This window comes from Rhodococcus sp. MurmanLake-1 (assembly GCF_056945715.1).
Genome location: NZ_JBWZNF010000003.1, coordinates 285,706 through 399,602 on the forward strand (window position 1 = coordinate 285,706; position 113,897 = coordinate 399,602).

Here is a 113,897-nt window from a genome sequence, read left to right on the forward strand (position 1 = left end):
AATGGTATTCGGATCCGCTGCCGGGGCCTGCGCAGCGGGAGCCTGTCCGGCGGGAGCCTGGGCCGGCGGTGCGGCAGGCTTGAGCGGATCGCTCAACGGGTTGCCTGTCTGTCCGGCGAGCCCGGCCTGCTTACCCAACACACCTTCCGGGCCGGAGAGTGTTCCGGCCAACGGAGTTCCGGTGAGGAAGTTCGCGTCGAGTCGGGGCAGCGAGATGTCGATGGTCATCGCCAGGTTGGCGTAGTCACCGCGGATGACGTTGTCGATTCCGTTCTGTGGGAACGGGAACGTCAAGAGGACTCCGAGAACTTGAGTGAGAGCGTTACCCGAATCCGCCAAGGCCTTCAGAGTCGGCGAAAGAGCCCGAACATTGGTCGCGAAATCGTCGCCGCTCTCCTGGATGACACGGCTCGCCACCTCGCTGAGACCACCGAGGGAGGTCAACGCGTTGGTGATGTCCTGACGCTGAGCGACAAGAACCTCGAGTGCCGGCGGAATACCTTCGAGCGCTTTGTTCAAGGTGTCGTGCTGTGCCTGGACGGTCGAGGACAGTCGATCGAGTCCTTCCATCGCCGAAACGATGTCGCCTCGTTGCTTGTCCAGACTTCCGACCAGCTGATCGAGCTGAGGCAGGAGGTCTCGAACGGAATCTTCACGCCCACCGAGAGCGGCGTTGAGTTCCTTCGTGATGTCCTGAACCTGAGCGAGACCGCCGCCGTTGAGAACAACCGACAGAGACGACAGCGTCTGTTCCGTCGTCGGGTAAGCGCCCGCCCGCTCGATGGGAATCAAGTCACCGGCTTCGAGTCGGCCCTCGGGCTCTTCTCCAACCGGCGGCGCCAACTCGATGTGCTGAGAGCCGAGCAAGCTGGTCTGGCCGATTTTTGCCGTCGCGTTGGCAGGCAACTGAACCTCGGGATTCAGCGACACCGTCACCAGAGCGTGCCAGCCCTGAACCTCGATGTTCGAAACGCTTCCCACTGCAACGTCATCCACCCGGACGGGCGAATTCTGCGACAGCGTAGTCACGTTCGGCATCTCGATCTGGACCTCGTATGCGCCTTCGCCCCGGCCCTGAGTTCCTGGCATCGGCACAGAGTTGAGACCGTTCCATTCACAACCGCTGGCGCCGAGTGCCACTGCCGTGGCCAACACGGCAACCGTGGTCTTGCGAGCTACCCGCATCAGTTCCCTCCGCCCATGTTGAAGAGTTCGGCGAGATCCTTGGGAACACTCGTCATGGGAGCACCTGACATCGGTCCTGCGACGGTTTCCGGCTGATTCTGACTTGCCGCTTCCAATCCCGGTTCGGTGTAGACGATCTGATCCGGGAAAGCCTGCACGCCCGCGACCGGGTTGAACAGGAATCCGGGGTAGTTGCCGATCATCGTGCTGAGCACCGGCCCGAGGTATTGCTTACACAGGTCGGCACTGTTCTGGGAGTTACCACTGTCGATGCCTTCGATGGAACCACAGATCCACTGGATCGGATTCTTGAAGTTACTCAGTGCGATTGCGCCGGTCATGCTGCCCTGAGCCGGTTTGTAGATCTGATAGAAGTTGGCAAGCGACGTCGGTCCGGAGTGCAGAACCTGCTCGATCTCCGGGCGCTTGTCCGTCAGTACCTGGGTGGCATCGGCCAGACGCGCGACCGATTCGCTCAGTCCCTCGCTGTTGTCCTTGACGAACCGCTGAACGTCGCCCACCGCCAGGTCGAGATCGCTGAGGGCGGTACCCAACTCGTCGGAGCTGCTTGCGAGAACGCTTGTCACCGAAGCGAGGTGACCGCTGAACTGCACGATCTGCTCGTTGCTCGAGGACAACGCAGTGACAAACGCCTGCAGGTTCCGAATGGTGGAGAACAAATCGGTCCGGCCTTCGGACAGCGTGTGCATCGTGGCCGAGAGTTCGCGCAACGTCGACCGAATGGACTCACCGTTACCGTCGAGGTTCGTTCCCACGGTGTCGATGAATCGGCCGAGGGAACCCTGATCGTCCAGACCCTCCGGTCCGAGTGCGTCAGACAGTTTGGTCAGTTCGGTCTTGATCTCGTCCCACTCCACCGGAACGGCGGTGCGCTCGATCGGGATCTCGCCGCCATTGGGCATCTGTTCCCCGCCGGAGTACACGGGGGTCAATTGCACGAAGCGTGCGGACACGAGGCTTTGAGCAACGATGAGCGCCTTGGCATCTGCCGGAACGTCGACGCTCGAGTCGATCTTCATCTCGACGTACGTGTCCCGATCACGCGGTTCGATCTTCGTCACCTTGCCGACGTTGACACCGAGCACTCGCACGACGTCGCCCTCGTAGAGACCTGTCGTCGAGACGAAGTGCGCGGAGATCTTGGTCTTGCCCAGGCCAGGGATGAAGAGGTAGGCCGCACCCGCCACGAGCAGCGCGACCAGCACACCCGCTCCGATCAGCACCCACTTCTTGCGTGGGTTGGTGGAGCCCTGTGAATCCTGTGAAGTCATGGACTCGGTCATTCTCCCGGCCCCCTGATCGTCGGTGGAATGCCGGGGAAGAAGTCTTCCAGGTCGCCCGGAACCTGCTCGGGCGCGACGCTGGTGTCCACCAAAGTCTTCCACCAGTTACTCGGCAGAATGTTGATGATGAAGGCATCGAAGAACGGGCCGCTGGCCACGGTCTCGCCGAGCGCGGTGATGTACGGTCCGAGGCCGTCGAGCGCCCCGGCGATGTTGTCCTTGTTCTGCTGAAGAACCTCGGCGACCGAATTCAGCTTCTCGAGGGTCGGCCCCATCTGAGCCTCGTTCTCCTGCACAAGCGCTGACAGTTGACGTGAGACTGCGCCGGTGTTGACGATCAGTTCGCTGATCGCGTCACGCCGCAAGCTCAGTTCGGCAAACAGCTTGTTGCCGTCAACCAGCAACGAATCGATCTGACCGCTTCTGTCGGAGAGGATCTTGGTGACATCTTCGGCCCGCGAGAGCAATTGGAGCAGGCTCTCGTCGCGTGAGTTGATGCTCTGCGAAAGCCGCGTCATTCCGTCCAACGCGGTGCGCAGTTCGGGCGGAGTATCGGCCAGCGTGTCCGAGATAGCGTTGAGCGAATCGTTGATCTGGTCCGTGTCGAGTTCGGACACCGTGGTACCGAGGTCGCCGAGCGCGTCGTTGAGCGAGTACGGGGAGTTGGTGCGCTCGATAGGAATCGGCGTGTCCGTGCGCAGCAGTCCGGATCCTTCCGGCCGCACCGCCAACGACTTTCGGCCGAGAACCGTGTTGGTCTTGATGTCGGCCGCGGTCTGCTCGCCCAGGGCGACGCCGTCCTGAACGGTGAAGGTGACCAGAACCTTCTGGTCGTCGAGCTCGACGTCGCTGACCTTGCCGACATTCACTCCGGCCATGGTCACATTGTCGCCGGCGACCAGGCCGCCGGCATCTTGGAAATACGCCGAGTAGCGAATGCCGCCGTTGATGAACTGGAGTTGATCGTATTGAAGCGTGGCACCCACGGTTGCCACCGCCAGGACGAGACCGATGACACCGATCTGTACCGGATTGCGTTCACGGGTAGGGGTCATGAGACTTTTGCGCACCTTCCCGTGTCCTGGACTGCCGTGGGCAAGATGATCGTCGTTCCGTCAGGTCCGGAGAACTTGAAAGTGTTGGCGCACAGATAGAACTGGAAGAACGCTCCGTACGTGCCCACTCGGATCAGCTTCCGGTAGTCGGACGGCAGACGACCGAGCGCGGTATTGATGTCGTCCTTGCCCAGGTCCAGCTGCGTCATCGTTCGGTTGGTCTCCCCGATCAGGGTCTGGATGTCCGGACGTGTCGCCTGCAGCAGCGATGCGAGATCTCCGGTCGCGCCGGCGATCTCGGTGATCGAATTACCGATCGGGCCACTGTCCTTCGCCAATCCACTGACCAACTGCTGGAGCTGATCGATCGTGGTGGAGAACTGATCACCCTTGTCGTTGATCGTGCCGAGTACGTCGTTGAGGTTGGTGATGACGTCCCCGATCAGCTGATCTCGGTCCGCCAACGTGCTGGTGAACGAACTGGTGTTTCCCAGAAGCGAAACCAATGTTCCACCCTGACCTTGGAGTACCTGGAGCAGGGCCCCGGAGAGGTCGTTGACCTGCTGGGGGTCGAGAGAGCGAAGCAGCGGCTTGAATCCGCCGAGCAGCAGATCCAGATCGAGCGCGGGCGACGTCTGGTCGACTGGAATCGATCCACCTGACGAAAGCGTCTCGGTGGAACCAGCGCCCTCGAGCAGTTCCATGTAGCGGTCGCCCACCAGGTTCTCGTAGCGCACAGTCGCTTTGGTGCTCTTCATCAGTGAGTACTTGGTATCGACGTCGAACTCGACCTCGGCCTGGTTGGAGTCACCGATGGACACTCCGGTGACCGACCCGACCGGAACACCGGCGATACGTACCTTGTCGCCGGACTTGAGTCCCGAGACGTCCGAGAACGTGGCGTGAAATCCGTTGCTGCTGCTGAAGCGCACCTGACTGAAGACGATCGCCAGTCCGGCGAAGATGACCGCCATGACGACGGTGAAAATCAGCAGCTTGACCGTGGTCGGTCTCATCACTTCCCGTCTTCCTGCTCGTAGGAGTCACCGAAGAGATACTGGAAAATGGTCGGCACGGTGACGCGCAGTTCGGTGTTGGGAACGAAAGGCACGTTGCCGGTGTTGGTGACTGCGAACGGGGCATGCCCGTCGACCTTCGGATCGAATTCGGGCAGACCATAACAATTGGGTCCACCGGAGGCCGCGACCTTGGGGAGAGATTGCGGGTTCTGGTACGCCTCGGCGCCGTACATGAAGCTCGCACTCAGCATCAGTGCAGCCTTGTCCCCGGTGCCTGCCAGTGGCTCGAACTTGATCCGGCCGTCGTTCAACCCGACGATGAAGCACGTCAGACCCGACGAGTACTTGTCGAGCAGGGTCGTCGTCGCGGTCAGAGTGTCGAGGGCGGTGGTCAGGTTCTGCTCGTTGTCGGTCAACAACGCGTTGCCGGTGTCCGCGAGGCCGGTGACGTTCAGCAACAGCAGGTCGAGGTTTGCCTGCTCCGCCACGATCGATCCGCTTGTCGCGGTGGCGTTGTCGAGGATGCGCATCAGATCCGGTGCCACGTCGGCGTACAGGTTGGTGACATCGGCGGCGCCGACCAAGTCTTCCTGGAGCTGCGGCAGAACCGGATTCATCTTCTTCAGATAGGTGTCACCGAGCTCGAGAACCTCACCCAGCGACTCGCCGCGCCCGTTGAGTGCAGTGGAGATCGCGCCGAGTGTGGCGTTGAGCTTTTCCGGTTCGATCTTCGCGAGTACGTCCGAAAGATGTTCGAAGACACTGTTGAACTCGACGGTGACGCTGTCCGAGGCGATGACAGCACCCTCCTGGATCGGCTGGGTCGACGGATCGTCGGGAATCACGATGTTGACGTACTTCGCACCGAACACCGTGGTGGTCTTGATTTCCACCCGGGCGTTCGACGGAATCTTCGACATCTGGCCCGGATCCATCGCCAACTTCAGGTTTGCCTGGTCGCCGACGAGGGAGATCGATTCGACGCGGCCGACCTGCACTCCGCGCAGCTTCACCTTGGCATTCGGTTCCATGACCAGGCCGGCACGCGTGGACGTCACGGTGATGGGCGTGCTCTTGGTGAACCCACCCGAGAACATGGTGAGAGCAACGGCGACGATCGCCACGAGTCCGAGGACCAGGCCGGCTGCGGCCAACTTCTTGTGCCATCTGGGTACGGTCATCGCTTGCCCGCCTATCCCGACAGGTTGAAGTTGCCGGACCCGCCGTAGATGGCGAGTGAGATGAGCAGGGTGACCGTGACGACCGCGATCAACGAGGCGCGCACTGCGTTACCCACCGCGACACCGACGCCGACCGGGCCACCGGTTGCGTTGAAGCCGTAGTAGGTGTGGATGAGCATGACGGCCAGCGCCATGACTATCGCCTGGGCGAACGACCACAGTATGTCCGTGGGTATCAGGAAGGTCGTGAAGTAGTGGTCGTACACGCCGCCGGACTGGTTGTAGAGGAACACCGTCGCAAAGCGGCTGGCGACGAACGACGCGATCACCGCCAGGGAGTACAGCGGGATGATCGCGATCATGCCGGCCATGACGCGGGTGCTGACCAGATACGGAATCGACGGGATCGCCATCGTCTCCAGGGCGTCGATCTCTTCGGAGACGCGCATCGCACCGAGCTGCGCGGTGGAGCCGGCGCCGATGGTCGCGGCGAGGCCGATTCCGGCGATGACCGGCGCTGCGATGCGAACGTTGATGAAGGCGGCGAAGAAGCCCGTCAGTGCTTCCACACCGATGTTGCCCAGCGAGCTGTAGCCCTGAACGGCGATGGTGCCACCGGTGAACAGCGTCAGGAATCCGACGATCACGACGGTGCCACCGATGACGGCGAGCGCACCGGTGCCCATGCTGATCTCGGCGATCAGTCGCAGAGTTTCACGCGGATAACGCATCAGCGCCTTGGGAGCGTGACCGAGAGCCTTCGCGAAGAACAGCGCTTGATCACCGATGCTGTCGATACTGCGAGAGATCGAGCCGATCTGTCGACGTGTGCGCGGGAAGCGCCCCGCTGCGGCCAACGCCATCAGATCTCCTCCCGTCCGTCGTTCGTCGTTCTGTCCACTTCGATCTCTCCGACTGCCGTGTGCCTCATCCGGCCGTCAACTTGATACCGATGGTCGTGATGAGCACGTTGACGACGAAGAGCGCCATGAACGCGAACACGACGGTCTGGTTGACCGCGTCACCGACGCTCTTGGCGCCGCCCTTGACGTTGAGTCCGAGGTAGGCCGCAACCAGGCCGGCGATCATGCCGAACAGTCCTGCTTTGACCATGGAGAGCATGAGCTCACCGAATCCGGTGAGCAGTGTGATGCCGTTGACGAAGGCGCCGGGATTCACGTCCTGGATGAACACGGAGAAGACGAAACCGCCGAGGATGCCGATGGTGCAGACCAGTCCGTTGAGGAGCAGCGCCACTCCCGTCGACGCGAGCACCCGGGGAACGACCAACCGGTGGATCGGATTGATACCGAGCACCTTCATGGCGTCGATCTCTTCGCGAATGGTTCTGGCCGAGAGGTCCGCGCAGATGGCGGTTGCGCCGGCGCCGGCGACGATCAGCACGGTGACGATGGGGCCGACCTGTGTGACGGTACCGAGCGCAGCGCCGGCACCACTGAGGTCGGCTGCACCGATCTCGCGCAAGAGAATGTTGATGGTGAAACTGACCAGCACCGTGAACGGGATTGCGACCAGCACCGTCGGCACCATCGAGACTCGCGCCACGAACCAGGCCTGATCAATGAACTCTTGACGCTGGAAGGGGCGGGAGAAGACTGCCCTCAAGGTTTGGGCGGACATCTGAAAGAAGCCACCGACCGCTCGTAATGGCACCTCGACGAGGTCTACCATTCGCCCTCCTCGTCCTTGGTTGCCGCAGTACTGTCTGTTCTCATAGTCCAGCCCCCGACAGCTTGTGACTCAGGTCATATTAACTAGAACGTGTTCACCTGTCAAAAACAAGTGTCCAACTCTAAGAAGTAGCCTCACGGCGACGATCCGAAACCCGAAGGTTCGGGCCATGGGAAGCATCCCTTTTCGGTACGAATTTCGCCGAAATATCCTGGAAATTAATACTTTTGAATGATCAGCGCTTATCGGCGCCGGATCGAGACCCTGCTACCGCGCCAGCCTTGACCGGGCACGTCGATCGAATATCGCATCGTTCACAGGAATGCAAAATTGGAACACAGTCTAGTTTTTTCGAGACCGTTGGTCTCGTTGTAGAACGCAGGCAGAGTGCCGCGCCCACCGACTCGTGAACACGCTATTTCTACCAGGAAGTGGACACGTAGACCGTCTAAGTGTGAACAACGGTTCTACGTGTCGCGCACCTGAGAATCAGACCCGTCGATCAGCCCAACGCGCGCAGGGCCGCCGATGCCGAGAACATCTTTGCCGGGTCACGGTCGGCGAAGTAGTCACCCATCACCGCGGACAGCGTTTCCGGCGACCAGGAATCTCCCTCTGCGTCGAACCGCTGCTCGACGACGGGCGCCGCCATCAGCGCAACCATCGGTCCGTACACCACGAATACCTGACCGTTGACGGCGTCGGCCGCCGGTGACGCCAGGTACGAGACGAGCGATGCCACATGCTCGGGCGAGAGCGGATCGATGCCGTCGGCCGGCGCGTCACCGAACACACCTTCGGTCATCGACGTCCGTGCCCGCGGGCAGATCGCGTTGGCCCGAACGCCGTAGCGCGAGAGCCCACGTGCGGCCGACAACGTCAGCGCCGTGATTCCGGCTTTTGCAGCGCCGTAGTTGGGCTGCCCTTCCGGTCCGAGGAGACCCGCCTCCGAAGAAGTGTTGACGATGCGCCCGTACACCGGCGCCCCGGCTTCCTTGGATTTCGCTCGCCAGTAGGCAGCGGCGTTGCGGCACAGGAGGAAATGGCCGCGAAGATGAACTTCGAGGACCAGATCCCAGTCTTCGTCGGACATGTTGAACAGCATCCGGTCGCGTACGACGCCGGCATTGTTGACGACGATGTCGACGCTGCCGAACTGTCCCTGCGCTGCTTCCATCAGTGCGTCGGCGGTAGAACGCTCACCGACGTTGCCTGCCACGAATTCGACTTTGGCGCCGAGACCGCGGATCTCCTCGAGCGTTGCTTCGACGGCCTCGTTCGGGGCCAGATCGTTGACGACCAACGACGCACCGGCCTTCGCCAGACCGATGGCCTCGAACTTTCCGAGCCCCGATCCGGCACCGGTCACGATGGCGACCTTGCCTTCGAGACTGGTTTCTGGGCTGTTCACAGCATTCATCGAAGCGCTCTCCCGGTTCTCTGCGGTCGTGTGTCGAGGTACCCGGCTCGATTGCCGTGACCCACGAGTTCGCAACTTTAGAACGTGTTCTTGTTTTGGGCAACCATCGTCACGGATGTTCGGTCAGCGCCGCACGCGGGCACTGAGCGATCGCGGAACGGACATCTTCCCAGCGATCCTCCGGCGGACGCACGGAACTGATCACGAGCTCCTCGTTGTCGTCGAGGTCGAAAATATCGGGTGCGATCCCTACGCACACACCGTTTGCCTCGCAACGGTCCAGATCAACCCTGACCTCCATGGCGATTCCTCTTCTCTACTCACTACTACTGGCGCGAACACGGATACGAAACGAGTGCCGCAGGGCTGTGCCGCACACCGTTCCTGGCGATAACACTAGAACCTGTTTCAGTCGTGTGCAATGATTCGAAAAAGTACCGAGAACGGACGTCGAACGATCCGCCGGAGACGGCGAGAGCGTCCCTTGTCGCCGATGTACGCATCGATAGAACCTGTGTCAATCGAATGATTGGCGCTTTGATTCGTATCTCTATGGAGAGGTAACCATGCACATCACCTACACCCCTGAGCAGCAACAGCTCCAGGAGGAGTTGCGTGCCTACTTCGCACAACTGATGACTCCCGAGCGGCGTGAAGCACTCGCTGCCACGACGGGTGAATACGGCGAAGGCAATGTGTACCGCGAAGTCGTCGCGCAGATGGGCCAGGACGGCTGGCTCACGCTGGGTTGGCCGAAAGAGTACGGCGGACAGGAACGCTCCGCGATGGACCAGCTGATCTTCACCGACGAAGCTGCCATTGCCGGTGCGCCCGTGCCGTTCCTGACGATCAATTCCGTAGCGCCGACAATCATGCATTTCGGGACGGACGAGCAGAAGGCCTTCTTCCTGCCCAAGATCTCCCGCGGTGAGCTCCACTTCGCGATCGGTTACTCCGAGCCCGAGGCCGGCACCGACCTGGCGTCTCTGCGCACGTCGGCCGTCCGTGACGGTGACGATTACGTCATCAACGGGCAGAAGATGTGGACGAGCCTGATCCAGTACGCCGACTACGTGTGGTTGGCGTGCCGCACCGATCCGGAAGCCAAGAAGCACAAGGGAATCAGCATGCTGATCGTCCCGACCACCGCAGAAGGCTTCTCCTACACCCCGGTTCACACCATGGCCGGCCCCGACACCAGCGCCACTTACTACCAGGACGTACGGGTCCCGGCGTCGTCGATAGTCGGCCAGGAACACGGCGGCTGGGCACTGATCACCAATCAGCTCAACCACGAGCGTGTTGCCCTCACCTCGGCCGGACCGATTCTGACCGCGCAGCGTGAGGTCCGCGAGTGGGCACAGAACACCAAGCTGCCCGACGGCCGACGCATGATCGACCAGGAATGGGTGCAGATCAATCTGGCTCGCGTGCATGCCAAGGCCGAGTACCTGAAGTTGATGAACTGGGAAATCGCCTCCGCAACCGATCACGCTCCAGGTCCCGAAGCGGCGTCGGCCAACAAGGTGTTCGGTACCGAATTCGCCACCGAGGCTTACCGCTTGCTCATGGAGGTTCTCGGATCCTCCGCCACGATCAGGCAGAACTCCCCCGGCGCTCTTCTACGCGGACGCATCGAACGCATGCATCGTTCTTCGCTGATCCTGACGTTCGGCGGCGGTACCAACGAAGTGCAACGCGACATCATCGGCATGACAGCTCTGCGGCTTCCCGCATCGAAGCGATAAGGACCAACGATCATGGAATTCACCCTTACCGAGGCCCAGCAGGACCTGTCCGGACTGACACGATCCGTCGTCACCGAACTGGTCACCAACGACCGCCTTCGTGAACTCGACGCCGCCGAAGACCGTTTCGACGCCCTCTTGTGGAACGCTCTGGCTTCGGCCGGCGTTCTCGGTGCGGCCCTTCCGGAATCGGTGGGCGGCGACGGATTCGGTGTCCTCGAGCAGTGCAGCATCCTGGCCGAACTCGGCCGCGGCGTCGCAGCTGTTCCGTTCCTGACGTCCATCGTCGGGTCCGCCGCAGCGATAGCCGAATTCGGCTCGGACAAGCAGCGCGACGACTGGGCAAGCGCTGCCGCTGCCGGTGAGAAGATACTCACCGCGGCCCTCGCCGAGGAATACAACGACGACCCGGCGCACCCGATCACGCGTGCCGAGAAGACCGCCGACGGTTGGCGCATCGACGGAGCAAAGATCACCGTCGACAGTGCTCCGCTCGCAGATCTGTTCCTCGTCCCCGCCATCACCGAGGACGGTGTCGCGGTCTTCCTCGTCGAACCGTCGGACGCGGGCGTGAGCATTACCAGGCAATCGACCACGGATTTCTCGAGTGCGGCCCTGGTCGAGTTCGATTCGGTGCAGATCCCGGCCGATCGTGTTCTCGGCTCGGTTGCCCAAGGATCCGACATCGCGGCGTGGATCGTGGAACGAATTCAGCTCGGTTCCAGCGCCTACCAGTACGGGGTGCTCGATCAAGCGCTGAAGCTGACCGCCGAATACGCCACCGAGCGTGTGCAGTTCGGCCGTCCGATCGGTAGTTTCCAGGCCGTGGCCCAGCGCCTCGCCGACGGATACATCGATGTCAAGGGCGTTCGCCTGACTCTCTGGGCCGCAGCGTGGCGTCTGAGCGAAGGACTTCCGTCCGACGGGGCCGTGCAGACGGCCAAGTTCTGGGCTGCAGATGCGGGACACCGCGTCGGGCACACCGCTGTTCACGTTCACGGCGGTGTTGGTCTGGACGAGGACCATCCGGTTCACCGCTACTTCCTCGCGGCCAAGCATCACGAGTTCCTGCTCGGCAACGCAACAGATCAGCTTCGCGCACTGGGCAAGGAACTTGCCGCAGTTCCTGCCTGAGTGCGTCCCACCGAGTGGAAATCCATGACCTGGTCCGAGACGAATCGATGATGATGCAGCTATGAGTCAGAGCCCCACTGTTTCCGATCTACTCCTCGGAGTCAGCGAGATCGACGACCGCGGTATCCGTTTCGAGGACCAGGTCATCACCTGGCGCGAGCACATTCAAGGCTCGTTCGATCGAGCAGCGCTGCTGGACACGCTGCTCGATCGAACGCGCCCCCGGCATTTCGGTCTTCTGATGGAGAACGTCCCCGAATTCTCACTACTGCTCGGCGCAGCATCGTTCTCGGGTTCGATTGCTGCCGGACTGAACACGACCAGGCGCGGCCCGGCATTGGCGCGAGACATCCAACTCTCCGACTGCCAGGTCATCTTCACCGAGAACAACCAGGCACATCTACTCGACGACGTCGATCTCGGTGACGTCCGGGTGATCAACGTGGATTCTCCGGCCTGGACGCAATTGTTGGCGCCCTTCGCCGATACGCCGGCCTACGCGTCGACGGCGCAGCCCGACGATCTGTTGATGCTCATTTTCACTTCCGGAACAAGCGGTGATCCCAAAGCGGTTCGGTGCACGCACCACAAGTTGGCCTCCCCCGGAGTCATGCTTGCCGATCGTTTCGGGCTCGGCGCCGACGACGTCGTCTACATGGCGATGCCCATGTTCCATTCCAACGCCATGATGGCGGCGTGGACGGTCGCGCTGCACGCGCGTGCGGGAATTGCCATGCGCCGCAAGTTCTCCGCTTCGGGCTTTCTGCCCGACGTTCACAAGTACGGAATCACGTACTCCAACTACGTCGGAAAGCCGTTGTCCTTCATCGCTTCCACCCCCGAGGTGCCGAACGAACGGGACAACACCTTGAAGATCATGTATGGCAACGAGGGTTCGGCGCCCGCCGTCGCCACCTTCGTCCGGCGCTTCGATGCCCGCGTCATCGACGGGTTCGGTTCCACCGAGGGCGGCATTTCGATTTCCGCGGCGCCGGTGCCGCGGACCGGCGCCCTCGGACTTCTCCCGGACGGGGTCAAGATCCTCGATCCCGAGACCGGAGCCCCATGCCCGCCTGCAGTCTTCGACGCTGACGGCCGGATCACCAATGCCGACGAGGCAACCGGTGAACTGGTCAACGTCACCGGCCCAGGCACATTCGCCGGGTACTACAAGAACCCGGAAGCCGACGCCGAGCGAATGCGCAACGGCCAGTACTGGAGCGGCGATCTGGCGTACACCGACCTCGACGGCTACGTCTACTTCGCGGGACGCAGTTCCGGTTGGCTACGAGTGGACGGCGAGAACATCGGCGCCGCACCCATCGAACGCTCGCTCGTCGGTTACCCGGGCTTCGCGCAGGTGTCCGTGTACGCAGTCCCCGACAGCGATGTCGGCGACCGCGTCATGGCGTCGGTGATTCCGGTCGGCGACGTCGACAACTTCGACCCGGCAGCCGTAGCCGAATACATCGATTCCCGGCCGGAACTCGGGCCGAAGCAGAAACCGACCTTGATCCGCGTGTGCAGTGAGTTCCCGAGAACGGCGACGTTCAAGGTGGTCACTCGAACGCAGAGCGCCGAACGATGGAACACATCCGATCCGGTGTGGATCCGCCGGCGCGGAGAATCCGACTTCCAATTACTCACTCCCGAAATGGCACTCGGCCTCGAGAAGACGCGAGAGCCCGTCTAGTCCGATATCTCAGTAGTGCTGAGCAAGCGGTTTGTGCGCAGACACCGTTTTGTAGAACTCGGTGAGCCGAAGCTGTGATGCCGCTGCATCGTCGATCACCACCGTCACGTGTGGATGCAGTTGGAGGACCGATGCCGGGCACACCGCGGCCAGCGGCCCCTCGACGGCAGCGGCAATCGCAGCGGCCTTGTGCTCGCCGGTCGCGATCATCACCAGATGCTTTGCTTCGCAAATAGTTCCGAGGCCCTGGGTGATCACGTGCCGTGGTACGTCGTCCGGACTCTCGAAGAATCGGGCGTTGTCGGTTCGAGTCTGTTCCGTCAGCGTCTTGACCCGGGTCCTCGAATTCAGCGAGGACGTCGGTTCGTTGAAACCGATGTGACCGTTGCCGCCGATGCCCAGAAGTTGTACGTCCACCGGACCATTCGACGCAATCGCCCGGTCGTAGGCTGCCGCGGCGGCAAATGGATCCGGCGCGGTGCCGTCGGGGCTGAATACCCTTGCCGCGTCCAGGTCCAGGTGATTCACCAGTTCGGTGCGGATCACCTGGGCATACGACTCCGGGTGGCCTTCCGGCAGGCCGACGTATTCGTCCAACAGGAACGCCTGCACGCCGGCAAAACTCAACCCGTCCTCGCGGTGACGGCGCGCGAGTTCGCGGTACACAGAGAGCGGTGAAGATCCTGTCGCCAGGCCCAAAGTCCGTGCACCTGAATGCACCGCGTGTTCGAAGATGTCGGCAACAACGGTGCCGGCCGCCTCCGCACTGTCGACAATGACAATTTCCATCGGTTGATTCCTCAGCTTTCGGTGTAGTTCATGAGCCAGTTCCCAGCGGCCATGACGGCGCGGGTTTCGAGTTCTGGACCGGTGACGATCAGATCGGCGCGGCAACCCGGCAAGAGATCGCCGACCATTCCGGCCAGCCCCATCAGCGAAGCAGGCGTTGCCGTCGCCGCGATAACAGCCGAAAGCAGATCGACGCCGGCGTGATTGACCGCCCGGCGGACTATGTCCATCAACCGACTCGTCCCGCCGGCAATGGCCGTTTCCCCCTGGCCGGCCAATCGCGCCACGCCACCGACCACGTCGACGTCGAGAGGCCCGAGTGGGTAACGGCCGTCGGGCATTCCGGCGGCAGCCATCGCGTCGGAAACCAACGCGATCTGATGCGGACCGACAAGATCGAACACCGTCGCTACCGTCTCGTCGGCCAGATGTACTCCGTCCCCGACCAACTCGACCACCATCTGTCCTTTCGCAGCCGCGGCAAGACATGCCGCCACTGCGCCGGGAGCACGGTGATGCATCGGAGCCATACCGTTGAACAGGTGAGTGGCACTGAGCGGTGCATGCGCCGAGTGTGCGATCGAACGTGTCGCAATCGGGTTGGACGCATCGGTGTGTCCGATACTCACGACGGCACCGTGACGCTCCAGCAATGAGGCAAGTTCGTCGAAGTGTGCTGTCTCCGGAGCGATCGTCATCGAGCGAATGCGCCCACGGCCGGCTTCGAGCAGCGACTCGAGCAGAGCCGGGTCGCCGTCGAGAATGCTGTCGGGATCCTGGGCGCCACAACGAAGTACCGAAAGGAATGGACCTTCCAGGTGAATTCCGGCCAGCGTGCCCTCGTCCACCAGTCCTGCCAGGAGCTCGATGCGACTGCGCAGGATCTGCGGCGGCGCGGAGACGAGCGAGCCGATCACCGAGGTCGTGCCGTTCGTCCGATGGTGATCGGCAGCCACGGTTGATCCGAACTCGTCTGCCTCGGGGAAACCGAATCCGCCGGCGCCGTGGCAATGAACGTCGACCAAACCCGGAATGATCGTTGTTCCCGCAGCTGCCCGTTCGGGTAACGGGTCGGTTCGCTGCGACGCGGGTCCGGCCCACACCACACGATCACCGGAGATCTCGACAACCCCGTCCGAGAGCAATCGACCACCGGTCACCAATTGTCCACGCAGAATTTGTCCACGAAGTGTCACGACATCACCTGCGGTACAACGGGAACTTCGGCATCCGCGATCGACAACTCACGGAGCACGGCGTCCGCGAGCACGTAGTGCCCTTGTTCGTTCGGATGGAACGCGTCAGCCAGGAGAGCCGGCGGTGGGCCCTCGGGAGAATGGGCCGTCCACTGCGCGTAGTGGTCGACGAACACCACGCGCGTCGAGGCGGCAACCTGCCGCACGACCTCGACGTACTGAAGCAATCCAACTCTGGTGGGCGCATTCTCGACGTCGATCGGTGGCGGCGTCTGCAGGATCGGCACCGCACCGATCGCTCGCGTCCGGAAAATCATGTCCGAGAGGTCGTCTCGAAACCGCTCCAGTCCTTCTTCGCCATCCAATGCGTCATTCGTACCGAGCATGATCAACACCACCGAGGGTTCGAACACTTCGATGCGGTGTGCGAAACCCAAACGCACATCGGAGGATCGATTGCCGCTCACCCCGGTGTTGACAAGGACGTGGTTGAACAAGGAAAGTTCACCACGGACGCGCTCGGCGCAGTGTTCGACGTAACTTCGATGACCGTCGGTGTGTGTCAATCCCTGAGTGATGCTGTCGCCGGTGAAGACCCACCGGATCGGCGTCGAGGAGTCGCCGAGCAAAGTCTCCAGTCGAATCCGTTCGGCAGTCTTGGACTTCAAAGCCTTCGACGTCGGGGTCACACCCTCTGCCTTTCGGCGCCCGATACTGCGGCTGCAAATTTCGACGTGATGAACGCCGGATCCGTGATTGCGGTTCCGACAACCACCGAGTCTGCACCCAGGGCGATGGCGCGTGCCGCATCCTCCGGGCTGTGGTACCGCCCCTCGGCGATGAGGACCGCATCTGGAAGTGCCTGCCGCAGTTCCGAAACCAGCTCCAGGTCCGGGCCTGCCAGCCGTCGGCTGTTCTCGGTATATCCCGCCAGTGTGCTGGAGATGATGTCGGCGCCCGCCGCGGCGGCAGCGATGCCGTCCTCGAGTGTTCCACAATCAGCCATGACGAGGCCGCCGCGATCATGGACCGCGTCGACGGTGTCGGCAAAGGTCAGCCCGTCTGGACGCGGTCGCAGCGTGGCATCGGCAGCCACGATCTGCGCACCCGAATCCACGACTTCGAGGGCTGATTCCCTTGTCGGCGTGATGAACACGCCCTCCGAGCCGATCTTCGTCAAACCGATCACCGGTACCTTCACTGCCGACACGACTGCGGCGACATCCGGGGTTCCGCCCACACCGCCGCAGCGGATCGCCACTGCACCGCCGTCGACCGCGGCGCGGGCCATCCTCTCGATGGTCCCGGTGTCGCGCAAGGCATGGCCGTGTCCGGCCTGACAGGACACGATCAGCTTCCCGCTGATGATCGTGAGCAGTTCTTCGACAGTCACGGTGTTACCTCGATTCGTGTTGCGGCGGCCAGGAGCGCAGCTCCGACGAGCGGCGCATCGGTGCCCAAACGGGCAGGAAGAATGGCGGTTTCGGCAATGGGACCCATCGCTTCCACCCGGAAAGCGGACGTCAGCGGCGACAAGAGGTCGGCTCCGATCTGGGCTGCGCCGCCGCCGATGACGATCACCTCGGGATCGAATGCGGTGGCGACGCCGGCCAGGACTCGGCCGAGCAGAGTACCGGCGTCGGTGACCACGGCACGGGCGATCGGGTCGCCGGAGCGCATGAGTGCCACCACCTTCTGCAACGGTTGAGTGGGCACACCCGCCCGCGCTGCGTACTCGGCCTCCATCGCCGGGCCAGAGGCGACTGCCTCGAGGTGATCGGTTCTACCGCAACCGCAACCTATCGCCCCGGAGACCGGAACCAGCAGATGCGCGAGCTCGCCGGCTGTTCCGTGGGCGCCGTGATACAGCTGTCCGCCCACGGTCAACGCGCCACCGATTCCAGTACCGATCGAGACGAACAGTGCAGAGCTTCGACCGCGACCGGCGCCGATCATGTTCTCGCCGTGGGCCATCGCGCGCACGTCGTTGTCCACCGTCACCGGTAGACCCGAGTGCGCCTCGAGTTCCCCGCGAACCTCGGCGCCACTCCATCCGGACAGAATGTCGGAGGCGAAGACGACGCGGCCACGCACCCGATCGATGATTCCCGGTGCACCGACTCCGATTCCGGCTACCGGGTGATCCGCCCTCAAACGGTCGACCAACGCGGTGGCGGTCTCGAGAACAGCCTCCCTACCGGCCGTCGGTGTTGCCGCACGAACGGTGTCGATCACGTATCCGTCGGACGTCACCACCGCGGCAGCCACTTTGGTGCCGCCGATGTCGATGCCGATCCATCGCTTCTGCCCAGATGTCATGTCAGAGGAGCCCGGCCTGTTCCAGAACGACCTTGATCGTTGCGGTCTCGGACTCGTCGAGCGAGAGCATCGGGGCGCACATCGTGTTGCCGGTGATGACGCCGCGCAGGGCCAGAGCCGTCTTGAATGCGCCCAGACCCGCGGCACCGGCACTGACGCGACCCGGTGTCGGTGCCTCGACGATGGAGAACAGATCGGTGAGTCGATCCTGCTCGGCCTTCGCCGCCGCCCAGTCTCCTGCCTGCGCAGCGCGCCACAGTCGCACGTAACCGTGGGGGTCCACGTTGGCCAGGCCGGGCACAGCGCCCGAAGCACCCATCAGCAGGCATCCGTCGACGACTACCTCGTGCCCGGTGAAGACGGCGAAGTTTTCGAGCCCGGCCGACTGACGGAGCAACATACGGAAACTGACGTCGTCGCCGCTCGAATCCTTCACGCCGGCGATGACTCCCTCGCGACCGAGCTCGACCAGCATTGCCGGGCTGAGCTTGCTGTGGACACGAACCGGGACGTCGTAGGCGAACAACGGAAGATCCACTGCGGCGTGGATGGAGCGGAAATGCGTTGCCGTCTCGGCTGCGTCGGTGATCGCGTAGAACGGCGCCGTCGCGACGATGGCATCCGCACCCGCTTCACGCGCCTGCTCGGCGACGGCGATGACCCGGTTGGTGGTCATGTCGTTCACGCCGACGAGGACCGGTACCTGGCCGCCGACGTGACCGATGGCCGTCTGCACCACCTGGGCGCGCTGAGCGTCGGTGAGGTAACCGACCTCACCCGAGGAACCGAGGACGAACAAGCCGTCGACTCCGGCTTCGATCTGCAGTGAGAGCAGGCGTTCGAGCGACGTGGTGTCGACCTCGCCCTCGAGCGTCAGTGGTGTGACGATCGGCGGGACGATTCCGCTGAAGGTGGTGGTTTCCGTGCTCATGAGGTCTCCATATGTTGGTTGTCGGATTGAGTTGTGGGTGCGGCTGTCAGGGAGAGACGGAGACCGGCTGACCGCTCGAGGCGGACAGATAGGCAGCATCGATCACGCGCATCGACGCGCGGGCGTCTGCCACGGTGTAGTCGGGTTCGGTCCGTGGGGGAAGTCGATCGAGCACGTGAGAGAGAAAGCTCGACACCGCGTTGTCCGAACCGAAGCCGCCGATGGGTAGTGCGGTCACGTCTCCCGAGGATGCGAAGTGGGTCACCGCGGGTTTGTCGTCGTCGGAACTCGCGTATCCGTGGGAGCCGAGGACCCGAACCGTCGCGGTATTCGCGCCGAAACCCGGTGCTGCGGGGATTCTTCCGACGGTCACCGTCGCGGTGACGCCGTTTTCCAGGGCGAGCGAGATCAACGCCGTGTCTTCGACTCCGAACTGCTGGTGGGCCCCGCCGTAGAGTGTGCTCGTCTCGGCGTACACCTCGGTGACGTCCAGGCCGGTGAGGTATCTGAGGTAGTCGGCGGCGTAACCGGCGAAGTTCACTACTTCTCCCCCGCCGGAAAGCGCGGGATCCACCACCAGTTCGGGACGCTCGACGGACGTCGCGAAATGTGTTCCGCTTGCAAGGAACTCGATGTCCACGTGGCGCGGCAGTCCGAGGTTTCCGGCATCGATCCAGCGGCGCAGTCGCCGGAGCGCAGGTGAATGAGTGCGGTTCACCACCGTACAGATTCGCCCGTTCGACCGTGCCGCTTCCTCGACCGCCGCGGCCTCCGACTCGTCGATACCCACCGGCTTGTCCACCAGGACGTCGAGTCCCGCGTTCAGTGCGGCAATCGCAAGCCGTGCATGCCTGGTCGGCTCACTGCAGATGATCGCCAGGTCTATCCGTTCGGGGTCGAGCAGCTCGCCGAGTTCGTCGATCCACTCGATGTCTGCGGCCTTTGCCATCGCGATTCCGTCCTCACGAATCCAATCGGGGACCGAGGATTCGTCGGAGGCCCCGATCAAGCTCACTCGAGGATCGGAGCGCAACAGGTCCGCATAGGAGCCGGCATGCCTTACGCCGCTGACAAATCCGACGCGGATCGAACCGGTGCCGGTCATCGGTGTTCTCCGATCGAGATCGCGCGGCCGGTGTCGAGTGACTGTTGTGCAGCGATGGCAGTCGCGAGAGCTGCACGTACCTGCCAGTTCTCGACTATCGGGGTCGCGGAACCGTCGAGAGTGGCGATCCAGTGGCGCATCTGATGCGCCATCGCATCTTCGATCGACGACGGCGGCGCGTTTGTCGTATCCGTCATCAGGCCTGGGTCGTCGCCGGTGTCGTGCGCGAGCGTGCCGGACGTCCCCGACACCACGATCCGGCGCACCATCTTTCCCGATTGCGGCAGTGCGTAAGCCAATTCGATGAGCGCCAGAGATCCGTCCTCGAAGCGAACGGTCAGATGGAAGCTGTCGTGCACGGGCATCCCCGCCGCGAAGGTGGGGAAACTACGAGCGAACACACGGACCGGACGACGACCGATCAGCCACGTCACCAGATCGAGAGCGTGGGTTCCGTTGTGAACGGGGTGACCACCCGAGCGTTCCTTGTCGTGTTGCCAGCCTCGCCAGCCCCCTGGCCAGACGTGGCCGGTGTACCAACTGAGGTGGATCAACCGGGGGTCGCCGATGGCGCCTTGTGCAACCGAGTTTCCGATCGAGGTGATCGACGGCTGGAATCGTACGGTCTGTCCGACCATCAGTGAGGTGCCGCCACCTTCGGTGGCCTCGACCATCGCGTCGAAGTCCGCGACTGTCAGCGCTGCGGGCTTCTCCACGTGCACATGCTTTCCCGCGCGGCCTGCGGCTATCGTCACGGGCGCGTGGTCCGGAGTGGCCCCCACGACGTTGACCGCGTGCACGCTCGGGTCTGCGAGAATCTTCGCCAGATCGATACTGGCCTTCGCGCCCGGCGCCAATGCCGCAACCGATGCGGCCCGGTCCAAGTCACTGCCGAATACGTAGGCGACTTCGACCGACGGGATGCGCGCCAAAGCGCTGACGTGGTCCCGCGCGATTGCGCCGCTGCCGATGACGGCTACACGCACGGTCACTTCGCACTTCCCGACAGCGCCGCCGGTTCCCCGCCACCGAGTCGCACCTGTTCGGCGACGACGAGTGCGCGTTCACGTGCGTATGTCAACGGTGAGCCGGAGTCAGCCTTGCCGTCGAGAACTGCTGCCATCTCGTCGATTTCGTGGCGAATCGCAGCCTGCATCCACAGCGAGGATCCTCCGCTACCCGAGTTGTACTTCTGCGTCCTGCTCGCAGAGTCGATCAACGATTGGTTCTCGGCGTCGACGTCGAAGATCGGCCACGACTCTTCGCCCCGTCCCCCGCGCAGTCGGCTGACCCGGCCGGTGTGGAAGTCCGCGTGGACCGAGCCTTCGGCGGCATCGACCGTCAGCTCCCACGAAGAAGTGTGTGAACGCGTCGAGATGGTGTGTCTGCCGATCGCGCCGCCGGCGAACGACACCACTGTGTTGCGGAAGCCGTCGTCCGCGGTGGCGATGCTCGACACGGCAGTCACCTCGCCGCCGAGCCAGCACATCAGGTCCAGTTCGTGAATCTCGTGAGTCAGTTCTCCACCCGTTCGGCTCTTGTCGAGCTTCCACCACTGTGGATCTGCGCCGTCGGTGTCGATCCAGCGTGAGCGAGACGTTTCGATCGCAGCGACCTCGCCGAGCTCCCCCGACGTCAGCAGGTCCGCCAGACGTCGTACACCCGGCATCATCCGCATGATGTGCCCGACCATCAACGGCGAACCGCTCGCGTCGGCGCTCGCGATCATGTTCTGCGCATCGACCAGTTCGACGGCAAGTGGCTTCTCGACAAAAACTGCCTTGCCGTGTTCGAGTGCCGCGATGGCAGGTTCGGCGTGCGCGTGATTGGGCGTCGCGACGACAACGAGGGCCAACTCCGGGTCAGCGGCCACCGCGTCGTGATCGTCTGTCGGGGTTGCCGAGAACTCTGCGGCGACATCCTTGGCCCGCTCGAAGTCACGGTCGCACAGCATCGCCAGTTCGAAACGTGGATGGGCAGCCAGCTCGCGAGCGAGGGAACTACCGAAGAATCCGCAACCGACCACACCGACTTTGTATCGGGTCATGAAGTCTCCAAAGATTGGATGAGGGATGTCCTATGTTATACGGCCAGCGTCATCGGTCGTCAATTCGACGTCGGTAACACAGTCTTCATCTATGCAGGTGAGAGCACTATTTTTGGTTCGAAACCGACGAAACGTCGAAGTTCAACACCGCCAGTTCCAAAGATTCTCTAGACGCTTTCTGATCCACAATGTAAGTTACGCAACATCGGACGTCGAACATAGGACATCCCCTATCCACTCCCTTGATGTCCCGCTCCCCGCCTTGGAGGCCGCCTTGAAGAACGAACGACCGCTGAGCTCCGCGTTCACACGCCGAGACCTGTTTCGGTACACCGGGCTACTGGGAGCTGCAGCAGGTATCACCGCGACTCTCGCGGCCTGCGGCGGCGGCCCGTCGTCGACCTCGGTTGTCGGCGGTTCCGCGAGCACCGGCGATCTGACCACCGCCATCGGATACGGCAACGACCAGAGCTTCGACCCGATGCAGACTGCATCCGGTTTCCTCATGGCAGCGGTCAACCACGTCTACGAGGGACTGCTCGAAAACGATCCAGGCACCGGTGAGACGTATGCGGCGCTCGCACAGGCCGTCCCGACCGACGCCACCGCCTCGAGCTGGACCATGAAAATCCGCGAGGGCGCAACCTGGCACGACGGCACTCCGGTCACCTCGGACGACGTCGTCTTCACCTTCGATCGCATCCTCGATCCACAGCAGAACGTACTGATCCGCTCCTTCTTCTCCTCCTGGTTGCAGTCCGTCACCAAGGTCGACGACCAAACGGTGACCCTGAACTTCAACTACCCGTTCAGCGCTGCCGCACAGCGTCTCTCGATCGCCAAGATCATGCCCAAGCACGTCTTCGACGGCCACTGGGACGAGGCCAAGTCCGGAGCGCTGGTCGTCGGTTCCGGTCCGTACAAGCTCAAGAGCCACACCCCCAAGAGCAACACAGCTTTCGAGGCGTTCGAGGCGTACAACGGGCCGCGCCCGGCCAACTTCGCGACCATGAACTGGCTCTCCATCGTCGACACCTCCTCACGCATCGCGCGCGTCTCGGGCAACAATGCCGGTGCACAACTCGCCGACAACATCCCCGTCGCCAACGTCCCCACCCTCACCTCCGGTGGGCGCACCGTCGAGGGCAACCCGGGCATGAACCTCATGTACCTGCTCTTCGACACCACTCAGGCACCGTTCGACGACGTTCGTGTTCGCCAGGCGATGTTCTATGCGATCAACACCCCGAAGATGATCGAGATCGCCCTCGGCGGCAAGGCAGCACCGGCCACGAGCTACCTGTACGAGCGCAACCCCGACTACGCGCGAGCGTCCACCGTCTACTCGTACGATCCGGACAAGGCCCGCTCGCTCCTCACTGCCGCCGGTGTCAGTGGCCTCGACCTGACGCTGCTCTCCACCAACGTCAGCTGGTTGGCCGACTGCTTGCCGACCATCAAAGAGTCTTGGGACGCAGTCGGATTCAACACGACGCTCGAACCGCAGGACACCAGCGCCATGGTGAGCAAGCTCAACAGCGGCCAGAAGTTCCAGATCGCTGCGGGTACGTCCAACCCACAGGCATTCGGCAGCGACGTCGACCTCCTCGTGCGCTACACGTACAGCAAGGGCGGCCTGTGGACGAAGACCTACGCCAAGTGGGACGACACCCCCGAGGCACAGAAGATCTACGCCACCATGGACGAGGCCACCCGCGAGACAGACCCGGCAAAGCGCAGCACCCTTGTGCAGTCGTACCTGAACCAGATCGCCGAAAACGCTGTCTACTATCCGGTTCTCCATCAGGAACTCCTGACTGCGTGGGATCCGAAGAAGATCGCCGACGTCACTCCGCTGCCGTACCCCGGCGTCAACCTGCTTCAGGCGAAGCCGGCCTGATACCCGCCCGCTCGGCCGTTTCCCACAACTGAGAGATTCCCCGATGGCAAGAGTCCTCCCCATGCTGATCAGGCGATTACTGATACTGATCCCCCTGATCCTCGGCATCATCGCGTTCGTCTTCATCGTGATGCAGTTCGCGCCCACCGATCCCGCAACGGCGGCGTTCAACGGCGGCAACCCGACTGCGGAACAGTTGCAGCAGTTCAAGGAAGAGAACGGACTGCTCGATCCGCTTCCGCTGCAATACGTTCACTTCGTGACCGATCTGGTCAGCGGCAATATGGGTGACAGCCTGATTTCCGGTACCCCGGTGTTGGATTCGATCTCCACCGCTCTGCCACTGACCATTCAGCTCACGGTTCTCGGACTGGTGATCGCCATCGTGCTCTCGCTGATCTTCGGTGTCACCAGCGCACTGTTCCGCGATCGTTGGCCGGATCAGGTCATCCGAGTGATCTCCCTCGGTGGTGTGGCAGCACCGTCATTCTGGTTGGCACTGCTGATGATTCAGTATCTGGCCGTCCAACTCGGATGGTTCCCCACCGGTGGCTACGTCAATCCGAGCGACTCCGTCACCGACTGGCTCTGGTACATGGCGCTCCCGGCGCTGTCCCTGTCACTGCCCGTCGCAGCACAACTCACGCGCATCATCCGCACGTCGATGGTCGAGGAGTTGGACAAGGACTACGTCCGTACCGCGATCGGCAGCGGCCTGCCCTATCACGTGGTGATCGGGCGAAATGTCTTGCGTAACGCACTGATCAACCCGCTCACCGTCCTGGGTCTACGGGTCGGATACCTCCTCGGTGGCGCTGTGGTCATCGAGCAGATCTTCGGTCTTCCCGGAATGGGTCAGCTCATGATCAACGGCGTCACCAACGGTGACCCCGCAGTAGTTCAGGGTGTTGTCATCGTCATCGCGGTCGGCTTCGTCGTCGTCAACCTCGCCGTCGACATCCTCTACCTGCTCGTCAATCCACGACTTCGGAGCGCAGCATGATGAGAAGAAAACTCACCGAAAAGCTTTCGCGACCCGGCATCACCTTCTCTCGCTTCCCCCTCTCGGCCTGGCTGTCGATGGCGGTTCTCGCGATCATCGTGCTCGCCTGCCTCTTCGCGCCGCTGATCACGCAGTACACCCCGCTCGAACAGGCGGTGGGTACCGCGGGCCCCAGCGCCGATCACTGGTTCGGTCAGGACAGTCTCGGCCGAGATCTGTTCAGCCGCTTGCTCTACGGCGGACGTTGGTCGTTGACCATCGGTCTCGGGTCCACCTTCCTCGCATTGTGCGCCGGTGCTCTCATCGGGTCGGTCGCCGCAACGAGCCGAAAAGGCGTCGACGAGACCATCATGCGAGTGCTCGACGTGGTCATGGCGTTCCCGGGCATCGCGCTCGCTGCCGTACTCGTCGCAGCCTTCGGTGGTTCGATTCCGGTTCTGATCGTCACCATCGCGTTCCTCTACACACCGATGGTGGCCCGCGTCGTTCGCGCGAACGTTCTCGCTCAGTACGGTGAGGACTACGTCGCGGCCGAAAAGGTCATCGGCGCAAGAACTTCACACATCGTCGTCAAGCACGTCGTAGCCAACTGTGCTGCGCCGGTTCTCGTCTTCTGCACTGTCATGGTCGCGGACGCCATCGTGCTGGAGGCCAGCCTGTCGTTCATCGGAGCAGGTGTCCGTCCCCCGGATCCGTCGTGGGGATCGGTGATCGCCGACGGCAAGAACATGGTCCTTCTCGGTGGTTGGTGGGCAACGGTGTTCCCCGGTCTGCTGATTCTTCTGACGGTGCTCTCCCTCAACGTGCTCGCCGAGGGCCTGACGGACGCGATGGCCGATCCGAGTCTGAAGAAGACCAAGAAGACGCCCTCCGCACTCCAAGCAGCGCAGACCGCCGCAGCGGAGGAGACCTCCAACGAGCTCATTCTGGAGGACGAAGCCGCATCGGTCGCCAACACTCCGGAGTTGATCGACGACTTCGCCGACCCGAGCGTCGTGAAAGATGTTCTGAAGCCGGCCGCCGAACCGACCCCTCTCGAAACTCACCTGAAGATCCTGGCGGAAACCGAGCGGTCTCGGTCCGATCGTCTTGTGTACGAGGGCGATGCAGCGCCCCTCCTCGAGGTCCGCAATCTCACGATCCGGTTCCCCGAACGCTACGGAGACACGGCGATCGTCGACAACGTGAGCTTCACCGTCCGCCCGAACGAGACTATGGCACTGGTCGGCGAGTCCGGTTGCGGAAAGTCGCTCACTTCGCTGGCGATCATGGGTCTACTGCCCAAGACAGCAGTGGTGACCGGCGAGATCCTGTTCGACGGCGTCAACGTCCTCGAACTGAACAACCGGGAGCGAAACAAGCTGCGCGGGCACGACATGGCCATGATCTACCAGGATGCGCTGAGTTCTCTGAACCCGGCGATGCTGATCCGCGCGCAGTTCAAGCAGCTCACGAAGCGCGGCGGTACCCGCACAGCCGAGGAACTGCTCGAACTCGTCGGACTCGATCCGGTGCGCACTCTCTCCAGCTACCCACACGAGCTTTCCGGTGGTCAGCGTCAGCGCGTTCTGATCGCCATGTCGCTCACCCGCAGTCCGCGGTTGATCGTCGCGGACGAGCCCACCACCGCTCTCGACGTCACCGTCCAGGCCCAGGTCGTGGACTTGCTCAACGATCTTCGGGAAAAGCTCGGCTTTGCCATGGTTTTCGTGAGCCACGATCTTGCACTCGTTGCTTCACTCGCTCACAAGATCACGGTGATGTACGCCGGTCAGGTCGTCGAGTCTGCGCCCACCAGCGATCTACTCGTCGATCCGCGTCACGAATACACCCAGGGCCTCCTCGGCGCCGTTCTCTCCATCGAGGACGAGGCTCCGCGGCTCCACCAGATCCAGGGAACCGTACCGTCGCCAGGCAGCTTCGCCGCCGGTGACCGTTTTGCCGAACGTTCCCTGCGTCCGGATTCCGATCCAAACCGAAAGCCCGAGATGGTTCGGATCGGCGAGACCGAGCATTTCTTCGCGAACCAGTCCGCGACTCCCGCACACGCAGAATCGGAATTGGAGAGCGTGCGATGACTACAGCTGAAGCACCCATCCTGGAACTGAAGAACATTCACGTCGTCCACAAGACCCGTTCGGGATCACTGTTCAAACCCGGCACGGTTCACGCGGTCAACGATGTCAGTATCGCCGTACGACGAGGGGCGACGATCGGCATCGTGGGCGAGTCGGGTTGCGGCAAGTCCACTCTGGCCAAAGTCATGGTCGGATTGCAGAAACCGACGTCGGGCGACGTGGTATTTCGCGGCCGAAGCGCTCTGACCCGGTCGGCGGGCGTGCGCAAGGAGTTCGGGCGGGCGATCTCGATCGTCTTCCAGGACCCGGCTACCGCGCTCAATCCGCGAATGACGGTGGCCGACATCCTCACCGATCCGCTCGACGTCCACGGCATCGGCAACCGCGCGAGCCGAACAGCCCGAGTTCGCGAGCTGGTCGGTTTGGTCGGACTCCCCCAATCTGCGCTCGAAGTCATCCCGAGCCAGATCTCCGGCGGTCAGCGTCAACGTGTCGCGATCGCGCGTGCGCTCGCGCTCGAGCCCGACGTCATCGTGGCCGACGAACCTACGTCGGCTCTCGATGTCTCGGTGCGAGCGCAGATCCTGAACCTGCTCAGCGACATCAAGGCTCGGTTGGGGCTCGGCATGGTGTTCATCTCGCACGACATCCAGACGGTGCGGTATGTCTCCGACACGATCGTCGTCATGAACGCCGGGCGGATCGTCGAGCAGGGGACAGCCCAGGAAGTATTCGACAACCCGTCGGATGCGTACACGGCCAAACTGCTGGGCGCGGCGCCCAGTCTCCTGCAACGCACCGTTGACGTGGGTTGACCAATGGAGCGGATGACCGGACATAGGATGAAGGACGTTCGTATCAGAAAAGGGGAATCGATGTCTGTCCGGAGTGGCACACAGGGCGCTCGTTTCAGCGCGCAAAACCGCATGCGCGCACTTCAGACGGACATCATGAACTTGATCCTCGAACGCAGACTCTCCCCAGGCGACCCGATGCCCACCGAGGCCGAACTGTCCGAAGAGTTGGGAATCGGCCGGAACACGCTCCGCGAGGCACTCAAGGTTCTGCAGGCCTTGGGCGTCGTCGAGATCCGTCACGGTTTCGGAATGTTCGTCGCCCCGAGCAACTTCGACGCTCTCGCCGACGGCCTGACCTTCCGTGGCCGGTTGTCGTTGCAGGGCACCGGGCACGAGGCGATGGAACTGGTCGACATTCGTCAGGCACTCGAGACCGGACTGATCGGTGCGGCGATGGCCGAGATGACGTCGGCCGACCACGCCGACCTCGACGAACTCGTCACCGGCATGGAGGTCCGTGCCGCCGCCGGGAAGAACTTCTCCGACATCGACGCGACCTTCCATTCCCGCCTGTACTCCCCGCTCGACAACCAGGTCCTCGCTCAGTTGATGGACGTCTTCTGGCAGGTGTACAGCGAGATCCAGCAGGCTATCGGGCATTCGGATACACCACTGATCGACATCGCGTCGAAGCATCGTGCGATTCTCGACGCGATCCGTACGGGTGATGCCGTCGAGGCGGCGCACACTCTCGATGTGCACTTCGGTGGCCTGCGCGAGCGGATCGCCGGCCTTCATGCTTCCGAAGCGCAGTAGTTTCGAAACGCGTGATTTTGCTCCGCTGTCTCACCATCGCGCCCGTTCTTCCGGCAAAATTACGGGTATGAAGAACCCGAACCTGACGCCTTCGCGCGTTCTCGCAGTTGTCCTCGCTGCCGCCCTGGTCATTTTCGTGATCGCACGTCGCCGCGACGACGGCGCCCTCAGCCGCGGAGAATGGTTGTCGGACAGCGTCGGACCGGACGACCTCGCCGGCTGAAACGACGTATGCCCTCGGCCGAAACTCGGCCGAGGGCATACGTACGTGTCATCTACTACTTCATCGAATCCAGTCGGGTTCGCGCGTCCTCGAACCCCGACACCAGCTCTGCCATGACCTCGGCGACCGGTCGGATCTCGTTCATCCGTCCCACGATCTGACCGACGGGCATTGCCACAACTTCCGGGTTCTCCGATGCAGCGATTCTCTGATGAGCGTCGCTGACCAGTAGGTTCTGCAGCGGCATCGGCAAGGGCGCCGGTGCTCCCGGGTTCGACCAGGCTTCCGTCCACTTGGTCTTGAGCAACCGAGCGGGCTTACCCGAGTAGATGCGCGAACGTACGGTGTCGGCCGACGTCGCGCCCAACAGTGCACGCTGAATAGCGGAAGGGCCTTCGCCCGACGCACTGCCGAGTTTGTATTCGGACGTGGTGAGCCAGTACGAGCCCATCCACACTCCGGACGCACCGAGTGCAAGTGCAGCAGCCACCTGACGGCCGCTGCCGATACCGCCGGCAGCCAGTACGGCCGCCGAATCGCCCAGTGCATCAACGATTTCCGGAACGAGAACCATCGACGCAATTTCGCCGGTGTGACCGCCGGCCTCGTAGCCCTGCGCGATCACGATGTCGACACCGTTCTCGACGTGACGACGTGCATGCTCGACGGCGCCGGCCAGTGCTGCTACCGGAACGCCTTTCTCGTGTGCCTGATCGATGACGTCCTTCGGCGGCGATCCCAGTGCATTCGCAATCAACGCGATCCGGTGTCCCAGAGCAACATCGACGTGAGACCGCGCTACCGAGTGAAGCCATCCCAGTACGCCGGTCGCATGCTCGACGTCGTCGGAAAGCGGCGGCACACCGAGTTCGTCGAGCGTTCGGTTGACGAAGGCGCGGTGCTCCTCCGGAATCAGCTTGTCGAGATCGACGGCGCCGCCTTCTGTCGGCACCTTTGCCGGCATGACGATGTCGACGCCGTACGGCTTACCGTCGGTGTTCTCGTCCATCCACGTCAGTGCGGCTTCGAGCTCTTCCGGATCGTTGAACCGGACGCAACCGAGCACGCCCAGACCGCCCGCGCGGCTGATCGCGGCCGCGACGTGCTCGGAAGGAGTGAATCCGAAGATCGGGTATTCGATGCCGAACTTGTCGGCGAGATCCGAACGCATCAGGCTTCCACGCTTTCGTTTGCGGACGCCACAGGAGCGCCATTTCCGTTGTGATCGTCAGCCTCGCGCGATTCCGTTTCGGCCTTCGCCCAGCGGTAGTCGGGCTTGCCGGCCGGATTGCGCTTGATCTGGTCGACGAACCACACGCTGCGCGGAACCTTGTATCCGGCAATCTCTTTGCGCGCTGCGGTGGCGATGTCGTGCAACGTCGGCGACGTGCCTTCGCGTACCTGAACCACTGCGGCAACCCGCTGACCGAAGCGCTCGTCGGGGATACCGACCACCAGCACGTCGAAGATGTCCGGGTGCGCCTTCAACGCGCCCTCGACCTCTTCCGGGTAAACCTTCTCACCGCCGCTGTTGATGGACACCGAACCGCGGCCGAGCATCGTGACCGTGCCGTCGGCTTCGACCTGCGCATAGTCGCCGGGGATCGAGTAGCGAACGCCGTTGATGGTGCGGAAGGTTTCGGCCGTCTTGACCTCGTCCTTGTAGTAGCCGAGCGGGATGTTGCCCTTGCGCGCGAGCATGCCGCGCTTGCCCGATCCGGGTTCGACCTCGTTGCCGTCGTCGTCGAGAACCGTTGTGGAGGCGTCGATCTTGACCGTCGGACCGCCAGTGTGCTTCTGCCCCTTGCTCAGCACGGCCAGTCCGCCGAAGCCGGTCTCGGATGCTCCGATGGAGTCGGTCAGCAGGCGGTTGGGCAACAGTTCGAGGAACTGCTCCTGGATGCTCGGCGAGAAGAGCGCAGCACTGCTGGCCATCACGTAGAGCGTCGAAAGATCGTACGGCTCACCCGTCTTCGGATTGCCGGCGATCAGTGCGTCGAGCATCGGGCGGCCCATCGCGTCACCCGTGATGAAGATCAGGTTGACCTTGTGCTTGTCGATGTTCTGCCACACCTCGTGGGCGTCGAATTCGGGGTGCATCAAACAGGTTCCGCCGCCGAAGAGGCTGTGGAACACCGCAGACTGCGAACCGCCGTGAATCATCGGGGGAATCGGGTAGCGGATCATGCTCGGGTTGGCTGCGCCGACCTTCGCCATCTCGTACTCGTCCTCGACCGGAACGCCGGTCACGAAGTTGATGCCGCCGCCGAGCACACGCCACCAGTCCTCGTGACGCCACATGACGCCCTTGGGACTTCCGGTGGTGCCGCCGGTGTAGAGCATGAAGATGTCGTCGTTGCTGCGCTCTTCGAAATCACGCTCACCCGAACTCTGCGCGAGTGCGTCCTCGTAGCCGATGCCGAAAGCACTGAAATCCAGATCGGTGCCGTCCTCGACCACGATGACGGACTTGACCTTGGGAGTGTTCGGCAGGACGTTCGCGACCTTGTCCGAGTAGCGGCGCTCGTGAATGAGTGCCACCATGTCGGAGTTGTCGAAGATGTACTGCAACTCGTTCTCGACGTACCGGTAGTTGATGTTGACCATCACGGCCCGGATCTTGAAAACGGCGACCATGGCCTCGATCGCCTCGATGACGTTCCGGCAGTAGATGCCGACCTTGTCACCCGGCTGAACGCCATGTTCACGCAGGTAGTGGCCGAGGCGGTTTGCTCGGTCCTCCAACTGCGCATAAGTCATCTCGCGATTGTCCGAGACCAGCGCAACGCGGTCCGGAACGAGGTCGATTGCGTGCTCTACGAAGTCTGCGATGTTAAGGGCCACGAGTTCAAAGTAGAACGTGTTACCGTTTCTGGCAAGACCCAATTTGAGAGCCAGCTCACAGACCCGCCAGGAGCCATCAGTGTCCACTTCGACGACCGAAAAATCAGACATTTCGGAAACCGCGCCGCATTGCCTCGTGGAGAAGCGCGGCCACGTTCTCATCGTGACCATGAATCGCCCCGAGCGTAAGAACGCCATCACCGGCGAGATGATGGCGATCATGGTCGACGCCTGGGACCAGGTCGACAACGACCCCGAAATCCGTGTGGCGATCCTGACCGGAGCAGGTGGCGATTTCTGCGCCGGCGCCGACCTCAAGAACATGTCCGCCAAGCCGCCGGGAGATTCCTTCGCGGGCGGCGGAGTCGACATGTCCAAGATCGAAGGCCTCCTCAAGGGTCGCCGGTTGACCAAGCCGCTGATCGCCGCGGTCGAGGGTGCAGCCATCGCCGGTGGAACCGAAATCCTGCAGGGCACCGACATCCGCGTCGCAGGCGAGAGCGCAAAGTTCGGCGTCTCCGAAGCCAAGTGGGGGCTCTTCCCACTCGGCGGTTCCGCAGTGCGTCTGGTGCGCCAGATTCCGTACACGATCGCGGCGGACATCCTGCTCACCGGTCGTCACATCAAAGCGCCCGAAGCCAAGGAGATCGGGCTGATCGGCCACGTCGTCCCGGACGGCCAGGCCCTCGACAAGGCACTGGAGCTCGCCGACCTGATCAGCGCCAACGGCCCCCTCGCTGTGCAGGCGATCCTCAAGACCATCCGCGACACCGAGGGCATGCACGAGGAAGAGGCCTTCCAGATCGACGCGCAACTGGGCATGAAGGTGTTCATGAGCGCGGACGCCAAGGAGGGCCCGCGAGCCTTCGGTGAGAAGCGGGCGCCCCAGTTCAAGGGTGTCTGAGTCAGGGTTGCCTGTCCCCACCCCTGCCTGACCCACCCCTGTCTGACCGACCCCCGCCTGAGCCCCCCTTTCCCGTCCCCTCTCGGTGCACCCACCCCCTTCTCGAGCGAACGTACCTTTCGGCGCCTTCAGTGCGCCGAAAGGCACTTTCGCTCAGCCGGTTTCGTCCAATTTGACCCACCTCGACCTCGCGAACACCTGTGGCCGGGGACGTGACTGCGCCAATCTGTAGTGCGCACGCAGGTCCTCGATCACACGATCAGGGTCCGTTCGCAGTGCACTGGGCACCGTCGGCAACACGATGATTCCCGCATTCTGCATACGCGTCCGGCGTTCCACCGTGCGCTTGTAGTCCGTCGGCGCGGCATGCCATTCCAAGGAGTCGATGTCCCACGCGAAGGCAACCGAATCGATCCATCCGTCCGGAATTGCGATGAAGTCTCCGTCGGCATCCCGGATCTCATGGTTGAACAACATTTCCGGCAGCCCGCTCCGCTGCCACAGTTTTCGCGCGTGAACCTCCGGAACCGAGTGGACGTTCGCGTTCACTTCGCGCAACACGACCCGAGGTAGCGCGGAACCCCGACTGCTACCCGCCTCGAGTTCCTTCGCAAGTTCGCGCACCGAGACGTCGCCACGCTGAACGACCTCGGCAATGAGTGCCCGTGTGGGATCGAGGGCCTTGCACCGCCTCGCAGCGTCGAGTAGTGCCCGCGGCAGCGGCGCACAGCGCAGACCGTTGCGAATCTCCGGCTCAGGCAGTCGAATAGTGCGCTCCACCGTGACGAATCCAACCGATTGAACTCGACGGTCGATGGGGATGAGCACCTGCACATCCCCGGCGTGCGTCCGATATCCGTACTCCGACATGGCAGATCGCCCCGTCAGCAGAGACTCGTCACCGCTCAACATGAGCGCAGCGATCGATCGTTGACGTGGCGTCGGTTGACCATTTCGGAGCAGGATCACTCCTGGCAATATGCGCTGCCAGGGTCCGCCCGCTCGACACCGGGTGTGCACGGCGGAGTTGGAGACGCCCAATCGCGCCAAGTCCGCCGTTCGGATCACTCCGCTTCGACTGACGCGGTAGATCGCGTCCAGATCATCGCCCCACATCCCACGCCGCATGGTTGCAGCATGACTCGAGTAGCAGCGCGGGCCCCGGAGTCGAACTGGGGTTTTGGCGGCCCTGTGGATAACTTTCGGCGAGCGAAAGGCGCGTTGAGCGCCTCAGATGCGCTGAACGTGCCGTTCGCTCACAAAAAGTGGGGGTACCGCTCGAAAAAAAAAGGGGGTGCCCCGCTCAACCACCCACCGCGGCCGCGAGCTCTCGCACATGGTCGGCGTCGCGGCAGGTCACCAACAACATCGTGACTCCGGCTTCCTCCCAACGCTTCACGTCCGCGCGCACCTCGTCGACGTTGCCGATGATCATGGTCTCGGTGACCATCTCGTCGGGGACGACGGCAGCAGCTTCGTCCTTGCGGCCCGACATGAAGAGGCGACCGATCTCGTCGACCTCCTTCTCGTAGCCCATCCGCTTGTAGACCTGTGCGTGAAAGTTCAACTCCGGGGCGCCCATTCCGCCGACGTAGAGGGCGGTCATCGGCTTGAGAGCGGCGATGGCCGCGGCACGATCGTCGGTCACGATGACCTGGCACGTGGCGGCCACCTCGAAGTCTTCGCGGCTACGACGGGCCACGGCGCGAGCGAAGCCTTCGTCGAGCCACTTGTTGTACATCGGCGCCAGGCGCGGGGTGTAGTAGATCGCCAGCCACCCGTCGGCGATTTCACCGGCGAGCGCGACGTTCTTCGGCCCTTCGGCGCCGAGCCAGATCGGGATGTCCGCACGCAGCGGGTGCGTAATGGGCTTGAGCGGCTTGCCAAGTCCCGAACTGCCCGGTCCCGCATACGGCAGAGGGTAGTGGGGGCCGGGGCTGGTGACGGGCGCTTCACGGGCGAGGACCTGGCGCACGATCGAGACGTATTCGCGGGTGCGCGCGAGCGGCTTCTCGAATGGCTGGCCGTACCAACCTTCGACGACCTGCGGTCCGGATACGCCGAGCCCGAGGATCGTTCGCCCACCGTTGAGGTGATCGAGAGTGAGCGCGTGCATGGCACAGCTGGTCGGTGTTCGCGCCGAAATCTGTACGACGGAGGTGCCGAGACGGACGTTCTCGGTCCGAGATCCCCACCAGGCGAGCGGGGTGAAGGCGTCCGAGCCCCACGACTCCGCGGCGAAGACCGCGTCGAATCCCGCGCCTTCCGCGGCCTCGATCAGTTCCGGGGCGTTTGCCGGCGGCTGTGCGCCCCAGTATCCGAGTTGCAACCCAAGCTTCATCGCAGGCCTCCACATTGCCGGTGATCAGAAGTGACTCTTGCCACAATCTCTAGAACCTGTTCTACTCGATCTTGTGACCATCGGAAAGAGCGGGGTGGCCGACAAGCCCCTGAGCGCACCATTGAATCTTCATTTCGACTACACCAGATCGACGGGACCGACCATCGGCGCGTTCGTGACTGCCCTGCGTGATCGCAAGGTGATCGGCGCACGTGGGTCGAACGGTCGTGTCTTCGTGCCGCCACCGGAATTCGATCCGGATACGGCCGAACCACTGACCGACTTCGTCGGAGTCTCCGACGGCGGAACGGTCGTGAGTTGGACGTGGATGCCCGAACCCATCGAGGGTCAACCCCTGACGAAGCCTTTCGCGTGGGCCCTGATCAAGCTCGACGGCGCGGACACGTCCATGCTCCACGCGGTCGACGTCGACTCCCCCGACGACATCAGCACCGGCCTGCGGGTTCGTGCTCGCTGGGCGTCGGAGCGGATCGGGCAGATCAAGGACATCGAGTGCTTCGAACCAGGTGAGAGCGAAAATGGAATCGCGACAGTCGATTCCACCGCCGATCCTGTCACCATGATCACGACGCCTGTCGACCTGCACTTCATGCATTCCGCTTCGGCCGAGGAGAGCTTCTACCTCCGTGGTCTCGCAGAAGGCAAACTGATCGGTGGTCGCAGCGGCCCCGAAGACAAGATCTACATCCCACCGCGCGGCGCGAATCCCACCAACGGGAAGCCGACGAGCGAGCAGATCGAACTGCCCGACAAGGGAATTGTCACCACCTTCTGCATCGTCAACGTCCCGTTCCTCGGGCAGCGAATCAAACCGCCCTACGTGGCCGCCTACGTGCTTCTCGACGGAGCCGACATTCCGTTCCTGCACTTGATCCTCGAATGTGATGCCGCGGACGTACGCATGGGCATGCGCGTCGAAGCCAAGTGGAAGCCTCGCGAAGAGTGGGGTTACACCCTCGAGAACATCGAATACTTCCGGCCGACAGGTGAACCCGACGCCGAGTACTCCACCTTCCAACACCACCTGTGAGGCTCCTGAAATGACTTCTGCAGACATCGCAGTCGTGGGCTTTGCTCAGGCACCCCACGTCCGCGAAACCAACGGCACCACCAACGGCGTCGAGATGCTCGTCCCGTGCTTCCAGCAGCTCTACAGCGATCTGGGAATCACCAAGTCCGACATCGGCTTCTGGTGCTCCGGATCTTCCGATTACCTGGCCGGACGAGCGTTCTCCTTCATCTCGGCCATCGACTCCATCGGAGCGGTCCCGCCGATCAACGAATCTCACGTCGAGATGGATGCTGCGTGGGCCTTCTACGAAGCGTGGATCAAGATCTTGACCGGCGAGGTCGAGACCGCGCTGGTGTACGGCTTCGGCAAATCCTCCGCCGGGCACCTGCGCAAGATCCTGTCCATGCAACTCGATCCGTACCTCGTCACTCCGCTGTGGCCGGACTCCGTCTCGATCGCCGGACTTCAAGCCCGACTCGGACTCGACGCAGGTAAGTGGACGCAAGAGGACATGGCGGAGGTTGCCGCTCGCAGCCGTCGTCACGCGCTGAGTAATCCGAAGGCTCAGCTCGCAGGCGAGGTCGACATCGAGGCACTACTCGCCAGCCCGTTCCTCGCAGATCCGTTGCGCGCACACGATTGTGCGCCCATCACCGATGGTGCGGCAGCAATCGTGCTGGCCTCGGGCAATCGCGCCCGCGATCTCTGCGAGCGGCCGGCGTGGATCACCGGACTCGAGCATCGCATCGACTCCCCCAACCTGGGTGCACGTGACCTGACCACCTCGCCGTCCACAACGTCGGCAGCCAAGGCGGCAACGGGCGGCGAGGTCGCCAACATCGACGTCGCCGAACTGCACGCGCCGTTCACTCACCAGGAATTGATCTTGAAGGAAGCGATCGGCCTGACCGACGCCACCACGATCAATCCGTCCGGCGGTCCGCTCAGCGGCAACCCACTGTTCGCCGGTGGTCTGGAACGAATCGGCCACGCCGCCAAGGCAATCTTCGACGGCCAGGCGAATCGCGCTCTGGCCCATGCAACAAGCGGCCCTGTGCTGCAGCAGAACCTGGTAGCAGTCTTGGAGGGACGGAACTGATGGCCGGAACGCCTCAACTCGCGGCCGTGCTCGGCACCGGCCAAACTCACTACGTCGCAAAGCGTCATGATGTCTCGATGGCGGGCTTGGTTCGTGAAGCCATCGACGCCGCGATGCTCGACGCCAACGTCGGCTGGGACGACATCGACGCCGTCGTCATCGGAAAGGCCCCCGACCTGTTCGAGGGTTCGATGATGCCCGAACTCGCCATGTCGGATGCCCTTGGCGCCAACGGAAAGCCGTTGCTGCGTGTTCACACTGCCGGCTCGGTGGGTGGTTCGACGGCTATCGTCGCCTCCAGCCTGGTCAAATCCGGTGTCCACAAGCGGGTTCTGACGGTTTCCTGGGAGAAGCAGTCCGAGTCGAACGCCATGTGGGCGCTGTCCACACCGGTACCGTTCAACATGCCTGTCGGCGCCGGCGCCGGTGGATACTTCGCCCCGCACGTCCGTTCGTACATTCGTCGATCGGGCGCACCGGAGCACATCGGCTACCTCGTCGCGGTGAAAGATCGGCTCAACGGCAGCCTCAATCCGTATGCGCACCTGCGGCAGCCGGACATCACCTTCGAATCGGTGCAGGCATCTCAGATGCTCTGGGATCCGATCCGCTACGACGAGACCTGCCCGTCCTCGGACGGCGCGTGCGCTCTGGTGATCGGCAACGAGGAAGCGGCCGCACAGGTCGAGGCCGAGGGTCGTTCGGTCGCGTGGATCCACGCGACGGCGATGCGCACCGAGCCGACCTTCTATGCCGGACGCGATCAGGTCAATCCGCAGGCCGGCCGTGACGCCGCGGCCGCGCTGTGGAAGTCCGCGGGAATCACCGATCCGCTCAACGAAATCGACTGCGCCGAAATCTATGTCCCGTTCTCGTGGTTCGAGCCGATGTGGCTCGAGAACCTCGGTTTCGCGGAGGAAGGCCAGGGCTGGAAGCTGACCGAGGCCGGCGAAACCGCGATCGGCGGCAAGCTCCCGGTCAATGCCTCGGGCGGTGTTCTCTCTTCCAACCCGATCGGCGCCTCGGGCATGATCCGTTTTGCCGAGTCGGCGATGCAGGTCATGCACCGCGCCGGCGATCACCAGGTGGCCGACGCGCGCAAGGCTCTCGGCCATGCCTACGGCGGTGGCTCGCAGTACTTCTCGATGTGGGTCGTCGGCTCCGAACGTCCCACCACGTAACAGCAGCACACACGCCGATCAGGAAGAGGCCGAAGATGAAGTACACCGTCGGGGTTGCCATGAACCCCTTGGACCAGTTAGCCGGTATCGCCAAAACGGCCGAGGAATGCGGCTTTTCGTCGATCGCTCTCCCCGATTCACTGTTCTTCATGGAAACGCAGGCGGCGGATTACCCGTACACCCCGGACGGGTCTCGGATGTGGAATGCCGAGACCCCCTGGGTCGATCCGCTGATCGCCGCAGCTGCAATGGGCGCGGTGACCGAGAAGATCGAGTTCTACACCCAGGTGCTCAAGCTGGGTAGCCGCAATCCGGTCCTGCTCGCGCGGCAGGTCGGATCTGTAGCGGCATTGACGAACAACCGTTTCGGCTTCGGCGTCGGAATCGGTTGGGCTCCCGAAGAGTTCGAGTGGTGCGGCGCTCCGTACAAGCGTCGCGGCGCCCGAGTGGACGAGATGATCGACGTTCTCAAACTTATTCTCGGCGGCGGGATGGTCGAGTATCACGGCGAGTTCTTCGCTTTCGATCGCCTGCAGATGAGTCCGGCTCCCACCAAGCCGGTTCCGTTCTACGTCGGCGGCCACACCGAGGTGGCACTCAAGCGTGCTGCGCGAGTCGGCGACGGTTGGACCTCGGCGATGATCAAGTTCGACGACCTGGTGGGTGTGATCGCACGACTACGCGAACTGCGCGCCGAGTACGGCCGCGAGAACGAGCCGTTCGAAATCCAGACGGTGTGCATCGACCGTTTCGGCAAGGACGGTTACGCAGAACTCGAAGATGCCGGCGTCACGGACATCATCACCGTACCTTGGGTTTTCGACGGAATCGGCTTCGATGCCCCGCTGGAGGCAAAGCAGGATTCGATGCGTAAGTTCGCCGAGCAGTACATCAACTGAGGAGTCGCGATGACCGACGAACACCCCGCCCGCGTCGCGGGTAACGCTTCGCGCGCCGCAGCGAGTGGCAAGAACAAGGAAGCCTGGCTGGACCTCTTCGCCGAGGACGGTTGGGTGGAGGATCCGGTCGGGCCGTCGGGATTCGATCCCGAAGGCAAAGGCCATCACGGACGCGAAGCGATCTCCAAGTTCTACGACATGACGATCGCGACCGCGGACAAGCTCGAGTTTCTGATCGACGATTCACTGGTGTGCGGCAACGAGAACGTCAACATCGGCAAGATCCGGACCACCATCGGCGGCTCGATCATCGACGCCGAGGGCGTGTTCGTCTATCGCGTGAACGACGCAGGCAAGATCGCGTCACTTCGAGCATTCTGGGAAGTGGACCGTGCGATGAAGACGGCACGCAAAGCCTGAGAACCCACAGTATGAGAGCGGCCCCGGTCATCGACCGGGGCCGCTCTCGTCGTATTCGAATCAGCCTGTCGTACTTGCACCGAGAACCCTGAAATGGTTTCCTGGTTGCCAACGTCGCGTGTCGATGACGGACTGCGTCAGGCATGGAGGCGTCGTACTGCAAGGGGTCACTCATGACCATTTCGTTCAACCACACCATCATCGCCGCAAAAGACCGACAAGAGTCTGCGTGGTTCTTCACTCACATGTTCGGTCTGCCAGGCCCGGTCGAGGCCGGCTACTTTCTCGGCGTCGAACTCGAGCACGGGGTGACACTGGACTTCGCACAGGTGGAAGAGGGCGCCGAGGTTGCGTCTCAGCACTACGCTTTCCTCGTCTCCGAAGATGACTTCGACGGCATCTACCAGCGGATACAGGCGTTGAAACTTGATCACTGGGCCGATCCGCGCCAGTCGAGTACCGGCTTCAACACCAACGACGGTGGGCGTGGGGTCTACTTCCTCGACCCGTCGGGACATTTCCTGGAAGCGATCACCAAGCCATACGGCGGCTGAATTAGAGATTGAACTACAAACGGCGGCGCCTACGGGAGATGAGGGATCCCGCAGACGCCGCCGCAGTTCCAGGTTGCCAACTAGTGGCCCCCCGGAACGTCTACTGTAGTTCTGCGTGTTCGAGAGTGCAGAGGCAACTCCCGAAAACCTACACAGAACCTACTCGCCGGTTACCAGGTCAGTATATGTCCGGATCAGTGTTTGACCGGGCAGCCCGATGTCTTGTAATCAACCTGAAACTCTTTGATGCCGTTGAGCCAGCCCGAGCGCAGGCGACGGGGATCGCCGAGCCTGGTGATGTCGGGTAGGTGATCGGCGATCGCATTGAAGATCAGATCGATTTCGAGACGAGCCAAGTTGGCGCCGATGCAGAAGTGCGCACCCGTGCCGCCGAATCCGAGGTGCGGATTGGGGTCACGCATGATGTCGAACTTCGTGGGGTTCTCGAAGACGTCTTCGTCGAAGTTGGCCGACGCGTACATCATCACGACGCGATCGCCCTTCTTGATCTTCTGTCCCCCGAGTTCGGTGTCTTCGAGCGCGGTGCGCTGGAAAGAGGTCACCGGGGTGGCCCAACGAACGATCTCGTCGGCCGCAGTCTTCGGGCGTTCCTTCTTGTACAGCTCCCACTGGTCGGGATTGTCGAGGAAGGCAACCATGCCGTGTGTGATGGCATTGCGAGTGGTCTCGTTACCCGCGACCGCAAGCAGAATCACGAAGAAGCCGAATTCCTCTGGGGAGAGCTCATTTCCGTCGATGTCAGCTTCGATGAGCTTGGTGACGATGTCATCGGCGGGACACTTCTTGCGCTGATCCGCCATCTGGTACGCGTATCCCAGAATCTCCATCGACGCTGCCTGCGGGTCGATGTCGAACTCAGGATCGTCGTAGGACGTCATCTGGTTGGACCAGTCGAAGAGCTTCATTCGATCTTCCTGCGGCACACCGAGAAGCTCGGCGATTGCCTGCAGCGGAAGTTCGGACGCGACCTGAACCACGAAGTCTCCGGCACCACCGGCAGCCGCAGTCTTGACGATCTTTTCGGCGCGCTCGGTCAGTTCTTCGCGCAGGCTGTTGATGGCTCGCGGGGTGAATCCACGCGAAACCAGCTTGCGAAGCTTGGTGTGCTCCGGAGCGTCCTTGTTGATGAGGATGAATCGCTGCATCTCGACGTTCTCGCGCGGGATGTCGTCGGCGAAGCGAGGAATCGCAGTGTTCTCGTGGGTCGAGAAGATGTCGCTTCGCTGCGAGACTTCCTTGACCTCTTCATGACGGGTGACCACCCAGAAGCCCTCGTCCTGGAATCCACCGATTTCCGGGGGCTGCGGATTCCACCACACGGGGGCCGTCTTCCGGAGTTCGGCGAACTCCTCGAACGGCATGCGTTCCGCGTAGATGTCGGGGTCCGTGAAGTCGATTCCCTCGGGGAATGCGGGCTGTGCCACTGATGTCTCCTGCCCTAAGCCTTTTCATCACAGGGGTGATGGGGATCCGTGATGTGTAACACGTTCTACTCTCATTGAAACACAAGCCTGCTTACTAGGAAAGGAAACGTCGGCAGGTCTTGCTTCCCGCAGAGAACCTGTTCTACTTTTTCATTACAAGGAAAGGAGCCCGCTGTGGGCACACCAGTAATCGTCGAGGCTGTCCGTACACCGATCGGCAAGCGCGGAGGTTGGCTCGCCGGTCTGCACGCCGCCGAGATCCTCGGAGCGGCACAAAAGGGCGTTCTCGACCGGTCGGGAATCGACCCGTTGCTGATCGAGCAGGTGATCGGCGGCTGCGTCACCCAGGCCGGCGCTCAGTCCAACAACATCACGCGCACGGCTTGGCTGCACGCCGGACTTCCGTGGCAGACCGGCGCAACGACCGTGGACTGCCAATGCGGTTCGGCCCAGCAGGCGAACCATCTGATCGCCGGACTGATTGCCACCGGCGCCATCGACGCCGGCGTCGCCTGCGGCATCGAAGCCATGAGCCAGGTTCCCCTCGGCGCAAACGTCGGCGATCAGGCCGGACCGCGTCGGCCTGCGACGTGGGACATCGACATGCCCAACCAGTTCGAAGCAGCGGAACGCATCGCGCGTCGACGCGGACTGACCCGCGACGACATCGAAGCCCTCGGCGTCCGCTCGCAGGCGCTGGCCAAGCAGGCCTGGGAGGAAGGGCGTTTCGACCGCGAGGTTCTCGAACTTTCGGCACCCCAGGTCGACAAGGAAGGAAACCTCACGGGCGAGACGAAGCTCGTCAATCGCGATCAGGGCCTGCGCGATACGACGGCCGAGTCCCTAGCCCGACTGAAGCCCGTCCTCGAAGGCGGGATTCACACGGCCGGAACGTCTTCCCAGATCTCCGACGGCGCGGCCGCAGTCCTGCTCATGGACGAGGACAAGGCCCGCGCACTCGGCTTGAAGCCGCGAGCCCGCATCATCGCCCAGGCCCTGGTCGGCTCGGAACCGGAATTCCACCTCGACGGACCGGTGCAGGCAACCAGCCGTGTCCTGGAGAAGAGCGGAATGAAGATCGGCGACCTCGATCTGTTCGAGATCAACGAAGCATTCGCATCCGTCGCACTGTCCTGGGCTCAGGTTCACGAACCTGACTTCGACAACGTCAATGTCAACGGCGGCGCGCTCGCTCTCGGCCATCCGGTCGGCAGCACGGGCTCTCGACTGATCACCACCGCACTGCACGAATTGGAGCGTCGCAACGGCTCGACGGCTCTGATCACGATGTGCGCCGGCGGCGCGCTGGCCACCGGAACCATCATCGAGCGTATCTGAGATGACTACTCCCCCAGCTAAACCCAAGGGACTCGACGCTCCGGCGACGGTCAAGATCATCAAGTGGATGTCGAAGGCAAACGTCGCCATGTATCGCGCCACCGACGGGCGGCTGGGTAGCAAGTGGCGGGTCGGCAGCGCGTTCCCGCGCGGGCTGCCGATCTGCCTGCTCACCACCACCGGTCGCAAATCCGGCGAGGAGCGGATCAGTCCGTTGCTGTTCCTCGAGGACGGCGAGAACGTGATTCTGGTGGCGTCGCAAGGTGGTCTTCCGAAGAACCCGATGTGGTACCTCAACATCAAGGCGGACCCGGTGGTGACGGTGCAGATCAAGTCTCGGATCCGATCGATGAAAGCCCGCGTCTCCACCGAGGACGAACGCGCTCGACTGTGGCCGATGTTGACGGCGATGTATCCGGATTTCGACAACTATCAGGCCTGGACCGACCGGATCATTCCCGTCATCGTGTGCGAGCCACTGAAGAAATAAACGAACTGTTTACAACAAAACGTTTACATCGGCCCGGGTTCGTGCCAGCCTGGGTTCATGACCGATGACCAGTTCAGACCGATCGATTCCGGCCGCGAACGCGCACATCGCGAGTACGCCGGACTCTTTCGGATCAGCGAGCGCCACGGCGCGACCCAAAGCCAGCGCGCGCGGCAATCTCATCCGGAGATGCTCGAGCCCTACGGCGCGGTGCGCGTCGTGGCTCGTCTTGCCGGCGGCACCGACACACCGCAGCCGAACGAACCCGAGGTCGACGACGCCGATGTCATGGCTGCGTTGACTCTGATTCCCAAGGCCCGAGCCGAAATGGAACAGCTGGAAGCGCTGTTCCTCGGAATTGCCCGCGAACGGGGCATGACCTGGCAAGATATTGCCTTCGGACTCGGGCTCGGCAGCACTCAAGCTGCCCGCCAGCGCTACGAACGGCTCGTTCGCCGCACCGGAGGCTGAACACGTGCCATAACGAGCGAGTTGGAGCACTATTGACTCGTACGGTCCGCACGGCGTTTCGACAGAGCCTCGAACACAGCAAGGAGTCGCATATATGACGACGCATATTCAAGATCAAATCCTGGACCGACGCGAGATCACCTCAGCCCTCGTGCGTGCGCTGGAGCGTCGCCACGAGGTGCTGGACGCAGTGGTCGACAGCAAGGACCACCAGGAGGCACTGACCACCGTCGCGGAACTCCTCGGCACGTCGGAAGCAAATGCCGAAGCAGTTCTGAGCCTCAAGTTCAGTGCGCTCACCAAGGCTGCGCGCGATCGCATCCAGGGCGAGCTGGAGAATCTCGACGCCACTCTCGAATGGACGACGCTCGATCGTCCCGCGAGCAGCGGGCAGAACTTCACCCTGCGTCCGTTCAGCGACAGCGCAGAAGACAAGGCGCTGTTCACGATTCGTTCGGGCGAGCAGCTCGGCGAAGACGGCAAGCCGTGGAGCGAGGATCGGATCGAAGCTGAGCGCGTCGGTGGCCTCGGCCGGATCGACGACGAGACCGCTGCCTGGTTCGTCGCCGAGGACGTCTCCGGTGACGGCTCGAAGAGCGTCGGCCTGGTCTTCGGCGAACTCGACGGCCAAGAGGTCAACGTGGCGATCTGGATCGCGCCGGAATCTCGCAAGAAGGGCTACGGCACAGCCTGCGTGAAGCATTCGCGGCGCGAGCTCGCCGCAGAGTTCCCCGGCACCGTGTTGGTGGTTCGGGCACCCGCTTAAGCGGCACACCACCTGTGAGTGGTTAAGGAGTCCCTGCACTCCTTAACCACTCACAGGGCCGGAGGCCCTACGCCCCGTACACCGGCGTCGGAATCTCCGCCTTCTCCAACAGCGTTGCCACGACGGGCCCGATCTCCTTCGGGTCCCAACGGTCACCCTTGTCCTCGCTCGGGCCGTGACGCCAGCCCTCCGCGACGGTGATCTTTCCGCCCTCGACCTCGAACACCCGCCCCGTGACGTCCTTGGACTCGGCGCTACCGAGCCAGACGACCAGCGGCGAGATGTTCTCGGGCGCCATGGCATCGAAGCCCTCTTCGGGAGCTGCCATCGACTCGGCCATCGCCCCACCCGCGCCGACGGTCATGCGCGTGCGCGCAGCAGGCGCGATCGCGTTGACACTGACGCCGTAATTCTTGAGCTCGGCTGCGGCCTGGATGGTCATCTCGGCGATACCGGCCTTCGCCGCAGCGTAGTTACCCTGGCCGATCGAACCTTGCAGTCCTGCACCCGAACTGGTGTTGATGATGCGTGCGTCGACGGTCTTGCCCGCCTTGGACTCAGCGCGCCAGTAGGCAGCAGCGTGACGCAGCGGCGCGAAGTGCCCCTTGAGGTGCACGCGAATCACTGCGTCCCATTCGCCTTCGCTCATGCCGACCAGCATGCGGTCCCGCAGGAAGCCCGCGTTGTTCACGAGTACGTCCAGGCCACCGAAGGTGTCGATCGCGGTCTTGATCAGATTCTCGGCGCCCGCCCAGTCGGCGACGTCGTCTCCGTTGACCACTGCTTGGCCACCGGCGGCGATGATCTCCGCGACAACCTGCTCGGCCGGACTCTCACCGGTCTCGGAACCGTCGGCACCCGCACCGATGTCGTTGACGACGACCTTGGCGCCCTCGGCAGCAAACGCCAATGCATGCGCACGCCCGATCCCGCGACCAGCCCCGGTGATGATGACTACGCGTCCGTCGACCAATCCACTCATATTTGTCTCCTAATGCACTCTGCTCGGGCTTGTCGGCTCCGCTTGTGTGCTAACTTACCAAGCAATCGCTTGGTTTGGTACACAGACGTAAGGAATCCCGATATGGGCATCAGCACCTCCTCCGACGGAACCGGCATCACCACGGTCACCATCGACTACGCGCCGGTCAATGCAATCCCGTCCAAGGGATGGTTCGAGCTTGCCGACGCCATCCTCGACGCGGGCAAGGATCTCAACACTCACGTGGTGATCCTGCGAGCCGAGGGACGCGGATTCAACGCCGGCGTCGACATCAAGGAGATGCAGGCGACCGAGGGATTCGACGCGCTGGTCGCCGCCAACCGCGGTTGCGCCGCGGCCTTCGCAGCCGTCTACGACTGCGCTGTACCCGTCGTCGTGGCCGTCAACGGATTCTGTGTCGGCGGTGGCATCGGACTGGTCGGCAACGCGGACGTGATCGTCGCTTCCGACGACGCGATCTTCTCCCTCCCCGAGGTCGACCGCGGCGCACTCGGCGCTGCCACACACCTCTCACGACTGGTGCCGCAGCACATGATGCGCACGCTCTACTACACCGCACAGAGCGTCGACGCCCACACACTCAAACAGTTCGGCAGCGTCTACGACGTGGTCCCGCGCGAGAAGCTCGACGAGTGCGCTCGCGAGATCGCCGCAAAGATCGCCGCGAAGGACACCCGCATCATCCGGTGCGCCAAGGAAGCCATCAACGGCATCGACCCGGTCGATGTAAAGGGCAGCTACCGACTCGAGCAGGGCTACACCTTCGAACTCAACCTCCTCGGTGTGTCCGACGAACACCGCGACGAATTCGTCGCCACCGGCAAGCCGCGCGAGAACGCAACCCAGAAGGAAGGCTGAGACAAACATGGCTAGCAAGCGTGACAAGACGAAGTCGCTCGACGAGGTAGTCGGCGAGCTCCGCAGCGGAATGACGATCGGCTTGGGCGGCTGGGGATCTCGCCGCAAGCCGATGGCCTTCGTGCGTGCGATTCTGCGTTCGGACATCAAGGACCTGACCGTGGTCACTTACGGCGGACCGGATCTCGGGCTGCTGTGCTCGGCCGGCAAGGTCAAGAAGGCGTACTACGGTTTCGTGTCCCTGGACTCCGCACCGTTCTACGATCCGTGGTTCGCCAAGGCGCGCACCGCCGGTGAGATCGAAGTCCGCGAGATGGACGAGGGAATGGTCAAGTGCGGCCTCGAAGCCGCTGCCGCTCGCCTCCCCTTCCTCCCGATCCGCGCGGGCCTGGGTTCGGACGTTCGCAACTTCTGGGGCGACGAACTCAAGACCGTCACCTCCCCGTACCCCGAGGCCGACGGCCGCTCCGAGACCTTGATCGCGATGCCTGCACTCAACCTCGATGCGTCGTTCGTTCACCTCAATCTCGGTGACAAGCACGGCAATGCCGCGTACAACGGTGTCGACCCGTACTTCGACGACCTGTACTGCATGGCCGCCGAAAAGCGTTACGTCTCCGTCGAACGCATCGTCGAGACCGAGGAACTGGTCAAATCCGTTCCACTGCAGAATCTTCTGCTCAACCGCATGATGGTCGACGCCGTCGTCGAGGCCCCGAACGGTGCCCACTTCACGTTGGCCGGCGAAAGCTACGGCCGCGACGAGAAGTTCCAGCGTCACTACGCCGAGGCCGCCAAGACCCCCGAGTCGTGGCAGACGTTCGTCGACACCTTCCTCTCCGGCAGCGAAGAGGATTACCAAGCCGCAGTAAAGAAGTTTGCCGATTCATCAAAGGCAGGGGAGCAGGCAAAATGAGCGAATCCACCGTCACCCGCGCAGAGTACGTTGTTCTCGCGTGCGCTGAAATCTTCTCCGGTGCAGGCGAAATCATGGCAAGCCCGATGTCGACGTCGTCCACCATCGGCGCTCGCCTGGCTCGGCTCACCACCGAACCCGACCTGCTGATCACCGATGGTGAAGCCCTCATTCTCGAGGACACCCCGGCAGTCGGAACGAAGGGCCCCATCGAAGGATGGATGCCTTTCCGTAAGGTGTTCGACGTCGTCGCTTCGGGCCGTCGCCACGTAGTCATGGGCGCCAATCAGCTCGATCGCCACGGCAACCAGAACCTCTCCGCCTTCGGCCCGCTTCAGCAGCCGACGCGTCAGATGTTCGGTGTGCGCGGCGCCCCCGGTAACACCATCAACCACGCGACGAGCTACTTCGTCCCCAAGCACTCCAAGCGAGTGTTCGTCGACAAGGTCGACGTGGTGTGCGGTGTCGGCTACGACCAGATCGATCCCGAGAACCCGGCATACAAGTACCTGAACATCCCCCGCGTTGTCACCAACCTCGGTGTCTTCGACTTCGGTGGACCGGGAAACACCTTCCGCGCGTTGAGCCTCCATCCCGGCGTCACCGCCGAAGAGGTAGCCGAGAACACCTCGTTCGAGGTAGCCGGACTCGCCGAGGCCGGTATCACCCGTGACCCCACCGCCGAAGAACTCCACCTCATTCGCGAGACCCTCGATCCGCGCAACCTCCGGGACCGTGAGGTCTCGGCATGACCCCCACTCTGAAGACAGCACTGACCGAACTGGTCGGTGTCGAGTACCCGATCGTGCAGACAGGCATGGGCTGGGTTTCCGGGCCAGCACTGACGTCGGCGACGGCCAACGCGGGCGGTCTCGGCATCCTGGCTTCGGCCACGATGACCTACGACGAGCTCGAGCACGCGATCAAGAAGACGAAGCAGCTCACGGACAAGCCGTTCGGTGTCAACATGCGTGCCGACGCCACCGACGCGCCGCAGCGCGCGGACCTGCTGATCCGTGAGGGCGTCAAGGTCGCGTCGTTTGCCTTGGCTCCCAAGAAGGAACTGATCGCCAAGCTCAAGGACCACGGCATCGTCGTCGTACCGTCGATCGGTGCCGCGAAGCATGCGGTCAAGGTTGCATCTTGGGGCGCGGACGCCGTCATCGTCCAGGGCGGCGAAGGTGGTGGTCACACCGGCGGTGTGGCAACGACATTGCTTCTCCCCTCGGTTCTCGACGCGGTCGATATTCCGGTCATCGCCGGTGGCGGATTCTTCGACGGCCGCGGGCTGGCCGCAGCGTTGGCGTACGGCGCTGCCGGTGTCGCCATGGGGACGCGTTTCTTGCTCACCAGTGACTCTTCGGTGCCGGACTCCGTCAAGCAGGAATACCTCAAGCGAGGACTGACGGATACGACGGTCTCACGCAAGGTCGACGGCATGCCTCATCGTGTGCTCAACACCGACCTGGTCAACAGCCTCGAAGGTTCCAGCTATGCAACCGGTTTGATCGCTGCTGCCAAGAACGCCACCAAGTTCAAGGCAATGACAGGTATGAAGTGGTCGACGCTCGCCAAGGACGGCCTCGCGATGAAGCGCTCGGGTGACCGCACGCTGATGCAAATCATCATGGCGGCGAATACCCCGATGTTGCTCAAGGCCGGTCTGGTCGAGGGCAATACGGAAGCCGGCGTGCTTGCCTCGGGTCAGGTTGTCGGAATGATCAACGATCTGCCCAGCTGCAAGGAACTGATCGAGAACATCATGGAGGACGCGGCCAAGCGTATCGACGCGCTCGCGGCTCTTCGCTGACGCAGATTCATCCGAGTGCGTCTCCCCCACTGCGCTTTACGCGGAGTCGGAGGAGGCGCACTCTGCGCATTTCCGAGCTAACCGGTCTGCTGGTGACGACCACCCGGCACCTCGAAATACTGGGAGATTGCCACCGCGGCCATCTGTACCGGTGCAACGTGTCGATCGTCGATCTTGCCTCGAACGAGTGGGCCGCTGATCGACAGACCGACTTCCGCTTCACCCAGCGCACCCACCCGCACACCGATGCAGCCGAGACCCGAAGTACACGTACCGAATACGACACCGTACCGATGGTTGGCTATTGCGGAATGCTGCGCGACCGTCGAACGGCGGCCCGCTGCCAAGAGTGCCTTGCCGATTGCCGAGGATCGCGCCGGGATGCGAGAGCCGACGCCTGTCTGGAGGTCAGGTATCGCCTGGCTGCCGATCTTCTGAAGGTATCGCACGTTGCTTCCCTCGAGGACCCCGAGATGTACGGCCTGATTGGTGACGAGGTGCAGGTTGTACAACAACGGCACCACCACCCTCTCGAACTTGTTTCGATACAACGAGATTGCCCCAAGATCGCCGAGTTTGTCGCCGATTTCGTACTCGAGGCCTTCTCTGCGAAGCCAATCCATCCTCACTAGCTTCAGAAGCATCCTGTGCACGGATGATCGCGGAATCCCGGTTCGACGGGCCACCTCGCCCAGCGTCAACCGCGGCGTGTCACGAAAGCAATCCACCACCATCGCCAACCTGTCGAGGGTTGACATAGGGATGGGCTCTTCTGTGATCGGTCCGACCGACATGGCGTCTCCGTTTCGGTGATCCGCCCGTCGAGAGGACAGCGCTGGGCGTGCTCTGCTGACTGCAAATCTGGGCCTTCACCGGACGAACCGCCAGGGCATTTCCCACCGTGCGGGAGACAAACCTGCCTGGCCACTCCACCTGCAGCTATACCGATCACCGGTTACCCCCGTTGAACCTGGACCAACTCCTCACCACAGTGGCCAACACAGATCACTGAACAAAGGACGACGTTTTGACCACAGACGTGACGACCACAACGGACCTCGGCGAAGTCGACGAGATCCGCATGATCGACGAGGGCGCTGCTCCCGAACGTTTTGCCCGCGGATGGCACTGCCTCGGACTTGCAACGGATTTCCACGACGGGAACCCACATCCGATCGAGGCCTTCGGCACCAAGCTTGTCGTATTTGCCGACAGCCAGGGCGAATTGAAGGTCCTCGATGCCTACTGCCGTCACATGGGCGGCGACCTCAGTCAGGGCACGGTCAAGGGCGATTCAGTCGCCTGCCCCTTCCACGACTGGCGATGGGGCGGCAACGGCAAATGCACCGCGATCCCCTATGCACGCCGCGTTCCACCGCTTGCCAAAACCCGCGCCTGGACCACCCTCGAACAAGACGGACTGCTCTTCGTCTGGCATGACCCCGAAGGCAATCCGCCTCCGGCCGAAGTCGCCATACCGATAATCAAGACTCCGGACCACGAATGGACCGATTGGGTATGGAAGTCAATCGTCATCGACACCAACTGTCGAGAAATCGTCGACAACGTCGTGGACATGGCGCACTTCTTCTACGTGCACTTTTCGTTTCCCACTTACTTCAAGAACGTCTTCGAGGGGCATGTCGCCATCCAGGAGCAGAGCGGTATCAACCGCGACGACATCGTGACCTGGACGGATCCCGACGTGCCGAAGTTGGTCTCGAACTTCTCGGTGGCCGCCTATCACGGACCGTCGTTCATGATCGATGATCTGGTGTACCAGTACGAAACGTTCAAGGTGGATTCGGTTTTGATCAACTGCCACTATCCGGTCAGCCCGAACAAGTTTGTCCTGATGTACGGCATCACCGTCAAGAAGACCGAGGAACTTCCCGCCGGGATAGCGGACCAAACCGTTGACGCGATGATCGGTTACATCGGCGTCGGATTCGAGCAGGACATCGAGATCTGGAAGAACAAGACCCGCATCGACAACCCACTACTCTGCACCGAGGACGGTCCGGTCTACCAACTGAGGCGGTGGTACGAACAGTTCTACGTCGACGTCGCCGACGTCACGCCCGAGATGATCGATCGCTTCGAATTCGAGATGGATACAAGCAAACCCATCGAGGTGTGGAAACAGGAGGTTGCAGACAACCTCGCACGCCGTGCAGGAGCAGCGCAGTGACCATGGAACCAGTGGACTGCGAGAGGTGTGGAACATATGTCCTCGTCGAGAAGAACAGCTGGCAACATACCTCGACTCAATGGCGATCGGATCCGCACAACGTGTGTTCGGAGTATCGCGAAGACAAGGCGTCGCCGAAAATTCGCACCGGAACTTGTTCGGCATTAAGAGATTCCATCAACCGAGCTGCAGTCGACGGGAGACTCACCGTTCCAGATTGACCTAGCGCGCGCCCACCGCATCCACCTCGTCGCCGGCCATCACAGCGGCCAGCTCTGATGCCAATGTTCCATTGTTCTCCACGACTACGGTGTCGCAGCCTTGCCACATTGCGGTTCTACGAAGGAGCTCAGCCAGACGCGGTGCAGTGTCGGCATCGGCGGTGGGCTCGGCCCAAGCAGCGCGCACGAGTAGCCGACGGTTCTGTCGGTCGTTCTTGAGATCGACTCGCGCGCAGATATTGTCGTCGATCAACACGGGGAGCACATAGTAGCCGTGAACCCGCTTGTGTGCGGGAGTATAGATCTCGATCCGGTAGTGAAAGTCGAAGAGCCGCAACGCTCGATCGCGCGCCCACACTACCGGATCGAAGGGCGACAACAGAGCCTCGGTTCGGATCGACCTTGGACGCTTTGCCTGTGGATCAATCCATACCTCGCGAGGCTTGCCACGACGCTCCCAGCCCTCGACGGAAACACTGCGTACATTGCCGGCGTCTTCGATCTCACGCAAGGCAATTCGTGCCTCAGCGCTCGGCAGCCGAAAGTAGTCGGCGATATCGTCGAGCGTACCGAGTCCGTGGGCCTTCACACCACGCAGCACCAGCTCACGGATCGCGTCCGATCGATCGATCCTCGCATCGAGGATCTCGGGCGCGAGCATGTGTTCGGCAAGGCCGTATCGACGTTCGAATCCTGCGCGACCCGCGGATACCACTTCGCCCCACCGGAACAGAGTCTCCAGCCCGACTTTCACGTCCGACCACCCCCACCACGGGCCGCGGCGTGTATTCGCTTCATGCTCGACTTCGCTCGCCGCCATCGGACCGTTTTCACGCAGTTCGTTGCGCAACCAGTCGAGGAAGTCGCGCCGATCAGACGCCCATCCGTTCTTGTCGCTCAAAGCTTTGTCACGAAACTGGTCCATGCGCCAACGAAAGAGTGGCCACATGTCCACCGGCAGGAACGTCGCTTCGTGTCCCCAGTATTCGAGGTACCCCGACTCCGGGGAGAAGGTCAGCTGATCAAGCCTGGACTTGTCGTAGGCGCCCAGTCGCGCATAAACGGGCAGGTAGTGACTGCGTTCGAAAACGTTGACCGAGTCGATCTGCAAGACCTGCAGCCGGTCCATCACGCTGACCAGATTGCGCCGCGTCACCGTTGCCGGGTGTGATTTGCCGAACCCTTGAGCGGCGAGCGCTATTCGGCGGGCAGCTGCCAGAGACACGACTTCGCTCATAGCCGACCACACTACGCACGCCGTCCGACAAGTTTCAGGGCGGCGAGAAGTTCAGGGCGGCGAGAAGTTCAGGGCGGCGAAGCCGGGCAGCCGAAGAGAACTGCTGACATGAACGTCTGAAGTGTGGAGGCGTTTTCTGCTGCAACATCGAACTTCATCAAGCGTCCGATGTCGGGGACCAGGTTCAAAGCAGCGTGAACCAGGAACTTCGCCTCTATCGCCGAAAGGTCGGGGCGAATTTCGCGAAGTATCCGCGCCCACTCGACAACGTACAGCTTCTGCCGATTCTTCAGATCGCTTCGATGTCCCGGCAGAAGGTTGTTCATCTCGGAAAAATAGACCGACATCAATTCATGTTGTGCAAACGACAACTCCACGTACATCGCCGACAGTGCGCGCAGCGCTTCCTCCGGCGACGTCGCAGACTCGAACACTGCTGCCGTCGCGAGGTCCAGACGGTCTGCCGCTCGATAGAACACCGCCCCGAGAAGTTCCGCTTTGCTCGGAAAGTAGCGGTACATCCCGGAAGCGTTCAAACCCGCAGCGGCTGCGATCTCTTCGATACTGACGTCGTGGTAACCGCGAGAATCGAAGAGCCGCACGGCTTCCTGCAGCAGACGTTCACGCTTGTTCGTCGTCACCGACCGCGTCGACACAGTTTGCTCCGACCGCCGCGATGTAATTGCACTCCCACCGTGTTCGATCGACAGACAAGCGTCGAGAAGAACTTGCTCCATCCGACGTTGGGGCAGTATCAGATTGTGAGCGGTGATGCTGCCGATCACGCTGAACATCGCTGAGGTGAGGATGGTTTCGGCACGAGTACTCGCCGGCGGTTCGGAGCGTGAAAGATGCAGTGCAACTCGGCGATTGACAGCAGCTGCCTGAGCTCGGACCGATTTCCGATCGGCAGCGTCGAGAAACCGACTCTCCCACCGGTAGATCCCGGCTGTGCGCCGATTACGCACCGTCGTTCGGATCACAGCGAGCAAATCCTCGCGTAGGCACTCCCGGTCAGTTGCATCGGCGGCGACGGAGACCGCATCGAGTGCACTCTCGAGCGCGTCGGTCAATTCCAGTGCCGCGTGGCGGAACATCGCATACTTGTTCGGAAAATGCCGATAGAGTGCCGAACCCGAAATACCGACGGACGACGCGATGTCCTCGACGCCTACGGCAGGATATCCCCGTTCGCTGAACGCAATTGCAGCCGCAGCGGCGATCTTCGCCTTGCGGTCCTTCGGACGTCGCTTGACCGACTCCGATCCCGCCGCTCGAAGGATTACACGCGAGGTCTGTTCGTCAACTGTCTGCGCATCGACAGACTGCTGTCTCGGGCTCACTCGCGCACCCCCTCTCTCAGCCCCACCAAACACCAAACCGATCCTTTTGCGAATGAGCATAATCATAATCGGTTCCCGCCATCGGAGACTTTCGAGATTTCCACTGTAGCCACGTTCTATATACGCTGCTAGCTTCCCTAACTCCAGGTTGCCGTCAACTGCATCGCCCCGATCATCGACACTGAAACTCGAGAGAATCCTCGTTAACAAAGCCTTGCCCTGTGGTCGAAACCAGAGGTAGGGTCACCGCTCGAAGCGGCCCCCTCTCCCCGACCGGGACATCGGACGACGGCTTCCGGAATTTCGATGAACTTAAGCCGAGGACACCACCCGACAGAACTCATATTGGCACGTCAACACGCTGACCGTCGCTGTTACACCGAAAACTCCCCCGAGAATTTTCGTTCACATAATGCTTGCCACGTCACATATATGTGTGAGATGCTTCACAAGCAGTTCGCTCGACCGCCAGCGTCCGAACAGTTCGACTTTCGTGCTGAACCATGTTGATCTGCAAAGGAATTCAATTAGATGACGTACGAGCTACCAGCCCCGAAAGGCCCGGTACGAGACGTAGCGTTGCAGGGGGGCTATCTGATCGGATTCTCGGTGCAGGCACTGTTCGGCCTGTTCACGGCAATCCTCCGCAGGCGACTCTCGTTGCACGAGACGGTCACTCAGACGCTCTTCATCGGTCGCGTCAGCACTGGTCCGTCGCTGCTCCTCATGATTCCGATCGGTGTCTTCATCGCGGTGTCGGTCGGCGAACTGGCCGGCCGCATCGGTGCCGGTGGCTACTCGGGCGCCGTCGTGGCATTCATCATCGTCGGACAGGCCGCAGCACTGGTGTGCGCGTTGATGATGGCCGGTGTTGCCGGGTCGGCGATCTGCACCGATCTTGGTTCGCGAAAGATTCGCGAAGAGATCGATGCCATGGAAGTGATGGGCATCGATGTGATCGAACGCCTGGTAGCTCCGAGATTGGTTGCGGCAGTGATCGTCTCCCTCGCACTGTGCTCGATGGTGACCTTCGGCGGAGTGATCGCATGCTATCTGTACCACATCTACGTGCAGCATCTTCCGGCCGGAACGTTCATGGCAACGTTCAGCCAATACGGTCGATCGTCCGACTTCGTCATGGCTTTGGTGAAAGCCGCGATCTTCGGCCTCGCTTCGACTTTGGTGGCCACTTTCAAAGGTCTCCATGCAAAAGGCGGCCCCCGCGGCGTTGCCGACGCAGTCAACGAGGCCGTCGTCATTGCGTTCGCGCTCGTCTTCATCGTGAACACAGTGTTGTCCGCGTTGTACACCGTAATCGTCCCGGCAGTCGGTGAATTCTGATGTCGCTCGTCGATCTCCGTGTTCGAGCCCGTCAAGCGAGCAGACCCCTGCGAACCGCCGGCGACGGCCTCGTCTCCCTCGGTCAGCACGTCACTTTCTACGTCCGCACCATCGCATCGATCCCTTTTGCGCTCACCAAGTACCGCAAGCACGTACTCGGTCAGATCAGCGAGGTCAGCTTCGGCACGAACTCCTTGCTGTCCGGCGGCGGCACCATCGGGATCGTCTTCGCGATGTCGCTCGCCGCGGCAATGATGTTGGGCGTCGAGACTCACCGGGGCCTCGAACTCGTCGGGATGACCTCGCTCTCGGGCATGCTGTCTGCGGTCGCGAACACCCGTGAGCTTGCCCCTGTTGTCGTCGCTATCGCGTTGGCTGCCAAGGTCGGAACGGGTTTCACTGCCCAGATCGGGGCTATGCGCATCTCGGACGAGATCGACGCCCTCGACTCGATGGCGATCAGATCCATCCCCTTCCTCGCGGGTACGCGGGTGATCGCTGCCATGATCTGCGTCATCCCGATCTACATGATCGGACTGCTCGCCAGCTACCTGTCGACCCGACTGGTCGTCGTGTTCTTCAACGGTGCATCGGCAGGTACTTACGACTACTTCTTCCATCTGGCGATCTCGCCGCAGGATCTCCTGTACTCGGGCCTCAAGGCCGTGGTGTTCGCCGCTGTTGTCGCGCTGGTTCACTGCGCGTACGGCTACTATGCCTCCGGTGGTCCGGCCGGCGTCGGGCAGGCTGCCGGGCGCGCGCTTCGGACTGCGATCCTCGCGATCGGAATCCTCGACGTACTGATGACTTTCGCGCTGTGGGGCCTCGTGCCCCAGATCCCGGGAATGGGGGTCTGAGCCGTGGACAGACTCACTACACACACAAAGATCGTGTACGCCCTTCGCGGCGCGATCGCCGTAGTGGTAGCCGTCGCCGCCGCTGTGACAATGGTTCTACGCGGTTCGGGAAACCTCGAGCAGAGCACCGACATCTTCGTCTCTGTTCCAGCCACAGCCGGTCTCATCAGCGCTGAAGCTCCGGTTCGGTACCACGGCGTCAACGTCGGCCGAATCGGCGAAATCGAATCAGGCACCGCCGAATCCGTTGTGCAGTTGCAGATTCAGACCGATGACGCGTCGAAGATTCCCGCCGACGTGGTAGCCCGCGTCGTTCCGCGCACGTTCTTCGGCGACATCTACATGCAGCTCGTGGACAGTCCGAATGGGCAGGGCCAGACGACTCTGTCGGACGGAGACGAGATCCACATGGACGACGGTCCCGAAGCCGTTGCGCTCTACGACGTGTACACCAAATTGGTGGGAGTCCTCACGGCGATGCAGCCCGAGAAGTTGCAGACAGCCCTGACTGCGCTGGGCCAGGCACTCGACGGAAACGGAGCCGAGATCGGTACCACGATAGACAATCTCAGTGCCGCGTCCGGCGTACTGACACCCGCCGCACACCAATTCCTCGAATCGACACCCGAATTCAAGTCGGTCGTCGACGCGTTGGACCGCGCGACCCCCGACATTCTCGATACCTTGGCAGCCGCCACAACCGTCTCGAACAACATGGTCGCCAACAGAGCGAATCTCGAGTCCTCGATCGGCGCGGCCGCAGTCTTCGCCGCTACCGTCGACGATTTTGTCGTGGAGAACAACCGAAACATCATCACTGTGATCGATTCCGCCGGAAAGATACTCGCAACCACCGCGGCCAATCCCGGAGGACTGCGTTCCACCCTCGCCAATGCCAGTACGTTCGGCGCCGCGGGCGCGCGGGTCTTCGCCACCGGTAAGTTCGACATCACAGCAGTTGCCACGTTCGCCGAACCGCTCCCATACACCGGCGATGATTGCCCGCAGTACGGGGACTCGCGCGGCGCGCAGTGTTCAGGCTCCAACCTGACGCCTGCACAACCCGTCAGTGCCCCGGTCGTGGGCGGCGAAGCCGAAGCGGCCACGCTGCGCTACCTCGAAGATCAGCTACTGGGCGGATCGCCGGAACGCTCGGACACCCCCAACCCGGCAACAACACTGATGTTGGGGCCGATGGTCAGAGGCAATGAGGTGACCGTCCCGTGAAGGTCCGTCCTGGCCAGATAATTCGGTTGTCACTCTTCTGTCTCACCGGCGTCGCTTGTGCGTCGTTCGTGGCGAACACGTTGTCGGTCCCGGTTCGCGGAAGCACCGATTCGTATTCGTTCGAGTTCACCGATGTCGAAGGCCTCAACCCGGGTAACCCGGTCACGATGTCCGGTGTGCGTATCGGCCGCGTGGACTCGGTTGCGTTTGCCGACAACGGCGGCGGCACGAGCAAGGCGATCGTCGACGTCGAAATCGAGTCGCAATATTCCCTCGAGTCGGATGTCCGTGCCGCCGTGCGCTACGGCGACATGCTCGGTGCTCGATATCTGGCACTGACGCAGGACGACAGCGCGACAACGGTATCCGCACGACAGCTCGAACCAGGTGACACGATACCGCTGGCGCAGACAACACCGCCGATCAACTTGACGGCACTGATGAACGGGTTCAAACCGTTGTTCGCCGCGCTGCAGCCCGAGCAGGTGAACACGCTCACGCGAAGTTTTGTCGAAACCTTCAACGGCCAGGGCCAGGCGATGACCACCCTCCTCGACCAGATCGCGACCATGAGCTCCGGCCTTGTCGACCGTCAGGACGTCTTCGCACAACTACTCACGAACATGAACACTCTTCTCACCTCCGTCGACGAACGCCAACCCGAATTGGTCGGTCTGCTGGACGGTTTGAACGATCTGAGTACTTCCGTCGTCGGGCAGAACGATCAACTGGTCTCGCTCTTGGATCAGGGAAACCGAACTGTCTCGTCGTTGGCTCAGATCATGGCCGGGTCGAACGGCGCATTCGGCCAGACCGTGCAACAACTCGAAAGTGTCACCGGGAGTTGGATTGCGAGCACCGACGAGTTCAACAGACTTCTCGCCAACCTTCCCCAGTTCGCCGACGCCGCCAACCGGATCGGAAGTTACGGAAGTTTCATCAGCCTGTATCTGTGCAATTTCACTCTGAAGGCAGGCGACATGGAAGCCAACATCTTCGGTCCGACACATTCGCCGGTGTGCTCATGATGTTCCTGGTCAACCTGATCGACGTGTTCGTCGGCATCATGCTCTTCCTGTTCAAAGGGGATCGCCGTCGCAGCGGTAGCGGCACCGCTCTCGCCCTGGGTAGTCTCGGAATCTTCGTTCTGGTGGTGGGACTCGGCGCCGCCTTGGGCATTCCGAAGCTCTGGTACAACGTACGCACGTCGGCATACACAGCGGAGTTGGCCAATGCCAGCGGGCTTTCCGACACCGATCCGGTTTACGTGGCCGGCGTTCCCGCGGGCCGAGTGGATTCGATCGACCTTGCCGGCGACCACGTCGTCGTCAACTTCCGCTTGGACAAGGACCAGCCTTTGGGAAACCAGAGCACGGCGACTGTCAGGCTCAAGACGGTCCTTGGCAAGCGCTACCTGGAGATCGTGCCGGCCGGAGTGGTCGACGACTCCGATGCGCGGGTCATCCCGCTCTCCCGCACTACCGTGCCGTACAGCCTCGACGACGTCAGCAGTGATGCCACCACTGCGGCCACCGGCGTCGACCTACAGGCGATGGAGTCCATGATGAACACCCTTTCGGAGGTGATTCCAACTGATTCCGATCAGGTGGGCCGGGCGCTGGCCGGAATCAGCGGCGCCTCGGCGGCTTTCGCGCAGAACAGTGAACAGATCGACCAGATTCTCATCATGTCCCGCGAGCTGTCGGACATGGCTGCGGCACAAACCGATTCGATAGTCGGTACTGCGGCCAATGCTCAGACGATCGTTCGTACTCTTGCGATGCGCAAGGACGCACTGACTCAACTGGTCGACAACCTGACAATCATCATCTCGAAGCTCTCCACCACTTTCGTCGATCGTCAGGACGAGTTCGGAGCCATGACCGACAACCTCGTCGAGGTCACCACCACGCTGAAGAACAACGCAGATCAGATCGACCTGCTGTTGACTCGTCTTCCTTCCGCGCTGCGTTCGGTCACCGATTCCACCGGCACCGGCAATTGGACCGACGTCAACGCGCCGGCCGCCGTGATCCCGGACAATCTGCTCTGCGCGCTCGGCATCATGGAGGGCTGCAAGTGAATACACGAAAAGCCGTCACGGCCATGCTGGTCGTGACCCTGGCGATTGCACTCCCCGGTTGGTACATCTTCGGACGAACGGATCAGTCCAAGACCGTCTACGCCGATTTCAGCTACGTCGGCGGAATCTACGAGGGAAGCAAGGTCACGGTCCTCGGAGTCGGCGTCGGGACGGTCACGTCGGTGGAACCTCGCGGAACTTCTGTTCGAGTAGCGATGTCGATGCCCAACTCCGTGGACCTGCCCGCCGACGCCTCGGCCTATGTCCTCAATCCATCGGTGATCAGCGATCGCCACATCGAACTCGGCCCGGCTTACACCGGCGGAGAGACGCTGAAAGACGGCGACCAGATTCCGATCGAACGTGCCCACTCCCCCATAGATTTCGACGGCTTGATGGGAAGCGTCAGCACTTTGGCCGACGCATTTGCCGGGGATGGGGGCAATCTCGGCGATCTCGTGAGCCGCGGCGCTGCCGGATGGCGGGGACAGGGCGATCAATTCAACACCGCAATTCGCAACCTCAGCACGGCAACCGGAGTTGTCGGCGCTCGGTCGGAAGACATCGGTGCCCTTGTCGACAATCTCAACACCTTGATGAATGCTCTGGACGCACGGCAGGTCAGCCTCGACGAACTTGTCGGTGACCTCGGCACATTGGGCGATCAGTGGGCGAACCAGAACATGGACATCTCACAGCCTCTGCAGGATCTGCAGGTGGTCTTCGACCAGTTGAACAGTTTCATGACAACTCACGGCGATGATGTCGGTGCCATAGCCGACAACGTGCGAGTTCTCGGTGACACTCTGGCTGCCAAAGAACCCGGCCTCGCCGAGTTCATGGACCTGGTGCCGTTGATGATGCAGAACCTCTCCCAGACAATCGGTCCTGATCAGCGCGGGCGCATTCGGCTCAACGTCTCGACTGCATTGACTCAGTTCGCGGTTGCGAAACCGCTGTGCGACACCTACAAGTTGCCGATCTGTACCGGAGCCGGGTTCACGAATCCGATTTCCTTCCCCCTCAGCACTTCTGATCCGCTCGGAATCGCCTCTGCGATTTCCGGCGGAGCCGTCCCCGGAGGTGGCAATTGACGCGGCAATCGGTTCGAATAGTCGCCGGTATCGTGATCATCGGTGTGGGTTCTGTGGCCGTGTTCGCCTTCGGCGGCTGTAGCGCAGGCATTCAAGACCTACCCCTGGGTCGTTCGGCCGACGGTGATGCGTACAACGTGGCGCTGCAGCTGGCCGGCGCCGACGGCCTGGTGTTGGGGGCAGACGTCCGCAGCGGCCAGAAAGTCATTGGCCGAGTATCCGCGCTGTCCGCCGACGTCGTCGGAGCCGATGTGACGCTGAGTCTGGACGCCGCGACGCCGTTGCCGGACAACGTCGAAGCATCCGTCGAACTCCCGTCCGCACTGGGCAACCCGTTCATCAGACTATTGGTGCCGGAGGTTCCGTCCGGCTCGATGCTCAGCGACGGCGACACAATTCCGGAGTCTCGCACCGAGATCGGTCCGCAGGTCGAAAGTGCGCTTGCCACGCTCGGGACGGTTCTGACCGGAAGCGGCATCGATCAACTCGACACCGTGGTGCGCGAGCTGAACACCGCGTTTTCCGGGCGCTCCGGTGAAGTTCGTTCTCTGACCGACACCCTGACCTCACTCATGGCAGAGGCAAGCAGTCACCGCAGCGAGTTCGACGAGGCCGTCGACCTCGCTGCCCGGGTCTCCTCCCAACTGGCCGGCCAACGCGACGTCGTCGACAACTACCTCGATTCCGTTCCACAGGTGGTGTCGATTCTCGTGGGACAGAAGGATCAGATTGCAAGCCTGTTGAACTCGACCGTTCAGCTCGCCACCAACGCAAACACCATCCTCGACTCGTCACCCGACGGCCTCGACGCGATGCTGCACGATGCGTCGACCGTTGTCGGGACTCTGGATTCGTTCAACTCGGAGATCGGTCAGACACTGGCGAATATGAACGGATTGCTCGAGAACTTCACCAGTGCAGTCCAAGGTGACTACCTCGTTTTCGACGGCGCCCTGGATATTCCGGGAACGATCGACAAGCTCTGGAGCGGCGGGATGGCCGGTCAATCGATCGCACCGGCGGGAACTCTCACCGATCTACTTCAGGGAGGTCTGCGTTGAGTCGCCTTGCGCTTGTTCAACTTGTCCTGTTCGCTCTGATCGCTGCTGTGGTAATCCCTTTCGGAATCGTCTACGTGGTCGGCCCTCAGGGTTTCGGTGGCCAAATCCGGCTGCACGCCAACATGTCCGACGCCTTCGGGCTGACCAAGGGCACGGTCGTCACGTATCGCGGCGTACAGGTGGGGAAAGTGAGTGAAGTCGAACTCGACGCAGGCACCCGCTCGGCTCGGGTGGAACTCTCACTCAACGACAACACCGAGATACCTACCGACAGCGTCGCCAAGGTGACGATGGGGACCGCAGCCGGAATTCAGAATGTCGACATCTATCCCAACACAGACCACGGCCCGTATCTTCGGGACGGCGACGAAATCGCCATGCCCGCGGATCAGCAACCGGTCCAGATGAGCCAGTTGATGCTTCAGGCGTCCGGTGTCCTGGAAGGGATTGATCCGCAAGCGATCAGCGACATCGGGACCGAACTGGGAAATTCGTTCAACGGGCTCGGCCCGAGCTTGGCGACGATGATCGACAACGGTGGGACCATGTCCGCGCAGTTGAACGACCAGTCGGCCGAACTCGCCGCGCTGCTGTCGCGAACCTCCACGTTGGTGGACTCCATGGCGACACAATCGGATTCGTTCGTCCGAGGAATGGCAGCTGCCAAGAACTTCACCGAACAACTCGAATCCAACGCTCCGGTGCTGATCTACCTCACCGATCATTCGCCCGCCGCCCTGAACAGCGCTCAACAGTTGTTCGACAAGTACCACATCACTTTCGGAGCGGTCCTGGCCAATCTCGTCACTGTCGCACCGATCATCTCCGACCGCACAGACGCCCTCGAAACCGGACTTGTCACGATTCCTGAAGGTCTCGCCAAACTGGCATCCATCGTCAAAGGCGATCGCGCCGACTTTGCCTTGGTTGCCACACAGGGGCCGGTCTGTAACTACGACACCCCTAGGCGTGAGGTCGGCGATCTGTCTCCCACCAGTCCAAGTCTGGCGATGTACTGTCCCCCCGCCGACGACCTCGTCCAACGCGGAGCACAGAATGCTCCCCGCCCGAACGACCTCGGATTGCAGAACTCGACGGTCCCCGGTACGCCGATCGGACCGCCCGTCGTCGCAGATCCGATTCTCGTCCCCACCGGAGTCGACGCCCTGAACTACTGGAGATTGATGTTGGAAGGACTGGGAAATGGCACACGGTGACAACGCACTACTCGACGAGGCTGAAGCCGAGGTGGCCGAACATCCGACTTCTCCGTCGCTACTTCGCCGCCTCAAGGAGCCACGCAACGCACTGATCTCACTCATAGCGGTAGCGCTGGTCGCAGCATTGGTGGTGCTCGGATTCCAGATGTACTCGGCGAATCAGGAAGACACGCTGCGGCAGGAGGCTTTGGACACCGCGCGGGATTACTCGACCATCATGTCCTCCTTCGACTATCAGAACCTCGATGCCAACAAAGACAGCATCGCCTCGATGTCGACCGACGAGTTTGCCGGCACCTACCGAACGATGGTCGATTCACTGCGCGAAGTCGTCGCCGGGGGGCAAGGCCAGGCGAGCGCAACGGCGACAGACGTCGGCATCGAATCGCTGGACAATTCGTCGGCCAAGGTGCTCGTGTTCGTCGACCAACAAGCGAAGAATGTCGCAGCGCCAGAGGGAAACACACAGAAGTACCGCATGGTCGTGTCCCTGGTCCGCTCGGACGACCGGTGGCTCGTGAGCAACGTCGAGACCAAGTAACTCACCACGCGCGGAGGAAGATCCATGCCCACTCACTACCTGGATTCGGAAAAGTCCGAGTCGTCTCTTCGGACCGATCAGACACGCATCACCATCACGGCGGAGCGTAGGCGGTGGGCACGTAAACCCGCACACATCACCGACGCACTCGATTTCTGGTCGTTCGCCGGAGCCGCTGCCAACGTCATCCTGCAACTCGGTTGGCCCGAGGTGGCGTACGGCGTCATGGAGAGCAAGGTCGAATCTGGTGCTCTGACAGCGCATCCGTGGAAGCGCGCACGAACCACAACGCAGTACCTGACGGTCGCGATCCTGGGCAACGAGGAAGAGCGAAAGGCCTACCGCGAGGCTGTGAATTCGGTACACCGACATGTGAAGTCGGATGCGAACAGCCCGGTCAAGTACAACGCCTTCAATCGCGAACTCCAATTATGGGTTGCTGCTTGCCTGTTCATCGGTTTCGAAGACAGTCATCAGTTGTTGCACGGCAAGATGTCGGAAGAACAGGCGGAGTCGTTCTATCAGTCCGCATCAACTTTGGGAACGACACTGCAGGTCACCGAAGAGATGTGGCCGGCCACACGCGCAGACTTCGAGCGCTACTGGAACCTCGGTTGCGAACGCGTCGTGATCGACGAACGCACCAAGCAGTATCTGATCGACCTGGTCAATCTACAGATGATCGCTTGGCCGATACGCCTGGTATTCCGAAACTTGTTGCGGTTCCTGACGGTCGGATTCCTTCCACCGATCTACCGCGACCAACTCGACCTCGAGTGGACCGAAGACGACCGCCGCCGGTTCGAACACCTCTTCATTTTCGTGTCGTTCGTCAACAGGTTCATCCCACGCTCCGTTCGTCAGGCCGGCAACACCATACAGATGCGCGACATTCGTCGTCGGATCAAGGCGAGCAAGAATCTCGTCTGAGCCAGCAGCGCGTAATTCGTTTTCAATTCTGCTGCCCCACAGGTAAATCGGGGCGGTCGGTCGACAATAGATCGCGGTTCGACACAGCCTCCTGTGTGACCAGAACTGGGGCCGGAAATCGACAAAACCGGCCGATCGAGCGCCACATACCGACGCCATCAAGACGCATTTCCAGTGACTTGCATCACACTTTATCTCGATTATGTAACGCCGAGAGAGGTGGCATATCGCCACGCCACCTGGGAAAACACTCTTTGATGCATTTCTGTTGCACAAACATGCGTCGACACGCCGACCCGTGACCAATCCGTAATCATCTCTTATGGTTGGTGACAGCCCGATCAACCGGGCATTACCGAATCGCCACCGCCCGTCCCACCCCGCGGTTCGGACTCGACAACATTCCTAGTGGTGGGAGCGGAGCTGAGACGGTCACCGTCCTCCGTCGGCGGGACTCGAGAGGATTTACCAAAAATGACCAAGACCACCGTTACCCGTGCCCTTGCCTCTGTCGCCGCAGCCGGAGCCCTCGCAGCCGGAGCCCTCGGACTGAGCGCCGGCACCGCATCCGCAGCCACCCACGACTGGTCGGGTGTCGCAGAATGCGAATCTTCGGGCAACTGGGCCGCGAACACCGGAAACGGCTACTACGGCGGGCTCCAGTTCAGCCAGAGCACGTGGGAAGCCTACGGCGGAGCCGGCAGTGCCGCCAACGCCAGCCAGGCAGAACAGGTCCGCGTCGCGGAAAACGTCCTTGCCGGTCAGGGTGCCGGCGCGTGGCCGGTTTGCGGACAGTACCTCCGCTGAGCCCATCCCAAGTAGTGCGTCGCTGCCCGGTGTTCGTCGAGAATTCGACGGACCCCGGGCAGCGTCGTACTAGCGACCTTCATGCCCCGCCCGATCCAGCCCCTCCGCCGCTGCTGTTGAAAGACATTACGGCGGTACGTGATCCGTCGGGATGACGCGGTGCGAGCGAGGTGTACTGACTCGCCTTCCGATCACGCATCAGCCCTCGGAGAGCCATCCACAGTTTTTGGGCCGTCCTTGCCAACCGGTTGTGAGAACTGACCGGCGCAGCCGTAGACGCGTACGGGATGGGCTCCTTGCGCACGTAGTGCTCCATAACCCCAGCTTAGCCGTGTTTCGATGCCGAAATGCTCGAATACGGCGATGCCTCGCGGCCCTCATGGTGCCCGAACAAACTGTTCCAGCGAACTCGGTGATCCATCCTTGACCAGGCGTGCAAACCGGTCGGGTAAATCGCGTGGCCCGAACACTTCTCGACCATTGTGCGGCCGCTACCGGCACGAGGAAGTAGTCGTTGATCGCACCGTCCCAACCCGGCAATATCGTCGGATCATGGATCTCCTCATGCCACACATGGGTGGCGTCGCCGCAGTCACGCAAGCCGATCTCCTCGTCCAATTCGCGCGCGAGCGCCTCGGGCGGGGTTTCGTCTCCTTCCAAGCCTCCGCCCGGAGGACACCAGACCATCAGCCCGCCCCCGGGTGCGATGAATCGGTAGAGCAAGTCAGCAGGTCAGGCCACAACGGCCAACTCCGGCAGTCCGGCAACCACAACCGCGAGGTTGTAACCCGACATCCGCAGTTCTCCGTTGTCCCCGGTTCTCGCGTACTCCGCATGACCGAAAGCCCGCTCGTGCTTGACACCGTCCGGGGTGATCCCCTCGGCCGTGGACAATCGGTGGAACTCGGTGCGTGTCGGATCGCCACCGAAACGGCCGAACCCCGCGATACTGTCGCCTTCCGCTTTCATGACGTAGACGTGGCGGTCGGCGATACCGAGGTCCGACTCCACCTTGGCCCGCACGCCGGGTGAACCGTAGAACACCACGTCGTCGACCGCTGCGCTTGCCCCGCGTTGCAGCGCAAGAGAAGTCGCGAGCGATCCGTAGGAGTGACCCAACGCGGTGATATGGACTCCGTCGTTGACCGACGCAGCACGAAGACCGTGAAAGAAGCTTCCCAATGCGTCGGCGGCTATGCCTGCCTTGGACGATCGACTTACGTCGAAGCTGGCCCGACCGATGTCGAACTTTCCCGGCCCGATCACCTGTGGCGCGTCGTATCCGATCCAGGCGATGGTGGCCACGCTCTCCTTTCGGCCGGCCCGTTCGAGTTGGCGCATCGCCTCGGCTCGCAATCGTGTTGCCTCGCCGACCATTCCGCGCATCGAGTCCTTGACGTTGGTGTTCAGTCCGGGAATTGTCACGGAGATGTGATCGGCTGTGTCCGGATCACCGATCGCGATTGCCGCGAAGCCGCGTTCACCCGAGCGCATGTCCATGAGCAGTAACCGTCGACAAGGTTCGGCGCGAAACAACTCGTCGAGCGCGTCCAGATCCTCGAGTTTGCGTTCGGCGTACCACTGGCCCGCCCCTGTGTTACTCAGCCTGCCGCCGAAGAACTCACGGTGGAGTTCTTGCGAGATTCGGACTGAATCATCTTGCAGCCGTGCTCGTTCCGATTGAATTCGATCGAGATTGGCCGGACTGCGAACCGCAGAAGGAATTCCGTCGAGGTTGGCGATCAGGCCGGGTGCATGACGCAACATCTGACGCTGCCGATCAGGGCTGAACGCTCGCCACTCCGCCCCCACACGCACAGCTTTGTCACGGAGGTCGGTGCCGACCTGAGACCGCAGAGACAACGCATGATGAAGATCCGCGCTGACCAGCAGTGCCTCACCGATCAGTTCTCGCACCGCGACCTCGAGCAACTGGGCATGCACGTGGAGCGGGTGACCGTCGGCGATGGGCGCAACGGCAGAGACGGTTCCGTCCTGACGAATATGCAAGTCGTCGGCGACGGCCTCTTTGCGCAGCGTATCCAGCCGTCGCCGGATGTCGCGGACACGATGAGCGACCAGAACGCCCTCCAGCCCAGCTGACAGCTGATCCAACGGTTCGACGTCCCATATGTCGATATCTGTGAGATCCACTCGGGTCAGGACGAACGAGCAGCGATCCGCGCCTGCACTTCCGGACGACGCAACGGCGGGACGGTCTGAGGTGGCTGTCTGCGAGGCGGCAATGCGCTGAGCAGGCGCGTCGTCGTTTCGGTCACCTCACGCACCGCCTGTTCGAAGGCGTCTCGGTTCGCGTCGGACACCTTGGCTATTCCACTCACCTTACGTACGTATTGGCGAGAGGCGGCCTCGATCTCCTCGGGCGTAGCAGCGGGCTCGAGTCCACGAAGTTCAGTGATGTTTCGGCACATAATTCGACGATAACCCTGCTCACCGACGCCGTCACGGTTCGATACACCAATGTATCCAAACTGCCACGCAGATCCGGGCATCACGGTAGTTTCAGTGAAATTCCCCCAGTGACTGGAAGTAGCCACTAACTCATGGACTCTGCACTCACCTCCGTCGGCCTACCCGCCGCACTCGCCATCATCATGTTCGGCCTCGGGCTTTCCCTGACGGTCGGAGATTTCGCCCGCGTGGCAAAAGCGCCGAAGGCCGTTTCGATCGCCCTGATCTGTCAGTTGTTGTTGCTCCCGGCCGCGGCCTTCGGATTGGTCACGTTGTTCGACCTCGACCCACTGCTCGCGGTCGGCATGATGCTCCTCGCCGCATCACCGGGCGGCACGACGGCAAACCTGTTCAGCCATCTGTTCCGCGGCGATGTTGCTCTCAATGTGACACTGACTGCGGTCAATTCGGTGATAGCGGTGGTCACTCTCCCCCTGATCACCAACTTCGCGTTGGGTTACTTCGAACCCGAGGACGCGGACGGCACTCTCGGGCTTCAGTTCACGAAGGTGCTTCAGGTCTTTGCCGTCGTATTGATTCCTGTCGCCCTCGGAATGTGGGTTCGGTTGCGCTCGAGCGCTTTTGCCGAGCGGATGGACAAGCCCGTCCGCATCGGATCCGCGGTGGTTCTGGCACTGGTGATCGTCGGAACGGTTGTTTCCGAGCGCGAGAACATCGCGGACTATCTCGTCGACATCGGCGTCGTCGCTGCCTTGTTCTGCCTGCTGAGTCTGTCGATCGGTTACATCGTTCCCCGGATATTCGGCATCGAGGATCGTCAGGCAATCGCCAGTTCCATGGAAATCGGCATCCACAACAGCACGTTGGCGATCACCATCGCCGTCAGTCTCCTCGGCAACGTGCAATTGGCAGTGCCGGCTGCGGTGTACGGCGTTCTCATGTTCCCGCTCGCCGCCGCCTTCGGCGCAACGATCACCCGCAAGTCACGGACAATGGCCGAAATCGACTAATATCAGGCGGTTTTCGATATAGGTGATCTGGTATCGCCGACCCTACGATCGATACGGACTTAGACCGAAGGGTATCGAAAAATGCTGACCACCACACCTACCGTGCTGGACGAACGCGCCTGGCAAGAGCTAGTCGACGCACTGACCCGTCGCCAATTCGGCATCGGAGCCGGGATGGCAGCAGCGGCAACAATTCTGTCGTCCTGCAGTTCCAGTGACGGTTCGGGTACATCTGACGACACTCAAATGCGCACCGTCACCACACCGTTGGGAACTTACGACATACCGACCAACCCCAAGCGGGTCTTGGCCGTCGACGCCCGCACCGACCTCGAGCTCGCCATTGCCCTGGAACTACCGGTCTTCGGATACAACATCTCGCCCGCCACCGAGTGGGTTCCCGTCGACGGCTCGGCCGAATACCTCAGCGACAAGCCTAATCTGGAGCAGATCCTCGGACTCGCACCCGATCTCATCATCTGCGTCAACGCCGACAACGAGTACTGGCCCGCTGCAAAACTCCAAGCCATCGCTCCTGTCCTGACAACCGAATCAAAGCAGACGTGGCGAGAAAATCTCACCCGACTCTCCGATTGGTTGGGCCGAACCCCCACCATGGATCGCCTGATCACCGACTATGACGCTCTGATCACCGACATCCGCTCTCGACACGCTTCGGCGATCGCGGGAAAGACCGTCGCGAGTTTGTCCTACAGTCCGGACAAGGCCACGATCTACATCGACAGCCTGCCCGTGTCGGAGGAAACCGGTAAGAAGAATCGCCAACCCACCGACATGACGCTCGCTGACATCGGTGGAAGAACATTGAACACAACCGGTTTCGACAATCAGGGGTGACTGAGCATCGAGGAGATGGATCGCCTTCGCGATTGCGACGCGTTCATGGTATCCGTCACCGACAGCAGCGACACCACCTTCGATCAGCTCTCGGACAACAAGTTGTGGCAACGACTTCCGGCTGTGCAGGCCGGGAACGTCACCGTTCTGCGCGGCAGTACGTACTACGGATCCATCTACACCACCATGTACGTAGCCAAGGGCTGGGACGATCTCTATTCGACGCTCGACTGATCAGACTTGTCCGTGGAAATGCCGGCCGCTCCCACGCGGTCGGCATTTCACGTTTCGAGGTCGATGCCCAACGCTCCGGAGAGGGTCCGCAGACAAATCACTCTCAACTCTTCCTGCGGTATGGAAGGTTGATCGAGCCAGTCGAGGCAGACAGCCCGGACGAATGCGATCCATCCCCGAACTGCGACGGCAGCGATCTGTCTTCTTTCACCCTCGAATTCCAGTGCGTCGAGGATTCGAATCTGCTGCTGTTCGAGTTCCCGTTCGACGATCGCTCGGATACCGGCCTCGGCGGAGAGCGTCCCCACGTTGATGGCGCGTACTCCCCTGCTGTGCGACTTCACGTACGCGAAGTAGGCGTCCAACCCGGCTGCCACCTGTTCGCGCACCGGTAGCGTCGCGTCCGGTGCGGTCACCTCGAGCAGGTGCTGCGATTCGCGCTCGACGATTGCGGCGAAGAAGTCTCGCTTGGTCGGGAAGTAGTGGTACATCAACCCGCGCGAGACGCCCGCAATCTCGGCGACCTCTTCGATCCAGACGTCCTCGTACGAACGATCGGCAAAAAGTTGCGCGCCGATGTCGAGCAACTGCGTGCGCCGCTGCTCTCGGTCCAGGCGTTTTCGTGGTGCGACCATAGACAAGTCAGATTACTACTTGACACCGATTCAGTAAGGCGTACTTTGCGTACTAGACACCAATTCAGTAAGCGATATCACCCGGGGGACACACCATGAGCGTCGACACCACTCCAGAGGCGACGACCGATGCTCGGATTCCGCATCCGGCATGGCGCCTGCCAGTCCTCGGGGACGTCCTCGGGATCAATATCCGGACGCCGCTGCAGAACTCCGTGAGCATCGGGCGCGAACTCGGCCCGATCTTCGAGAGAAATGTCCTGGGAAATCGCTTCGTCTTCGCCTCGGGCGCGGACATGGTGGCAGAACTGTCCGACGAGTCCCGGTTCGCGAAGCACCTTGCGCCTGGAGTCAAAGCACTCCGCGGAATCGGCGGCGACGGACTGTTCACTGCGTACAACCACGAACCCAACTGGGGCAAGGCGCACAATCTCCTGGCCCCGGCGTTCAGCCAGACTGCGATGCGCTCGTACCACCGCACCATGCTCGACGTGGCCGGAGAGCTGGTCGACCATTGGGACAGTCGTGACAGCGACTCCCCCGTCGACATCTCCGCAGACATGACCAAGCTGACGTTGGAGACCATCGGACGCACTGGATTCAGCTACTCGTTCGACTCTTTCGAACGTGAAGAGCAGCACCCGTTCGTCAAGGCGATGGTCGGCGCTCTCTCCCATTCACAACGCACGACGTTCTTGAAGTCGACGGCCCTGGGGCGAGTCCTCGCACGTCGGGCCGATCAACGTGACGAGGTCCGCAAGGCGTACATGGCCGAGGTTGTGGACGAGGTGATCCGTGCCCGGCGGACAAGTACCGAACCGGGGCCCGAAGATCTTCTCGAACTGATGCTACGGGCGGCACGCGAAAACGATCCCAACCGTATCGACGAACTGAACATCCGCCATCAGGTCGTGACCTTCCTCGTCGCGGGACACGAAACCACCTCCGGCGCGTTGTCGTTCGCGCTGTACTACCTGTCACGAAACCCTGACGTGCTGGCCAAGGCGCAAGCCGAGGTCGACAAGGTCTGGGAGGGCGAAGAGCCCGCCTTCGAGAAGATCGCGAAACTTCGATACGTACGACGCGTCCTCGACGAATCATTGCGTCTGTGGCCGACCGCTCCCGCCTACGGCCGTGCGGCGCTCGAAGACACCACGCTCGTCGGCAAGTATCCGATGAAAAAGGGCGATTGGATGCTCGTGCTCATCCCGTCACTTCATCGCGATCCCGTGTGGGGCAACGATCCCGAGGCTTTCGATCCGGATCGTTTCCTACCTGCCAACATCAAGGCCAGGCCGGCGCACGTGTACAAGCCGTTCGGAACAGGTGAACGTGCCTGCATCGGAAGACAATTCGCCATTCACGAAGCGGTCCTCGTGTTGGGCACCATCTTGCAAAAATATGCGATCGAAGCCGATCCGGACTACGAGTTGAAGGTGGCCGAACGGCTCACCCTGATGCCCGAAGGCTTCAACTTGACGGTCCGCCGACGCTGAGCTCGGCAAACGGCGTCGAGTAAGTCGGTTGAACAGTCCCGAATGCGGTAATCCCTGAGGTGGCAGCAGCGAGCACCGGCGCACCCTGGGAGTTCACATGACAAAGAGGCCTGCAGTTGGAATCGTCTTGCTCTCGGCGGCATTGGCCACGGGAGCTTGCTCGGCAAGCGTCGGGACGCCGCAAGTGGACAAGTCCGAAGTCGCAAGTCAGATCTCCACTCAACTCGCCGAGAAGATCGGCGAGCCACCTGACGACGTGACGTGTCCGGAGAACCTCGACGCAGAAGTCGGCGCATCGATCACGTGCATCCTGACCGAGCAGGGCACCGAATACGACGTCACAGCTACCGTGACCAGCGTTGACGGTGAAAGTGCGAACTTCGACATCAAGGTTGCGGATGCGCCGAACAACTAACTGCTGTGCGCCTTTATTAACCGCCGGCGGTTAATAAAGGCGCACAGCAAGGCGTCAGAGCCGCTCGATAATCGTCGCGTTTGCGGTGCCGCCACCTTCACAGATGGTCAGCAGGCCGTAACGACCGCCGGTGCGCTCGAGTTCGTTGAGCAGGGTCGCCATCAGCTTGGTGCCAGTCGCGCCGAGCGGGTGGCCGAGTGCGATCGCGCCGCCGTTGACGTTGACCTTGGCCGGATCTGCGCCGATCTCCTTGATCCAGGCCAGGACGACCGGGGCAAAAGCTTCGTTGATCTCGACGATGTCGATGTCCTCGATGCTCAGACCGGCCTTCGCGAGAGCATGCTTCGTGGCCGGGATCGGCGCACTGAGCATGAAGATCGGGTCGTCGCCGCGAGCGCTGAGGTGATGAATCCGGGCGCGGGGCTTGAGGTTGTACTTCTCCACCGCTTCCGCCGACGCCAGCAGCAGCGCACTCGCACCGTCGGAGATCTGGCTGGCCACCGCTGCGGTCATGCGGCCGTCTTCGACGAGAACCTTGAGCGTCGCCATCTTTTCGAGGCTGGTCTCGCGGGGTCCTTCGTCGACGGTCGCGTCACCCATGGCGACGATCTCGTTGTCGAAGCGACCCGCGGCGATTGCAGCCTTGGCGCGCTCATGGCTCTGCAGGGCCCACTTCTCGAGCTCTTCGCGGCTGATGTCCCACTTCTCGGCGATCATTTCGGCGCCCTTGAACTGCGAGACTTCCTGGTCACCGTAACGCTCGGTCCAACCGACCGAACCCGAAGTCGGCGTGTCGAATCCGTACTGCTGACCGACGATCATCGCTGCCGAGATCGGAATCTGGCTCATGTTCTGAACGCCGCCGGCAACGATCAGATCCGCGGTGCCCGACAGGATTGCCTGAGCGCCGAAGTGCACTGCCTGCTGGCTCGAACCACACTGACGGTCAACGGTCACCCCGGGAACGTGCTCCGGGAATCCCGCTGCGAGCCAGGACATACGGGCGATGTTGCCGGCCTGGCCGCCGATGGCGTCGACGCAACCGAAGATCACGTCGTCGACGTCACTGGGGTCGATACCGGTGCGCTCGACCAGTGCCTTGACGACGTGCGCACCGAGATCGATGGGGTGCACGCCGGACAGCGCGCCACCCCTCTTGCCGATCGGTGTGCGAATGGCGTCGACGATGTAAACCTCGGACATAGCGTTAGCTCCTAGTTTCGTTGTGCAGCAATAGTTCTTGAAGTTGATTCAGCAATAGCTTCTGAAGTTGTAGCCGGATCGGAGAGCCCGTCGAGCACGATCGCCAGATATTGAGCCGCGACGGCGTGAGCCGAGAGGGATCCACCCGGGCGGTACCAGCGAACCGCGACCCACACGGTGTCTCGCATGAATCGGAAGACCAACTCGACGTCGATGTCGGAACGGAAGGTCCCGTCCGCGACGCCGGCTTCGAGGACGCCGACCCACAGGTCCCGGAATTCGGTGTTGCGCTCGGCCAGGTAAGCGAAGCGCTCGTTCCCGACGAGGTGCTTGACCTCGTCCTGGTAGATCGCCACAGCCGAATGTGAGGCGTCGATGGCCTCGTAGGAGGTCACCACCAGCGCTTCGAGCGTCGCGCGACTGTCCAACCCCGCCGCGACGATCTCGCGGTATTTTCCGAAGAGTTCGTCGAGGAACTGGTGCAGGATCTCGTCGACCATCGACTCTTTGGAATCGAAATGGTGATACAGGCTGCCGGACAGGATCCCGGCGGCGTCGGCGATGTCGCGGACGGTCGTCGCGCGCACTCCGCGATCGGCGAACAGCCCCGCCGCGATCTCGAGCAGCTCGTCGCGGCGCCCGGACTTGCCGTTTGATTCGTCGGAATTTCGAGGTGGCGTCATGTATTCAATCCTATCCAGGGCCTTCCCCTGTGCGCGGTCAGCGAGTCCGGGGACTCTTTAACCGCGCACGGGGACGCTAGGCCCTCTGCGAAGAAACGGAGACGATCTCGCCGGTCATGTAGGTGGAGTAATCGCTGGCGAGCATCGCGATGACCGTTGCGATCTCCCAGACCTCCGCGGCGCGGCCGTAGGCCTCACCGGAAGCCAACTGGTCGAGCAGCTCCTCACTGGTGACCTTCGCCAAAAACGCGTGACGCGCGATGGAGGGCGAGACCGCGTTGATACGGACTCCGTACTCCGCGGCTTCGATAGCGCTGCACCGGGTCAGTGCCATGACGCCCGCCTTGGCTGCGGCGTAGTGAGCCTGGGAATGCTGCGCCCGCCAACCGAGAACGGACGCGTTGTTCACCAGAACACCGCCGTGGGGAACGCTCTTGAAGTACCGCAGCGCGGCACGCGTCGAACGGAAGGTGCTGTTGAGGGTGATGTCGAGAACGCGATCCCACTGATCGTCCGTCATGTCGACGACGGGTGTCTCGCCGCCCAGGCCTGCGTTGTTGACGACGATGTCGATACGTCCCAACTTCTCGGCCGCGCCGACGAACAACGCGTCGACCTGCTCGGTGCTGGAGACGTCGCAGATGATGGACTCGACCTGCTGGCCGGGAAACTCGGCCTTCAGCTTCTCCACCGTCTCGCCGAGCCGACGCTCGTGGAAGTCGGAGACGAGAACGTCGCCGCCCTCGAGAAGCACCCGGCGCGCGGTAGAGAAGCCGATGCCGGTTCCGGCTGCGGCGGTGATGATCGCCTTCTTGCCCGCGAGCAGTCCGTGGCCCGGGGTTTCCTCGGGCGCAACGGAAAGCGGGGACGCGGCTTTGGTGTCAGACATTAACGAGCCTCTCGGGGAAGACCGAGCACGCGCTCGGAAATGATGTTGCGCTGAATTTCGTTGGAGCCGCCGTAAATCGTGTCGGCGCGGGTGAAGAGGAAGAGGCGCTGCCACTCGTCGAGTTCGAGATGCTCGGGATCGGTGATGTCCGAGGCATTGCCTTCGGAATCCGCCCACGGTGCAACCAACGACGACGCACCCTGCACGTCCATCGCCAGCTGTCCCAGGTCACGATGCCAGTTGGCCCACAACAGTTTTGCGACGGACGCTTCGCCGCCACCGGTTCCGGCGTCGACCGCGTCGAGAGTACGCATCGCGTGGGCGCGCATCACACGCAGTCCGACCCAGGCACGAGCGATCTTCTCGCGAATGTGCGGATCCTGGTCACTGCCATTGGCCTTCGCCAGGTCGATGACGCCCTGGAGCTCGCGAGCGAATCCGATCTGCTGTCCGAGCGTCGATACCCCGCGCTCGAAGGTGAGCAGCCCCATCGCGATCTTCCAGCCCTCGCCAGGTTCCCCCACCACCAGATCGGCGTCGGTGACGGCGTCGTCGAAGAAGACCTCGTTGAACTCCGACGTACCGGTGAGCTGCTGGATGGGCCGAACTGTCACACCAGGCTGATCCAACGGGACCAGCAGGAAGCTCAAGCCCTGATGACGCTTGGAGCCCACCTCGGTGCGGCAGACCACGAAGCACCACTGCGCGACGTGAGCCAGTGAGGTCCACACCTTCTGGCCGTTGATGATCCACTTGCCGTCTTCGAGGCGTGCGGTGGTGGAGACGTTCGCGAGGTCTGAACCGGCGCCAGGCTCGGAGTAGCCCTGCGACCACAGTTCGCTGACCGTGTTGATTCCAGGAAGGAATCGGCGCTTCTGCTCGTCGGTTCCGTACGCGATCAGCGTCGGGCCGAGCAACTCTTCACCGATGTGGCTGACGCGAGCGGGCGCACCGGCCTTCGCGTACTCCTGATGGAAGATGACCTGCTGAGAGATGCTTGCTCCCCGCCCGCCGAACTCCTTCGGCCACCCGAGGCACGTCCACCCTGCGGCTGCGAGGTGCTTGTCCCACTCGAGTCGTTGCTCGAAGAACTCGTGCTCACTGCCGGGGCCGCCCTTACCCTTGAGCTGGGCAAATTTGCCCGTCAAGTTCTCGGCCAACCACTGCGCGACCGTGGCCGCAAACTCGTCGTCCGTCATCTGCCCGTCCGGGCTCTCGCTCTGGTCCACATATGTAAGATAACCTACCAAGCACTTGCTAGGTAGCGTGTCAGGTAGGAGTCCAGTGACCGAACAACCGAGAACCATCCCATCAGCCCTCATCCGGGCCGCCGAGGAGTTCGGTGAGCGCGCGGCTATCGCCGATGGCGACACCCGACTGACCTTCGCACAGCTACATCAACGTGTCCGCGATTTCGCCGGCGCGCTGATCAACCGTGGGGTGAAGGCAGGCGATCGCGTCGTCATCTGGTCGCCCAACACGTACCACTGGGTGATCGCCCTGCTCGGCGCTCAATATGCCGGCGCGTCCATCATCCCGATCAACACTCGATACACCGGCACCGAAGCTCTCGACATCATCGAGCGCGTCGACGCCGCGGCCTTGGTGGTCGTCGGCACGTTCCTCAAGGCCGATCGGTATCAGCAGTTGCTCGACGCCAACCCGGACCTGTCGATCCCGACCGTCATCCAGGTACCGATCAACGGGGACGACGACCGTGACGGCGTCATCGAGTTCGAGGACTTCCTCGCGCTCGCCACCGACGCCGCCCGCACCGAAGCCGATGCGCGTGCTGCGAAGGTGCAGCCAGACGACGTCAGCGACATCCTCTTCACCTCCGGCACCACGGGACGCAGCAAGGGTGCGATCACCGCGCATCGTCAGTCCATTGCTGTCGCCAAGTCGTGGGGTGAATGCGCCGAGGTCACCGCCGACGACAACTTCCTCATCATCAGCCCGTTCTTCCACACTTTCGGGTACAAGGCCGGAATCCTGGTCTGCCTGCTGAACGGCGCGACGATCGTGCCGGTGTCCGTCTTCAACATCGACGACACTCTTGCCCTGGTCAACAGCGAAAAGATCAGCATCCTGCCTGGCGCCCCGACGATCTACCAGACCATTCTCGATCACCCCCGCCGCAGCGAATACGACCTGTCCTCGCTCCGCATCGCGATCACCGGCGCAGCACCCGTGCCGGTTGCTCTCGTCGAGCGCATGCAGGCGGAGCTTTTCGACGCCGTCCTCACGGCATACGGTCTGACCGAGGCAGTGGTCGCGACCATGTGCCGCACCGACGACGACCCGGTCACCGTCTCCACCAGTTCCGGCCGCGCGACAGCCGATTTCGAGGTCAAGATCGGCGACCAGGGTGAGATCCTGCTTCGTGGACCGAACGTCATGCTCGGATACCTCGACGACCCCGAATCCACCGCCAAGGCAATCGACGCCGACGGCTGGTTGCACACCGGAGACGTCGGAACCCTCGACGAGCGTGGCTATCTCGACATCACCGACCGCCTGAAAGACATGTACGTCAGCGGTGGATTCAACGTCTACCCCGCCGAGATCGAGGGCATGTTGGCTCGCCTGCCCGGCGTCCACGAGTCTGCTGCCATCGGCATCCCCGATCACCGGATGGGAGAGGTGGGCCGCGTCTACATCGCCCAGCTCGACGGTGCCGGCCTCACCGAAGAGTCGGTGATCGCTTTCCTCAAGGAGAAGATCGCAGGCTTCAAGGTGCCCCGCGAGGTGCGCTTCGTAGATCACCTGCCCCGTAACCCTTCGGGCAAGGTCCTCAAAACGGTTCTGCGCGAGGAACAATCATGACCGTTCCCTTCGAAGCCGACGTCGTGACCTACGAGGTTCGTGACTCGGTCGCCGTCGTGACCTTGAATCGACCCGACTACCGCAACGCCCAGAACTCGGTCGTGACGTACGCCCTCGACGCGGCATTCCAGCGCGCCGTCGAGGACGACGACGTGAAGGTGATCGTCCTGGCAGGCAACGGACCCCACTTCAGCGCCGGACACGACCTGGGAACTCCGGGACGCGACCATCACGTCGAGTACGAGAACAAGGCCACCATGTGGTGGGATCACGTCGACAAGCCAGGCGGTGACCAGCGTTTCGCCCGCGAGATGGAGGTCTACCTGGGCATGTGCCGCCGTTGGCGGGAGATCCCCAAGCCCACCATCGCGATGGTGCAAGGCGCCTGCATTGCCGGTGGGCTCATGCTCGCCTGGGTCTGCGACATGATCGTCGCAGCCGACGACGCCTTCTTCTCCGATCCCGTTGTCCGCATGGGCATCCCCGGCGTCGAATACTTCGCGCACCCGTGGATGGTCGGTTCACGTTTCGCGAAGGAAATGCTCTTCACCGGCGATCGATTCACCGCGCAACGCGCCTACGAAATCGGCATGGTCAATCGCGTCGTCGCCCGCAAGGATCTCGAGAAGGAGACGTTCGAGCTCGCCGGGCGTATCGCCGAGATGCCGCGTTTCGGACTGGCTTTGACCAAGAAGGCCGTCAACCAGTGCGAGGATCAGATGGGGATGCGCAACGGCATCGACTCCGTCTTCGGTCTGCATCACTTCGCTCACGCTCACAACGCCGAGGTCGGCAAAGACTCGCTTGGTGGTCTCGACGCCAAAGCCATGGCTGCCAGTGCTCGCGCACCGCAGGAAGGAACAAACTAGTGGATCTCGTATTCGACGACGCCACAACCGCATTCCGTGACGAGGTCCGCTCGTTCCTGGAGGCGAATGTGCCCGCCACTCCCCTGAAGTCGATGGATACCGCCGAAGGCTTCGAAGAGCACCGTCAGTGGGAGCACACTCTCGCCGACGCCGGCTACGCCGTCGTCTCCTGGCCCAAGGAACTCGGCGGACGCGATGCGTCCCTGCTCGAATGGGTCATCTTCGAGGAGGAGTATTACCGCTCTGGCGCGCCCGGGCGCGTAAGCCAGAACGGCATCTTCTTGTTGGCTCCCACACTGTTCGAGCATGCAAATGCCGAGCAGTTGGCTCGCATCATGCCGCGCATGGCTCGTGCCGACGACATCTGGGCCCAGGCCTGGTCCGAGCCCGAATCCGGTTCCGACCTCGCGAGCCTGCGTTCGAGTGCGAAGAAGGTCGACGGGGGCTGGCTGCTCAACGGTCAGAAGACGTGGAGCTCACGCGCAAGCTACGCCGACTGGGGCTTCGGCTTGTTCCGCTCCGATCCGGATGCGCAGCGCCACAAGGGCATCACGTATTTCATGTTCGACCTGCGCTCGAAGGGCGTCACCGTTCGCCCGATCGATCAACTCGACGGCGAGCCCGGCTTCGCCGAGATCTTCCTCGAAGACGTCTTCGTGCCGGACGACCCGGCCAACCCTGGTGAGTCGGGTGTGATCGGCAACGTCAACGAAGGTTGGCGCGTCGCGATGAGCACCGCGAGCAACGAGCGTGGCCTCTCGCTGCGCAGCCCCGGCCGCTTCCTCGCCACCGTCGACCGACTGCTCGAGCTGTACAAGTCCAGCGGACGAACCGACGACAGCGCTCTGCGTAACCAGGTTGCCGACGCCTGGATCGGCGCTCGCGCCTACCAGCTCAACACATTCGGTACCGTCACCCGTCTCGCCGACGGTGGACAACTCGGCGCCGAGTCCTCGATCAACAAGGTCTTCTGGTCCGAGTGGGATATCGCCACCCACGAGACTGCTCTCGAACTGCAGGGCCCTGAAGCCGAGCTGGCCGACAACTGGATGGACGGATACCTGTTCTCCCTGTCCGGCCCGATCTACGCAGGCACCAACGAGATTCAGAAAAACGTCATCGCTGAGCGTCTGCTCGGCCTACCGAAGGCGGACCGATGAGATTCGCGCTCGACTCCTCCCACCAGGACTTCGCTGCAAGCATCGATGCACTGCTGACCAAGTCCGACATGCCCTCCGTCATCCGTTCGTGGAACGACGGTGACACCGAGCCGGGCAAGAAGCTCTGGCAGCGCCTTGCCGAGACCGGCGTCAACGGCCTCGTCATCTCCGAAGAACACGACGGACTCGGCGCCGACGCCGTGGACCTGGTCGTTGCACTCGAACAGCTCGGTCGGCACGCAGTACCCGGACCGGTCGTCGAGACCATCGCAGTAGCACCGACGCTCCTGGCTTCCGTTGCACCGGAACGTCTCTCTGCTCTCGCCGAGGGTTCGCTGGCAACCGTCGCCGCTCCCCCGCGCACACCGTTCGCGCTCGACGCCAATGCGGTCGATCTGGTTCTACTCGCGCAGGACGGCACCGTCTCACTCGGCGTCCCTGGCGAAGCCAAGGCATCGGTGGATCTCTCCCGCAAGCTCTACGAAGTTTCCGCCGGCGAATCGCTGGGCTCCGCCGACTTCTCCGCAGCCTTCGACATGGGCGCTCTTGCCACTGCCGCGCAGTTGCAAGGTCTCGGCCAGACACTGCTCGAGGTCACCACCGAATACGCGAAGCAGCGCAAGCAGTTCGGCAAGGTCATCGGACAGTTCCAGGCAATGAAGCACCACCTGGCAGAAGTTGCGGTTTCGCTCGAAATGGCTCGCCCCCTGCTCCACGGTGCCGCTCTGTCGGTTCGCGATCAGTCGGCCGACGCCTCGCGTGACATTTCTGCCGCCAAGGTCGCGTGCGGGGATGCTGCTTACAAGGCCGCCCGCGTCGGACTCCAGGTTCACGGCGCCATCGGCTACACGATGGAACACGATCTCTCACTGTGGCTCACCAAGGTACGAGCATTGCTCACCGCCTGGGGCACACCGTCCGAGCATCGTGCGCGCGTCGTCGAAGCGCTGGTTGCATCATGAGCATCAACACCGAAGACCAGGCAGCACTACGTGCGTCGGTACGCGATCTCCTGAGCAAGCATTCCGACTCCGCTGCCGTCCGCGCTGCCATCACCACCGAGATCGGCTACGACGCCGCGTTGTGGAGCAAGCTGTGCGAGCAGATCGGCGTCGCCGCGCTGGCGATTCCGGAGGAGTTCGACGGCGTCGGAGCAGGTTTGGGCGAGGTACATGTGGTCCAGGAGGAACTGGGCCGCACGCTGACCCCCTCACCGATGCTGGGTTCGGCGATTCTTGCCGCACAGGCACTGCTGCTTTCCGGTGACAACGACGCATGCTCGCGACTGCTGCCCGGTGTTGCGTCCGGCGAGAGCACGCTCGCCCTGTGCTGGGCAGGGGCTGCGGGTTGGAGCACCTTCGGCGTCGAGGCAACCGAGGATGCGTTGACCGGCACGGCGTCGTACGTCCTCGACGGACACATTGCGGACACCCTGCTCGTTCTCACGGCCGATGGCTTCTACGAAGTGGATCCCGCGGCCGAGGGTGTCTCCCGCCGACGCGTCCCCACCATGGATCCGACGCGAACGCTGGCGGAGGTCACGTTCTCCGGTGTTCGTGGTCGGCCACTGGAGTGGTCCGAAGATCTGGTCGATCGCATCCGAACCGTCGGTCTGATCGCGTTGTCCGCTGAACAGGTCGGAGCGGCCGCGGCGATCGTCGAACAGACCGTCGAATACACGAAGTCGCGCAAGCAGTTCGGCCGCGCGATCGGTTCCTTCCAGGCCCTCAAGCACCGGATGGCCGACATGTACACGTTGGTCGAGACGGCGCGGTCGATGACGTACGCCGCCGTGGCGACGCAGTCTGCGGACGACGCGGCGGTAGCGAAGGTGTACTGCTCGGAAGCGTTGCAGCAGATCACCTCCGAAGCGGTTCAGTTGCACGGCGGAATCGCGATCACCTGGGAGCACGACGCTCAGCTGTACTTCAAGCGTGCACACGGCAGCGCTCAGCTCTTCGGACAGCCGAGCACCTACCTGCCGAGCCTCGCGCAGGCAGCGGGTCTGTAGGACGCATCAGTGCTTGTTCGCTCGCAATCCCGGGCGAACAAGCACCGATGCTGCCCAGTCAGTGGAATGAACCGCAGATTTATGCGGCTGGATCACGCAGAATCGGCCACCAGACAGCTGTCCATCTCACAGACCGGAGTTTTCTCGTGAATCGATTCGACGACAAGCGCGTCCTCATCAGCGGCGCAGGGTCCGGAATCGGCCAGGCCACCGTTGCCCGCATCCTGGCAGAAGGAGGCACCGTCGCCGCCGCCGACATTTCCGAGACCGGCCTCGAACAGACGCTGAACGCCGCGAAGGACGCCGGCCACTCCGATCGCCTCACCACGGTGAAGGTCGACATCTCCAGCGAAGAGTCTGTTCGCGAACAGGTCGGCGCTGCGATCAAGGCTCTGGGCGGGCTCGACGTGCTGGTCAATGCGGCGGGCATTCTCCGCTCCGCGCACACCCACGAGATGACACTCGATTTCTGGAACACCGTCATCGGGGTCAACCTGACCGGAACATTCCTCATGACGAGGGAGTCCCTGCCGGCACTGCTCGAAAGTGGAGCAGGCGTCGTGGTCAACTTCAGTTCCACCTCGGCGACCTTCGCCCACCCGTACATGACGGCATATGCGGCGTCGAAGGGTGGAATCCAATCCTTCACGCACGCACTTGCTCTCGAGTACAGCAAGCAGGGTCTTCGCGCCGTGGCCGTCGCTCCCGGCAGCATCGCGTCGGGCATGACGTCCGATCCCGGCTTCCCGGCCGACATCGACTTCACGCTGCTCGGCAAGCTGGCGCCGGCAATCGGCGAGGGCTTCGCTCCCCCGTCCGCGGTCGCCGGCGTGATCGCGATGCTCGCTTCCGAAGACGGCTCGTTTGTCACCGGAACGGAAATCCGCATCGACGGCGGCACGCATATGTGATCCCCTGCTGTGCGCCTTTATTAACCCCCGGCGGTTAATAAAGGCGCACAGCAGCGAGGCGGCATACTTGTCTGGCCGCCCGGAACCCGTCCGACGGTACGAAGTGCGGTGGGGAGCCAGCGGTGAGCGAATCAACAGGCAGTACGAACCTCGAGCCCGTGCTGATCAGTCCTGTCGTCGACGGAATGATTCGCACCTGGTCCGAGGACGAGACCCGTTTGTGGAGCGTCGACGATCCCGCCGCGCTCGGCGCACTGCTTGGACGCGGCCTCGTAGCTCGTACTGCTCTGCCGGACAACAAGTTCCGAGAAGTTGCGTTCCTGGATACCCAGACCCAGGCCCTCACTGTGCAGCCGCGCTTCACTTCCCCGGACAGCACTGCCCTCGCCGCACCGTTCAAGCTCACCGACGCGTCCTCCCCGACCGGCGACGCTTGGGAAGATCTCGAATCGGTACTCGCGTCCATCGCGATCTCCGCTGCTGGACGCGGCGAATTCTGGCTCGCGGAACTCGGCGGGTGGGATTCTCCGCACGAGCCGAACTGCCTCTTCACGACCGTCGACGAATCGGGCCTGGCCAACGCAGTCATGGAGGCAAACCCCGCACCCGTGGGCACAGGCGTCTGGCCGGAGGTTCCGAGCGACCAAACCGGCGTTTCGGTGTCGGCACCAGCCTCACAGGACACCATCGAGGCTGCCGGAATCTTCGCGGTTTCAGCGATCGAGACGTGGGGCGTCACACCGTGGGACATCAACCTCACCTTCGGCAAACTGGTCGATTTCGCCTGATCAACGGCGCCGACACGCGGCGGTGAGTTGTACGTCTCCTCTCAGCCGACGGCTCACGGTTCGTCACAACACGCCCGATGGCCACGACATCGACCCCCTCGATGGGCATACTGAGGGAACTGGGGTTACTCCCGGTCACAAATACCCGTGGATCCGCGTCGGGGCGGGTGCGGTCCGACAACACGCGAGCAGCCACAGACACTGGCGGCTCCGAAAGGTTCAATCATGGCAACCGACCAATTACAGACGGTTGTATTGCACGGCGACCAGCTCAAATACGTCGACCAAGGCAGTGGCCCCGTCGTGGTGCTCATTCACGGCCTGCTGGGCGCGCACTCCAACTGGGAACCGCAGATCGAGACGCTCTCGCGTCATTACCGCGTGATCGCCCCTGATCTCTTCGGACACGGTGCGTCGGACAAGCCTGCCGGCGACTATTCACTCAGTGCTCACGCCGCCACTGTGCGTGACCTCCTCGAAGCCCTCGACATTCCGTCGGCCACCCTGGTCGGACACTCCCTCGGTGGTGGGATCGCGATGCAGACGCTGTATCTGTTCCCCGACCGGGTGGAGCGGCTGTGCCTGGTGGCCAGCGGTGGACTCGGCCCCGAGGTGAGTCCACTCCTGCGCGCGGCGACTCTGCCCGGCAGCGAACTGGTACTTCCCGTCCTCGCGTCAAGGACGCTGACCGACGTGACCGACAAAGCGCTCGGACTTTTCAACAAGATCGGCCTGTTCAAGCTCGGTGCCAGCGCGAGCGAGGCCCGTAAGAGCTTCGCTTCGGTATCGGACGCGTCGACACGTCAGGCATTTCTGGCGACGGCACGATCGGTCATCAATTACAACGGTCAAACCGTCAATGCCACTCCGCATTTCGCCAACTTCAAGAATCTGCAGGCACTACTGGTGTGGGGTGAGGAAGACACCATCATCCCCAACGCCCACACCGAGAACGCTCGCGCCGAACTACCGCTGGGGCGGGTGGAGATCTTCAAGCGCGCCGGACATTTCCCGCACCTTGACTACCCGGATCGCTTCGACCGCGTCTTCTCCGAATTCATGACGGACTGCGGAGTCGGTATCGGCACCGGCCCCAAGGCCGTCAGCAGCTGAACTAGCGCCCCGCAACCAACTCTTCGAGGTAGCTCGCCACGCCGTCCTCGTCGTTCGTGGGCAAAATTCGGTCGGCGAGCTCGATGACCTCGGTTCTGGCGTTGGCCGGCACCAGAGCCGTTCCAGCCCAGGTCAGCATGGCAACATCGTTGAAGGCGTCACCGGCTGCGGCCACTTCCGACGCGTCGACGCCGTCGATCGCGCACAACTGCGCGAGAGCGCTGGCCTTCGAGACGCCCGCTGCAGCCATTTCCATGTACGGGGCGCCGGAGTGCGTCAACTCCACGCCCTCGATGCCCGCAGCGACCGCTGTTCGGTACAGGTCGGCGCTGGGAACTTCCGCATGCCGAGCCACGATCTTGACCATCGGCTCCACGTCCAGCGGCAGGGTATCGGCGAGCACCATCTCGTGCAGGTGCCGGTGATGGTCCGCGAATTCGCACAGAGCGGCATACTCCGGCTCGGCAAAGAACTGCGTGGGTCCGACATTCGCGAACACGACGCCCGGAACCAGCGCCCGAACTTGCTCCATAGCCGTTGCAGCCAAGGACATTTCGATCGAGACGGTGTCGACGATCTCCGGAGTCCCGTCGGCGAGGTCGAGAATCACAGCTCCGTTGGCACACACAGCTTTACCGCGAAATCCGCACGAGTTCGCCAATGTGTGTACCGAATGCCGGGCGCGGGCCGTCGCCCACACAACTTCGATTCCGGCGAGCCGCGCGTTCTCCATGGCCTGCGCGGTGCGCGCCGAAATCGTTCGGTCGGAGCGCAGCAGGGTGCCGTCGAGGTCGGTTGCGAACATACGAATGCGGGTCACCAGACAATGATGGCAGTCCGTTCGCAGCCCTCACCAACTACGTGACACGGACCGTTGCTCTGTCAATTACCTGACTGGGTCTCGAGAAGGTGCCGACGCATCTCGCCGAAGACCACACCGAGCCGCTCGACATCTCGCGGGCTCAGCAGATCGAACATGCTCTCCCGCACTGCGGCTACGTGCGCCGGGCTTGCCGACGCCAGTTTGTCGGCACCCGAGTCGGTCAGCTCCGCATTGGCGCCCCTCTTGTCGTCGACACACTCAACCCGGCGCACCCACCCTGCGCCGACCAATCGATTTACGGCCCTGGTCACACCACTTCGGGTAGCCATCACAGCGTCGGCGAGCTCACTCATGCGCAGTTGCCGGCCGGGCGCTTCGGCGAGAGCGACCAGCAGTTCGAAATCGGTGAAGGAAATGTCGGAGTCTCGCACCAACTGCTGATCGAGAACACGCTGGAGCAGTCGGGTCGAGTCCAGGTAAGCCCGCCAGGCCGTTTGCTCCGAGTCGCTCAACCACCGCGTCGATTCCATGACACCAGCATATCCGAAGTAGTTGACAACGAAATCAAATGATCTATTCTCAATGTAGTTGATCAGTCAACTACCTGTTCGAAGAGAAGGTTCAACCGAGAGGCGGGCGCCATGAGCGACAACAACGCAGTGCAGTTCGACAATGCAGTGCAGTTCGAGGAACGCCGGGCCGAGATCAGGGATCGACATCTGCTCCCCGCCGACAAACGACCCGCATCGACCGCACGCGGCCTGCACCATACGGCCCTGATCAGCAGTGACGTCGAACGAACCGTGAAGTTCTATCAGGATCTCCTCGGATTCCCACTCACCGAGTTGATCGAGAACCGTGACTATCCCGGGTCGTCGCACTTCTTCTTCGACATCGGCAATGGCAACCTTCTGGCCTTCTTCGACTTCCCGGGTCTCGACGTGGGCCCATATCAAGAGGTGCTCGGCGGTCTCCACCACATCGCGATCAGCGTCGAACCTGCCAAGTGGGCGAAGCTGCGCACCCAACTGACCGAGGCCGGCGTCGAACTGATCGAGCACAGCGAGGTTTCGTTGTACTTCCGCGATCCCGACGGCGCTCGACTCGAGCTGATCGCCGACCCGCTCGGCGAGATGTACGGCAATCACGTCCTCTGAAAACTTGCTCTCCCTCACACCATTCGGAAGGCACACCATGACCTCCACTCTGTCGCAGCCGAACCTCGATATCCGTCGATCCGGGGATCGCTTCAAGTCCAATGCCGGCTGGCTGGACTCGAAGCACTCGTTCTCGTTCAGCAATCACTACGACCCGAAGAACACTCACCACGGTCTTCTCCTGGTCAACAACGACGACATCGTCACGCCCGGAATGGGATTCGACACCCACCCGCACCAGGACATGGAGATCGTCACTTGGGTACTGAGAGGTTCTCTCGTACATCAGGATTCGATGGGGCATTCGGGCGTCATCTACCCCGGTCTCGCCCAGCGGATGAGCGCTGGAACGGGAATCCTGCATTCGGAGAAGAACGATTCGTGGCGACTCGGTGACGTGGCGGGTGCGCATTCCGACAAGCACAGCGATCCGGTTCACTTCATCCAGATGTGGGTTGTCCCCGACGAGGCCGGAATCACGCCCGGATACGAGCAGTTGGAGATCGACGCCGAATTGCTTGCCGGTGGACTGGTTCCCGTCGCGTCGGGCATGGACGCGTACGCCGATCACTCGGCAATCCGGATCAAGAACAAGTACGCCGCGATGCACGTTGCGCGTCTGCAACCCGGACAACCTGTGACCCTGCCGGACGCACCGTTCCTGCATGTTTTTGTCGCCGACGGTCAGGCCGCCATGGAAGGCGTCGGAGTGCTCGAACAGGGTGACGCGGTACGAGTATCCGGCGGTGGAGGTCAGCAGCTCAGCTCCGATACCGGGGCAGAGGTCATCGTCTGGGAAATGCACGCCACCGTTTCACAGGGATGACATGAAGCCCTTCTCGTACGACGCTTCACCGGCACGAATTGTCTTCGGCCAAGGGATGATCGATACGATCGCCGAAGAAGTGCGGCGGCTCGGCCGTAGCCGAGTGATGGTGCTGGCAAGTCGTCGACTCGACGCGGTTGCCGCCGCCGTGACCGAATCTCTCGGCGACATGGCGGTGGTCCGCTTCGACGGCGCTGTGATGCATACTCCGATCGAAGTCACGACAGCCGCGCTGAGACTTGCCGAGAACCATCACGTCGACACGGTCGTCGCGATCGGCGGCGGTTCGGCAACCGGGTTGTCCAAGGCACTGGCACTACGAGCGGGGTTCGATCAGATCGTCGTTCCGACAACGTACGCGGGATCAGAAGTCACTCCGGTGTTGGGTGAAACAGAGAACGGACGCAAGACAACTCGCTCCTCTCCCCACATCAGACCGGAAACCGTCATCTACGACGTCGACCTCACTCTCGATCTGCCGCTGGATACCACCGTCACCAGCGCCGTCAACGCGATGGCGCATGCGGTTGAAGCGTTGTACTCCACCGAGTCCAACCCGATCACGGACTTGATGGCGATCGAGGCGATCTCCGGGATCGCCCGTGCGCTGCCGATCATTGTCGATGATCCGAAAAATCTGGAAGGTAGGGCCGAACTACTGCAAGCAGCCTGGTTGGCCGGAACCTGCTTGGGCACGGTCGGTATGGGGCTTCATCACAAGTTGTGCCACACCCTCGGTGGCAGCTTCGGTTTGCCGCATGCTCCCACCCACACCGTTGTCCTCCCCCACGCGATGGCATTCAACGCGCCTGCTGTCCCGGATGTGATGTCGCGAATAGCGACTGCTCTGGGCGCATCCGATGCCGCTACCGGCGTTTTCGACCTCGTCACCGCGTGCGGCGGACCGACCACTCTGCGAGAACTGGGAATGAGTCACGATCAAATCGAAAATGCAGTCGAACTCGCCACCTCCGCCGCGTATCCGAACCCGCGTGAGATCACCCCGCCGGGCCTGAGCGAACTCCTCGAGAACGCCTGGTCCGGGCGTCGACCCGCCATCAGGTGAGAACTAATCAGGCAGTACCGCCTCGAGGCCTGACGTGTTCGAAGATCAGAATCGTCTCGGTCGCAGCAACCGCTGGATGTGCCGAGAGATTGTTGACGACGAAGTCACGCAACTGCGCCGAATCCGTCGTTGCGACGTGCAGCATGTAGTCGTCGACACCGGCAACGAAGTACACGTTGAGCACCGAGTCCAGCTTGGCGAAATCGTCGCCGAGCCGGTTGAGGTGCGACCGTGCGTTGGCCTGCAGGCGTACTGCGATCATCGCCTGCAGATCCATTCCGAGAGCGGCGGGGTCGATGTCCGCGTGAAATCCCCTGATCACGCCGTTGTCCACCAAGGCGCGCACACGGCCGAGGCATGTCGACGGCGCAATTCCCGCGATCGCGGCCAGCGCATTGTTCGGAATCCTCGCGTCTTTCGCCAGCTCTTCGAGCAGAACCCGGTCGACCTCGTCCAACTTCACGGCAGCCCGAACATGCTTCGGCGAGGCGGCCGTCTGAATACCGATTTTTGAACTTTCGCGCACCATGAATACAGCCTAGAGAATTATCTTCACTTCTCTTCACTATCTGGCGACGAAACTTCATGCTTGGCACCTGCCATTCGAAGAAACAACAGACTCAGTTCGGAGCCGTGTCATGAAGGTCGGAATCCCCCGCGAAATCAAAAACCACGAGTACCGCGTGGCCATCAGCCCAGCAGGCGTCCACGAACTGGTCGGCCGAGGGCACGAGGTCGTCATCGAAACGGGCGCAGGCGTCGGCTCCTCGTTCAGTGACGAGGATTTCAAGGCCGCGGGCGCGCAGATCCTCGGGTCCGCCGATCAGGTCTGGGCGGACGCAGATCTGCTCCTGAAGGTCAAAGAACCTATTGCAGAAGAGTATTCGCGACTCCGTAAGAATCAGGTGCTCTTCACCTACCTGCACCTGGCGGCGTCGAAGGAATGCACCGACGCACTCCTGGCTTCGAAGACCACTTCCATCGCCTACGAAACCGTTGTCGGTTCCGACGGTTCACTGCCCCTTCTCGCACCGATGAGCGAAGTAGCCGGACGCCTTGCGCCGCAGGCCGGCGCCTACCACTTGATGCGTCACGGCGGCGGACGCGGAGTGCTGATGGGCGGCGTCCCCGGAGTGCGCCCCGCCAAGGTCGTGGTGATCGGTGCGGGAGTCTCCGGCAAGAACGCCATCGCCGTGGCCTACGGCATGCAGGCCGACGTCACCGTTCTCGATCTGTCGATCGCGCGCCTGCGGGAAATCGACGAGCTGTACCACGGCCAGGTCAAGACCATCACGTCCAACAGCCTCGAACTGGAACAGGCAGTACTCGACGCCGACCTCGTCATCGGCGCAGTGCTGGTCCCCGGGGCGAAGGCGCCGACTCTCGTCTCCAACAGCCTGGTGGCGCGCATGAAGCCGGGTTCTGTCCTGGTCGACATCGCCATCGACCAGGGCGGCTGCTTCGAGGATTCACACGCGACCACGCACGCCGATCCGACGTACCAGGTTCACGGTTCCGTCTTCTACTGCGTTGCGAACATGCCCGGAGCCGTCCCCCGTACGTCGACGTACGCGCTCACCAACGCGACGCTTCCGTACGTCGTCGCATTGGCAGACAAGGGGTGGAAGGACGCGGTCGCGACAGTTCCCGGCCTGGGGTCAGGACTGAGCACACACGACGGCCTGCTCCTGTCCGACAGTGTTGCAGCGGCACACGGGTACTCGGCTACGACTCTCTGACCCAGGCGGCTCTGACCCCGGCAAGGAAAGCTCGAGATCGCTAGCCTTGATCCATGAGCAATCCTGACATCACGCTGAATTCCGGAACCACGATCCCGCAACTCGGCCTCGGAGTCTGGCAGGCCACCAACGACGAAACCGAGCATGCAGTGCGGTTCGCTCTCGACGACGCCGGCTACCGGCACATCGACACCGCTGCCGCATATGGGAACGAAGAGGGCGTCGGACGAGGTATCGCCAACTCGTCCGTCGCGCGAGAGGACATATTCCTCACCACGAAGCTGTGGAATGCAGATCAGGGCTACGAGCCGGCGTTGAAGGCTTTCGACAGCAGCATCGACAAGCTGGGCGTCGATTACGTCGATCTGTATCTGATCCACTGGCCACTGCAGGACAACGACCGACTCCTCCGCACTTGGGACGCGCTCGAAAAGATCGCGGAATCGGGCCGCGCGAAGGCAATCGGGGTGTGCAACTTCGAGCCGCATCATCTGCAGCTTCTCGTCGATCGCGGCGGATTGTTGCCGGCAGTCGATCAAGTGGAACTGCATCCGCACCTCACGCAGCACGCGATCCGCGACAAGGCCGCCGAGCACGGAATCAAGGTCGAATCGTGGAGCCCACTCGGCGGTACCAGCAACGCGGGTTGGGGTAAGGCATCGAAGCCCAACACGCTGCTCACCGATCCGATCATCACTCGAATCGGTGACCGCCACAGCAAGACTGCCGCGCAGGTCCTGATCCGTTGGCACCTGCAGAACGGCCTGATCGTCATCCCGAAATCAGTGCATGACGCCCGGATCGCTCAGAACATCGACGTATTCGACTTCGAACTCACTGATCTCGATCTGAGCGAAATCGACACTCTCGACGACGGTACCCGCGTCGGCGCGCATCCCGATGAACTCAACATCGGTGCACCGAACTGATCAAGCCGCTCGTTTGGTGGGGCGAAGCGCATCGATTCCGTTTCGCCTCACCATGGTCCCGAGGGTTTTCCACCACGGCCGAGCCGGATCCGGCTCGCTGCCGTCACCCATTCGATGCAACTGATCGGTGTGCCACTGCAGGTCGAGTGCACCGTCGAGCATCGAGATGTCGGCAACCTTCCCCAACAACTTCCGCGCTCCGAACTCCACAGTCGGGACGATCAATCGTTCCCGATTCGATTCCAGGAGAACGGTTGCCGCGTCGGGAATCGTGATCGTCGGCCGGCCGAGACCGATCACGTCGCACGCGCCGGAAGCGAGTGCCTCGACCATCGCCGATCGCGAGCGGAAGCCGCCGGTGACCGCCAAGGGAATGTCGCCGGCAATCGCTCGAACCGTCTCGGCATACTCGAGGAAATATGCCTCTCGATCGCGAGTGCTCTGCTTCTGCGCTTTACCCATCATGGCCGGCGATTCGTAACTGCCACCGCTGATCTCGATGAGGTCGACCGACTCTTCGGTCAGCGCGCGTACTACTTCTCGCGACTCGTCTTCCGAGAATCCGCCGCGCTGGAAATCAGCCGAGTTGAGTTTGACCGACACCGCAAATCCCGGAGCAACGGTCGAGCGTATGCGCCGAACGATTTCGATCAGAAAGCGTCGTCGACGCTCGGGATCTCCACCCCACTCGTCCGTCCGCTGATTGGACAACGGCGAAAGGAACTGCGCAACAAGATAACCGTGCGCGGCATGTATCTGCACGCCTCCGAATCCGGAGGACTCGGCGACGCGAGCGGTTTCCGCGAACTTGTCGATGATCTCTTCGATCTCAGCAGTCGAGAGTTCTCGCGGCGTCGCCATTCCCGGAATCTTCAGCGCAATCGCGCTCGGTGCGACCGGTCGACCTCTGCTGGCGATCGGGTTGGATTGCCGCCCTGGGTGGTTCAGCTGCATCCAGATCTCGGCGCCGCCGTTCTTGGCAGTCTTGGCCCAGGCAGTCAGCGCTTCGGCATCACGATCGTCGTCGACGACGACGTTGCCCGGTTCGGCGATCTGCGATCGATCAACCATGACATTGCCGGTGATCAGCAAACCGAACCCGCCACTGCCCCAACGACCGTACAGCGTTTCCAAGCGGGTGGACGGTCCATGAGTCCGGTCCCCCAGAGCCTCACTGAGCGCAGCTTTCATCGTGCGATTCCGCAGTATCTGCCCACAGGGCAAAGTCAACGATTCTCCGAGTGTGGTCATGGATACCTCTCGCATGAAGGGAAGAAAGTCAATGGCGTGGCGCAGAACCGAAGTGCCGCTTGGTATCGCGCACGAAGCTCGAGAAGATCAGTGAGTTGACCGGTAGCCCGCCGCGCACCGCGAGCGACAGCTTCGGACGCGGCGAGAATGCAAAATCCCACTGCAATCTCGAACCCACTGCGAGCTCGTCGACGCGGTAGTCCTCCGCGAAGGATTGGAACAGCGGAACATTGGACTGTTCGACGTAAAACGAGTGCCGACGCGTTTCGTCATCCCAGGTGATGAACTTTTCGCGCATCTGCATCGCGCCACCGCCCACCTCCGCGATTCGGCGCGTGCCGACGCCGTAGGGGCGCGGCGAGGTGTAGTGCACTTTTGTGAGCAGTCGGCACCACGACAAAGGCTCGTCGGCGGTCAGACCGGCCCAGACGGCATCAGGTTCGGCGGCGAGGTCGATCGAGTACGTGAAGATATGCGGTGCCGTGTCGAAGAAATCGACACCGACCGGTTCGAGGTCGAACCAATGTGTCATCGCCTACTCCTGCCTAATTAGCCGTTACATGAAGTTACGGATACTTGGCGACCGAAGTCAACCCCCGAAGGCTCAGCGGGACCAAGCCTCAGAACGAGAGAGCCCCTGCAGTGAAGCGATGACCTGTTCGAGCGGCTCGATACTTCGAGTCGTCTGGCACACCGCCACTGCACCTTCGACCGACGTGATCGTCAAGTTTGCCATCGACTTTGCTTGCACTGCAGGATAACCCGCAGTTTCGAGTTGCGATTCGATCAACTTCTGCCATCCCAGCATGACCTCAGCCGATACTTCCGCGACTTCTGGCTCACTGGCGCGTGCCAACCCGCCGGCAATCACCGGGCAGCCGATCGCGAAGTCCGAGCGCGTGAGATTGAGTCGCCAGATGTCTCCGACCGCTTCGATCACGTCGGCAGTGGAACCGGTGGCCGCAGCCGAGCTGATTCGTCTGGTGATGATCGCACCAGCCGCGCGCACGGCTTCGACCATCAGCTCTGTCTTGCCGCCGGGGAAGTGATGGTAAATCGACCCACGGGGCGCGCCGCTGTGCTTGATGACGTCGCTGAAGGACGTCGCATCGACACCGTTGCGGCTGATCAGTTCGACCGCACTACGAATCATGCGATCACGTGAGCTCAGCTCTGCCATGTCACAGATCCTTCGGCCGTCGGTACACCTGTCGACTCATACGCTACGTTATGTATGACGACCTACATAGTGATGGGATGAAACAATGAGTGACGAGACATCCGCAACCGTCGATCCGGCGCAGATGACAGGCCTCGAACTTCTCCGCTGGATGGGAACGCAGGTCAACGACCGACCCAGCATCGGACGCCTCCTCGGCATGGAGATGCGCGAGGTCAACGAGGGATCGGTGAGCTTCGCCCTGACCCCGCGTGCCGATTTCAGCAACCCGCTCGGCACTGTGCACGGCGGCATCTGCGCAACGCTGCTCGACTCGGTCATGGGCTGCGCGGTACACACGATGCTTCCGGCCGGCGTCGGCTACACGACCCTCGAACTCAAGCTCAACTACATCCGCACGGTGCCTCTCGACGGTGACGAACTGACAGCCCACGGCAGCGTCATTCACGTGGGCGGGCGTACCGCGACGGCAGAGGGCAAGGTCCTCGACAAGAACGGCAAGTTGGTGGCGCACGGAACTACGACGTGCATGATTTTCCGCTGAGCCGACGGAGGATGGCGAAAATGTCGCTGAGCCGACGGAGGATGGCGAAAATGTAGCCGCGCCCGACGTGAGCACGGTGCGAGTACCGATGTACGATCGGCTCGTGACCCTGCTCACTGCGCACCTCTGGTGGCCCGACCGCTGACGGTCAGCCGCAACTGCGTGCTGCCCGGACCGACATCGGGTGGTCCAGCAGGCTCCTCTCCAGGATCCCCGATCCGGCAAATGCCGTACGCGTCGTCGCTACGACCGCCAAGATCAGGTACCGAATCCACGAAGGAGAGTTAGTTGACCACCACCCCACTCAACCGTTCGCTCGAGCCTTTGGGCGTCTCCATCCCGTCGAAAGTGCCGACGCACTGGTACAACCTGGCGGCTGACCTCCCCGAGCCCGTTCCCCCGCACCTGCATCCGGGCACTCGTGAGCCGCTCGGCCCCGAGGACTTGGCGCCGCTGTTCCCGATGAACCTCATCGCGCAGGAAGTCGCAACCGAGCGCTACATCGAGATCCCGGAGACGGTTCGCGAGATCTACGGCATGTGGAGGCCCTCTCCCCTGTTCCGTGCGCACCGACTCGAGCGCGCTCTGGGCACACCTGCTCGCATCTACTACAAGTACGAAGGCGTGAGCCCGGTCGGTTCGCACAAGCCGAATACTGCTGTCGCGCAGGCGTACTACAACGCGATCGAAGGAACCACCAAGCTCACCACCGAAACCGGCGCAGGCCAGTGGGGTGCGTCGCTGTCGTTCGCGGGCGCACTGCTCGGACTCGACGTCGAAGTGTGGCAGGTTCGCTCCTCCTTCGATTCGAAGCCGTACCGACGCATCCAGATGGAGGCATACGGCGGAATCTGTCACCCGTCGCCTTCCGACCTGACGGAAGCCGGACGCGCACTGTTGAAGTCGCATCCCGACACCACCGGCTCGCTCGGTATGGCGATCAGTGAGGCCGTCGAGGTCGCTGCGCAGGATCCGAACACGCACTACTCACTCGGCAGCGTGCTGAATCACGTCATGCTTCACCAGACCGTGATCGGTCAGGAAGCAATGGTCCAGCTCGAAGAAGCCGGCGACGCCGTCCCCGACACCGTGTTCGGTTGCGCCGGTGGCGGTTCCAACCTCGCCGGACTCACCTTCCCGTTCCTGGGACGAAACCTTCGCGAAGGCACCAAGACTCGTCTGGTCGCCTGCGAGCCTTCGGCATGCCCGTCCCTCACCCAGGGCGAGTACCGTTATGACTTCGGTGACGTCGCCGGGCTGACTCCGCTGCTCAAGATGCACACTCTGGGTAAGGACTTCGTTCCCCCGGCGATCCATGCCGGTGGCCTTCGCTACCACGGTATGTCGCCGATGGTCTCGCATGCGGTCAACCTCGGACTCATGGATGCGATTGCCGTCGATCAGGACGACGCGCTCCAGGCCGGTCTGATTTTCGCACGCGCCGAAGGGATCATCCCGGCTCCGGAATCAACCCACGCGGTTGCCGGCGCCATCGCTCACGCTCGCGCCGTCACCGAACCCGAGGTGATTGTGATCGGACTGTCGGGCAACGGTCAGTTGGATCTCCCGGCGTACTCGCCTTACGTCTGACGCCGTCGGTGTGGTGGTCTCGTGTGTGCGAGGCCACCACACTTCGTCACACCGAGCACGTTCCCTATTCGGATCCCAATTCGTCGACGGGTCGGACAGTGATCGAACTTGTCCCCAACACGGTGCCGGGGGCTATCCAAGGATCTTCCGGAGCTGCGCCCGCGACCCGTCGTTCACCGATGAACTCACCGGTTCCCGGATCGATGATCAAGTCGCGACGCTCGTGAACACCACTGAGCCCGAGTGCGATTCCGGATCGACCGTCGAGCGTGGTCTGTTCCACGGTCTCCACACCATCGATTCCGGCGATCGCGCGATACCACTGCGCTTTGACGTCAGGCGGCATCATGCCGGCTCTCAGTATTTCAATCGCGATGTGGAACATCGCTTCCGGCGTCGAACCGCGCGGCGCCGTGTAGTCGCGAAGCCATCGAAGCAACCCCTCGGGGTCAGCGGGCAGCGACCCATAGAAGTTGGGATCGTCCCAGTCGTCCGGAACGCAGTTGATGTTGTCGCGATTGTCGTCGAAGAATCTGCCGCAGCGGGCACGCCATTCCCCGTTTCGGGTTTCGTCGACGTACAGAGCTGATTCACTCTCCGGCGTCGTGCCGCCGAGCCACCGCGACTGGCCAGTTGACCGCCGCTCGAGCCATTCTTGTGTTTCGTCTGCCGGAATCCATAGCTGCGAACGGGTTTCGAGCAGGTAGGTGTAGCCGTTGCGTTGAGCGTCGGGCCCTGCTTCGTAGGGAGATCCGTACTCCATCCCCTGTTGGACCCACGCGTGCTCCTCGACGAGTCGAAACGGTCCCTGTTGAACGGAGATCATCTCGATCGATTCGAGAGAGCGCGCGGCTTGCTGTAGGACGTGTTCGGCGGAGGCGAGTTCGATGGAAGGCACCGGCAGCGACACACCACCCGTAGTGCCTGTCTGCTCTGAAGGTGCGAACTGCACCAGCACCGCAGCCAAGCAGACGGCCATGAGCACCGCGGCACCGGCGTAGACCGAAGCGGGCACGCGCCGCAGAGCAAACCTGCGACTGGGTACCGGCGGAGAACTTTCGGCCGCTTCCGCGTCGGCGAGGACCCGATTCCGGATCGCTGCCAAGGCGTCGACGTCCGGCTTGTCGAGCGCATCGCGGAGTTCGAGCAACGTGTCGTCCAGGGGATCGGTCCGACGATTCGGCATCAGTTCTCTCCCGAGGCTTGTTGGAGGTTTTCGGAGTCGAGCAGCAAAGTCCGCAGGCGAGTGCGTGTGCGGTGCAGCCTGGACCGGACGGTGCTGGCCGGCACGGACAGGATCTCCGCGATCTCAGCCGGCTCGAGATGGGCCCAGGACGAGAGGAGCAGCACGTCGCGTTCGTCCTCCGTCAGCTCGGCGAGTGCCGACGCGATCACCTCGAGGCGGCGGGACGCGTCCACCCGAGCCGTGACAAGGTCTTCCGGCGCAGTCTCGGACACGGCACGTTCGCCATGTACCCGCGCGAGTGCGCGTTCGGCGCGATCCTGGGAGCGAAAGTGTGCCCTGAGCAGGGTGTGGGTGATGCCGAACAACCAAGCGCGAACGGGAGCCCGGCTAGGGTCGTAGGTGGATCGACGATCGATCGCGACGGCAAAAGCCTCGGCGACGAGGTCGTCGGCATGATGTTCGCCGGCTCGGGCACACACGTAGCGACGAAGATCGGCGGCATGGGCGTCGAAGAGTTGAGCGAAGACCTCCGCCACGCGCGGGCTGTGCAGGTCCGGGTCCGGTGTGCCGCGATCACCGGGTGGGCTCGAAGATGTCACGGTGATACTTGGTCGGTGCGGCCCATAGCGTCCCTGGAGTGCCTGAGCGGGCGGCGATAACGAGGGACGATCCGCAATTTCCCCCCGAGTTTTTCACTACGCAGCGACGGTTCTCAGCCTCTTGGTCGGAGACAAACGCTACCCGGCCCTGACGCGGTAAGCCGTGGGATCGATTTCGCGATCGACATCGAGCCGGCCGTCCGCGAAACGAACCGATCAGTTTGCTCGATCGGTTACGGTCTTTCGATGCAGCTTCGGTTGAAGGAACACTGGAAACTGGTCGCCCTCGGACTGGCGTTGATCGTGGCGATCGCGTTCATCGTCGTATCGGCACTCTCCGACTCCAGTGAGGCGGCCTCGCCGAAGCAGAAGATAGGCGGTCCGATCGTCGAGCAGGGCGTTGTCGACATGGACCTCTCCGATCCTCCGCAACAAGCTTGGGAACTCGATGTTCGAACGCTCACGGACAACTCCGGCGACGTACTGCTGTCGATGCCTTCCGGCCTCGATAGCTACTACGGCTACGGCAACACGTACCAAGTCGGTGACGTGCTGGTGGCTGCGACTGCTTATCCCCTTCCCAAGACCGACGAGTCTTCGTCGAGTCAGGGAGTCGGTGCCGTCACACTGGTCGGTGTGAATCCCGACGACGGAAGTCCGCTGTGGAAAACGCGAATCGGCGGAGTCATCGGCCAGTGCAGTCAGCAGAACGAATCCACGATCATCGCGTGCTGGGGCGATCGACGGATGATCTTTGTAGATACCGCGACCGGAACTCTTATGTCCGACCTCGGAACCGACTTCGATCTCAATGGCGCCGTCATCACCGGAGACACCGTGTACACGTCCGGCGAAAGGATGGACGGAACGATTCGAACACGAATTCTCGCCAGCGGCAACACAACCAACTTAACGGCCAACTTCGTTCGCACCTTCGAACCAAGTGAGAAGTTCGGGGCCGTCTACACGGTCCCTCACACCGACACTGTCATTGCGATGGAACAGGGCGATGGCGGGGACCCACAGTACCGCTATCGAATCTACGATCTGGATTCCGGCACAGAACGATTCAGATTCGAGGGTGATTCGCTTGCCCCGGCCGGGAACGGATTGTTCCTCACCAGTGTCGGAGGCAGATCAGGCTATGTGGGAACCCAAAACCTCTTGGCTTCAAATGGATCTACGATTCGTGCGATACCGATTCCCTCGTACTCATCGTCGTCCTACCCAAGTAAGTCCTCGACGGGCCTGCCGATGTTTCTCGGCGACGGCGCCTACGACCCGAATTCCGGTGACGAACTTTGGCGCAGTTCACAAATCGTCAACACCGCGATGGCCGGGACGGGAAGCGCCATCGCCGCGGTGGTAGGAAAAACAATCCTGGTCACGTCTCCCGAGACTCGCACAATCTCGGGTCTCGACATCGAGAGTGGCCGACAGTTGTGGCAAACGCCCTGGCAAGACGCGTACTGGGTTCGCAGCGGGGTAACCGATGGCGACCACTTCGTCTTCAGCGACTACACCGGCATGCACGCGATCCGGGCTCGCGACGGAAAGATGATGTGGTCGGTTCCCCTTCCCCCAGAAGTTGATCCACGCGGAGTCGTCGTCTCGAATGCCGGCAAAAACGTGTCGTTCTCCTGGCAGAACCATTTCACCGTTTGGCGTTAGGCCGGCAACATCACCGATACCGTGTCGTACTGACCAGCCAGTTCAGCAGCAAGCAAATGGCTAGACGTGCAGCATCAATGGCCACAATCCAGTCTGGCGCGTTTGTTCAATTTCGGGGGAACGATCTCGAACAACTGCATATATCTCCGCGACTCCAATTTCGGAAAGATCAGACCAGACCTGCAGTCAAGGGGTGCGTAAAAATCGCACCGGCTCAGGTATCTGATCCAATCCAACCGTAAAGGGAGCCAACGGGATGGACGCGAAATCCCCTGTGTGCAGTCGGCAACAAATTGTCCAGTTTGCGCGCAAACATCTGCGTACCGGGGGACCGAACTCAGACCAAATTCGTCGTCATTTCGGTTTGCAAAAACGCGCGTTCTTCACGCAGCTCGACACCCATCTGGACGATTCTGCACTTTCAATGCCCGAAAAAGTTGCACTCCGCCGCATCTGCCGACAGGAGGATAGAAGGTGCCCGATCAAACGTATGAACGTCTCAGCAGGTCAAGCCAACCCACCCCGGCCGATGTACGACGCGCTTCCTTTCCCACCCCAGAACCATCATGCTTGACGATCGAAAGCCCCAAACTACGTTGAGCCGCTGGATTCTTCCGCAGTCCCCTCTTCTCGGTTGGGATCATCGGAGATCTAACAACCGCGCGACTTTCAGACTCAAATGCAATGCCAACCGGTCGTCGCCGTTTGCCAAGTCTGCGCGTGTTATCTCCTGAATTCGCCGCAAACGATAGTACAAGCTCCCTCGATGCACACAGAGCGCCTCGGACGTTCGCTTTACGTCACCGGCATTGTCCAAAAAGCTCTCCAGCGTCGCGAGAAGAGCCTCACTTTTTGAGTCCTCATGGCTGAGCAAGGACTGCAAACCTGAGTGAATACTGTTCTCGAGTCGATCCTCCGACAGTTCGGCCAGAAGTCCGTAGACGCCGAGATCCCGATAATGCACAACATTTCCGAGCACCTTGACGACCTGGGCTACATCTGCGGAGCGTCTGGACTCTTCGTAGGATTCGCGCACGTCTGCAACCGAGGTTCGCGGTTCACCGATACCAACCCAACATTCGATGTTCTGGCGCCCACTTTCAGACAAGACTCGCTCCCGGGCTGCCACGATCAACGAGTCCAGATGGGTTTGAGTCGAGCGTTCGGCCACCGATACGATCAACAGACTGTGGTCGGGGCGGTCGAGTTGGATTGCACTGTTCCGCGGGAGCCTCCGCCGAAGCTGATCGACGCCGACGGCAACACTCAGACGATCTCTTTCGGTCAATGTCGACCGGTCCACGGGACGAAGCAACATAGTGACCGCGACTGCTGGACCCGCAGCCATCAAGCCCTCATCAGCCAATCTGCTTGCCGCGTCCTCGCGCAGCGACCGCTCGCCAGACAGTACGTCTCGAGTAAGTTCCCGCTCCCGACTTCGGGACAACTCGTCCAGCAACTGTTCGCGATGAAGGATCATCGCCGCCGCATCAGCCGTGCGCCTCAAGACCTCGGCTTGATCCTCGTCAACTTCGCCCTCTGAAGTCAACAGCCAGACGAAGCCCAGCAGCGCATTGCGGTACCGGATCGGCATCCCGACCCGGCCAAGGGTCAGCCCTAGTTCTTCGTTGACGGGAACAGTGAAGAGATCGAGGGCTTCACGGCCTCCACTCGCATAGATGAAGTCCACAATCTCGCGTGAAACATTCCGCTGTAGAACGGAATTCATTCTGACTGAATCGACGGCACTGTCATGCGAGTTGTACGCGAGTAGACGGATCTGTGCATCGTCGATCGCAACGGAACGGTCCAGTCGTCGCCCGGTAGTATCCACCAAATGCTGTAGTTCTCCGGCCATGGTCGAACTGTACGAGCCACGCTCGCCGTTTTGCAACATATGACTAAATTCGTCCGCGACAATTTGAACGAATGACAGTGATGCAACTAACTTTCGCGCCATAAGCTCGCTTCATGCCGAAGCACATGAGACCCGGAACGTGTTCGCTCGGCCCGCGACCAGGCATACCCAGCAACGATAGGTTGCACGACAGCGACGAGATTCGTTGCAGCCGTGAGATTTGCGTTGAGGGCCGAAGCCAGCCGACACGCTCTCGCGTGAGAAAGCGTCGTCCCTGATCCGGAATCGATCGCAACCTCCGTTCGCCAGATCAACGTGGGTCCGGTCGGCCTCTTTCAATTTCGCATGCCTCCGAACGACATCGGCCACCGTGACGTCGCAAAACCGTTGCTATTCAGCATATCCCGAGAGGAATCATCATGACCGGCACAGCAAATGCTCCTGTAGAGCATCAAACCGAGACGTCACCCGGACGTCGATCGGCGCGCCGTAGGGCCCTGATTGCCGGCGCGACAGGCAACATCGTCGAATGGTTCGATTTCACGATCTACGGTTTCACTGCCGCAGTTCTCGCGACAGTGTTCTTCCCTCCAGAGTTCGGCAGTGGCGCACTGCTTGCCACCTTCGCTCTTTACGGAGTCGCATTCTTGGCCAGACCTGCCGGCGGCATATTCTTCGGAAGACTGGGTGACCGCCTCGGCCGACGGAGGTCACTGTCCCTGGCTATTACGCTCATGGGCTGCTCGACAGCGGCTATCGGCCTCCTACCGACCTACGCTTCGATCGGTGTTGCAGCACCGCTGTTGCTGCTGCTCTGTCGCTTGGTTCAAGGATTCTCGGCCGGCGGCGAATACACCGGAGCGGCAACCTTCGTCGTCGAGCACGCGCCGTCTCACCGCCGAGGCTTGTACGCAGGGATTATCAGCTCTTCGTCGTTCGTCGGCAGTATCTTGGCCACGGTCACAGTCTTGTCATTCAGCTTGGTCGGCATTGAGTCCTTTGCCGACGGGGGATGGCGTTGGCCGTTCATCATCGGAGGCGTTGTCGCCATGGTGGGACTGTTCATGAGGCTTGCGGTCGAGGAAACTCCGGCTTTCAAGGAAATGAAAGAAAACGATTCCCTTCCAACCCGCCCTCTCACAGATCTGTTCCGCAATCACTGGCGGACTCTGCTCACGTCATTCGTGTATTTCGCCTCGCTCGGTGTCGTTACTCATATGCTGCTCGGCTACATGCCGACATTTCTGATTCTTTCAGCCGACGTTTCGAGCACGGTGGCACTGCTGATGACAACCGGCGCTTTGGTTCTCGCAGTCCCGCTGTTCATCTTCTTCGGCGCTACGGTCGACCGAATCGGCCGGAGACCTCTCGTCAGAATCGGCATGGTGATGTCAGTTTTCGTTTCGGTGCCCAGCTACATGCTCATTGGCACCGGAAACATTTTCGCGATTGCCATTGCACTGGCTGCTCTGGTCATCGCGCTTTCCCTACTCGCGTCCGCTTTGCTCGTAATCCTCGAAATGATGCCGACGCATGCTCGATTCACCGGCACGGCGATCCCCTACAACATCGCATATGCACTCTTTGCAGGAACTGCGCCGCTGGTGTGCGCAGCACTGGTCAACGCCACTGGAAGCGATCTGTCGCCTGCCTTCTACGCGACCGCCATCGCTTTGATCGCACTTCCCATTCTGTGGCGAGGGATTCCGGAATCGAAAAACTGGTCTGCCACGCGGGGCAGCTCGACGAAACATTTCTGACAACGGACGCGCCACGGCCGTGATTTTTTGAGCAGCTGTCGATAGCGTTCCGATGGCCGCCACGAGAGAGTTGAGGACGACGGACACCTCTGGACTTTCAGGTACCAAATCCATTAAGGCAGAGCCGAATCCGAGAAGTCGGGATGCGGGTCTCCAGAGGAAGTCGACGGCGTCGGAATTACCAGAACCCAAGCTCGCCGGATCGAATAGCTGTGCTTTCGATCCGGCGAAGCCATCAGTAGAAAGAGGGGCCGAAAGTGCCTACCGACAAGACCGATGCAGTTGTGGTCGGAGCTGGAGTGATCGGCAGCTCCATCGCCTACGAACTGGCCGCTCGAGGCTACGAAGTCCTGGTCATCGACAAGTCTGGTGGTCCGGGCTACGGCTCGACCAGTGCATCCAGTGCGGTCATCCGGTTCAACTACTCCACATTCGACGGTATGGCTGCGGCTTGGGAGTCGCTGCATTGCTGGCAAAACTGGAACGAGCATCTCAACGCGACAGTCGACGGCGCGCTTGCGAAGTTTCGGCAATGCGGGATGGCACTGCTCGATGTCGACGTCGCACCCCACGCGCGCACGATTGGACTGTTCGAGAAGATCGGAATCGACTACCAACTTTGGGACGCAACGACACTCGTCGAAAAGATTCCCGGTATCGACGCAGGTAAATACTATCCACCGAAGCCAGTCGACTCGGAGTCCTTCTTCGCAGATGCGGAAACCACGCTCGGCGCGCTGTACACACCGCAGGCGGGGTTCGTCGACGACCCGCAACTGGCAGCCGCGAATCTTGCTGCGGCAGCACGTTCGCACGGTGCGGTTTTCGCATACAACACGCGTGTGGTGGCAGTCGAGCAGTTGCCTGACGGCACCTGGCAGCTAGGGCTCGACGACGGGGAAAGTGTGAAATCCAAGATTGTCGTCAACGCCGCCGGCCCCTGGTCAGGAGCGTTCAACAAGCTGTCGAATGTCGGGTCCGACTTCAAGGTTTCGGTTCGGCCCTTGCGTCAGGAAGTCCATCACATCACCGCACCCACTGAGTACAACGACGACGAGATCCTCGGCCCGATGATCGCCGATTTGGATCTCGGAACCTACATGCGAGCCGAACCTGGAAACGGTTTCCTCGTCGGCGGAACCGAACCGGATTGCGATCCGCTCGAGTGGATCGACGATCCTGATACCGCAAACCCGAATCGCACTGTTGCCCGATTCGAAGCGCAGGTTTTCCGCGCCGCCAGGCGTTTCCCCACCCTGGAGGTCCCTTCACAACCGAAAGGTATTGCCGGCGTGTACGACGCAGCGTCTGACTGGACCCCGATCTACGACAAGACAGACAGACAAGGTTTCTACGTCGCCATGGGCACCAGCGGGAACCAATTCAAAAATGCGCCCATCGCTGGGCGCCTCATGTCCAGGATCATCGACGAAGTGGAAGCTGGACACGATCACGACGCTGATCCCCTGACCTATGTCGGGATGCACACCGGGCTCGAAATCGACCTCGGCGCATTCTCCCGCCTTCGGGCACCCAATGCCGAGTCGACCGGGACGGTCATGGGTTAGAAGTGTTGTCCGGCTTGGAGAATCGATAGCCGCGACAACTGAAGAGACACGGCTGTGGGTGTCCACCACGTGGTGGACACCCACAGCCGACTTCTCCTTCAACGGCGTCTACGGAAAATCGCCCTAGAACGTGTCAGCGGCACATCGTCTCCGGGACGGAGAGCTCTAACGTGCATGGCAGGTCTTCAAGTAGCTCAGGAACGATGCCTGCAGCCCGGTAACGTGCGTCTCGTGCAACAACGCGGTCGAAACATCCTGCGACCGTCCCTTGCCATGCAACTGCTCCACGACGGCGAGAACGTTGCGTGACAGTCCGCGATAGATCGGAATTGGTCCAGTCAGTTCGGCTTCGTTCAGCGTAACGTGCAGCTGCGGCACAACTGAGCCCACGCCACGCTCGGGCAGCGCCTCGACCAGTGTGTGGATCTGGCTGTCAGCGTTCACAACTCCGGGACTACCCGCACCGAAGGTCGCGAATGGGGGCGCGTCGCGCAGCCATGCGTAGAGGGCGAAAAGGCCTCCGTACGAGTACCCGAAGAGTCCGTGCCCGGACTCGCTGACACGTAGCTCCGACGAGTACAGGCGAGGGTGGAGTTCGTTGGTCAGGAAGTCGAGGAAGACGTCCCCGTGGGTGTCTGCCAGCTCCTCGAGGTAGGCGTCCACGTACTCCTGGGTCATTGCACCCGAGTCGCGAGCAGCGGCAAGAGTAGCCATCATTTCTTCGCCTACCGGTTCCCCAGGCGGCACGAGATCGCGGTTGCGGAGCCGTGCCCAGTTGGCGGCCTCCTCACCGGCATATCCGACACTGACCTGAATGTACGGGGCGACCGTCAGGTACGGGTCTGCCTGCGTGACGATGAGCGGGGCGGTAAGACCTACAGCCCAGTTGCCGTCCATCACGTAGATCAGCGGTAAGGGATCCGTGGAGTCCGCGTAGCCGGGGGGTGTGGTCACCCAGACGCCGTAGCTGTGCCCCGACTTCGCCGTTATTTCGAAGTACTCCGTGTCTGCAAAACATCCGTGCAGCATTGCGCTCATCGAACGTCTCCCTTGACGATATTGCCGGACTTCACGACGAGAGCAGCCATGTCCGGATCGGCGAACACCTTTGCGTCTCGGAGTGGGTCTTGCTGCCAGGCAACCATGTCCGCCTGCATACCGACGCGGATAGTCCCGACGGTTTCCCCGATACCGAGAATGTCGGCATTGACGCTGGTGGCCGAAACGAGTGCATGCATCGGCGACTCCAACTCCGCGCGCAAGCGCAACTCCTCACCTCGGCGCTTTTGGTGCGGCCCGATGAGGTCCGAGCCCAGGCCGATCCTCAGGCCTGCTGCGCGAGAGGCCTCGAGCGCTCTGGCCATGCGTTGACGCACTCCGGCTGCACGCTCTCGTATTGCCGGGTCCAGGTCCATGCTTTCGGTGTCCGTCAACTGCTCCACCACGGCGAAGGTGGGGACCAGAGCCACGTCGTGCTCGCGCATCAAATGGGCAGTCTCCGCGTCGATGTCGGTGCCGTGTTCCACGCACCGCACTCCCGCCCGCACTGCGTTGCGAATGCCCGCATTGTTGTGCGCATGGACCGTGACGTAGGTGCCGCGCGACGCTGCTTCTTCCACTGCCACGGAGATTTCCTCGACGGTGAACTGTGTGTCGGTGAGGCGGTCATGGCCTCCGACGACACCGCCGGTGACGCACAGTTTCAGAAATGTGGCCCCTCGGCGGAACGACTCGCGCACGTTGCGTCGTAGCTCGTCGGCATTACCCGACATCAAGGACAAGGCGCAGAGCCCTGGAATGTGGTGCATGTTCCACAGCTCGGTCGGCTCCCATGCGGCCCCGTAGTAGCCGTGTCCACCGGTCTGGCACTGCACAGGACCACACGAGAGGACACGCGGACCACGCACCTTGCCGCTCGCAATAACGTCGACGACTCCGCCGTCGATGCCACCGACGTCTCGCACCGTGGTGAAGCCCGCGTCGAGGGCATCGCCCGCGGTGGCGAAGATGCCCGCAGCCAGTTCCGCTGCCGAGAGCTCAAACCCGAATTGCCTTCGGATCGGACTCGAAATACCCAGGTGGACATGAGCATCGATCAGCCCCGGAGTCAGAAGCATGCCGTCCAAGTCAACTGTCGTCGAACCCGACGGCGCCTGTCCGATCGCGGTGACAATGCCGCCACTCACGCACACGTCGACTTCGACCGGGTCGGTACCCGATCCATCCGCGACCATGCCGCCGGCAAACCATACGTCAGTCAAAGGGACCTCCCGAGCATTAGAAACCACTCTCCTAAACACTGGTGAATTCGATATGCGGTACCGTACTCAACAGTGGTGAACCCGTCAATGGAGGTAGCGTGAGATCGCCGGTTGGGGAGGGTCGAGAGCGACTGTTACAGGCGCTGTTCGACGAGTTCGGTGAAACCGGCCCAAGTCCGAAGCTGTCGATGCGCCAAGTAGCGGAGCGACTCGGCGTGCACCACACGCTTCTGACCTATCACTTCGGATCACGACCAGGTCTCCTCAGCGCCGTACTGTCGGAAGCGCGCCGCCGTGACAACCTCGTCATCGCCGCGATGGGCAAGGATCTCGGGTTCGCGGCCCTGTGCAGGGCGATCTGGAGTTTCTACTCGAACGCCGAGCATGAAGATCGAAGCCGCACCTTTTTTCACCTGGCCGGACTTGCGGTGTACGAGCACAAAGCATTTCAAGATTTCGCCGCCGACCTCGACGACTTGGCTCATCTCCTTGAAGCGGCAGCCCTTCGCGAAGGATTCACAGTGGTGGATGCAAAGCAGCAGAGCATCATCGCAACCGCATGTCTGCGAGGACTGTTGCTGCAGAAATTGCTCACCCCCGACGCCGAGGTCGACGCGGCAGCCGAGTGCTTCATCACCTCGTTGACAGCGTCCACCACGTAAGGCCGCACAACCGATCACCCTCGTTCGAAATCACGGACGGGGGCGGTTTTGTCATGGGCTCGGGCCCGTTTCGGCGTCAGCTGGCTCCCTCAACCCCGGCCAAGTGGTGGGTGATCGCACTTTCGACATCTGTACGAGCGAAGTGCCGAAAGATGCGACAAGTGAACCTATCCCGACCCAGCAGACACACGACATCATCGACAAGTCCGATGATTCACATGAGTTTCGAAAGTCAGGATTGAATTGTGACCATTACCTTCCGTGCCGCAGAGTTGAACAGCGCAAGTGGGATCTTCCAGCAAGCACTGCTCGGCCAACCCAGTGCAGAGCCACTCGGCGGAGACATCATCATTCGTGCAGATGTCGAGTTCACCAGTGACGACGGCCGCATTCAATCCGGAGTCTGGGAGAGCGAACCGGGAAAGTCGCGGTGGGAGTTCCTCACCCGCGGCGAGATCATCACCATCGTCTCCGGCGCCATGACCGTCGAGGAGGACGACGGCGATCCCGTACATCTCGTTGCCGGTACGAGTGCAATCTTCCCAATCGGATGGAAGGGTACGTGGACGGTCACCGAGACCGTACGCAAGGTGTTCGTCGTATACAACGAATGACCAAGAGAATCCGCACCATCCGACTTTCACGGCCCGTCGTACGGACGGATCTCCCGACGCAGCCCACTTGCCCTGAGCACCTGTCGCTGAACTCCCGCCCTCACGGAATCCTCCGTGCCGATTACCCTCACATGGTTTCTGGCGCGAGTGATCGCCGTGTACAACAACTCCCGGGTCAGTAGTGACGACGCTTCGGCCGGCAGCATCACCGATACCGTGTCGTACTGGCTGCCCTGGCTCCGGTGAATCGTCATCGCGTAAACGGTCTGCACCGACGAGAGTTGACTCGGGTGAATCAGAAACGCATCACTCCCCCGCTGGAATGCGGCAATAGGAACGCCATCCTCACGCTGCACGATCACCCCGGCGTCCCCGTTGTAGATCTTGGCCTCGTAGTCGTTGGCCGTCACCAACAGGGGTTGACCCGGATACCACCTCGTCGGGTCCAGGAATTGCCCTGATGCCGTGCCGACCCACTCCATCGCCTGCTGCGCCCACCGCCCGACACCGTACGGTCCGTCACGGTGCGCGCACAAAAGACGGTGCGATTCCAGTCCTTTCAGGGCGCCGATCGCATCACCCTCCTCAGCCGACCTCGTCACCACCTCGGAACTCACAACGATATCGGTGCGCAATGCGTCAACATCCTCGGGAGAGTGGAAGGAGACGGCGGGATCGCCACTACGCAGGATACGCAGAACCTCAGCGGAATCTCCCGCTCGCACTGCCCTGGCCAACGACGCGATGGTTCCGTCGAAGCGGCGCCCGCGTGAGAGTTGAATGATCCCGCCCCGCAGACGATCCTGCTCGTCCACACTCAGGGACTCTTCGGAACCGGTGGCCGTGAGATCGTCACCCACCAACTGTGTCAGCGCCGGATTTCCACTGACTTCTACCGGGCGGGCGACAAGGTCAGCAAGAACAGCGCCGGCGTCGACGGAGGTCAACTGATCGGGATCGCCGACGAGCAGTAGCCGGGCATCGGGGCGAACGGCTTCGAGCAGGCGCGCCATCAAGGTGAGGGAGACCATCGACGTCTCGTCGACGACGACCACATCGTAGGGAAGTCTGTTGGTCGCATTGTATTTGAAGCGGCTCGAACTCCCCCGCTGCCAACCGAGTAGCCGGTGCAGGGTCATGGCCGCGAGTTCTTCGGGAAGGCCAAGGCTCGCGGTCTGCTCACGTACGGACTCTTGCAGACGTGCTGCGGCTTTACCCGTCGGTGCGGCCAGCCCGATGCGAGCATTCGAACCCAGCTCCTCCGACAGGAGAGCGAGAATACGTGCGACCGTATGGGTTTTGCCGGTTCCGGGCCCACCGGCGATGACCGTCGTCCACTGTGTCGCGGCGAGAGCAGCGGCTATCCGTTGACGATCAGGGCTGGTGGTCGGCCCCTTCTCGTCTACGAACAGCGAATCCAGGCGCGTTCGGACCGCTTTCAGGTCGGCGGGCGGCCACGTGGACGCACGCTCGTCGAGCACTCGCCGAATCGTCTGCTCCTGCAGAAAGTACCGATCGAGGTAGAGAAGCTCACCGTCGTCCGTGTCGACCAACCGGAGGGGCCTGAGCGGTCCGGCGTTGCCGCCGGTCACCAGAGGGCTCAGCCGAAGGGCGGCAACGATCTCCGACGGTTCGGGCCACGGCAACGACGTGAGTTCGTCTTCCGTCGCATTGTCGACGCTCACGTCGCGCATCCGTCGTAGATCGAGGCACACCGAACCTGATCGCACGGCCCGAACTGCCAACGCCGCGGCCAGCATCACTTCTTCGGAAGTTTCACCGCCCAGGCTGCACACTCTCGTCGCGACATGAACATCGGCGGCAACCAGAACCCCGGCTTCGTTGAAGATTCGCACGATCCCTTTGGCGCGCTGCGCCAATTGCGCCTCGGTCATCGAATCTTCTCCCCTACTGTGTGGGACGCATCAAGACCGGCCAGCAGATCCGATAGTTCAACCGTCAGCTGAGCAGGCGGTTTCCATTCGAATACACCACATTCCGGCGGACTGTCCGGGCCGAGCATCCCCCGCACGAATTGATACTGCGCGCCTCCGAGATGGTGATGCGGATCGTAGTCGGGCAGTCGCCACCGCAGATATCGATGCAGCGCAACCGAATACAGCAGTGCCTGCAAGGGATAGTGCGAGCGCATCATCTCCGTCGCCATGAGTTCGCGCGTGTAGTTGGCAGCCGTCAGATCGCCGCGGCCCAGCCGATTTGTCTTGTAGTCGACGATCACGAACGACGGGCCCGGGATCCGCAAGACGGCGTCGATACTGCCCGTCAGGAACCCGCGCATCGGTGACGTCTCGACACGGTCAAGATGGTCGGCGTACGACGCCAGAATGTCGTCCGGGGGAAGGTGGCGCCTCAACAGTTCCGACACTCCGCGAAGTGTGACACTCATCGACACCGGATCGTCGCCACCGGCCAGTGGGAGTTCGAAATCGAGTTCGGGAAGACGATCTTTCGGCGCGATCGTGGCCAAGGTTCCGAATCCCAGTGGAGTCTGCATCACCAGCAACAACGCATCCGCGAGTGCTTCGGAGTCGACTTCGGCCGCCCGAACCGAGACCGCCTCGGCGCAGCGTATACGGAGTTCCGCTCTCAGGTCTGAAGCAGCCGTGTCCACCACCTCGAGCACTTCATGCACCAGCGTGCCGAATGCGGCGCCCGCCGGAAGGCCGTTCATCGGTGAAGGCAACGCCTCCAGCGGCGAGGGGGTGACGGTCCCGACGTCTACGGAATCCTCTGGCTCGTCGTCCTTTTCGGGATCCTCTACCTCACTGTCGGTGCTCGTGACCGCGTGGTGCGCTCCGGCGGTCAGTGCCGAGTACGACGTACGACGCCAGAGAGTGTCCAGGTCTCGATCGAAACGCGCCGCGGCCAGTTCGGTCACGTTCGCGGCTGCACCGGACCACTGGACGGGCGACGGTGGATGTGGACCAACAGGTTCCACCGAGATCACATCGGAAGCTGCTGCCGGCCACGTCGCGAGTCGTGCTGCGGTTGTACCGTCGTCGAGCACCTTCACTACCCGAGCAGGTTCGGCGATGCCGGGTGTACGTCCGAGCATCAACCGGTGCAGTGGCGAGCGTGAGGTCCCGTAGCTTGGCGCCCACCAGAGCACTAGTTGGCACTGCGCCCGGGTCAGCGCCACGTACAGCAGCCGCAGTTCTTCGCCCGCTTCTTCAGCCTCCGCAACAGTCTTTCTGGCGTTGTGCCCCGGGCCTTCCTGCCCACCGACGTCGAGGATGCGGCGCCCATCCGGATCGTGCAACAACTGCGTCGGAGAGTTGAAGCCGCCTACGCTCTCCCAACTGAACGGGACGTAGACGATCGGGAATTCGAGCCCTTTGGTGGCGTGCACGGTTGCGATTTGTACAGCGGCAGCATCGCTGTCGAGGCGACGGCTTCTGTCGGTGGCACTCCCGGACGTCGGGTCCTTGATCCGGTCGGAAAGCCAGCGAACCAGTGCGCTCAACCCGAACGCTTCCTCGGTGGCGACGCGGCCGAGAAGTTGTGCGACGTGCCGCAGATCGGTGAAATCTCGTTCGCCGGACGAGGCCGCGAGTACACGCTTCTCCAGATTCGTTTCGGCGGAGATCCTTTCGAACACGGCCGCGAACCCGACGCGTGCGAACAACCCGGAGTACGAGCGCAGTTGACCCGCGAGTTCCGCGACGACGTTGTCGCCATCGACGTCCAATTCTTCGGCGGTGCGCCCGAAAATCGGAGAGAGGGCGGTCAACCGGACGCGATCAGACCGGTGTGGCTGCTCGATCGCCTGCAGCAGCCACAGCCACTGTGTTGCGCTGGGTGTCGCGAAAACACTGGAACCGCCGGTCAATACGGACGGTACACCTACGGCATCGAGGGCATCGCGAATCATCGCCACCTGCTTGTGGGTGCGCACCAATACCGCGACGTCTCCCGGCTCGACCGGGCGCGGATCACCGTCGACTGCCAAGCGGGCATCGCTGCCCAGCAGTCCGACCACGTCTGCTGCGACGTCGTCGGCGACGCGACTGCGAAGTCTGCCGACGGCCGGAAATCCCGAACGATTGAGCGGTCCGGCTCCGGTACGCGGCAGATGGCGTACACGCATCGGCACCGGGCCGGACAACCGAGACTTCTTGTGCGAAGCCTCTACTGGATGCGCGACGATGCCCTCGTTACCCAGTGCGGCGCCGCCGTAGAGGTGTTCGAGTGCCGCCAACAACCCTGGATCGCTGCGCCAATTGGTGGTCAACTCCTGGTGCGCATCCGCCTGATTGACCGCATCGAGATAACTCAGGACTTCTGCCCCGCGGAACGCATAGATGGCTTGTTTGGGATCACCGACCAGGACCAGGGTGGTGTGACCGTGGAAGGCCAACCGCAGAATGTCCCACTGCAACGGATCGGTGTCCTGGAACTCGTCGATCAGCACGACCTTGAACTTCTCGCGCACCCGACGGCACGCGACGGGGCCGTATTCCGGATCCGTCAACACGCCGTGCAGCAGCGTCAGGAGATCGTTGAAGTCGCGAATTCCTTTGGTCCGCTTACGTCGTTCAACCTCGAGACGAGCAGCCGCCGCGAACAGGACTCGCTGACCGGGAGCGGTCTCCTCCTCGCCGTCGGGTTCGAGAATTGCCTGGCCATCGCCGACTGCGCTTCGGGCAATGGCCAGCGCGTCCTTCGTGGAAAACGGTGGAGACGAGTCCGTCCGGCTGTAGCGGCTGAGGTACAAATCCGAGACGACCTCACTGATCAGGTCGTCGACCGACTCCACAAAAGTTGTGTCGGGTTCGCGTTCCCCGGCGATGCCGAGTCCGTCGAGCATCCTCTGACAGAAACTGTGGGTGGTCGTGATGGTGCCGGCGTCGAACTCCGCGAGAGCGCGCAGGAGTCGACGACGCCGCACGCCGATCTCCTCGTCGTCAGCTGTGGCGAGGTACGACACCAGATCATCATCCGACCGCCTCGCCGCCTCCGGGTCGACCAGAGCGGCGGACACTCCGGCGAACCTCTCCCTGGCACGCTCACGAAGTTCCTGAGTGGCGGCCCGGCTGAATGTCACCAGCAGAACTTGCGAAATGTCAGCGAGACCTTCGGCAACACAACGGGTTGCGAGTCCGACGATCGCGTAGGTCTTGCCAGTTCCGGCGCTCGCTTCCAACACCGTGGTGCCGGTCGGTAGCGGCCCCAAAAGGTCGAAGTCCACGGGTTACTCCGCTCTTTCGTTGGTCAGCAACGGATCCCACAGTCGTCGGGCGAGAACTCCGAATCGAGTCGGTTCCTCGGCCCAGACGAATTCGTCGTCCGACGGCGGATCCGCGGCCAACTCCGCCAGTGTTCGAGCTTCTCCGAAAACGTAAGCGTTGCTCGGATCGATCATCTCGCCGTACTGCCCCGTCCACTGGGTGTCCGCACCGTTTGTCGCATCGTCGACCGACTCGCCACCAAAGCGTCGGCGCGCATATTCGGCTGAAGTAGCGGCCCACATCGGCAACGGACGCTGCAGCCCCCGCTCGCGTAGGTCCACCAGTTGCTGCAGGATCTCGACCGCATTGCCTGGCGCATCGAGCACCGACCGTGCCGCTGCTATCTTTCCCCTGCCCCGTCCGATGGAGACTGCATCGAGCGCACCGGGTCGTCCGTGTGCTTTCAAGGCGAGCAGGTTTATCCAGGCCGTCATCCGATGTTTCGGCGCCAGTGAGGAATACGACGCCCGCACCACTGAATTGCCGTGCACACCGGTTACCGTTCCGGTGAGACGACGCCCGTCACCGAGGTCGATGTCGACGTCGACAGCCTCGGAGTCGCCCTCGAGGTGTGGCAATGCAAGACCGGCAAGTTGGTCTACCACCCACTCGACGTTGCCCAGAACCGAGGCGCCCAGGTTGTAGGGCGGCAAAGTACCGCGGCGCCACT

The 113,897-nt window shown here is 62.0% G+C and carries 110 protein-coding genes and 1 pseudogene (2 of these 111 only partly in view); 62 read left to right on the top strand and 49 right to left on the bottom strand.

All coding sequences use genetic code 11. The features are described 5' to 3' along the window. From AC2ETI_RS11260 to AC2ETI_RS11300, 9 genes are all read right to left on the bottom strand, one after another. On the bottom strand, positions 1-1,185 hold the 5' portion of the coding sequence (locus AC2ETI_RS11260) for an MCE family protein (RefSeq protein WP_020968506.1). It extends 63 nt beyond the left edge of the window; only the first 1,185 of its 1,248 coding nucleotides appear in the window; it begins with the start codon at positions 1,183-1,185; the stop codon falls past the left edge of the window. Continuing rightward, positions 1,185-2,489 carry an MCE family protein gene (locus AC2ETI_RS11265; RefSeq protein WP_483633914.1) on the bottom strand — a complete coding sequence of 435 codons (1,305 nt, stop codon included), beginning with the start codon at positions 2,487-2,489 and terminating at the stop codon, positions 1,185-1,187. Before AC2ETI_RS11265 ends, AC2ETI_RS11260 begins: the two co-directional genes overlap by 1 nt. Beyond that, a complete protein-coding gene (locus AC2ETI_RS11270) occupies positions 2,486-3,544 on the bottom strand; it encodes an MCE family protein (protein WP_021332433.1) in 1,059 nt (352 codons plus the stop codon). The genes AC2ETI_RS11265 and AC2ETI_RS11270 overlap by 4 nt, the downstream gene beginning before the upstream one ends. Continuing rightward, the gene (locus AC2ETI_RS11275; protein ID WP_019746999.1) at positions 3,541-4,560 is read right to left on the bottom strand and encodes an MCE family protein; all 1,020 of its coding nucleotides are present in this window, start codon (positions 4,558-4,560) and stop codon (positions 3,541-3,543) included. Before AC2ETI_RS11275 ends, AC2ETI_RS11270 begins: the two co-directional genes overlap by 4 nt. Beyond that, on the bottom strand, positions 4,560-5,744 hold the full coding sequence (locus AC2ETI_RS11280) for an MCE family protein (RefSeq protein ID WP_003945815.1): 1,185 nt from the start codon (positions 5,742-5,744) through the stop codon (positions 4,560-4,562). The genes AC2ETI_RS11275 and AC2ETI_RS11280 overlap by 1 nt, the downstream gene beginning before the upstream one ends. Positions 5,745-5,755: 11 nt before the next feature. Next, a complete protein-coding gene (locus AC2ETI_RS11285; protein ID WP_003945759.1) occupies positions 5,756-6,607 on the bottom strand; it encodes an MlaE family ABC transporter permease in 852 nt (283 codons plus the stop codon). 64 nt (positions 6,608-6,671) lie between these two features. Then, positions 6,672-7,436 carry an MlaE family ABC transporter permease gene (locus AC2ETI_RS11290; RefSeq protein ID WP_003945687.1) on the bottom strand — a complete coding sequence of 255 codons (765 nt, stop codon included), beginning with the start codon at positions 7,434-7,436 and terminating at the stop codon, positions 6,672-6,674. A 502-nt stretch (positions 7,437-7,938) separates the two neighbouring features. Then, positions 7,939-8,856, bottom strand: a complete 918-nt coding sequence (locus AC2ETI_RS11295) for a 3-oxoacyl-ACP reductase (RefSeq protein WP_007734334.1) — start codon at positions 8,854-8,856, stop codon at positions 7,939-7,941. Between the two features lie 109 nt (positions 8,857-8,965). Beyond that, on the bottom strand, positions 8,966-9,157 hold the full coding sequence (locus AC2ETI_RS11300; protein WP_007734330.1) for a ferredoxin: 192 nt from the start codon (positions 9,155-9,157) through the stop codon (positions 8,966-8,968). 265 nt (positions 9,158-9,422) lie between these two features. Here AC2ETI_RS11300 and AC2ETI_RS11305 point away from each other — a divergent pair, with 265 nt between their 5' ends. The 3 genes from AC2ETI_RS11305 to AC2ETI_RS11315 all read left to right on the top strand — a co-directional run bounded on the left by AC2ETI_RS11305 (position 9,423) and on the right by AC2ETI_RS11315 (position 13,431). Beyond that, entirely contained in the window at positions 9,423-10,604 is a 1,182-nt protein-coding gene (locus tag AC2ETI_RS11305) for an acyl-CoA dehydrogenase family protein (protein WP_259117495.1), read from the top strand. Positions 10,605-10,616: 12 nt separating this feature from the next. After that, complete coding sequence (locus tag AC2ETI_RS11310; protein ID WP_020968503.1) at positions 10,617-11,738, top strand: acyl-CoA dehydrogenase family protein; 1,122 nt, start codon at positions 10,617-10,619, stop codon at positions 11,736-11,738. Between the two features lie 61 nt (positions 11,739-11,799). Then, positions 11,800-13,431, top strand: a complete 1,632-nt coding sequence (locus tag AC2ETI_RS11315) for a long-chain-fatty-acid--CoA ligase (RefSeq protein WP_483633915.1) — start codon at positions 11,800-11,802, stop codon at positions 13,429-13,431. A gap of 9 nt (positions 13,432-13,440) precedes the next feature. Here the strand turns inward: AC2ETI_RS11315 and nagB are convergent, their stop codons facing one another. From nagB to AC2ETI_RS11360, 9 genes are read right to left on the bottom strand one after another with little or no spacing between them, the layout of a single operon-like run. Then, a complete protein-coding gene (nagB, locus tag AC2ETI_RS11320; RefSeq protein ID WP_029254523.1) occupies positions 13,441-14,220 on the bottom strand; it encodes a glucosamine-6-phosphate deaminase in 780 nt (259 codons plus the stop codon). Positions 14,221-14,231: 11 nt separating this feature from the next. Next, positions 14,232-15,416: an N-acetylglucosamine-6-phosphate deacetylase gene (locus AC2ETI_RS11325; RefSeq protein WP_483633916.1), complete on the bottom strand. Its 1,185-nt coding sequence runs from the start codon at positions 15,414-15,416 to the stop codon at positions 14,232-14,234. Then, positions 15,413-16,105, bottom strand: a complete 693-nt coding sequence (locus AC2ETI_RS11330; RefSeq protein ID WP_182261390.1) for an SGNH/GDSL hydrolase family protein — start codon at positions 16,103-16,105, stop codon at positions 15,413-15,415. The genes AC2ETI_RS11325 and AC2ETI_RS11330 overlap by 4 nt, the downstream gene beginning before the upstream one ends. Further along, on the bottom strand, positions 16,102-16,809 hold the full coding sequence (locus AC2ETI_RS11335; protein ID WP_182261389.1) for an N-acetylmannosamine-6-phosphate 2-epimerase: 708 nt from the start codon (positions 16,807-16,809) through the stop codon (positions 16,102-16,104). The genes AC2ETI_RS11330 and AC2ETI_RS11335 overlap by 4 nt, the downstream gene beginning before the upstream one ends. Further along, entirely contained in the window at positions 16,806-17,735 is a 930-nt protein-coding gene (locus tag AC2ETI_RS11340; RefSeq protein WP_030534708.1) for an ROK family protein, read from the bottom strand. The genes AC2ETI_RS11335 and AC2ETI_RS11340 overlap by 4 nt, the downstream gene beginning before the upstream one ends. Before the next feature lies 1 nt (position 17,736). Then, positions 17,737-18,666 (bottom strand): dihydrodipicolinate synthase family protein, encoded by a 930-nt coding sequence (locus tag AC2ETI_RS11345; protein WP_007734313.1) that lies wholly within the window; start codon positions 18,664-18,666, stop codon positions 17,737-17,739. A 46-nt stretch (positions 18,667-18,712) separates the two neighbouring features. Continuing rightward, the gene (locus tag AC2ETI_RS11350; protein WP_483633917.1) at positions 18,713-19,771 is read right to left on the bottom strand and encodes a Gfo/Idh/MocA family protein; all 1,059 of its coding nucleotides are present in this window, start codon (positions 19,769-19,771) and stop codon (positions 18,713-18,715) included. Next, complete coding sequence (locus AC2ETI_RS11355) at positions 19,768-20,763, bottom strand: Gfo/Idh/MocA family protein (RefSeq protein WP_483633918.1); 996 nt, start codon at positions 20,761-20,763, stop codon at positions 19,768-19,770. Before AC2ETI_RS11355 ends, AC2ETI_RS11350 begins: the two co-directional genes overlap by 4 nt. After that, positions 20,760-21,818: a Gfo/Idh/MocA family protein gene (locus AC2ETI_RS11360; RefSeq protein WP_483633919.1), complete on the bottom strand. Its 1,059-nt coding sequence runs from the start codon at positions 21,816-21,818 to the stop codon at positions 20,760-20,762. Before AC2ETI_RS11360 ends, AC2ETI_RS11355 begins: the two co-directional genes overlap by 4 nt. Before the next feature lie 274 nt (positions 21,819-22,092). On the opposite strand from AC2ETI_RS11360, the gene AC2ETI_RS11365 reads away from it, so the two are divergent. The 6 genes from AC2ETI_RS11365 to AC2ETI_RS11390 all read left to right on the top strand — a co-directional run bounded on the left by AC2ETI_RS11365 (position 22,093) and on the right by AC2ETI_RS11390 (position 28,635). After that, on the top strand, positions 22,093-23,718 hold the full coding sequence (locus tag AC2ETI_RS11365) for an ABC transporter substrate-binding protein (protein WP_030534712.1): 1,626 nt from the start codon (positions 22,093-22,095) through the stop codon (positions 23,716-23,718). Between the two features lie 43 nt (positions 23,719-23,761). Then, a complete protein-coding gene (locus tag AC2ETI_RS11370; RefSeq protein ID WP_020906304.1) occupies positions 23,762-24,721 on the top strand; it encodes an ABC transporter permease in 960 nt (319 codons plus the stop codon). Beyond that, positions 24,721-26,799, top strand: coding sequence for a dipeptide/oligopeptide/nickel ABC transporter permease/ATP-binding protein (locus AC2ETI_RS11375; protein ID WP_046377966.1), 2,079 nt, complete (start codon positions 24,721-24,723; stop codon positions 26,797-26,799). Before AC2ETI_RS11370 ends, AC2ETI_RS11375 begins: the two co-directional genes overlap by 1 nt. Beyond that, positions 26,796-27,614, top strand: coding sequence for an ABC transporter ATP-binding protein (locus AC2ETI_RS11380; RefSeq protein WP_020906302.1), 819 nt, complete (start codon positions 26,796-26,798; stop codon positions 27,612-27,614). The genes AC2ETI_RS11375 and AC2ETI_RS11380 overlap by 4 nt, the downstream gene beginning before the upstream one ends. Before the next feature lie 60 nt (positions 27,615-27,674). Next, positions 27,675-28,412, top strand: coding sequence for a FadR/GntR family transcriptional regulator (locus AC2ETI_RS11385; RefSeq protein WP_024487763.1), 738 nt, complete (start codon positions 27,675-27,677; stop codon positions 28,410-28,412). Positions 28,413-28,479: 67 nt separating this feature from the next. Then, complete coding sequence (locus AC2ETI_RS11390) at positions 28,480-28,635, top strand: hypothetical protein (protein WP_019746984.1); 156 nt, start codon at positions 28,480-28,482, stop codon at positions 28,633-28,635. Positions 28,636-28,690: 55 nt separating this feature from the next. Here the strand turns inward: AC2ETI_RS11390 and AC2ETI_RS11395 are convergent, their stop codons facing one another. Together AC2ETI_RS11395 and AC2ETI_RS11400 are read right to left on the bottom strand one after the other, a co-directional pair. Continuing rightward, entirely contained in the window at positions 28,691-29,806 is a 1,116-nt protein-coding gene (locus AC2ETI_RS11395; protein ID WP_003945863.1) for an NAD(P)H-dependent flavin oxidoreductase, read from the bottom strand. Continuing rightward, the gene (locus AC2ETI_RS11400) at positions 29,806-31,479 is read right to left on the bottom strand and encodes an acyl-CoA synthetase (RefSeq protein WP_029537562.1); all 1,674 of its coding nucleotides are present in this window, start codon (positions 31,477-31,479) and stop codon (positions 29,806-29,808) included. Before AC2ETI_RS11400 ends, AC2ETI_RS11395 begins: the two co-directional genes overlap by 1 nt. Before the next feature lie 79 nt (positions 31,480-31,558). On the opposite strand from AC2ETI_RS11400, the gene AC2ETI_RS11405 reads away from it, so the two are divergent. Continuing rightward, on the top strand, positions 31,559-32,383 hold the full coding sequence (locus AC2ETI_RS11405; protein WP_007734275.1) for a crotonase/enoyl-CoA hydratase family protein: 825 nt from the start codon (positions 31,559-31,561) through the stop codon (positions 32,381-32,383). 153 nt (positions 32,384-32,536) lie between these two features. Here AC2ETI_RS11405 and AC2ETI_RS11410 read toward each other — a convergent pair whose 3' ends face one another. Then, positions 32,537-33,511, bottom strand: a complete 975-nt coding sequence (locus tag AC2ETI_RS11410) for a hypothetical protein (RefSeq protein ID WP_483633920.1) — start codon at positions 33,509-33,511, stop codon at positions 32,537-32,539. 175 nt (positions 33,512-33,686) lie between these two features. After that, on the bottom strand, positions 33,687-34,724 hold the full coding sequence (locus AC2ETI_RS11415; RefSeq protein WP_483633921.1) for an LLM class F420-dependent oxidoreductase: 1,038 nt from the start codon (positions 34,722-34,724) through the stop codon (positions 33,687-33,689). A gap of 73 nt (positions 34,725-34,797) precedes the next feature. On the opposite strand from AC2ETI_RS11415, the gene AC2ETI_RS11420 reads away from it, so the two are divergent. The 6 genes from AC2ETI_RS11420 to AC2ETI_RS11445 all read left to right on the top strand — a co-directional run bounded on the left by AC2ETI_RS11420 (position 34,798) and on the right by AC2ETI_RS11445 (position 39,910). Then, the gene (locus tag AC2ETI_RS11420) at positions 34,798-35,775 is read left to right on the top strand and encodes a Zn-ribbon domain-containing OB-fold protein (protein WP_021342921.1); all 978 of its coding nucleotides are present in this window, start codon (positions 34,798-34,800) and stop codon (positions 35,773-35,775) included. 10 nt (positions 35,776-35,785) lie between these two features. Then, entirely contained in the window at positions 35,786-36,856 is a 1,071-nt protein-coding gene (locus AC2ETI_RS11425) for a thiolase domain-containing protein (RefSeq protein ID WP_483633922.1), read from the top strand. Continuing rightward, positions 36,856-38,037 (top strand): thiolase domain-containing protein, encoded by a 1,182-nt coding sequence (locus tag AC2ETI_RS11430; protein ID WP_003945946.1) that lies wholly within the window; start codon positions 36,856-36,858, stop codon positions 38,035-38,037. Before AC2ETI_RS11425 ends, AC2ETI_RS11430 begins: the two co-directional genes overlap by 1 nt. Before the next feature lie 35 nt (positions 38,038-38,072). Beyond that, positions 38,073-38,936: a TIGR03619 family F420-dependent LLM class oxidoreductase gene (locus AC2ETI_RS11435; RefSeq protein WP_483633923.1), complete on the top strand. Its 864-nt coding sequence runs from the start codon at positions 38,073-38,075 to the stop codon at positions 38,934-38,936. A gap of 9 nt (positions 38,937-38,945) precedes the next feature. Then, on the top strand, positions 38,946-39,356 hold the full coding sequence (locus tag AC2ETI_RS11440) for a nuclear transport factor 2 family protein (RefSeq protein WP_019746977.1): 411 nt from the start codon (positions 38,946-38,948) through the stop codon (positions 39,354-39,356). Positions 39,357-39,529: 173 nt separating this feature from the next. Next, a complete protein-coding gene (locus AC2ETI_RS11445; protein WP_020906296.1) occupies positions 39,530-39,910 on the top strand; it encodes a VOC family protein in 381 nt (126 codons plus the stop codon). Positions 39,911-40,104: 194 nt separating this feature from the next. Here the strand turns inward: AC2ETI_RS11445 and AC2ETI_RS11450 are convergent, their stop codons facing one another. Further along, on the bottom strand, positions 40,105-41,355 hold the full coding sequence (locus AC2ETI_RS11450; RefSeq protein ID WP_003945573.1) for a cytochrome P450: 1,251 nt from the start codon (positions 41,353-41,355) through the stop codon (positions 40,105-40,107). Between the two features lie 174 nt (positions 41,356-41,529). Between AC2ETI_RS11450 and AC2ETI_RS11455 the strand changes: the two genes are divergently transcribed. From AC2ETI_RS11455 to AC2ETI_RS11470, 4 genes are all read left to right on the top strand, one after another. Then, positions 41,530-42,693: a steroid 3-ketoacyl-CoA thiolase gene (locus tag AC2ETI_RS11455; RefSeq protein WP_060938399.1), complete on the top strand. Its 1,164-nt coding sequence runs from the start codon at positions 41,530-41,532 to the stop codon at positions 42,691-42,693. A 1-nt stretch (position 42,694) separates the two neighbouring features. Further along, complete coding sequence (locus AC2ETI_RS11460) at positions 42,695-43,183, top strand: nitroreductase family deazaflavin-dependent oxidoreductase (RefSeq protein ID WP_029254509.1); 489 nt, start codon at positions 42,695-42,697, stop codon at positions 43,181-43,183. A 57-nt stretch (positions 43,184-43,240) separates the two neighbouring features. Further along, entirely contained in the window at positions 43,241-43,654 is a 414-nt protein-coding gene (locus AC2ETI_RS11465; RefSeq protein ID WP_021342917.1) for a hypothetical protein, read from the top strand. Positions 43,655-43,748: 94 nt separating this feature from the next. Beyond that, complete coding sequence (locus AC2ETI_RS11470; RefSeq protein ID WP_060938400.1) at positions 43,749-44,420, top strand: GNAT family N-acetyltransferase; 672 nt, start codon at positions 43,749-43,751, stop codon at positions 44,418-44,420. A gap of 67 nt (positions 44,421-44,487) precedes the next feature. On the opposite strand, the gene AC2ETI_RS11475 is transcribed toward AC2ETI_RS11470, so the two are convergent. Continuing rightward, positions 44,488-45,402 (bottom strand): SDR family oxidoreductase, encoded by a 915-nt coding sequence (locus AC2ETI_RS11475; RefSeq protein ID WP_020968488.1) that lies wholly within the window; start codon positions 45,400-45,402, stop codon positions 44,488-44,490. Positions 45,403-45,504: 102 nt separating this feature from the next. On the opposite strand from AC2ETI_RS11475, the gene echA20 reads away from it, so the two are divergent. The 4 genes from echA20 to AC2ETI_RS11495 are packed head-to-tail and all read left to right on the top strand — an operon-like array spanning position 45,505 to position 49,007. After that, a complete protein-coding gene (echA20, locus tag AC2ETI_RS11480) occupies positions 45,505-46,281 on the top strand; it encodes a (7aS)-7a-methyl-1,5-dioxo-2,3,5,6,7,7a-hexahydro-1H-indene-carboxyl-CoA hydrolase (protein WP_003945611.1) in 777 nt (258 codons plus the stop codon). A 7-nt stretch (positions 46,282-46,288) separates the two neighbouring features. After that, positions 46,289-47,197 (top strand): cholesterol ring-cleaving hydrolase subunit IpdA, encoded by a 909-nt coding sequence (gene ipdA, locus AC2ETI_RS11485; RefSeq protein ID WP_019746969.1) that lies wholly within the window; start codon positions 46,289-46,291, stop codon positions 47,195-47,197. Then, complete coding sequence (locus AC2ETI_RS11490) at positions 47,194-47,949, top strand: CoA-transferase subunit beta (RefSeq protein ID WP_019746968.1); 756 nt, start codon at positions 47,194-47,196, stop codon at positions 47,947-47,949. Before ipdA ends, AC2ETI_RS11490 begins: the two co-directional genes overlap by 4 nt. Continuing rightward, a complete protein-coding gene (locus AC2ETI_RS11495) occupies positions 47,946-49,007 on the top strand; it encodes an NAD(P)H-dependent flavin oxidoreductase (RefSeq protein ID WP_019746967.1) in 1,062 nt (353 codons plus the stop codon). The genes AC2ETI_RS11490 and AC2ETI_RS11495 overlap by 4 nt, the downstream gene beginning before the upstream one ends. Before the next feature lie 77 nt (positions 49,008-49,084). Here AC2ETI_RS11495 and AC2ETI_RS11500 read toward each other — a convergent pair whose 3' ends face one another. After that, positions 49,085-49,801, bottom strand: a complete 717-nt coding sequence (locus AC2ETI_RS11500; RefSeq protein WP_003945819.1) for an IclR family transcriptional regulator — start codon at positions 49,799-49,801, stop codon at positions 49,085-49,087. 287 nt (positions 49,802-50,088) lie between these two features. Here AC2ETI_RS11500 and AC2ETI_RS11505 point away from each other — a divergent pair, with 287 nt between their 5' ends. Next, positions 50,089-51,198, top strand: a complete 1,110-nt coding sequence (locus tag AC2ETI_RS11505; RefSeq protein WP_047889546.1) for a 3-ketosteroid-9-alpha-monooxygenase, oxygenase component — start codon at positions 50,089-50,091, stop codon at positions 51,196-51,198. Positions 51,199-51,420: 222 nt separating this feature from the next. Here AC2ETI_RS11505 and AC2ETI_RS11510 read toward each other — a convergent pair whose 3' ends face one another. Both AC2ETI_RS11510 and AC2ETI_RS11515 read right to left on the bottom strand, forming a co-directional pair. Then, a complete protein-coding gene (locus AC2ETI_RS11510; RefSeq protein ID WP_021332418.1) occupies positions 51,421-52,656 on the bottom strand; it encodes a winged helix-turn-helix domain-containing protein in 1,236 nt (411 codons plus the stop codon). A gap of 68 nt (positions 52,657-52,724) precedes the next feature. Continuing rightward, entirely contained in the window at positions 52,725-53,999 is a 1,275-nt protein-coding gene (locus AC2ETI_RS11515) for a TetR/AcrR family transcriptional regulator (RefSeq protein WP_053062059.1), read from the bottom strand. A 531-nt stretch (positions 54,000-54,530) separates the two neighbouring features. On the opposite strand from AC2ETI_RS11515, the gene AC2ETI_RS11520 reads away from it, so the two are divergent. The 11 genes and pseudogenes from AC2ETI_RS11520 to AC2ETI_RS11570 all read left to right on the top strand — a co-directional run. Continuing rightward, on the top strand, positions 54,531-55,340 hold the full coding sequence (locus AC2ETI_RS11520) for an MlaE family ABC transporter permease (RefSeq protein ID WP_019746964.1): 810 nt from the start codon (positions 54,531-54,533) through the stop codon (positions 55,338-55,340). Further along, entirely contained in the window at positions 55,340-56,197 is an 858-nt protein-coding gene (locus AC2ETI_RS11525) for an MlaE family ABC transporter permease (RefSeq protein ID WP_003945491.1), read from the top strand. The genes AC2ETI_RS11520 and AC2ETI_RS11525 overlap by 1 nt, the downstream gene beginning before the upstream one ends. Before the next feature lie 33 nt (positions 56,198-56,230). Next, a complete protein-coding gene (locus tag AC2ETI_RS11530) occupies positions 56,231-57,424 on the top strand; it encodes an MCE family protein (RefSeq protein ID WP_230091083.1) in 1,194 nt (397 codons plus the stop codon). After that, positions 57,421-58,452 carry an MCE family protein gene (locus AC2ETI_RS11535; protein WP_483633924.1) on the top strand — a complete coding sequence of 344 codons (1,032 nt, stop codon included), beginning with the start codon at positions 57,421-57,423 and terminating at the stop codon, positions 58,450-58,452. The genes AC2ETI_RS11530 and AC2ETI_RS11535 overlap by 4 nt, the downstream gene beginning before the upstream one ends. After that, the gene (locus tag AC2ETI_RS11540; protein ID WP_483634006.1) at positions 58,452-59,507 is read left to right on the top strand and encodes an MCE family protein; all 1,056 of its coding nucleotides are present in this window, start codon (positions 58,452-58,454) and stop codon (positions 59,505-59,507) included. The genes AC2ETI_RS11535 and AC2ETI_RS11540 overlap by 1 nt, the downstream gene beginning before the upstream one ends. After that, a complete protein-coding gene (locus tag AC2ETI_RS11545) occupies positions 59,504-60,601 on the top strand; it encodes an MCE family protein (protein WP_030534720.1) in 1,098 nt (365 codons plus the stop codon). Before AC2ETI_RS11540 ends, AC2ETI_RS11545 begins: the two co-directional genes overlap by 4 nt. Continuing rightward, on the top strand, positions 60,598-61,662 hold the full coding sequence (locus tag AC2ETI_RS11550) for an MCE family protein (protein ID WP_069147007.1): 1,065 nt from the start codon (positions 60,598-60,600) through the stop codon (positions 61,660-61,662). The genes AC2ETI_RS11545 and AC2ETI_RS11550 overlap by 4 nt, the downstream gene beginning before the upstream one ends. Next, the gene (locus AC2ETI_RS11555; RefSeq protein WP_483633925.1) at positions 61,659-62,879 is read left to right on the top strand and encodes an MlaD family protein; all 1,221 of its coding nucleotides are present in this window, start codon (positions 61,659-61,661) and stop codon (positions 62,877-62,879) included. Before AC2ETI_RS11550 ends, AC2ETI_RS11555 begins: the two co-directional genes overlap by 4 nt. Further along, the gene (locus tag AC2ETI_RS11560) at positions 62,866-63,423 is read left to right on the top strand and encodes a hypothetical protein (protein WP_019746957.1); all 558 of its coding nucleotides are present in this window, start codon (positions 62,866-62,868) and stop codon (positions 63,421-63,423) included. The genes AC2ETI_RS11555 and AC2ETI_RS11560 overlap by 14 nt, the downstream gene beginning before the upstream one ends. 24 nt (positions 63,424-63,447) lie before the next feature. Next, positions 63,448-64,353: an oxygenase MpaB family protein gene (locus AC2ETI_RS11565; RefSeq protein ID WP_020968478.1), complete on the top strand. Its 906-nt coding sequence runs from the start codon at positions 63,448-63,450 to the stop codon at positions 64,351-64,353. A gap of 474 nt (positions 64,354-64,827) precedes the next feature. Beyond that, positions 64,828-65,154, top strand: a pseudogene (locus AC2ETI_RS11570) (transglycosylase family protein); the annotation flags it as partial. A gap of 204 nt (positions 65,155-65,358) precedes the next feature. Here the strand turns inward: AC2ETI_RS11570 and AC2ETI_RS11575 are convergent. From AC2ETI_RS11575 to AC2ETI_RS11585, 3 genes are read right to left on the bottom strand one after another with little or no spacing between them, the layout of a single operon-like run. Further along, entirely contained in the window at positions 65,359-65,847 is a 489-nt protein-coding gene (locus AC2ETI_RS11575) for an NUDIX domain-containing protein (protein WP_483633926.1), read from the bottom strand. A gap of 45 nt (positions 65,848-65,892) precedes the next feature. After that, positions 65,893-67,314: an alpha/beta hydrolase gene (locus tag AC2ETI_RS11580; RefSeq protein ID WP_483633927.1), complete on the bottom strand. Its 1,422-nt coding sequence runs from the start codon at positions 67,312-67,314 to the stop codon at positions 65,893-65,895. A gap of 5 nt (positions 67,315-67,319) precedes the next feature. Continuing rightward, positions 67,320-67,592, bottom strand: coding sequence for a DUF2277 domain-containing protein (locus AC2ETI_RS11585; RefSeq protein WP_003945457.1), 273 nt, complete (start codon positions 67,590-67,592; stop codon positions 67,320-67,322). 132 nt (positions 67,593-67,724) lie between these two features. Here AC2ETI_RS11585 and AC2ETI_RS11590 point away from each other — a divergent pair, with 132 nt between their 5' ends. From AC2ETI_RS11590 to AC2ETI_RS11600, 3 genes are all read left to right on the top strand, one after another. After that, positions 67,725-68,603, top strand: a complete 879-nt coding sequence (locus AC2ETI_RS11590) for a bile acid:sodium symporter family protein (RefSeq protein ID WP_020906281.1) — start codon at positions 67,725-67,727, stop codon at positions 68,601-68,603. An 81-nt stretch (positions 68,604-68,684) separates the two neighbouring features. Further along, on the top strand, positions 68,685-69,461 hold the full coding sequence (locus AC2ETI_RS11595) for an ABC transporter substrate-binding protein (protein WP_483633928.1): 777 nt from the start codon (positions 68,685-68,687) through the stop codon (positions 69,459-69,461). Between the two features lie 15 nt (positions 69,462-69,476). After that, positions 69,477-69,695 carry a hypothetical protein gene (locus AC2ETI_RS11600; RefSeq protein WP_483633929.1) on the top strand — a complete coding sequence of 73 codons (219 nt, stop codon included), beginning with the start codon at positions 69,477-69,479 and terminating at the stop codon, positions 69,693-69,695. 47 nt (positions 69,696-69,742) lie between these two features. On the opposite strand, the gene AC2ETI_RS11605 is transcribed toward AC2ETI_RS11600, so the two are convergent. Beyond that, positions 69,743-70,330, bottom strand: coding sequence for a TetR/AcrR family transcriptional regulator (locus tag AC2ETI_RS11605; protein ID WP_020906279.1), 588 nt, complete (start codon positions 70,328-70,330; stop codon positions 69,743-69,745). A gap of 95 nt (positions 70,331-70,425) precedes the next feature. On the opposite strand from AC2ETI_RS11605, the gene AC2ETI_RS11610 reads away from it, so the two are divergent. Together AC2ETI_RS11610 and AC2ETI_RS11615 are read left to right on the top strand one after the other, a co-directional pair. Next, positions 70,426-71,826, top strand: a complete 1,401-nt coding sequence (locus tag AC2ETI_RS11610; protein ID WP_483633930.1) for a cytochrome P450 — start codon at positions 70,426-70,428, stop codon at positions 71,824-71,826. A gap of 97 nt (positions 71,827-71,923) precedes the next feature. Beyond that, on the top strand, positions 71,924-72,241 hold the full coding sequence (locus AC2ETI_RS11615) for a DUF4333 domain-containing protein (RefSeq protein WP_073512010.1): 318 nt from the start codon (positions 71,924-71,926) through the stop codon (positions 72,239-72,241). 54 nt (positions 72,242-72,295) lie between these two features. On the opposite strand, the gene AC2ETI_RS11620 is transcribed toward AC2ETI_RS11615, so the two are convergent. From AC2ETI_RS11620 to AC2ETI_RS11635, 4 genes are all read right to left on the bottom strand, one after another. Beyond that, complete coding sequence (locus AC2ETI_RS11620) at positions 72,296-73,444, bottom strand: acetyl-CoA C-acetyltransferase (RefSeq protein WP_003945727.1); 1,149 nt, start codon at positions 73,442-73,444, stop codon at positions 72,296-72,298. Positions 73,445-73,455: 11 nt separating this feature from the next. Beyond that, positions 73,456-74,127 carry a TetR/AcrR family transcriptional regulator gene (locus AC2ETI_RS11625; protein WP_020968472.1) on the bottom strand — a complete coding sequence of 224 codons (672 nt, stop codon included), beginning with the start codon at positions 74,125-74,127 and terminating at the stop codon, positions 73,456-73,458. Between the two features lie 76 nt (positions 74,128-74,203). Further along, on the bottom strand, positions 74,204-75,016 hold the full coding sequence (locus tag AC2ETI_RS11630) for an SDR family oxidoreductase (RefSeq protein WP_003945582.1): 813 nt from the start codon (positions 75,014-75,016) through the stop codon (positions 74,204-74,206). Next, positions 75,016-76,245 (bottom strand): acyl-CoA dehydrogenase family protein, encoded by a 1,230-nt coding sequence (locus AC2ETI_RS11635; protein ID WP_483633931.1) that lies wholly within the window; start codon positions 76,243-76,245, stop codon positions 75,016-75,018. Before AC2ETI_RS11635 ends, AC2ETI_RS11630 begins: the two co-directional genes overlap by 1 nt. 55 nt (positions 76,246-76,300) lie before the next feature. Between AC2ETI_RS11635 and AC2ETI_RS11640 the strand changes: the two genes are divergently transcribed. The 8 genes from AC2ETI_RS11640 (at position 76,301) to AC2ETI_RS11675 (ending at position 84,694) form a co-directional block, all read left to right on the top strand. Continuing rightward, entirely contained in the window at positions 76,301-77,842 is a 1,542-nt protein-coding gene (locus AC2ETI_RS11640) for a FadD3 family acyl-CoA ligase (protein ID WP_483633932.1), read from the top strand. Then, entirely contained in the window at positions 77,839-78,711 is an 873-nt protein-coding gene (locus AC2ETI_RS11645; RefSeq protein WP_019746945.1) for an enoyl-CoA hydratase, read from the top strand. Before AC2ETI_RS11640 ends, AC2ETI_RS11645 begins: the two co-directional genes overlap by 4 nt. Next, positions 78,711-79,871 (top strand): acyl-CoA dehydrogenase family protein, encoded by a 1,161-nt coding sequence (locus tag AC2ETI_RS11650; RefSeq protein WP_007734181.1) that lies wholly within the window; start codon positions 78,711-78,713, stop codon positions 79,869-79,871. The genes AC2ETI_RS11645 and AC2ETI_RS11650 overlap by 1 nt, the downstream gene beginning before the upstream one ends. Continuing rightward, entirely contained in the window at positions 79,868-80,833 is a 966-nt protein-coding gene (locus AC2ETI_RS11655; protein WP_020906274.1) for an acyl-CoA dehydrogenase family protein, read from the top strand. Before AC2ETI_RS11650 ends, AC2ETI_RS11655 begins: the two co-directional genes overlap by 4 nt. Beyond that, positions 80,830-81,882, top strand: coding sequence for an acyl-CoA dehydrogenase family protein (locus AC2ETI_RS11660; protein ID WP_483633933.1), 1,053 nt, complete (start codon positions 80,830-80,832; stop codon positions 81,880-81,882). Before AC2ETI_RS11655 ends, AC2ETI_RS11660 begins: the two co-directional genes overlap by 4 nt. Before the next feature lie 146 nt (positions 81,883-82,028). Next, positions 82,029-82,793, top strand: a complete 765-nt coding sequence (locus AC2ETI_RS11665) for an SDR family NAD(P)-dependent oxidoreductase (protein WP_046379772.1) — start codon at positions 82,029-82,031, stop codon at positions 82,791-82,793. Between the two features lie 122 nt (positions 82,794-82,915). Then, a complete protein-coding gene (locus AC2ETI_RS11670) occupies positions 82,916-83,581 on the top strand; it encodes a hypothetical protein (protein ID WP_483633934.1) in 666 nt (221 codons plus the stop codon). A gap of 225 nt (positions 83,582-83,806) precedes the next feature. After that, the gene (locus tag AC2ETI_RS11675) at positions 83,807-84,694 is read left to right on the top strand and encodes an alpha/beta fold hydrolase (protein WP_003945464.1); all 888 of its coding nucleotides are present in this window, start codon (positions 83,807-83,809) and stop codon (positions 84,692-84,694) included. 1 nt (position 84,695) lies between these two features. On the opposite strand, the gene AC2ETI_RS11680 is transcribed toward AC2ETI_RS11675, so the two are convergent. After that, the gene (locus AC2ETI_RS11680; protein WP_445387673.1) at positions 84,696-85,514 is read right to left on the bottom strand and encodes an HAD family hydrolase; all 819 of its coding nucleotides are present in this window, start codon (positions 85,512-85,514) and stop codon (positions 84,696-84,698) included. Between the two features lie 62 nt (positions 85,515-85,576). After that, a complete protein-coding gene (locus tag AC2ETI_RS11685) occupies positions 85,577-86,047 on the bottom strand; it encodes a MarR family winged helix-turn-helix transcriptional regulator (protein WP_019746940.1) in 471 nt (156 codons plus the stop codon). A gap of 111 nt (positions 86,048-86,158) precedes the next feature. Here AC2ETI_RS11685 and AC2ETI_RS11690 point away from each other — a divergent pair, with 111 nt between their 5' ends. From AC2ETI_RS11690 to AC2ETI_RS11700, 3 genes are read left to right on the top strand one after another with little or no spacing between them, the layout of a single operon-like run. Further along, positions 86,159-86,674, top strand: coding sequence for a VOC family protein (locus tag AC2ETI_RS11690; RefSeq protein WP_020906268.1), 516 nt, complete (start codon positions 86,159-86,161; stop codon positions 86,672-86,674). Positions 86,675-86,711: 37 nt separating this feature from the next. Continuing rightward, positions 86,712-87,500 carry a pirin family protein gene (locus tag AC2ETI_RS11695; protein WP_020906267.1) on the top strand — a complete coding sequence of 263 codons (789 nt, stop codon included), beginning with the start codon at positions 86,712-86,714 and terminating at the stop codon, positions 87,498-87,500. 1 nt (position 87,501) lies between these two features. After that, positions 87,502-88,566, top strand: a complete 1,065-nt coding sequence (locus AC2ETI_RS11700; protein ID WP_355331374.1) for a maleylacetate reductase — start codon at positions 87,502-87,504, stop codon at positions 88,564-88,566. A 7-nt stretch (positions 88,567-88,573) separates the two neighbouring features. Here the strand turns inward: AC2ETI_RS11700 and AC2ETI_RS11705 are convergent, their stop codons facing one another. Beyond that, the gene (locus tag AC2ETI_RS11705; protein WP_019746936.1) at positions 88,574-89,095 is read right to left on the bottom strand and encodes an Lrp/AsnC family transcriptional regulator; all 522 of its coding nucleotides are present in this window, start codon (positions 89,093-89,095) and stop codon (positions 88,574-88,576) included. Between the two features lie 109 nt (positions 89,096-89,204). On the opposite strand from AC2ETI_RS11705, the gene ald reads away from it, so the two are divergent. Both ald and AC2ETI_RS11715 read left to right on the top strand, forming a co-directional pair. Continuing rightward, positions 89,205-90,305 carry an alanine dehydrogenase gene (gene ald / locus AC2ETI_RS11710; protein WP_483633935.1) on the top strand — a complete coding sequence of 367 codons (1,101 nt, stop codon included), beginning with the start codon at positions 89,205-89,207 and terminating at the stop codon, positions 90,303-90,305. A gap of 53 nt (positions 90,306-90,358) precedes the next feature. Next, entirely contained in the window at positions 90,359-91,234 is an 876-nt protein-coding gene (locus AC2ETI_RS11715; RefSeq protein ID WP_019746934.1) for an aldo/keto reductase, read from the top strand. On the opposite strand, the gene AC2ETI_RS11720 is transcribed toward AC2ETI_RS11715, so the two are convergent. The 3 genes from AC2ETI_RS11720 to AC2ETI_RS11730 all read right to left on the bottom strand — a co-directional run bounded on the left by AC2ETI_RS11720 (position 91,235) and on the right by AC2ETI_RS11730 (position 93,665). Beyond that, positions 91,235-92,485: an NADH:flavin oxidoreductase/NADH oxidase family protein gene (locus AC2ETI_RS11720; RefSeq protein ID WP_459114103.1), complete on the bottom strand. Its 1,251-nt coding sequence runs from the start codon at positions 92,483-92,485 to the stop codon at positions 91,235-91,237. A gap of 28 nt (positions 92,486-92,513) precedes the next feature. Beyond that, entirely contained in the window at positions 92,514-93,017 is a 504-nt protein-coding gene (locus AC2ETI_RS11725) for an SRPBCC family protein (protein WP_030534740.1), read from the bottom strand. Between the two features lie 72 nt (positions 93,018-93,089). Next, complete coding sequence (locus AC2ETI_RS11730) at positions 93,090-93,665, bottom strand: TetR/AcrR family transcriptional regulator (RefSeq protein ID WP_007734151.1); 576 nt, start codon at positions 93,663-93,665, stop codon at positions 93,090-93,092. A gap of 85 nt (positions 93,666-93,750) precedes the next feature. On the opposite strand from AC2ETI_RS11730, the gene AC2ETI_RS11735 reads away from it, so the two are divergent. Further along, the gene (locus tag AC2ETI_RS11735; protein ID WP_483633936.1) at positions 93,751-94,209 is read left to right on the top strand and encodes a PaaI family thioesterase; all 459 of its coding nucleotides are present in this window, start codon (positions 93,751-93,753) and stop codon (positions 94,207-94,209) included. 288 nt (positions 94,210-94,497) lie between these two features. Further along, positions 94,498-95,799: a TrpB-like pyridoxal phosphate-dependent enzyme gene (locus AC2ETI_RS11740; protein ID WP_003945451.1), complete on the top strand. Its 1,302-nt coding sequence runs from the start codon at positions 94,498-94,500 to the stop codon at positions 95,797-95,799. Between the two features lie 64 nt (positions 95,800-95,863). On the opposite strand, the gene AC2ETI_RS11745 is transcribed toward AC2ETI_RS11740, so the two are convergent. Together AC2ETI_RS11745 and AC2ETI_RS11750 are read right to left on the bottom strand one after the other, a co-directional pair. Next, complete coding sequence (locus AC2ETI_RS11745; RefSeq protein WP_408988870.1) at positions 95,864-96,985, bottom strand: CU044_5270 family protein; 1,122 nt, start codon at positions 96,983-96,985, stop codon at positions 95,864-95,866. Beyond that, a complete protein-coding gene (locus AC2ETI_RS11750; RefSeq protein WP_019746930.1) occupies positions 96,985-97,584 on the bottom strand; it encodes an RNA polymerase sigma factor in 600 nt (199 codons plus the stop codon). The genes AC2ETI_RS11745 and AC2ETI_RS11750 overlap by 1 nt, the downstream gene beginning before the upstream one ends. 246 nt (positions 97,585-97,830) lie before the next feature. On the opposite strand from AC2ETI_RS11750, the gene AC2ETI_RS11755 reads away from it, so the two are divergent. Both AC2ETI_RS11755 and AC2ETI_RS11760 read left to right on the top strand, forming a co-directional pair. Beyond that, complete coding sequence (locus tag AC2ETI_RS11755) at positions 97,831-99,255, top strand: outer membrane protein assembly factor BamB family protein (RefSeq protein WP_483633937.1); 1,425 nt, start codon at positions 97,831-97,833, stop codon at positions 99,253-99,255. 256 nt (positions 99,256-99,511) lie between these two features. Next, entirely contained in the window at positions 99,512-99,829 is a 318-nt protein-coding gene (locus AC2ETI_RS11760) for a hypothetical protein (protein WP_134771713.1), read from the top strand. A gap of 66 nt (positions 99,830-99,895) precedes the next feature. On the opposite strand, the gene AC2ETI_RS11765 is transcribed toward AC2ETI_RS11760, so the two are convergent. After that, positions 99,896-101,215, bottom strand: coding sequence for a PucR family transcriptional regulator (locus AC2ETI_RS11765; RefSeq protein ID WP_483633938.1), 1,320 nt, complete (start codon positions 101,213-101,215; stop codon positions 99,896-99,898). A 317-nt stretch (positions 101,216-101,532) separates the two neighbouring features. Between AC2ETI_RS11765 and AC2ETI_RS11770 the strand changes: the two genes are divergently transcribed. Further along, positions 101,533-102,873, top strand: coding sequence for an MFS transporter (locus AC2ETI_RS11770; protein WP_264613894.1), 1,341 nt, complete (start codon positions 101,533-101,535; stop codon positions 102,871-102,873). Between the two features lie 257 nt (positions 102,874-103,130). Beyond that, positions 103,131-104,441 carry an NAD(P)/FAD-dependent oxidoreductase gene (locus tag AC2ETI_RS11775; protein ID WP_060938419.1) on the top strand — a complete coding sequence of 437 codons (1,311 nt, stop codon included), beginning with the start codon at positions 103,131-103,133 and terminating at the stop codon, positions 104,439-104,441. Positions 104,442-104,606: 165 nt separating this feature from the next. On the opposite strand, the gene AC2ETI_RS11780 is transcribed toward AC2ETI_RS11775, so the two are convergent. Both AC2ETI_RS11780 and AC2ETI_RS11785 read right to left on the bottom strand, forming a co-directional pair. Continuing rightward, positions 104,607-105,479 (bottom strand): alpha/beta hydrolase, encoded by an 873-nt coding sequence (locus tag AC2ETI_RS11780; RefSeq protein ID WP_020968453.1) that lies wholly within the window; start codon positions 105,477-105,479, stop codon positions 104,607-104,609. Then, positions 105,476-106,702, bottom strand: coding sequence for a metal-dependent hydrolase family protein (locus AC2ETI_RS11785; RefSeq protein WP_483633939.1), 1,227 nt, complete (start codon positions 106,700-106,702; stop codon positions 105,476-105,478). The genes AC2ETI_RS11780 and AC2ETI_RS11785 overlap by 4 nt, the downstream gene beginning before the upstream one ends. A gap of 98 nt (positions 106,703-106,800) precedes the next feature. Here AC2ETI_RS11785 and AC2ETI_RS11790 point away from each other — a divergent pair, with 98 nt between their 5' ends. Both AC2ETI_RS11790 and AC2ETI_RS11795 read left to right on the top strand, forming a co-directional pair. Continuing rightward, complete coding sequence (locus tag AC2ETI_RS11790; protein ID WP_483633940.1) at positions 106,801-107,364, top strand: TetR/AcrR family transcriptional regulator; 564 nt, start codon at positions 106,801-106,803, stop codon at positions 107,362-107,364. Positions 107,365-107,609: 245 nt separating this feature from the next. Next, a complete protein-coding gene (locus AC2ETI_RS11795) occupies positions 107,610-107,978 on the top strand; it encodes a cupin domain-containing protein (RefSeq protein ID WP_483633941.1) in 369 nt (122 codons plus the stop codon). A 26-nt stretch (positions 107,979-108,004) separates the two neighbouring features. Here the strand turns inward: AC2ETI_RS11795 and recD are convergent, their stop codons facing one another. The 3 genes in view from recD to recC are tightly spaced (at most 3 nt apart) and all read right to left on the bottom strand, a layout consistent with a single transcriptional unit that may run on beyond the window. Further along, positions 108,005-109,873, bottom strand: coding sequence for an exodeoxyribonuclease V subunit alpha (recD, locus tag AC2ETI_RS11800; protein WP_046377941.1), 1,869 nt, complete (start codon positions 109,871-109,873; stop codon positions 108,005-108,007). Then, positions 109,870-113,187 (bottom strand): UvrD-helicase domain-containing protein, encoded by a 3,318-nt coding sequence (locus tag AC2ETI_RS11805; protein ID WP_483633942.1) that lies wholly within the window; start codon positions 113,185-113,187, stop codon positions 109,870-109,872. Before AC2ETI_RS11805 ends, recD begins: the two co-directional genes overlap by 4 nt. A gap of 3 nt (positions 113,188-113,190) precedes the next feature. After that, positions 113,191-113,897 carry the 3' end of an exodeoxyribonuclease V subunit gamma gene (gene recC / locus AC2ETI_RS11810; protein WP_483633943.1) on the bottom strand. The gene runs 2,575 nt beyond the window's last position, so the window shows 707 of its 3,282 coding nt (coding positions 2,576-3,282); its start codon lies off the right edge, out of view; its stop codon occupies positions 113,191-113,193.

What these genes read in the sequence shown, in the direction of transcription:
- AC2ETI_RS11690 (WP_020906268.1), top strand. Translation starts at nt 86,159, where the DNA reads ATGAGCGACAACAACGCAGTGCAGTTCGACAATGCAGTGCAGTTCGAG.
- AC2ETI_RS11575 (WP_483633926.1), bottom strand. Translation starts at nt 65,847, where the DNA reads ATGGTCTGGTGTCCTCCGGGCGGAGGCTTGGAAGGAGACGAAACCCCG.
- AC2ETI_RS11490 (WP_019746968.1), top strand. Translation starts at nt 47,194, where the DNA reads ATGAGCGAATCCACCGTCACCCGCGCAGAGTACGTTGTTCTCGCGTGC.
- AC2ETI_RS11585 (WP_003945457.1), bottom strand. Translation starts at nt 67,592, where the DNA reads ATGTGCCGAAACATCACTGAACTTCGTGGACTCGAGCCCGCTGCTACG.
- AC2ETI_RS11315 (WP_483633915.1), top strand. Translation starts at nt 11,800, where the DNA reads ATGAGTCAGAGCCCCACTGTTTCCGATCTACTCCTCGGAGTCAGCGAG.
- AC2ETI_RS11310 (WP_020968503.1), top strand. Translation starts at nt 10,617, where the DNA reads ATGGAATTCACCCTTACCGAGGCCCAGCAGGACCTGTCCGGACTGACA.
- AC2ETI_RS11340 (WP_030534708.1), bottom strand. Translation starts at nt 17,735, where the DNA reads ATGACATCTGGGCAGAAGCGATGGATCGGCATCGACATCGGCGGCACC.
- AC2ETI_RS11425 (WP_483633922.1), top strand. Translation starts at nt 35,786, where the DNA reads ATGACTTCTGCAGACATCGCAGTCGTGGGCTTTGCTCAGGCACCCCAC.
- AC2ETI_RS11565 (WP_020968478.1), top strand. Translation starts at nt 63,448, where the DNA reads ATGCCCACTCACTACCTGGATTCGGAAAAGTCCGAGTCGTCTCTTCGG.
- AC2ETI_RS11300 (WP_007734330.1), bottom strand. Translation starts at nt 9,157, where the DNA reads ATGGAGGTCAGGGTTGATCTGGACCGTTGCGAGGCAAACGGTGTGTGC.
- AC2ETI_RS11460 (WP_029254509.1), top strand. Translation starts at nt 42,695, where the DNA reads ATGACTACTCCCCCAGCTAAACCCAAGGGACTCGACGCTCCGGCGACG.
- AC2ETI_RS11610 (WP_483633930.1), top strand. Translation starts at nt 70,426, where the DNA reads ATGAGCGTCGACACCACTCCAGAGGCGACGACCGATGCTCGGATTCCG.
- echA20 (WP_003945611.1), top strand. Translation starts at nt 45,505, where the DNA reads ATGGGCATCAGCACCTCCTCCGACGGAACCGGCATCACCACGGTCACC.
- AC2ETI_RS11540 (WP_483634006.1), top strand. Translation starts at nt 58,452, where the DNA reads ATGTTCCTGGTCAACCTGATCGACGTGTTCGTCGGCATCATGCTCTTC.
- AC2ETI_RS11345 (WP_007734313.1), bottom strand. Translation starts at nt 18,666, where the DNA reads ATGAGCACGGAAACCACCACCTTCAGCGGAATCGTCCCGCCGATCGTC.
- AC2ETI_RS11625 (WP_020968472.1), bottom strand. Translation starts at nt 74,127, where the DNA reads ATGACGCCACCTCGAAATTCCGACGAATCAAACGGCAAGTCCGGGCGC.
- AC2ETI_RS11290 (WP_003945687.1), bottom strand. Translation starts at nt 7,436, where the DNA reads ATGGTAGACCTCGTCGAGGTGCCATTACGAGCGGTCGGTGGCTTCTTT.
- ipdA (WP_019746969.1), top strand. Translation starts at nt 46,289, where the DNA reads ATGGCTAGCAAGCGTGACAAGACGAAGTCGCTCGACGAGGTAGTCGGC.
- AC2ETI_RS11360 (WP_483633919.1), bottom strand. Translation starts at nt 21,818, where the DNA reads ATGACCCGATACAAAGTCGGTGTGGTCGGTTGCGGATTCTTCGGTAGT.
- AC2ETI_RS11505 (WP_047889546.1), top strand. Translation starts at nt 50,089, where the DNA reads ATGATCGACGAGGGCGCTGCTCCCGAACGTTTTGCCCGCGGATGGCAC.
- AC2ETI_RS11630 (WP_003945582.1), bottom strand. Translation starts at nt 75,016, where the DNA reads ATGTCTGACACCAAAGCCGCGTCCCCGCTTTCCGTTGCGCCCGAGGAA.
- AC2ETI_RS11375 (WP_046377966.1), top strand. Translation starts at nt 24,721, where the DNA reads ATGAGAAGAAAACTCACCGAAAAGCTTTCGCGACCCGGCATCACCTTC.
- AC2ETI_RS11395 (WP_003945863.1), bottom strand. Translation starts at nt 29,806, where the DNA reads ATGCGTTCGGATCTCGCCGACAAGTTCGGCATCGAATACCCGATCTTC.
- AC2ETI_RS11435 (WP_483633923.1), top strand. Translation starts at nt 38,073, where the DNA reads ATGAAGTACACCGTCGGGGTTGCCATGAACCCCTTGGACCAGTTAGCC.
- AC2ETI_RS11370 (WP_020906304.1), top strand. Translation starts at nt 23,762, where the DNA reads ATGGCAAGAGTCCTCCCCATGCTGATCAGGCGATTACTGATACTGATC.
- AC2ETI_RS11510 (WP_021332418.1), bottom strand. Translation starts at nt 52,656, where the DNA reads ATGAGCGAAGTCGTGTCTCTGGCAGCTGCCCGCCGAATAGCGCTCGCC.
- AC2ETI_RS11350 (WP_483633917.1), bottom strand. Translation starts at nt 19,771, where the DNA reads ATGACCGGCACCGGTTCGATCCGCGTCGGATTTGTCAGCGGCGTAAGG.
- AC2ETI_RS11500 (WP_003945819.1), bottom strand. Translation starts at nt 49,801, where the DNA reads ATGTCGGTCGGACCGATCACAGAAGAGCCCATCCCTATGTCAACCCTC.
- AC2ETI_RS11615 (WP_073512010.1), top strand. Translation starts at nt 71,924, where the DNA reads ATGACAAAGAGGCCTGCAGTTGGAATCGTCTTGCTCTCGGCGGCATTG.
- AC2ETI_RS11745 (WP_408988870.1), bottom strand. Translation starts at nt 96,985, where the DNA reads ATGCCGAATCGTCGGACCGATCCCCTGGACGACACGTTGCTCGAACTC.
- AC2ETI_RS11295 (WP_007734334.1), bottom strand. Translation starts at nt 8,856, where the DNA reads ATGAATGCTGTGAACAGCCCAGAAACCAGTCTCGAAGGCAAGGTCGCC.
- AC2ETI_RS11270 (WP_021332433.1), bottom strand. Translation starts at nt 3,544, where the DNA reads ATGACCCCTACCCGTGAACGCAATCCGGTACAGATCGGTGTCATCGGT.
- AC2ETI_RS11620 (WP_003945727.1), bottom strand. Translation starts at nt 73,444, where the DNA reads ATGTCCGAGGTTTACATCGTCGACGCCATTCGCACACCGATCGGCAAG.
- AC2ETI_RS11765 (WP_483633938.1), bottom strand. Translation starts at nt 101,215, where the DNA reads ATGGCGCGAAAGTTAGTTGCATCACTGTCATTCGTTCAAATTGTCGCG.
- AC2ETI_RS11755 (WP_483633937.1), top strand. Translation starts at nt 97,831, where the DNA reads ATGCAGCTTCGGTTGAAGGAACACTGGAAACTGGTCGCCCTCGGACTG.
- AC2ETI_RS11285 (WP_003945759.1), bottom strand. Translation starts at nt 6,607, where the DNA reads ATGGCGTTGGCCGCAGCGGGGCGCTTCCCGCGCACACGTCGACAGATC.
- AC2ETI_RS11380 (WP_020906302.1), top strand. Translation starts at nt 26,796, where the DNA reads ATGACTACAGCTGAAGCACCCATCCTGGAACTGAAGAACATTCACGTC.
- AC2ETI_RS11445 (WP_020906296.1), top strand. Translation starts at nt 39,530, where the DNA reads ATGACCATTTCGTTCAACCACACCATCATCGCCGCAAAAGACCGACAA.
- AC2ETI_RS11600 (WP_483633929.1), top strand. Translation starts at nt 69,477, where the DNA reads ATGGATCGCCTTCGCGATTGCGACGCGTTCATGGTATCCGTCACCGAC.
- AC2ETI_RS11720 (WP_459114103.1), bottom strand. Translation starts at nt 92,485, where the DNA reads ATGACCACACTCGGAGAATCGTTGACTTTGCCCTGTGGGCAGATACTG.
- AC2ETI_RS11655 (WP_020906274.1), top strand. Translation starts at nt 79,868, where the DNA reads ATGAGATTCGCGCTCGACTCCTCCCACCAGGACTTCGCTGCAAGCATC.
- ald (WP_483633935.1), top strand. Translation starts at nt 89,205, where the DNA reads ATGAAGGTCGGAATCCCCCGCGAAATCAAAAACCACGAGTACCGCGTG.
- AC2ETI_RS11705 (WP_019746936.1), bottom strand. Translation starts at nt 89,095, where the DNA reads ATGGTGCGCGAAAGTTCAAAAATCGGTATTCAGACGGCCGCCTCGCCG.
- AC2ETI_RS11770 (WP_264613894.1), top strand. Translation starts at nt 101,533, where the DNA reads ATGACCGGCACAGCAAATGCTCCTGTAGAGCATCAAACCGAGACGTCA.
- AC2ETI_RS11430 (WP_003945946.1), top strand. Translation starts at nt 36,856, where the DNA reads ATGGCCGGAACGCCTCAACTCGCGGCCGTGCTCGGCACCGGCCAAACT.
- AC2ETI_RS11525 (WP_003945491.1), top strand. Translation starts at nt 55,340, where the DNA reads ATGTCGCTCGTCGATCTCCGTGTTCGAGCCCGTCAAGCGAGCAGACCC.
- AC2ETI_RS11605 (WP_020906279.1), bottom strand. Translation starts at nt 70,330, where the DNA reads ATGGTCGCACCACGAAAACGCCTGGACCGAGAGCAGCGGCGCACGCAG.
- AC2ETI_RS11760 (WP_134771713.1), top strand. Translation starts at nt 99,512, where the DNA reads ATGGACGCGAAATCCCCTGTGTGCAGTCGGCAACAAATTGTCCAGTTT.
- nagB (WP_029254523.1), bottom strand. Translation starts at nt 14,220, where the DNA reads ATGGAAATTGTCATTGTCGACAGTGCGGAGGCGGCCGGCACCGTTGTT.
- AC2ETI_RS11730 (WP_007734151.1), bottom strand. Translation starts at nt 93,665, where the DNA reads ATGGCAGAGCTGAGCTCACGTGATCGCATGATTCGTAGTGCGGTCGAA.
- AC2ETI_RS11280 (WP_003945815.1), bottom strand. Translation starts at nt 5,744, where the DNA reads ATGACCGTACCCAGATGGCACAAGAAGTTGGCCGCAGCCGGCCTGGTC.
- AC2ETI_RS11645 (WP_019746945.1), top strand. Translation starts at nt 77,839, where the DNA reads ATGACCGTTCCCTTCGAAGCCGACGTCGTGACCTACGAGGTTCGTGAC.
- AC2ETI_RS11415 (WP_483633921.1), bottom strand. Translation starts at nt 34,724, where the DNA reads ATGAAGCTTGGGTTGCAACTCGGATACTGGGGCGCACAGCCGCCGGCA.
- AC2ETI_RS11410 (WP_483633920.1), bottom strand. Translation starts at nt 33,511, where the DNA reads ATGCGGCGTGGGATGTGGGGCGATGATCTGGACGCGATCTACCGCGTC.
- AC2ETI_RS11440 (WP_019746977.1), top strand. Translation starts at nt 38,946, where the DNA reads ATGACCGACGAACACCCCGCCCGCGTCGCGGGTAACGCTTCGCGCGCC.
- AC2ETI_RS11390 (WP_019746984.1), top strand. Translation starts at nt 28,480, where the DNA reads ATGAAGAACCCGAACCTGACGCCTTCGCGCGTTCTCGCAGTTGTCCTC.
- AC2ETI_RS11475 (WP_020968488.1), bottom strand. Translation starts at nt 45,402, where the DNA reads ATGAGTGGATTGGTCGACGGACGCGTAGTCATCATCACCGGGGCTGGT.
- recD (WP_046377941.1), bottom strand. Translation starts at nt 109,873, where the DNA reads ATGACCGAGGCGCAATTGGCGCAGCGCGCCAAAGGGATCGTGCGAATC.
- AC2ETI_RS11695 (WP_020906267.1), top strand. Translation starts at nt 86,712, where the DNA reads ATGACCTCCACTCTGTCGCAGCCGAACCTCGATATCCGTCGATCCGGG.
- AC2ETI_RS11725 (WP_030534740.1), bottom strand. Translation starts at nt 93,017, where the DNA reads ATGACACATTGGTTCGACCTCGAACCGGTCGGTGTCGATTTCTTCGAC.
- AC2ETI_RS11780 (WP_020968453.1), bottom strand. Translation starts at nt 105,479, where the DNA reads ATGAGCGCAATGCTGCACGGATGTTTTGCAGACACGGAGTACTTCGAA.
- AC2ETI_RS11700 (WP_355331374.1), top strand. Translation starts at nt 87,502, where the DNA reads ATGAAGCCCTTCTCGTACGACGCTTCACCGGCACGAATTGTCTTCGGC.
- AC2ETI_RS11735 (WP_483633936.1), top strand. Translation starts at nt 93,751, where the DNA reads ATGAGTGACGAGACATCCGCAACCGTCGATCCGGCGCAGATGACAGGC.
- AC2ETI_RS11265 (WP_483633914.1), bottom strand. Translation starts at nt 2,489, where the DNA reads ATGACCGAGTCCATGACTTCACAGGATTCACAGGGCTCCACCAACCCA.
- AC2ETI_RS11520 (WP_019746964.1), top strand. Translation starts at nt 54,531, where the DNA reads ATGACGTACGAGCTACCAGCCCCGAAAGGCCCGGTACGAGACGTAGCG.
- AC2ETI_RS11660 (WP_483633933.1), top strand. Translation starts at nt 80,830, where the DNA reads ATGAGCATCAACACCGAAGACCAGGCAGCACTACGTGCGTCGGTACGC.
- AC2ETI_RS11685 (WP_019746940.1), bottom strand. Translation starts at nt 86,047, where the DNA reads ATGGAATCGACGCGGTGGTTGAGCGACTCGGAGCAAACGGCCTGGCGG.
- AC2ETI_RS11495 (WP_019746967.1), top strand. Translation starts at nt 47,946, where the DNA reads ATGACCCCCACTCTGAAGACAGCACTGACCGAACTGGTCGGTGTCGAG.
- AC2ETI_RS11470 (WP_060938400.1), top strand. Translation starts at nt 43,749, where the DNA reads ATGACGACGCATATTCAAGATCAAATCCTGGACCGACGCGAGATCACC.
- AC2ETI_RS11595 (WP_483633928.1), top strand. Translation starts at nt 68,685, where the DNA reads ATGCTGACCACCACACCTACCGTGCTGGACGAACGCGCCTGGCAAGAG.
- AC2ETI_RS11590 (WP_020906281.1), top strand. Translation starts at nt 67,725, where the DNA reads ATGGACTCTGCACTCACCTCCGTCGGCCTACCCGCCGCACTCGCCATC.
- AC2ETI_RS11715 (WP_019746934.1), top strand. Translation starts at nt 90,359, where the DNA reads ATGAGCAATCCTGACATCACGCTGAATTCCGGAACCACGATCCCGCAA.
- AC2ETI_RS11675 (WP_003945464.1), top strand. Translation starts at nt 83,807, where the DNA reads ATGGCAACCGACCAATTACAGACGGTTGTATTGCACGGCGACCAGCTC.
- AC2ETI_RS11305 (WP_259117495.1), top strand. Translation starts at nt 9,423, where the DNA reads ATGCACATCACCTACACCCCTGAGCAGCAACAGCTCCAGGAGGAGTTG.
- AC2ETI_RS11560 (WP_019746957.1), top strand. Translation starts at nt 62,866, where the DNA reads ATGGCACACGGTGACAACGCACTACTCGACGAGGCTGAAGCCGAGGTG.
- AC2ETI_RS11275 (WP_019746999.1), bottom strand. Translation starts at nt 4,560, where the DNA reads ATGAGACCGACCACGGTCAAGCTGCTGATTTTCACCGTCGTCATGGCG.
- AC2ETI_RS11465 (WP_021342917.1), top strand. Translation starts at nt 43,241, where the DNA reads ATGACCGATGACCAGTTCAGACCGATCGATTCCGGCCGCGAACGCGCA.
- AC2ETI_RS11385 (WP_024487763.1), top strand. Translation starts at nt 27,675, where the DNA reads ATGTCTGTCCGGAGTGGCACACAGGGCGCTCGTTTCAGCGCGCAAAAC.